This is a genomic window from Pseudomonas sp. S3_B11 (genome assembly GCF_054667715.1).
This window is the reverse complement of record NZ_CP162749.1, coordinates 1314987-1428209: the sequence shown is the minus strand read 5'-3', so window position 1 is coordinate 1428209 and position 113223 is coordinate 1314987. Positions and strand designations below refer to the sequence as shown.

Annotated in this window: 112 protein-coding genes, 1 tRNA gene and 1 pseudogene (1 of these 114 cut by a window edge); 48 read left to right on the top strand and 66 right to left on the bottom strand. The window is 60.5% G+C overall.

All coding sequences use genetic code 11. The annotated features are described in order from the left end of the window. Together AB4O22_RS06730 and AB4O22_RS06725 are read left to right on the top strand one after the other, a co-directional pair. Positions 1-2315, top strand: partial view of an ATP-binding protein gene (locus AB4O22_RS06730; protein WP_028236800.1) — the 3' portion only. The gene continues 1081 nt to the left of window position 1, outside the view; 2315 of the gene's 3396 nt are visible here — the last part of the coding sequence; the start codon falls outside the window, past its left edge; its stop codon occupies positions 2313-2315. Next, on the top strand, positions 2290-2982 hold the full coding sequence (locus tag AB4O22_RS06725) for a response regulator (protein WP_053162973.1): 693 nt from the start codon (positions 2290-2292) through the stop codon (positions 2980-2982). The genes AB4O22_RS06730 and AB4O22_RS06725 overlap by 26 nt, the downstream gene beginning before the upstream one ends. Positions 2983-3288: 306 nt before the next feature. On the opposite strand, the gene AB4O22_RS06720 is transcribed toward AB4O22_RS06725, so the two are convergent. From AB4O22_RS06720 to thrS, 9 genes are all read right to left on the bottom strand, one after another. Beyond that, positions 3289-3365 (bottom strand) — tRNA-Pro (locus AB4O22_RS06720). Positions 3366-3455: 90 nt separating this feature from the next. After that, complete coding sequence (locus AB4O22_RS06715) at positions 3456-3812, bottom strand: MerR family transcriptional regulator (protein WP_003179985.1); 357 nt, start codon at positions 3810-3812, stop codon at positions 3456-3458. Beyond that, positions 3793-4095, bottom strand: a complete 303-nt coding sequence (gene ihfA / locus AB4O22_RS06710) for an integration host factor subunit alpha (protein WP_002553164.1) — start codon at positions 4093-4095, stop codon at positions 3793-3795. Before ihfA ends, AB4O22_RS06715 begins: the two co-directional genes overlap by 20 nt. A gap of 3 nt (positions 4096-4098) precedes the next feature. Further along, the gene (pheT, locus tag AB4O22_RS06705; RefSeq protein ID WP_460096012.1) at positions 4099-6477 is read right to left on the bottom strand and encodes a phenylalanine--tRNA ligase subunit beta; all 2379 of its coding nucleotides are present in this window, start codon (positions 6475-6477) and stop codon (positions 4099-4101) included. Positions 6478-6656: 179 nt separating this feature from the next. Next, positions 6657-7673, bottom strand: a complete 1017-nt coding sequence (gene pheS / locus AB4O22_RS06700) for a phenylalanine--tRNA ligase subunit alpha (RefSeq protein ID WP_003203624.1) — start codon at positions 7671-7673, stop codon at positions 6657-6659. A 109-nt stretch (positions 7674-7782) separates the two neighbouring features. Then, complete coding sequence (rplT, locus tag AB4O22_RS06695; protein WP_002553161.1) at positions 7783-8139, bottom strand: 50S ribosomal protein L20; 357 nt, start codon at positions 8137-8139, stop codon at positions 7783-7785. 30 nt (positions 8140-8169) lie between these two features. Then, positions 8170-8364: a 50S ribosomal protein L35 gene (rpmI, locus tag AB4O22_RS06690; protein WP_002553160.1), complete on the bottom strand. Its 195-nt coding sequence runs from the start codon at positions 8362-8364 to the stop codon at positions 8170-8172. A 60-nt stretch (positions 8365-8424) separates the two neighbouring features. Further along, a complete protein-coding gene (gene infC / locus AB4O22_RS06685) occupies positions 8425-8976 on the bottom strand; it encodes a translation initiation factor IF-3 (RefSeq protein ID WP_169432615.1) in 552 nt (183 codons plus the stop codon). Next, positions 8976-10898 carry a threonine--tRNA ligase gene (gene thrS, locus AB4O22_RS06680; protein WP_003203626.1) on the bottom strand — a complete coding sequence of 641 codons (1923 nt, stop codon included), beginning with the start codon at positions 10896-10898 and terminating at the stop codon, positions 8976-8978. Before thrS ends, infC begins: the two co-directional genes overlap by 1 nt. A gap of 369 nt (positions 10899-11267) precedes the next feature. Between thrS and AB4O22_RS06675 the strand changes: the two genes are divergently transcribed. Continuing rightward, positions 11268-11570, top strand: coding sequence for a hypothetical protein (locus tag AB4O22_RS06675; RefSeq protein WP_003203628.1), 303 nt, complete (start codon positions 11268-11270; stop codon positions 11568-11570). Between the two features lie 289 nt (positions 11571-11859). Further along, on the top strand, positions 11860-12072 hold the full coding sequence (locus tag AB4O22_RS06670; protein ID WP_003179963.1) for a cold-shock protein: 213 nt from the start codon (positions 11860-11862) through the stop codon (positions 12070-12072). A 68-nt stretch (positions 12073-12140) separates the two neighbouring features. Here AB4O22_RS06670 and AB4O22_RS06665 read toward each other — a convergent pair whose 3' ends face one another. Both AB4O22_RS06665 and AB4O22_RS06660 read right to left on the bottom strand, forming a co-directional pair. After that, entirely contained in the window at positions 12141-12455 is a 315-nt protein-coding gene (locus AB4O22_RS06665) for an I78 family peptidase inhibitor (RefSeq protein ID WP_003203630.1), read from the bottom strand. A gap of 161 nt (positions 12456-12616) precedes the next feature. Further along, on the bottom strand, positions 12617-12922 hold the full coding sequence (locus tag AB4O22_RS06660; protein WP_003203632.1) for a hypothetical protein: 306 nt from the start codon (positions 12920-12922) through the stop codon (positions 12617-12619). Between the two features lie 127 nt (positions 12923-13049). On the opposite strand from AB4O22_RS06660, the gene AB4O22_RS06655 reads away from it, so the two are divergent. Then, positions 13050-13247, top strand: a complete 198-nt coding sequence (locus AB4O22_RS06655; protein ID WP_003203634.1) for a hypothetical protein — start codon at positions 13050-13052, stop codon at positions 13245-13247. A gap of 47 nt (positions 13248-13294) precedes the next feature. On the opposite strand, the gene AB4O22_RS06650 is transcribed toward AB4O22_RS06655, so the two are convergent. From AB4O22_RS06650 to AB4O22_RS06615, 8 genes are all read right to left on the bottom strand, one after another. Beyond that, on the bottom strand, positions 13295-14323 hold the full coding sequence (locus AB4O22_RS06650; protein ID WP_003203636.1) for a nucleoside hydrolase: 1029 nt from the start codon (positions 14321-14323) through the stop codon (positions 13295-13297). A gap of 30 nt (positions 14324-14353) precedes the next feature. Next, positions 14354-14758 (bottom strand): D-ribose pyranase, encoded by a 405-nt coding sequence (gene rbsD, locus AB4O22_RS06645; protein ID WP_460096011.1) that lies wholly within the window; start codon positions 14756-14758, stop codon positions 14354-14356. Next, the gene (gene rbsK / locus AB4O22_RS06640; RefSeq protein WP_460096010.1) at positions 14755-15669 is read right to left on the bottom strand and encodes a ribokinase; all 915 of its coding nucleotides are present in this window, start codon (positions 15667-15669) and stop codon (positions 14755-14757) included. The genes rbsD and rbsK overlap by 4 nt, the downstream gene beginning before the upstream one ends. Before the next feature lie 23 nt (positions 15670-15692). After that, positions 15693-16712, bottom strand: coding sequence for a LacI family DNA-binding transcriptional regulator (locus tag AB4O22_RS06635; RefSeq protein WP_013693779.1), 1020 nt, complete (start codon positions 16710-16712; stop codon positions 15693-15695). Between the two features lie 3 nt (positions 16713-16715). Further along, on the bottom strand, positions 16716-17693 hold the full coding sequence (locus AB4O22_RS06630; protein ID WP_013693780.1) for an ABC transporter permease: 978 nt from the start codon (positions 17691-17693) through the stop codon (positions 16716-16718). Further along, positions 17690-19243, bottom strand: a complete 1554-nt coding sequence (locus AB4O22_RS06625) for a sugar ABC transporter ATP-binding protein (RefSeq protein ID WP_460096009.1) — start codon at positions 19241-19243, stop codon at positions 17690-17692. The genes AB4O22_RS06630 and AB4O22_RS06625 overlap by 4 nt, the downstream gene beginning before the upstream one ends. Positions 19244-19301: 58 nt before the next feature. Continuing rightward, the gene (locus AB4O22_RS06620; RefSeq protein WP_013693782.1) at positions 19302-20258 is read right to left on the bottom strand and encodes a sugar ABC transporter substrate-binding protein; all 957 of its coding nucleotides are present in this window, start codon (positions 20256-20258) and stop codon (positions 19302-19304) included. Between the two features lie 133 nt (positions 20259-20391). Beyond that, positions 20392-20838 carry a hypothetical protein gene (locus tag AB4O22_RS06615; protein ID WP_013693783.1) on the bottom strand — a complete coding sequence of 149 codons (447 nt, stop codon included), beginning with the start codon at positions 20836-20838 and terminating at the stop codon, positions 20392-20394. Between the two features lie 197 nt (positions 20839-21035). On the opposite strand from AB4O22_RS06615, the gene AB4O22_RS06610 reads away from it, so the two are divergent. After that, positions 21036-21335, top strand: a complete 300-nt coding sequence (locus tag AB4O22_RS06610; protein ID WP_027913013.1) for a DUF1654 domain-containing protein — start codon at positions 21036-21038, stop codon at positions 21333-21335. Between the two features lie 5 nt (positions 21336-21340). After that, on the top strand, positions 21341-22030 hold the full coding sequence (locus AB4O22_RS06605; protein WP_013693784.1) for an endonuclease: 690 nt from the start codon (positions 21341-21343) through the stop codon (positions 22028-22030). 144 nt (positions 22031-22174) lie between these two features. Here the strand turns inward: AB4O22_RS06605 and AB4O22_RS06600 are convergent, their stop codons facing one another. Further along, positions 22175-22540 carry a hypothetical protein gene (locus tag AB4O22_RS06600; RefSeq protein ID WP_003203657.1) on the bottom strand — a complete coding sequence of 122 codons (366 nt, stop codon included), beginning with the start codon at positions 22538-22540 and terminating at the stop codon, positions 22175-22177. 247 nt (positions 22541-22787) lie between these two features. On the opposite strand from AB4O22_RS06600, the gene csrA reads away from it, so the two are divergent. After that, positions 22788-22982, top strand: coding sequence for a carbon storage regulator CsrA (csrA, locus tag AB4O22_RS06595; RefSeq protein ID WP_003179932.1), 195 nt, complete (start codon positions 22788-22790; stop codon positions 22980-22982). A gap of 193 nt (positions 22983-23175) precedes the next feature. On the opposite strand, the gene AB4O22_RS06590 is transcribed toward csrA, so the two are convergent. From AB4O22_RS06590 to AB4O22_RS06580, 3 genes are all read right to left on the bottom strand, one after another. After that, positions 23176-23631, bottom strand: a complete 456-nt coding sequence (locus AB4O22_RS06590; RefSeq protein ID WP_460096008.1) for a DUF2214 family protein — start codon at positions 23629-23631, stop codon at positions 23176-23178. Positions 23632-23830: 199 nt separating this feature from the next. Next, complete coding sequence (gene cysS, locus AB4O22_RS06585; RefSeq protein ID WP_003203662.1) at positions 23831-25213, bottom strand: cysteine--tRNA ligase; 1383 nt, start codon at positions 25211-25213, stop codon at positions 23831-23833. A gap of 21 nt (positions 25214-25234) precedes the next feature. Further along, entirely contained in the window at positions 25235-26932 is a 1698-nt protein-coding gene (locus AB4O22_RS06580) for a glutamine--tRNA ligase/YqeY domain fusion protein (RefSeq protein ID WP_363808094.1), read from the bottom strand. A 249-nt stretch (positions 26933-27181) separates the two neighbouring features. On the opposite strand from AB4O22_RS06580, the gene AB4O22_RS06575 reads away from it, so the two are divergent. Together AB4O22_RS06575 and lpxH are read left to right on the top strand one after the other, a co-directional pair. Next, the gene (locus AB4O22_RS06575) at positions 27182-27685 is read left to right on the top strand and encodes a peptidylprolyl isomerase (RefSeq protein WP_003203665.1); all 504 of its coding nucleotides are present in this window, start codon (positions 27182-27184) and stop codon (positions 27683-27685) included. Next, the gene (gene lpxH / locus AB4O22_RS06570) at positions 27682-28431 is read left to right on the top strand and encodes a UDP-2,3-diacylglucosamine diphosphatase (protein ID WP_003203667.1); all 750 of its coding nucleotides are present in this window, start codon (positions 27682-27684) and stop codon (positions 28429-28431) included. The genes AB4O22_RS06575 and lpxH overlap by 4 nt, the downstream gene beginning before the upstream one ends. A 151-nt stretch (positions 28432-28582) precedes the next feature. Here lpxH and AB4O22_RS06565 read toward each other — a convergent pair whose 3' ends face one another. From AB4O22_RS06565 to AB4O22_RS06535, 7 genes are all read right to left on the bottom strand, one after another. After that, complete coding sequence (locus AB4O22_RS06565) at positions 28583-30112, bottom strand: DHA2 family efflux MFS transporter permease subunit (RefSeq protein WP_003203669.1); 1530 nt, start codon at positions 30110-30112, stop codon at positions 28583-28585. Positions 30113-30251: 139 nt separating this feature from the next. Further along, entirely contained in the window at positions 30252-31448 is a 1197-nt protein-coding gene (locus AB4O22_RS06560; RefSeq protein WP_003203671.1) for an HlyD family secretion protein, read from the bottom strand. A 15-nt stretch (positions 31449-31463) separates the two neighbouring features. After that, complete coding sequence (locus tag AB4O22_RS06555; protein ID WP_013693786.1) at positions 31464-32933, bottom strand: efflux transporter outer membrane subunit; 1470 nt, start codon at positions 32931-32933, stop codon at positions 31464-31466. Further along, entirely contained in the window at positions 32930-33403 is a 474-nt protein-coding gene (locus tag AB4O22_RS06550) for a MarR family winged helix-turn-helix transcriptional regulator (RefSeq protein WP_013693787.1), read from the bottom strand. Before AB4O22_RS06550 ends, AB4O22_RS06555 begins: the two co-directional genes overlap by 4 nt. Before the next feature lie 224 nt (positions 33404-33627). Further along, the gene (locus tag AB4O22_RS06545) at positions 33628-37314 is read right to left on the bottom strand and encodes a translocation/assembly module TamB domain-containing protein (protein WP_460096006.1); all 3687 of its coding nucleotides are present in this window, start codon (positions 37312-37314) and stop codon (positions 33628-33630) included. Further along, on the bottom strand, positions 37311-39038 hold the full coding sequence (locus tag AB4O22_RS06540; protein WP_003203680.1) for an autotransporter assembly complex protein TamA: 1728 nt from the start codon (positions 39036-39038) through the stop codon (positions 37311-37313). The genes AB4O22_RS06545 and AB4O22_RS06540 overlap by 4 nt, the downstream gene beginning before the upstream one ends. Positions 39039-39103: 65 nt before the next feature. Then, positions 39104-39754: a GNAT family N-acetyltransferase gene (locus AB4O22_RS06535; RefSeq protein WP_003203682.1), complete on the bottom strand. Its 651-nt coding sequence runs from the start codon at positions 39752-39754 to the stop codon at positions 39104-39106. A gap of 177 nt (positions 39755-39931) precedes the next feature. On the opposite strand from AB4O22_RS06535, the gene xthA reads away from it, so the two are divergent. Then, positions 39932-40744 (top strand): exodeoxyribonuclease III, encoded by an 813-nt coding sequence (xthA, locus tag AB4O22_RS06530; RefSeq protein WP_003203684.1) that lies wholly within the window; start codon positions 39932-39934, stop codon positions 40742-40744. A 35-nt stretch (positions 40745-40779) separates the two neighbouring features. On the opposite strand, the gene AB4O22_RS06525 is transcribed toward xthA, so the two are convergent. Both AB4O22_RS06525 and AB4O22_RS06520 read right to left on the bottom strand, forming a co-directional pair. After that, the gene (locus AB4O22_RS06525) at positions 40780-41331 is read right to left on the bottom strand and encodes an ester cyclase (RefSeq protein ID WP_013693791.1); all 552 of its coding nucleotides are present in this window, start codon (positions 41329-41331) and stop codon (positions 40780-40782) included. Positions 41332-41384: 53 nt separating this feature from the next. After that, positions 41385-42398 (bottom strand): polysaccharide deacetylase family protein, encoded by a 1014-nt coding sequence (locus AB4O22_RS06520; RefSeq protein WP_039012630.1) that lies wholly within the window; start codon positions 42396-42398, stop codon positions 41385-41387. A gap of 115 nt (positions 42399-42513) precedes the next feature. Here AB4O22_RS06520 and AB4O22_RS06515 point away from each other — a divergent pair, with 115 nt between their 5' ends. Further along, entirely contained in the window at positions 42514-43413 is a 900-nt protein-coding gene (locus tag AB4O22_RS06515) for a LysR substrate-binding domain-containing protein (RefSeq protein ID WP_460105689.1), read from the top strand. A gap of 104 nt (positions 43414-43517) precedes the next feature. Then, the gene (locus AB4O22_RS06510; RefSeq protein WP_085983275.1) at positions 43518-44843 is read left to right on the top strand and encodes a substrate-binding domain-containing protein; all 1326 of its coding nucleotides are present in this window, start codon (positions 43518-43520) and stop codon (positions 44841-44843) included. A 99-nt stretch (positions 44844-44942) separates the two neighbouring features. Here the strand turns inward: AB4O22_RS06510 and AB4O22_RS06505 are convergent, their stop codons facing one another. Both AB4O22_RS06505 and AB4O22_RS06500 read right to left on the bottom strand, forming a co-directional pair. After that, a complete protein-coding gene (locus tag AB4O22_RS06505) occupies positions 44943-46181 on the bottom strand; it encodes a M20/M25/M40 family metallo-hydrolase (protein WP_258635935.1) in 1239 nt (412 codons plus the stop codon). 85 nt (positions 46182-46266) lie between these two features. Further along, complete coding sequence (locus tag AB4O22_RS06500) at positions 46267-47352, bottom strand: diguanylate cyclase (RefSeq protein ID WP_013693795.1); 1086 nt, start codon at positions 47350-47352, stop codon at positions 46267-46269. A 297-nt stretch (positions 47353-47649) separates the two neighbouring features. On the opposite strand from AB4O22_RS06500, the gene AB4O22_RS06495 reads away from it, so the two are divergent. From AB4O22_RS06495 to AB4O22_RS06470, 6 genes are all read left to right on the top strand, one after another. Next, a complete protein-coding gene (locus AB4O22_RS06495) occupies positions 47650-48579 on the top strand; it encodes an alpha/beta fold hydrolase (RefSeq protein WP_003203699.1) in 930 nt (309 codons plus the stop codon). Positions 48580-48732: 153 nt separating this feature from the next. Further along, positions 48733-50232, top strand: a complete 1500-nt coding sequence (gene glcD, locus AB4O22_RS06490; RefSeq protein WP_053163003.1) for a glycolate oxidase subunit GlcD — start codon at positions 48733-48735, stop codon at positions 50230-50232. Beyond that, positions 50232-51290, top strand: coding sequence for a glycolate oxidase subunit GlcE (glcE, locus tag AB4O22_RS06485; protein WP_053163005.1), 1059 nt, complete (start codon positions 50232-50234; stop codon positions 51288-51290). Before glcD ends, glcE begins: the two co-directional genes overlap by 1 nt. A gap of 161 nt (positions 51291-51451) precedes the next feature. Beyond that, on the top strand, positions 51452-52672 hold the full coding sequence (glcF, locus tag AB4O22_RS06480; protein ID WP_053163007.1) for a glycolate oxidase subunit GlcF: 1221 nt from the start codon (positions 51452-51454) through the stop codon (positions 52670-52672). Positions 52673-52760: 88 nt separating this feature from the next. Continuing rightward, entirely contained in the window at positions 52761-54137 is a 1377-nt protein-coding gene (gene hglS / locus AB4O22_RS06475) for a 2-oxoadipate dioxygenase/decarboxylase HglS (protein WP_053163009.1), read from the top strand. Positions 54138-54435: 298 nt separating this feature from the next. Further along, a complete protein-coding gene (locus AB4O22_RS06470) occupies positions 54436-54954 on the top strand; it encodes an Hcp family type VI secretion system effector (protein WP_053163011.1) in 519 nt (172 codons plus the stop codon). A 533-nt stretch (positions 54955-55487) separates the two neighbouring features. Here AB4O22_RS06470 and AB4O22_RS06465 read toward each other — a convergent pair. The 6 genes from AB4O22_RS06465 to AB4O22_RS06440 form a co-directional block, all read right to left on the bottom strand. Further along, a complete protein-coding gene (locus AB4O22_RS06465) occupies positions 55488-55661 on the bottom strand; it encodes a hypothetical protein (protein ID WP_003203710.1) in 174 nt (57 codons plus the stop codon). Positions 55662-55692: 31 nt separating this feature from the next. After that, entirely contained in the window at positions 55693-55935 is a 243-nt protein-coding gene (locus tag AB4O22_RS06460; RefSeq protein WP_027912999.1) for a hypothetical protein, read from the bottom strand. Positions 55936-56000: 65 nt separating this feature from the next. Then, positions 56001-57074 (bottom strand): lipocalin-like domain-containing protein, encoded by a 1074-nt coding sequence (locus AB4O22_RS06455; RefSeq protein WP_460096005.1) that lies wholly within the window; start codon positions 57072-57074, stop codon positions 56001-56003. Beyond that, positions 57064-59532: an ABC transporter permease gene (locus AB4O22_RS06450; protein WP_223471997.1), complete on the bottom strand. Its 2469-nt coding sequence runs from the start codon at positions 59530-59532 to the stop codon at positions 57064-57066. The genes AB4O22_RS06455 and AB4O22_RS06450 overlap by 11 nt, the downstream gene beginning before the upstream one ends. Continuing rightward, positions 59532-60200: an ABC transporter ATP-binding protein gene (locus tag AB4O22_RS06445; RefSeq protein ID WP_003203718.1), complete on the bottom strand. Its 669-nt coding sequence runs from the start codon at positions 60198-60200 to the stop codon at positions 59532-59534. Before AB4O22_RS06445 ends, AB4O22_RS06450 begins: the two co-directional genes overlap by 1 nt. Positions 60201-61492: 1292 nt before the next feature. Then, positions 61493-63190 (bottom strand): sulfatase-like hydrolase/transferase, encoded by a 1698-nt coding sequence (locus AB4O22_RS06440; protein WP_460096004.1) that lies wholly within the window; start codon positions 63188-63190, stop codon positions 61493-61495. Positions 63191-63565: 375 nt separating this feature from the next. Here AB4O22_RS06440 and AB4O22_RS06435 point away from each other — a divergent pair, with 375 nt between their 5' ends. The 17 genes from AB4O22_RS06435 (at position 63566) to AB4O22_RS06355 (ending at position 82669) form a co-directional block, all read left to right on the top strand. Beyond that, entirely contained in the window at positions 63566-64930 is a 1365-nt protein-coding gene (locus AB4O22_RS06435) for a UDP-glucose dehydrogenase family protein (protein ID WP_223471384.1), read from the top strand. Beyond that, positions 64927-66006, top strand: a complete 1080-nt coding sequence (locus AB4O22_RS06430) for an NAD-dependent epimerase (RefSeq protein WP_460096003.1) — start codon at positions 64927-64929, stop codon at positions 66004-66006. The genes AB4O22_RS06435 and AB4O22_RS06430 overlap by 4 nt, the downstream gene beginning before the upstream one ends. Next, the gene (locus AB4O22_RS06425; protein WP_003203726.1) at positions 65993-66739 is read left to right on the top strand and encodes a sugar transferase; all 747 of its coding nucleotides are present in this window, start codon (positions 65993-65995) and stop codon (positions 66737-66739) included. Before AB4O22_RS06430 ends, AB4O22_RS06425 begins: the two co-directional genes overlap by 14 nt. After that, entirely contained in the window at positions 66740-67384 is a 645-nt protein-coding gene (locus tag AB4O22_RS06420; protein ID WP_003203727.1) for a CpsD/CapB family tyrosine-protein kinase, read from the top strand. 20 nt (positions 67385-67404) lie between these two features. Next, the gene (locus tag AB4O22_RS06415) at positions 67405-68430 is read left to right on the top strand and encodes a polysaccharide biosynthesis/export family protein (RefSeq protein WP_003203731.1); all 1026 of its coding nucleotides are present in this window, start codon (positions 67405-67407) and stop codon (positions 68428-68430) included. Between the two features lie 16 nt (positions 68431-68446). Continuing rightward, complete coding sequence (locus tag AB4O22_RS06410) at positions 68447-70039, top strand: GumC family protein (protein ID WP_223471382.1); 1593 nt, start codon at positions 68447-68449, stop codon at positions 70037-70039. Next, entirely contained in the window at positions 70036-71139 is a 1104-nt protein-coding gene (locus AB4O22_RS06405) for a glycosyltransferase family 4 protein (RefSeq protein WP_027912995.1), read from the top strand. Before AB4O22_RS06410 ends, AB4O22_RS06405 begins: the two co-directional genes overlap by 4 nt. After that, on the top strand, positions 71136-72506 hold the full coding sequence (locus tag AB4O22_RS06400; protein ID WP_003203736.1) for an O-antigen ligase family protein: 1371 nt from the start codon (positions 71136-71138) through the stop codon (positions 72504-72506). Before AB4O22_RS06405 ends, AB4O22_RS06400 begins: the two co-directional genes overlap by 4 nt. Then, a complete protein-coding gene (locus AB4O22_RS06395; RefSeq protein WP_003203738.1) occupies positions 72503-73462 on the top strand; it encodes a glycosyltransferase in 960 nt (319 codons plus the stop codon). The genes AB4O22_RS06400 and AB4O22_RS06395 overlap by 4 nt, the downstream gene beginning before the upstream one ends. Beyond that, positions 73455-74591: a glycosyltransferase family 2 protein gene (locus AB4O22_RS06390; protein WP_003203741.1), complete on the top strand. Its 1137-nt coding sequence runs from the start codon at positions 73455-73457 to the stop codon at positions 74589-74591. The genes AB4O22_RS06395 and AB4O22_RS06390 overlap by 8 nt, the downstream gene beginning before the upstream one ends. A gap of 12 nt (positions 74592-74603) precedes the next feature. After that, entirely contained in the window at positions 74604-75608 is a 1005-nt protein-coding gene (locus tag AB4O22_RS06385) for a polysaccharide deacetylase family protein (RefSeq protein WP_003203742.1), read from the top strand. Next, positions 75605-76909, top strand: coding sequence for a lipopolysaccharide biosynthesis protein (locus AB4O22_RS06380; protein ID WP_013693803.1), 1305 nt, complete (start codon positions 75605-75607; stop codon positions 76907-76909). The genes AB4O22_RS06385 and AB4O22_RS06380 overlap by 4 nt, the downstream gene beginning before the upstream one ends. 113 nt (positions 76910-77022) lie before the next feature. Continuing rightward, positions 77023-78972 (top strand): hypothetical protein, encoded by a 1950-nt coding sequence (locus AB4O22_RS06375; RefSeq protein ID WP_460097794.1) that lies wholly within the window; start codon positions 77023-77025, stop codon positions 78970-78972. Further along, positions 78969-79658, top strand: a complete 690-nt coding sequence (locus tag AB4O22_RS06370; RefSeq protein WP_003203748.1) for a GNAT family N-acetyltransferase — start codon at positions 78969-78971, stop codon at positions 79656-79658. Before AB4O22_RS06375 ends, AB4O22_RS06370 begins: the two co-directional genes overlap by 4 nt. 5 nt (positions 79659-79663) lie before the next feature. Continuing rightward, entirely contained in the window at positions 79664-80839 is a 1176-nt protein-coding gene (locus AB4O22_RS06365; RefSeq protein ID WP_003203750.1) for a GNAT family N-acetyltransferase, read from the top strand. Continuing rightward, positions 80811-81605 carry a ChbG/HpnK family deacetylase gene (locus AB4O22_RS06360; RefSeq protein WP_003203752.1) on the top strand — a complete coding sequence of 265 codons (795 nt, stop codon included), beginning with the start codon at positions 80811-80813 and terminating at the stop codon, positions 81603-81605. The genes AB4O22_RS06365 and AB4O22_RS06360 overlap by 29 nt, the downstream gene beginning before the upstream one ends. Before the next feature lie 125 nt (positions 81606-81730). After that, positions 81731-82669: an alpha/beta hydrolase gene (locus AB4O22_RS06355; protein WP_003203753.1), complete on the top strand. Its 939-nt coding sequence runs from the start codon at positions 81731-81733 to the stop codon at positions 82667-82669. A 318-nt stretch (positions 82670-82987) separates the two neighbouring features. Here the strand turns inward: AB4O22_RS06355 and AB4O22_RS06350 are convergent, their stop codons facing one another. From AB4O22_RS06350 to AB4O22_RS06325, 6 genes are read right to left on the bottom strand one after another with little or no spacing between them, the layout of a single operon-like run. Continuing rightward, entirely contained in the window at positions 82988-84730 is a 1743-nt protein-coding gene (locus tag AB4O22_RS06350) for an ABC transporter substrate-binding protein (RefSeq protein ID WP_003203755.1), read from the bottom strand. Positions 84731-84778: 48 nt separating this feature from the next. Beyond that, on the bottom strand, positions 84779-85051 hold the full coding sequence (locus AB4O22_RS06345) for a DUF2160 domain-containing protein (protein WP_003203757.1): 273 nt from the start codon (positions 85049-85051) through the stop codon (positions 84779-84781). 10 nt (positions 85052-85061) lie between these two features. Beyond that, positions 85062-85862 (bottom strand): carbohydrate ABC transporter permease, encoded by an 801-nt coding sequence (locus AB4O22_RS06340; RefSeq protein ID WP_003203759.1) that lies wholly within the window; start codon positions 85860-85862, stop codon positions 85062-85064. 10 nt (positions 85863-85872) lie between these two features. After that, positions 85873-86739, bottom strand: a complete 867-nt coding sequence (locus AB4O22_RS06335) for a carbohydrate ABC transporter permease (RefSeq protein ID WP_003179834.1) — start codon at positions 86737-86739, stop codon at positions 85873-85875. Then, positions 86736-87845, bottom strand: coding sequence for an ABC transporter ATP-binding protein (locus tag AB4O22_RS06330; RefSeq protein WP_223471376.1), 1110 nt, complete (start codon positions 87843-87845; stop codon positions 86736-86738). Before AB4O22_RS06330 ends, AB4O22_RS06335 begins: the two co-directional genes overlap by 4 nt. Then, entirely contained in the window at positions 87845-88939 is a 1095-nt protein-coding gene (locus AB4O22_RS06325) for an ABC transporter ATP-binding protein (protein WP_003203764.1), read from the bottom strand. Before AB4O22_RS06325 ends, AB4O22_RS06330 begins: the two co-directional genes overlap by 1 nt. 420 nt (positions 88940-89359) lie before the next feature. Here AB4O22_RS06325 and AB4O22_RS06320 point away from each other — a divergent pair, with 420 nt between their 5' ends. Beyond that, the gene (locus AB4O22_RS06320) at positions 89360-91210 is read left to right on the top strand and encodes a sigma-54-dependent Fis family transcriptional regulator (protein ID WP_223471375.1); all 1851 of its coding nucleotides are present in this window, start codon (positions 89360-89362) and stop codon (positions 91208-91210) included. 497 nt (positions 91211-91707) lie between these two features. On the opposite strand, the gene AB4O22_RS06315 is transcribed toward AB4O22_RS06320, so the two are convergent. Then, positions 91708-92220 carry an anti-virulence regulator CigR family protein gene (locus AB4O22_RS06315; protein ID WP_223471373.1) on the bottom strand — a complete coding sequence of 171 codons (513 nt, stop codon included), beginning with the start codon at positions 92218-92220 and terminating at the stop codon, positions 91708-91710. Between the two features lie 129 nt (positions 92221-92349). Between AB4O22_RS06315 and AB4O22_RS06310 the strand changes: the two genes are divergently transcribed. Further along, positions 92350-93561 (top strand): MFS transporter, encoded by a 1212-nt coding sequence (locus tag AB4O22_RS06310; RefSeq protein WP_460096002.1) that lies wholly within the window; start codon positions 92350-92352, stop codon positions 93559-93561. Positions 93562-93793: 232 nt separating this feature from the next. Continuing rightward, entirely contained in the window at positions 93794-94000 is a 207-nt protein-coding gene (locus AB4O22_RS06305; protein WP_027912993.1) for a hypothetical protein, read from the top strand. Between the two features lie 53 nt (positions 94001-94053). Here AB4O22_RS06305 and AB4O22_RS06300 read toward each other — a convergent pair whose 3' ends face one another. From AB4O22_RS06300 to AB4O22_RS06290, 3 genes are all read right to left on the bottom strand, one after another. Next, positions 94054-94362 (bottom strand): AzlD family protein, encoded by a 309-nt coding sequence (locus AB4O22_RS06300; RefSeq protein WP_003203770.1) that lies wholly within the window; start codon positions 94360-94362, stop codon positions 94054-94056. Continuing rightward, positions 94359-95069: an AzlC family ABC transporter permease gene (locus AB4O22_RS06295; protein ID WP_223471368.1), complete on the bottom strand. Its 711-nt coding sequence runs from the start codon at positions 95067-95069 to the stop codon at positions 94359-94361. Before AB4O22_RS06295 ends, AB4O22_RS06300 begins: the two co-directional genes overlap by 4 nt. Positions 95070-95162: 93 nt before the next feature. Next, entirely contained in the window at positions 95163-95927 is a 765-nt protein-coding gene (locus AB4O22_RS06290) for a sulfite exporter TauE/SafE family protein (protein WP_028236718.1), read from the bottom strand. 233 nt (positions 95928-96160) lie between these two features. Here AB4O22_RS06290 and AB4O22_RS06285 point away from each other — a divergent pair, with 233 nt between their 5' ends. Both AB4O22_RS06285 and AB4O22_RS06280 read left to right on the top strand, forming a co-directional pair. Next, entirely contained in the window at positions 96161-97075 is a 915-nt protein-coding gene (locus tag AB4O22_RS06285; RefSeq protein WP_460096001.1) for a LysR family transcriptional regulator, read from the top strand. A gap of 238 nt (positions 97076-97313) precedes the next feature. Then, positions 97314-97742, top strand: coding sequence for a DUF2628 domain-containing protein (locus tag AB4O22_RS06280; protein WP_003203778.1), 429 nt, complete (start codon positions 97314-97316; stop codon positions 97740-97742). A 121-nt stretch (positions 97743-97863) separates the two neighbouring features. Here AB4O22_RS06280 and AB4O22_RS06275 read toward each other — a convergent pair whose 3' ends face one another. The 3 genes from AB4O22_RS06275 to AB4O22_RS06265 form a co-directional block, all read right to left on the bottom strand. Then, positions 97864-98133, bottom strand: a complete 270-nt coding sequence (locus AB4O22_RS06275; protein WP_100264111.1) for a YceK/YidQ family lipoprotein — start codon at positions 98131-98133, stop codon at positions 97864-97866. Positions 98134-98362: 229 nt separating this feature from the next. Then, the gene (locus AB4O22_RS06270) at positions 98363-98671 is read right to left on the bottom strand and encodes an antibiotic biosynthesis monooxygenase family protein (protein ID WP_100264112.1); all 309 of its coding nucleotides are present in this window, start codon (positions 98669-98671) and stop codon (positions 98363-98365) included. 44 nt (positions 98672-98715) lie between these two features. Then, positions 98716-99429, bottom strand: a complete 714-nt coding sequence (locus AB4O22_RS06265; protein WP_460096000.1) for a helix-turn-helix transcriptional regulator — start codon at positions 99427-99429, stop codon at positions 98716-98718. A gap of 587 nt (positions 99430-100016) precedes the next feature. Between AB4O22_RS06265 and AB4O22_RS06260 the strand changes: the two are divergent. Then, a pseudogene (locus tag AB4O22_RS06260) lies at positions 100017-100117 on the top strand (transposase domain-containing protein); the annotation flags it as partial. A gap of 15 nt (positions 100118-100132) precedes the next feature. Here the strand turns inward: AB4O22_RS06260 and AB4O22_RS06255 are convergent. The 5 genes from AB4O22_RS06255 to AB4O22_RS06235 form a co-directional block, all read right to left on the bottom strand. Further along, positions 100133-100531 (bottom strand): hypothetical protein, encoded by a 399-nt coding sequence (locus AB4O22_RS06255; protein WP_100264135.1) that lies wholly within the window; start codon positions 100529-100531, stop codon positions 100133-100135. A gap of 84 nt (positions 100532-100615) precedes the next feature. Continuing rightward, a complete protein-coding gene (locus AB4O22_RS06250) occupies positions 100616-100897 on the bottom strand; it encodes a hypothetical protein (protein WP_003203782.1) in 282 nt (93 codons plus the stop codon). A gap of 183 nt (positions 100898-101080) precedes the next feature. Then, complete coding sequence (locus AB4O22_RS06245) at positions 101081-101449, bottom strand: hypothetical protein (protein WP_003203784.1); 369 nt, start codon at positions 101447-101449, stop codon at positions 101081-101083. Between the two features lie 148 nt (positions 101450-101597). Continuing rightward, positions 101598-102005, bottom strand: coding sequence for a hypothetical protein (locus AB4O22_RS06240; RefSeq protein WP_100264114.1), 408 nt, complete (start codon positions 102003-102005; stop codon positions 101598-101600). Positions 102006-102124: 119 nt separating this feature from the next. Then, entirely contained in the window at positions 102125-102574 is a 450-nt protein-coding gene (locus AB4O22_RS06235) for a PACE efflux transporter (RefSeq protein ID WP_013693812.1), read from the bottom strand. Between the two features lie 106 nt (positions 102575-102680). On the opposite strand from AB4O22_RS06235, the gene AB4O22_RS06230 reads away from it, so the two are divergent. Together AB4O22_RS06230 and AB4O22_RS06225 are read left to right on the top strand one after the other, a co-directional pair. After that, positions 102681-103565, top strand: coding sequence for a LysR substrate-binding domain-containing protein (locus tag AB4O22_RS06230; RefSeq protein ID WP_100264115.1), 885 nt, complete (start codon positions 102681-102683; stop codon positions 103563-103565). A 625-nt stretch (positions 103566-104190) separates the two neighbouring features. Continuing rightward, positions 104191-104400 carry a hypothetical protein gene (locus AB4O22_RS06225; RefSeq protein ID WP_003203789.1) on the top strand — a complete coding sequence of 70 codons (210 nt, stop codon included), beginning with the start codon at positions 104191-104193 and terminating at the stop codon, positions 104398-104400. A 137-nt stretch (positions 104401-104537) separates the two neighbouring features. Here AB4O22_RS06225 and AB4O22_RS06220 read toward each other — a convergent pair whose 3' ends face one another. The 7 genes from AB4O22_RS06220 to AB4O22_RS06190 all read right to left on the bottom strand — a co-directional run bounded on the left by AB4O22_RS06220 (position 104538) and on the right by AB4O22_RS06190 (position 108585). Beyond that, positions 104538-105269, bottom strand: a complete 732-nt coding sequence (locus tag AB4O22_RS06220) for a purine nucleoside phosphorylase YfiH/LACC1 family protein (RefSeq protein ID WP_003203790.1) — start codon at positions 105267-105269, stop codon at positions 104538-104540. 190 nt (positions 105270-105459) lie between these two features. Continuing rightward, complete coding sequence (locus AB4O22_RS06215; RefSeq protein WP_033028208.1) at positions 105460-105897, bottom strand: GNAT family N-acetyltransferase; 438 nt, start codon at positions 105895-105897, stop codon at positions 105460-105462. Between the two features lie 63 nt (positions 105898-105960). After that, the gene (locus AB4O22_RS06210) at positions 105961-106467 is read right to left on the bottom strand and encodes a P-loop nucleotide/nucleoside kinase family protein (RefSeq protein ID WP_038858727.1); all 507 of its coding nucleotides are present in this window, start codon (positions 106465-106467) and stop codon (positions 105961-105963) included. Between the two features lie 307 nt (positions 106468-106774). Next, entirely contained in the window at positions 106775-106975 is a 201-nt protein-coding gene (locus AB4O22_RS06205; protein ID WP_013693816.1) for a hypothetical protein, read from the bottom strand. Between the two features lie 105 nt (positions 106976-107080). Continuing rightward, the gene (locus AB4O22_RS06200) at positions 107081-107506 is read right to left on the bottom strand and encodes a hypothetical protein (protein ID WP_223471362.1); all 426 of its coding nucleotides are present in this window, start codon (positions 107504-107506) and stop codon (positions 107081-107083) included. Between the two features lie 253 nt (positions 107507-107759). Continuing rightward, positions 107760-107978, bottom strand: coding sequence for a hypothetical protein (locus AB4O22_RS06195; RefSeq protein ID WP_043042785.1), 219 nt, complete (start codon positions 107976-107978; stop codon positions 107760-107762). 61 nt (positions 107979-108039) lie between these two features. Continuing rightward, on the bottom strand, positions 108040-108585 hold the full coding sequence (locus tag AB4O22_RS06190; protein WP_043042784.1) for a DUF4410 domain-containing protein: 546 nt from the start codon (positions 108583-108585) through the stop codon (positions 108040-108042). A 688-nt stretch (positions 108586-109273) separates the two neighbouring features. Here AB4O22_RS06190 and AB4O22_RS06185 point away from each other — a divergent pair. The 3 genes from AB4O22_RS06185 to AB4O22_RS06175 all read left to right on the top strand — a co-directional run bounded on the left by AB4O22_RS06185 (position 109274) and on the right by AB4O22_RS06175 (position 110587). Then, on the top strand, positions 109274-109714 hold the full coding sequence (locus tag AB4O22_RS06185) for a hypothetical protein (protein WP_460095998.1): 441 nt from the start codon (positions 109274-109276) through the stop codon (positions 109712-109714). Between the two features lie 268 nt (positions 109715-109982). Continuing rightward, positions 109983-110276: a type II toxin-antitoxin system RelE/ParE family toxin gene (locus tag AB4O22_RS06180; protein WP_038858735.1), complete on the top strand. Its 294-nt coding sequence runs from the start codon at positions 109983-109985 to the stop codon at positions 110274-110276. A gap of 2 nt (positions 110277-110278) precedes the next feature. Beyond that, positions 110279-110587 carry an addiction module antidote protein gene (locus AB4O22_RS06175; RefSeq protein WP_038858737.1) on the top strand — a complete coding sequence of 103 codons (309 nt, stop codon included), beginning with the start codon at positions 110279-110281 and terminating at the stop codon, positions 110585-110587. 685 nt (positions 110588-111272) lie between these two features. Here the strand turns inward: AB4O22_RS06175 and AB4O22_RS06170 are convergent. Continuing rightward, complete coding sequence (locus AB4O22_RS06170) at positions 111273-111788, bottom strand: hypothetical protein (RefSeq protein ID WP_223471358.1); 516 nt, start codon at positions 111786-111788, stop codon at positions 111273-111275. 489 nt (positions 111789-112277) lie between these two features. Between AB4O22_RS06170 and AB4O22_RS06165 the strand changes: the two genes are divergently transcribed. Then, positions 112278-113138, top strand: a complete 861-nt coding sequence (locus tag AB4O22_RS06165) for an AraC family transcriptional regulator (protein ID WP_263292939.1) — start codon at positions 112278-112280, stop codon at positions 113136-113138. Positions 113139-113223: the final 85 nt, after the last annotated feature.

Sequence of the window (113223 nt, the reverse complement as noted above, 5' to 3'; positions counted from 1 at the left end):
TAGTTTGGCTGGTGTTCAATGTGGCGATTGCCCTGATGCTGATGGAACTGGGGGTATTCGACGTCATCGACCAGGTGCTCGGTCTCTACGCCAACATCGCCATCGCCTGGATCGGCTCGGTGGTCGCCGACCTGGTGATCAACAAACCCTTGGGGTTGTCACCGAAACACATCGAGTTCAAGCGCGCTCACCTCTACGACATCAACCCGGTGGGCGTCGGCTCCATGCTGATTGCCTCGCTGCTGTCGGTCCTCGCCCACTTCGGTCTATTTGGTGCGCTGGCCCAGGCCGCCCCGCCCTTCGTCGCCCTCGGCACCTCGCTGGTCATGACCCCGCTGCTGGCCTGGGCCACCCGCAGCCGCTATTACATCGCCCGCACCAGCGATCCGCTACTGCTGCAACCGGTGGCACCGAGCACGCAGATCACCTGCGGCCTGTGCAGCAACCCGTTCGAAACCGCCGACATGGCTTTCTGTCCGGCCTACAGCACGCCCATCTGCTCACTTTGCTGTTCGCTGGACGCGCGTTGCGGCGATCGCTGCAAACCCCACGGGCGTCTGTCGGCGCAGTTCGAAGCGCTGTTGCATTGGTTGCTGCCCAATGCAACGGTGCCACGCCTGCACACCCGGCTAGTGCATTACTTGGGCCTGCTGCTCGCGCTGATCCTGATGCTCAGCGGCGCTCTGGCGCTGATCTATGGCCAGGCCTCCCAGGGACTGCCCCACTCGCCGCAAGCCCAGGCGACGCTGTACCAGGCATTTTTCAAGGCCTTCCTGACGCTCTCGGTACTGGCGGCCATCCTCGCCTGGTGGGTGGTTCTGACGCGGGAAAGCCGCCACGTGGCCCAGGAAGAATCGGACCGCCAGACCCAGCTGCTGATGCAGGAAATCGAAGCCCACCGCTTGACCGACCAGGCCCTGCAAGATGCCAAGGAGGCTTCCGAGGCGGCCAACGCGGCCAAGAGTCGCTACGTCACCGGACTGTCCCACGAACTGCGTACGCCGCTGAACAGCATCCTCGGTTTTACCCAGATCCTGCAGCGCGACGCGGCCATGCCGGAGCAGCATCAGGATGCCCTGGCGACCATCCTGCGCAGCGGCTCGCACTTGCTGTCACTGATCGACGGCCTGCTCGATGTGGCCAAGATCGAGGCCGGCAAACTGCGCCTGGAAGCGACGGAAATCCCCTTCCCGGAACTGATCCACGATCTGGAGCTGATGTTTACCCCACAAGCCCGGGACAAAGGGTTGCGCTTTCGCCTGGAGCTGATCGGCAAGATGCCGGCGGTGGTGCGAGGCGACGAAAAGCGCGTCCGGCAGATCCTCATCAACCTGTTGGGCAATGCGGTCAACTTCACCGACAGCGGCGAGGTCTGCCTGCGGGTCAGTTACATGCGCGAGACGGCAACCTTCGACATCATCGACACGGGTATCGGCATCGACCCCGAGCACATCGAGCGAATCTTCCAGCCTTTCGAACGCGGTGATCTGATGCGCCAGGACAAGGGCGTTGGCCTGGGCCTGACCATTACTCGCATGCTCACCTCGTTGATGGGCGGCGAGTTGCAGGTCAAGAGTCAGCAGGACAAGGGCACCTGTTTCCAGGTGCGCCTGTTTCTCTCGCAAGTACGGGTGCCGCAGGCGGTGATCCATGTCGAACACGACATCATCGGCTACCAGGGGCCGCGGCGTCTGGTGCTGGTAGTGGACGACCATGTGGACCATCGCAAGGTCCTCAGCGGCATGCTCACGCCCCTGGGCTTTGAAGTGGTCCAGGCCAGCAACGGCCAGGAAGCGATTCGCCAGGTCGCCCTGCTGGGGCCGGACCTGATCCTCATGGACCTGTCGATGCCGACGATGGATGGTTGGGAAACCAGCCGGCTGATCCGCCGCAATGCGTTGTCCACGGCACCGATCATCGTGATATCGGCCAATGCCTTTAACGACGAGCGCGAGCGCAGCCTGGCCAGTGCCTGCAACGACTACCTTGCCAAGCCGGTACACACCCCGGAGCTGCTCGAACGGATCCAGAAGCAGCTGGACCTGCACTGGCTGCGCCGCGAAAAACCAGCCCCTGCGACATTCCCCGAACCGGGGATATTGCCCTCACAGCCTGACCTCATCGCCCTCGGCGAACTCAGCGCCATCGGCTACGTACGCGGTCTGCACGAAAAACTCGACGCCATCCAGGCCGAGACGCCAGCCACCGCCCCTTTCATCAGTTCGCTACGCAAGCTGCTGAAAAACTTTCGCCTGGACGAAATCAACCGCGCCCTCAAGGAGGCAGAAGATGAATGCACTGACCACAGTCGCTGAACCCGGTGTCGTGCTGATTGTGGACGACACCCCGGACAACCTCGCCATGCTCTCCGACGCCCTCAACGATGCCGGCTACATGGTGCTGGTGGCCCTCGACGGGCTCAGCGCCCTGAACCGCATCGAACGTCGGCGTCCGGACCTGATCCTGCTGGATGCGATGATGCCGGGCCTGGACGGCTTCGAGACCTGCCGGCGGATCAAGGAGCAACCGGCCAACGCCGATATTCCGGTGCTGTTCATGACCGCACTGACGGAAAGCAGGCATGTGGTCCAGGGCTTTGAAGTGGGTGGCAGCGACTACGTGACCAAGCCGATCCAGACCGACGAAGTGCTGGCCAGGGTCGCCGCGCACCTGCGCACCTCGCGCATCCTGCTGTCGGCCCGAGCGGCGTCACAGCCAGCCGCGCCGAGCCTGGACGACGAGCCGGCGCACAGGGTGCTGTCGGCACGCTTTCAGCTCACCGGTCGGGAAGTCGAGGTTCTGCGCTGGGTGGCCTGCGGCAAGACCAACCGCGACATTGGCACCATTCTCGATCTGAGCCCACGCACCGTGAACAAACATCTGGAACATGTGTATGTGAAGTTAGGTGTAGAGACGCGCACAGCAGCGACCTCCGTGGCGTTGTCGGCCATGACCGATTCTCGCAACAGTGCTTCAAGGTAAGCCGCGATAACCAGACGTATTGCTGGATGAGCACTAGGGCTGTTTCGTCCATGACAGAACCTGGTGGATGAAGCAGGAACGTTGGAAACGGCTTTGGATTTTCAGCCCAGCCACCCAGGCATTGGCGACGTGGCTGACATCACCCGGATTGCGCGGGCACCGGCAAACACCACACCGCACAAGCTAACGAGACCATCGCGGCATAACATTTCGCGATCCAGAATATCCGCGGGAGTAAATGTGGGAGTATTTTTAAGACATGAAAAAGCCCAACCTTTTCAGATTGGGCTAAGTCATTGAAGAATATGGTCGGGACGGAGTGATTCGAACACTCGACCCCTAGCACCCCATGCTAGTGCGCTACCGGACTGCGCTACGCCCCGACTAGGCGTGAATCTTGTTCCGCTTCTCAGCGGAACGCTCAGGAATATATCGCAAGCTTTTGAAAACTGGAAGTATTTAAAAGCAGAAATTTATTTCTTGAGCACCACCAGAACATCTTCAAGCTCGGCGATCATCTGGCGGATCATCTGTTTGTACTGGGTTGTATCGTCTTTGGCCTCATCACCGGAGAGGCGCAGACGCGCTCCGCCGATGGTGAACCCCTGGTCATAGAGCAGCGCGCGGATCTGCCGGATCATCAGCACGTCTTGGCGCTGATAATACCGACGGTTTCCGCGGCGCTTGACCGGGTTGAGTTGAGGAAACTCCTGCTCCCAATAGCGCAGCACGTGCGGTTTTACCGCACACAGCTCGCTGACTTCACCAATGGTGAAGTAGCGTTTGCCCGGGATGACGGGTAGTTCGTCGTTATGACTTGGTTCCAGCATAAGCCTCAACTCGGGCCTTCAACTTCTGCCCTGGACGAAAGGTGACCACACGGCGAGCCGTGATCGGGATTTCTTCTCCCGTTTTCGGATTGCGGCCAGGCCGCTGGCGTTTGTCCCGCAGGTCGAAATTGCCGAAACCGGACAACTTGACCTGTTCGTTGTCTTCCAGAGCGTGCCTGATTTCTTCGAAAAACAGTTCGACCAATTCTTTGGCCTCCCGTTTATTCAGGCCCAGCTCCTCATACAGACGTTCCGCCATCTCAGCTTTCGTCAGAGCCCCCATACGTCACTTCCTTAACGTGGCGTTCAACCTGGTTTCGAGCGAGGTGAGGATATTCTGCGTTGCGGTATTCACCTCATCGTCATTAAGAGTGCGCGATGGATGCTGCCAGGTCAAGCCAACTGCAAGGCTTTTTCTATGCGGATCAATGCCTTTACCCTGATACACGTCAAATAGCCTGAGGTCCGTCAGCCATTCGCCTGCATTTTCACGGATTACGTCCAGTACAGCACTGGAAGCAACGTCACGGTCGGCCAGCAATGCAAGATCACGACGCACTTCAGGAAAGCGCGATAACTCCTGGAATTTCGGCATTTTCCCCAGGGCCACTTCGGCCAGAACCAGCTCGAAAACGAAGACCGGACGATCAAGACCCAGGGTTTTCGACAGTTCCGGGTGAATGGCACCGACATAGCCGACTTCACGCCCGTCTCGTTCGATGCGCGCGGTCTGCCCCGGGTGCAGCGCCGGGTGCTTGCCCGGGACGAAAGTGAACGCGTCGAGCGCACCGGCGAAGCCCAGCACCGCTTCCACGTCAGCCTTGACGTCGAAGAAATCGACGACGTCGCGACCTTGCGCCCAGCCTTCCGGCAGACGGCTGCCACAGACGACACCGGCCAGCATCGGCTCTTGCTTCAAACCATCCAGCTGACCGACAAAACGCAGGCCACTTTCGAACAGCCGCACGCGATCCTGCTGACGGTTCAGGTTGTGCTGGAGCGACTTGACCAGGCCCGGCCACAGGGACGAACGCATGGCTGCCATGTCGTTGGATATCGGATTGGCCAACAACAATGGCTCGACACCCGGATTGAACAGCTCGAACTGACGAGGATCGATGAAGCTGTAGGTGATCGCTTCCTGATACCCACGGGCCACCAGCAGGCGACGCAATTCCGGCAGGTCGCTGCGGGCTTCAGCCTTGGCCTGTGGGGCCAGGCGGGCTTGCGGGTAGCGAACCGGCAGGCGGTTGTAGCCGTACAGGCGGGCCAGTTCTTCAATCAGGTCGACTTCCAGGCTGATATCGAAGCGATGGCTTGGCACTTCGACGCGCCACTGCCCTGCCCCATCGGCGCTGATGTTCAGGCCCAAGGCGCTGAGCAGGCGTTCGACTTCGGCCGGGTCCATTTCCATGCCCAGCATCTGGGTGATGCGCTGGGCACGCAGGGTGACCGGGGCAATCTTGGGCAAGTGCTGTTCGCTGACAGTCTCGATGATCGGGCCGGCTTCACCACCCGTGATGTCCAGCAGCAGGCCTGTGGCGCGCTCCATGGCTTCACGGGCCAGTTGCCAGTCCACGCCACGCTCGTAACGGTGCGAGGCATCGGTGTGTAGGCCATAGGAGCGGGCCTTGCCAGCGACGGCGATCTGGTCGAAGAACGCACTTTCCAGGAATACATCGCGGGTCGTCGTGGAGACACCACTGTGCTCGCCGCCCATTACGCCAGCGATTGCCAGGGCACGGGAGTGGTCGGCAATCACCAGGGTGTCGCTGCGCAGGGTCACTTCCTGGCCGTCGAGCAGTACCAGCTTCTCACCCTCTTCGGCCATGCGTACGCGAATGCCACCGTTGATTTCGGCGAGATCGAACGCATGCAGCGGCTGACCCAGCTCCAGCATCACATAGTTGGTGATGTCGACAGCGGCGTCGATGCTGCGCACGTCGGCACGACGCAGGCGCTCGACCATCCACAGCGGCGTCGGCTTGGACAGGTCGACGTTACGGATCACACGACCCAGGTAACGCGGGCACGCGGCCGGCGCCAGGACTTCAATCGAACGCACTTCGTCGTGCACGGCCGGCACGCTCGCAACCACGGGACGCGTCACTGGAGCGGCATACAACGCGCCGACTTCACGGGCCAGGCCGGCCAGGGACAGGCAATCGCCACGGTTCGGTGTCAGGTCGACCTCGATGCTTGCATCGTCCAGGCCCAGGTATTCACGGATGTCCTGGCCAACCGGCGCATCCGCCGGGAGTTCCATCAGGCCATCGTTGCCTTCGCCAATCTGCAGCTCGGCCTGGGAGCACAACATGCCGTTGGACTCAACGCCGCGCAGCTTGGCTTTCTTGATCTTGAAGTCGCCCGGCAGTTCGGCACCGATCATGGCGAACGGGATCTTCAGGCCCGGGCGCACGTTGGGCGCGCCGCAGACGACCTGGAAGGTTTCCGCGCCATTGTTGACCTGGCAAACCCGCAGTTTGTCAGCGTCTGGGTGCTGCTCGGTGCCCAGCACCTCGCCCACGACCACACCGCTGAAATCACCGGCGGCCGGCGTGACGCTATCGACCTCAAGGCCGGCCATCGACAGGCGAGCAACCAGCTCGTCCCGACTTACCTGCGGGCTTACCCAGCCGCGCAGCCATTGTTCACTGAATTTCATCCTGCTCCCCTAATAGATTCGTTACGGACTGCGACCTAGGCCTTGTACGTAAAGTGCCTGCGCGACGATCATGCTGCGTTGAAAACAGGCTCGGAATGCTCATTTACAACCAGTAGACTCCGCTTCCTCGCCTGTTTTCGCCTTGCCTGATCGCCGCTCGGCGACTTTTCGTACAAGCCCTAGCGAAATTGCGCAAGGAATCGCAAGTCGTTGTCGAAGAACAGGCGCAAGTCATTCACACCGTAACGCAGCATGGCCAGGCGCTCGACGCCCATGCCGAAGGCAAAGCCCGAGAACTCTTCCGGGTCGATCCCGGACATACGCAGCACGTTCGGGTGAACCATGCCGCAGCCCATGACTTCCAGCCAGCCAGTCTGTTTGCAGACGCGGCAGCCTTTACCGCTGCACATCACGCATTCCATGTCGACTTCAGCCGATGGCTCGGTGAACGGGAAGTACGAAGGGCGGAAACGCACGGCCAGTTCTTTTTCGAAGAACACCCGCAGGAACTCTTCGATCGTTCCTTTCAGGTCGGCGAAATTGATGTCGCGATCAACCAGCAGGCCTTCGACCTGGTGGAACATCGGCGAGTGGGTGATATCGGAGTCGCTGCGGTACACACGGCCTGGGCAGACGATGCGGATCGGCGGCTGTTGCGATTCCATGGTGCGGACCTGTACCGGCGAGGTATGGGTGCGCAATAGCATGTTCGCGTTGAAATAGAAGGTGTCATGCATCGACCGGGCCGGGTGATGGCCTGGGATGTTGAGCGCTTCGAAGTTGTGGTAGTCGTCTTCGACCTCAGGGCCTTCGGCAATGCCGTAGCCGATGTGGGTGAAGAATTGCTCGATGCGTTCCAGCGTCCGGGTCACCGGATGCAGGCCACCGGAAGTCTGGCCACGGCCAGGCAGGGTCACATCGATGGACTCGGCGGCGAGCTTGGCAGCCAGATCCGCCTCCTCGAACAACGCCTTGCGCGCATTGAGGACCTCTGTGACACGCTCCTTGGCAACGTTGATCAGCGCACCGACCTGCGGACGCTCTTCGGCTGGCAGGTTCCCCAGGGTCTTCATCACCTGAGTCAACTCGCCCTTCTTGCCAAGGTAGTGAACCCGGATTTGCTCCAGGGCATTGATATCTTCAGCGCTTTGCACAGCCTCTAGTGCTTGAGCGACCAGCGCGTCCAGGTTTTCCATGTACAGACTCCAGATACGAAATAGGGGAAGAGCTTTAAGGCTCTTCCCCTATTTATGACGTTCGACACCTGGGCCCACAGATGTAGGCCCCGGTGACTGCCGGGGGTACTTAAGCCAAGGTGGCTTTAGCTTTCTCGACAATCGCAGCAAACGCCGCTTTTTCGTTCACTGCCAGATCAGCCAGAACCTTACGGTCGATCTCGATGGACGCTTTTTTCAGGCCAGCGATGAAACGGCTGTAGGACAGACCGTTAACACGAGCACCAGCATTGATACGAGCGATCCACAGAGCGCGGAACTGACGTTTTTTCTGACGACGGTCACGGTAGGCGTATTGGCCTGCCTTGATTACCGCTTGCTTGGCAACACGGAATACGCGGGAACGCGCGCCGTAGTAGCCTTTAGCAAGTTTCAGAATTTTTTTGTGACGCTTACGGGCAATGACGCCACGCTTTACACGAGCCATGAGTTACTTCCTCTATTCTTGATCCAAAAATTAACGAAGGCGCAGCATGCGCTCGACTTTTGCCACGTCAGACGGATGCAGCAAGCTGCTACCGCGCAGTTGACGCTTACGCTTGGTCGACATTTTGGTCAGGATGTGGCTCTTGAAAGCGTGCTTGTGCTTGATACCGTTAGCAGTTTTCAGAAACCGCTTAGCAGCACCACTTTTGGTCTTCATCTTTGGCATGTTCGGATACTCCGCATTCAGTTGATAAACATAATCGCAAGGCCTGCCGTGCCCTGGTGATTACTTCTTCTTTTTCGGGGCGATGACCATGATCAGCTGGCGTCCTTCCATCTTAGGATGCTGTTCGACCGAACCGTACTCGAGCAGGTCTTGTTCAACCCGCTTGAGGAGTTCCATCCCCAGCTCCTGGTGGGCCATCTCACGGCCGCGGAATCGCAAGGATACCTTGGCCCTGTCCCCGTCACTCAGGAAACGTACCAGGTTGCGCAGTTTTACCTGGTAATCCCCTTCCTCCGTCCCTGGACGAAACTTGATTTCTTTTACCTGAATCTGCTTCTGGTTTTTCTTCGCCGCGGCAATCTGCTTCTTCTTCTCGAAGATCGACTTGCCGTAGTCCATCACCCGGCAAACCGGTGGGACTGCGTCTGCGGAAATTTCTACCAGATCAAGCTTGGCTTCTTCAGCAATACGAAGCGCTTCATCAATCGAGACGATGCCAATCTGCTCGCCGTCAGCGCCAATTAACCGAACCTCGCGTGCCGAGATATTCTCGTTGATCGGGGCTTTCGGTGCAGCTCGTTTATCTTGTCTCATTTCACGCTTAATAATAATTACTCCAAATCTGGGCGACCACGCCGGGAAACCGCTTGCGCGAGAAACTCAGCGAATTCGGCGACGGGCATCGAGCCCAGGTCAGCACCTTCACGAGTACGCACAGCGACAGTCTGCATCTCGACCTCCCGATCTCCAATAACCAAGAGAAAGGGAACCTTGAGCAAAGTATGCTCGCGGATTTTAAAGCCGATCTTTTCATTTCTCAAGTCGGACTTGGCACGAAATCCGCTTTGATTGAGAGTTTTTTCGACTTCGGCGGCAAAATCTGCCTGTTTATCAGTGATATTCATGATCACTGCCTGGGTCGGCGCCAGCCACGCAGGGAACGCGCCCTCGTAGTGTTCGATCAGAATCCCGACGAAACGCTCGAACGAACCGAGGATCGCGCGGTGAAGCATGACCGGGTGCTTGCGGCTGTTGTCTTCGGACACATATTCAGCGCCCAGACGGATCGGCAGGTTGAAATCGAGCTGCAAGGTACCACACTGCCACACACGACCGAGGCAATCTTTCAGCGAGAATTCGATTTTCGGACCGTAGAAGGCCCCCTCGCCCGGCTGCAGGTCGTACGCAAGGCCCGCGCTATCAAGGGCGGCGGCCAGGGCCGCTTCGGCGCGATCCCACAGCTCGTCGGAGCCAACGCGTTTTTCCGGACGAGTGGACAGCTTCATCTCGACTTCGGTGAAGCCGAAGTCGCGATAGACGTCCATGGTCAGCTTGATGAAGGCGGCGGATTCGGCCTGCATCTGCTCTTCGGTGCAGAAGATGTGTGCATCGTCCTGGGTGAATGCACGCACGCGCATGATGCCGTGCAGCGCACCCGACGGCTCGTTGCGGTGGCAGGCACCGAACTCGGCCAGGCGCATCGGCAGCTCGCGGTAGCTCTTCAAGCCCTGGTTGAACACCTGCACGTGGCATGGGCAGTTCATCGGCTTGATGGCGTAGTCGCGGTTTTCCGACTGGGTGGTGAACATGTTGTCGGCGTAGTTGGCCCAGTGCCCGGATTTCTCCCACAGGCTGCGGTCCACCACTTGCGGCGTCTTGATTTCCAGATAGCCGTTCTCACGCTGGACCTGGCGCATGTACTGCTCGAGCACCTGGTACAGGGTCCAGCCGTTCGGGTGCCAGAACACCATGCCCGGGGACTCTTCCTGGGTATGGAACAGGCCCAGGCGCTTGCCGATCTTGCGGTGATCGCGCTTCTCGGCTTCTTCGATGCGCTGGATGTAGGCCGCCAGTTGTTTCTTGTCCGCCCAGGCAGTGCCATAGACGCGCTGCAACTGCTCGTTCTTCGCATCGCCACGCCAGTAGGCGCCGGACAGCTTGGTCAGCTTGAAGGACTTCAGGAAACGCGTGTTCGGCACGTGCGGGCCACGGCACATGTCGACGTATTCTTCGTGGTAGTACAGGCCCATGGCCTGCTCGTCCGGCATGTCTTCCACCAGACGCAGCTTGTAGTCCTCGCCACGGGCCTTGAAGACTTCGATGACTTCGGCGCGCGGGGTGACTTTCTTGATGACGTCGTAATCTTTCTCGATCAGCTGCTGCATGCGCTGTTCGATGGCCGCCATGTCTTCCGGCGTGAAAGGACGCTCGAAGGCGATGTCGTAATAGAAGCCTTCGTCGATGACTGGCCCGATGACCATCTTCGCGCTCGGGTACAGCTGCTTGACCGCATGGCCGACCAGGTGCGCGCAAGAGTGGCGAATGATCTCCAGCCCCTCTTCATCCTTTGGCGTGATGATTTGCAGCGTGGCGTCGCTGTCGATGACGTCACTGGCGTCGACCAGCTTGCCGTTGACCTTGCCGGCCAGGGTGGCCTTGGCCAGGCCCGCACCGATGGATGCGGCGACCTCGGCTACGGAAACCGGGTGATCGAATGAACGTTGACTGCCGTCGGGAAGAGTAATAGTTGGCATGGCGCCTCCTCTCCTAGTGGTGACCCCTACCAAAGGTCACGTGGGTTGGGATGAGCCAGTACAAGATCCAGTCCAGGCCATTCAATGACGAACGCCTGCCTTACAGCGGCAGGAGCCTTGCGGCCAACCGGAAAACCGAACCAGAGTGACTGGGATTCAAATCAGGGTTATTCGAACATTTGCCGCCGGGACGAGTTGTCATCCGCAGCCTGGAAATACCCGAGCCCGGCATGCTAGCACAGATGAACGGTCATCGCCGCGCTGGAATTGAAGCAGGCGTAAATCCAGGGTTTTTATGCCAGAGTGCTGAACTGAACCGAGCGCAACGCCTCAGATATCAAGACATCGACCCGAAAGGAGCATCTTCGCATGCGTCTCAATACATTGTTTGCAGTAGTCGCCCCCCTCGCCCTGCTGCTTCCACTGACCGCCCATGCCGACTGGCCCAAAGGCGAGCGCGAAAAATACATGGCCCAATGCACCGAGGCGGCAACGCCCCAGATCGGCCCGGCCGCTGCCAAGGCTCATTGCGCCTGTGGCGCCGATGCGATCAAGTCCTATCCAGCCGCGGACATCCAGGCCTTGATGGACAACAAGGCCACCCCACAGCTGCAGCAAAAGGCACTGGGGGAGATCGCAAAATGCAAGGCCGACAACAAGGCGAAAAAGTGAGAAAGCAGGGTTCCTGAACAGGCCCGGCAGGGTTGAAAAGCTCTGATTTCAGGCTTTTTTGAACGATTTATTCAGGTTTTACAGCTTTTTTTATCGTCTTTACTTTCGGCTGAAAGCCTTTAAAACCGGGCCTTTCAGCGGGTAAAGGCAGTAAAGTAAACACGACTGATTGGCAAACAGCGCGTCTGGGGGGGTCCCAAATCGAACATTTCGACTATGATACCCGGGTGTGCCCAGTTGGCCTGAGCAGCACAGTACACTGAAAATATATGTTTCTTGGAGATACACCATGTCTAATCGCCAAACCGGCACCGTTAAATGGTTCAACGATGAAAAAGGCTTCGGCTTCATCACTCCTCAAGGTGGCGGTGACGACCTGTTCGTACACTTCAAAGCTATCGAAAGCGACGGTTTCAAAAGCCTGAAAGAAGGCCAGACCGTTTCCTTCGTGGCTGAGAAAGGCCAAAAGGGTATGCAAGCTGCACAGGTTCGCCCAGAGTAATTTCTCGGCGCACTAAAAAAACCCCGTCCATGTGACGGGGTTTTTTGTGGGCGATTGAAAACCGCCTGTCAGCCGCAGTTCACCCGGTTGACTACCAGGTTGGCATCGGTATTGAGGTTCAGGCGATCGGAGCGGTACTCAAGCGTCACCATGTCGTTGGGCTTGAGGATCCGGGCAATCTGCGCGCCGGCACGGGTACGAGCCTGCTCCAGCAATTGTGGCGAGGCCTGCTTGCCAATGGCGAACTCGGCGCCCTTTGCTTCGCAGCGGCTGTGACCGGTCTCGGTCGCCACGGGTTCGGGGGTCGATTCCGAGGTGCTGCTGCAACCGCTCAAGACCACCGCAGCCAACAGAGTACTCAATGACGCGAGCTTCCAAGGCATGAAGCCTCCTTTTTCGATAAATAAACAGAGAGCGTGCGACAACCCAAACGGCGCTTGGTTTCAACACCACAGCCCTCGGTCTGGCTCATCCGGAAAACCAGCAGTTTGCCTGAGCCGCTACCGCTGTTCAGACATGAATCGTGACTGGATATGAACGCCGCTCAATAAACGTCGATGTAATCGAACGGAGGATTGGGCCAGTTATCCTTCAGCGCATTGTATATCTGCATGACCCAGACCTCGTCGCTGGCAGCGACCCGCCCGACGTATCCCGAGCCCTTCGCCCAGGTCTCGAGCCGAAACAGCAAACCATCGATGTCAGCGCCACCGACCACACCCGAGGACAAATAGGCGATACCGCCCTTGGTCACGCGCAGCTGGGTATGCTCGTCATCACTGGCCGAAGCCAGTAATTGGCGAACCGCCTCGAGGGTCAGGCCATCCGGAGCGTTCAAATCGATCTGCACGGCGGGGCTCCTTTAAAAACAAAAAAAGAGTGTCGCACAGCCCTCCTCCAATGCCTAAGTCGCAGTGCCAAACCGGGGGCAAAAATGCTTAACTCCACTTACAGCCCTCCAACTCGCGAGCCCTACCATGAGCACCGTCAGCATCGAAGCCACCATCAATGCCAAATGGTCGGAGGGCCATAGCTCCTATAGCCCGAGCAGCCCCGAGGAACTGGCAATCATCGGCATAGAATTGCTGGTGAGGGAACTGGGGACGGAGGTCGCCCGCAACTTCATCCAGCAGGCATTCGAACGCTACCCGAGCGTGGTCGACGCCGTGGACTGATACTCACGCACCCGCAGGCCCAACCTGCGGGCGCATAGCCAGGCAGGTTACTTGAGGCGCGCCAGGCGCTCGGTCAGCAGGTCGAAGAAGCCCTGGGCATCACCGTTTTCCACCCAGAACGCGTTCTTCGGTGCTTTCAGGCCATCGTACCAGTCGACGATGGTCTGCCCGAACGTCGGGCCCTCGCGACTGTCCACGACGACATTGACCGAACGACCAGTGAACAACTGCGGCTTGAGCAGATAGGCAATCACCGTCGCGTCATGCACCGGCCCGCCCGTCATCCCGTAGTGCTCCATGTCGCCCTTGACGTATTCGTTGAGGATATCGCCCACCAGCTTGCTGGCATTGTTGTTCAGCGCCGCGATCTGCTTCAGGCGCGCTTCGCTGGTGAGGATCTTGTGGGTCACGTCCAGCGGCAGGTACGTCAGCTTCACGCCGCTCTTGGCCACGACCTCGGCCGCCTGCGGGTCGGCGAACAGATTGAACTCAGCCACCGGCGTGATATTGCCGCCGTTGAAATGCGCACCGCCCATGATCACCACTTCCTTGATGCCCTGGACGATATCGGGCTCCTGCACCAGCGCCAGGGCCAGGTTGGTCTGCGGGCCAAGCATGGCAATGGTGATGCTGTGTGGCTTGGCCGCCTTGAGCGTGTCGATCAGGTAGTTGACGGCATTGCCTTCGGCCAACCCTTTCTTCGGCTCGTGCACGGTGACACCCGACAGGCCTTCCTTGCCATGGATGTTTTCCGCGTAGATCGGCGTGCGCATCAATGGTTTCGGCGCACCGGCATACACGGGCACGTCTTCGCGCCCCGCCCATTCCCGGGCCAGGCGAGCGTTGCGAGAGGTCTTGTCCAGGCGCACATTGCCGGCGACGGTGGTCAGCGCACGGATATGCAGCTCCTCGGGCGACGCCAGGGCGAACAACAGCGCCACCACGTCGTCAGCCCCTGGATCGGTGTCGATGATCAGGTCGATTTTTTCCGCCGCCTGGGCGCTCGTAGCAGTGATCAATGACAAAAGCAGCAGACTCCGGATCAGTTGATGCATTTTCTGAGCATAGCGGTGCATGGCGCACTCCTTGTGCAGGGTTGAAGAGGGTTAGAACGTCACTCCAGCGACCAGCACGATATTGCAGTACGGAGAGCACTCGCCTGTGCGAATGATCGCCCGCGCCTGTCGGCTGATGATCTTGAATTGTTCATGGTTGACCAGCTCCCGCTCGCCCAGCGCACCCTCCGCATGCAGCGCCTCCAGGGTCGTCAGGGCCGACGGTTGTTTATCGAGGATCTCCTCGGCCAGGACATGGCTTTGCACCTGCATTTCGCTAAGCACCACCTTCAAGGTACTGACAAAGTCAGGAATGCCATGGGTCAGGGCCAGGTCGATCAATTCGACCTGGGGCGGCACGGGCAGGCCGGCATCACCGATGACCACCTTGTCGCCATGGCCCAGGGAAGCGATCAGTCGTGACAGTGCCACATTCAACAACGGCGTCTTTTTCATGATTTGAAAGCCTGTACTTCCAGCAACGTGGGGATTGAAGGCTGCGCGCCCGCGCGGGTGACCGACAGCGCGGCGGCGGCCTGGCCGAAACGAATCGCGTCGACCTCGCTTTTGCCGCTGGCCAGGGCTGCCGCGAAGCCGCCGACAAAGGTGTCTCCGGCCGCCGTGGTGTCCACTGCCTTGACCCGTGGGGCCGGGAAGTGTTCGAAGCTGGCGCCGTTGGCAAACATCAACCCCTGGGCACCCAGGGTCACGATCACCTTGCCGGCGCCAGCGGCGATCAGATGCGCCGCGGCGGCTTCGGCGGTTTCCAGGGAGTCCACCGCCAGTTCGCTCAAGACCGCTGCTTCGCTTTCATTGGGAATCAGGTAGTCGATGCAGGCGTACCAGTCGGCCGGCAACGTCCGCGAGGCTGGCGCCGGGTTGAGGATGACGATTTTGCCCAACTCACGAGCGCGCTTGAGGGCGTGGCCGACGGTGGCATCCGGCACTTCGAGCTGGCAGATGACAACATCGGCGCTTTGCAGCACTTCATCGACACTGTCCAGGACCTCGGCGGTGAGCGCACCGTTGGCACCGGCGACGATAACGATCGCATTCTGGCTGTTGTCGTCGACAACGATCAGCGCCACGCCGCTGGCCCCCTCCACCACGCTGACCGCCTGGCAGTCGATGTCCTCGGCCAACAACCCGTTACGCAATTGTTCGCCGTAGGCATCATTGCCCACGCAACCGACCATCGATACCTGCGCCCCCAGGCGCGCGGCGGCCACCGCCTGGTTGGCCCCCTTGCCGCCCGGGATGGTGGAGAACGACTCGCCGATCAGTGTTTCACCACCACGCGGCAGACGCGGCGCCCGGGTTACCAGGTCCATGTTCAGGCTGCCTATTACCACTACTTTTGCTGGCATACATCACTACTCATCAATTCGGTTCAGCGGTATTGGGCGAATGTACCGGACAGCGGTGCAGTCGACTCTCGCAGGACAATACTCGGCGTCACGATCCGCTGCTCGGTGGCAAGGCCCGGCGTCGCAATACGTCGCAGCAGCACTTCGGCCGCCATCTCGCCAAGTTGCAGGATCGACTGCCCTACCGTGGTCAACGCCGGGTAGACATAACGGCTCATCTGGATGTCATCGAAACCGATGACCGACAGTTCGCTGGGCACGCGCACGTTACGTTCAGCGGCGGCGCGCAGCACACCGATGCCGATCATGTCGTTGGCCGCAAAAATCGCGCTCGGCGGCTGCTGTTCAAGCAGTTGCGCAGCGGCGCGGTAGCCGCCGGTACTGGTGAAATCGCTCTCGAGCATGCGCTCGACGGGCAGCTCGATCCCGGCCTCTTTCAACGCACGGCAGTAACCGGCCAAGCGCATTTGCGCCACGCTGGTGTTGGCCGGGCCACCGATGAAGGCGATATCGCGGTGACCCAGCTCCAGCAGGTGCCGGGTCGCCAGGTAAGCGCCGTATTCATGATCGATACGCACCAGGTCTGCGTCGACGCCCTCGAGCCCGCGGTCGACGATCACCATGGGCGTGCGCACGTTGGACAGCCCCTCGGCCAAGCCGACATCACCGCCGGCGGACGCAAAGATCAGGCCATCGATGCGCTTTTCCAGCAGCACCCGCAGGTAGCTGCGCTGCTTGTCCGGGTTGTCGTCGGAGTTGCACAGGATCACGCAATAGCCGTTGCGCTCACAGTAATCCTCGATCCCCCGGGCCAACTCGGCAAAGTAAGGGTTGAGGCTGTTAGGCACCAGCAGGCCGATGGTCGCCGTGGTCTTGGCCTTGAGCGACCGGGCCACGGCGCTGGGCACGTAGTCCAGGCGCTCGATGGCCGCCTCGACCTTGAGCCGCACTTCCTCGCTGACCGGTCGCGTCTTGTTCACCACGTGGGACACGGTGGTGTAGGAAATCCCGGCGAGCGCTGCTACATCCTTGATCGTCGCCATGGTTCAGCCCCGCCGACTGGCGCGCTGGCTGCGATAGGTATCGAGCACGACTGCCACCACGATCACCGCACCGGTAATGATGCGCTTGGTCGGCTCAGTAGCGCCGATTTGCGCCAGGCCCGCCGCCAGCACGGAGATGATCAGCACGCCAAAGAAGGTGCTGATGACCGAACCGCGCCCACCCATCAAGCTGGTGCCACCGATGACCACGGCAGCGATGACTTGCAGCTCAAGCCCTGAACCGGCGTTCGGATCCGCCGCTTCCAGGCGCGAAATCTGGAACAGCGCAGCCACACCGGCCAGCAAGCCCATCAGGCTGAACACCAGGATCTTGTAGGGCTTTGGATTGATACCGGCCAGGCGCACGGCTTCTTCATTGGTGCCGATGCCGATCAGGTAGCGGCCGAACACCGTACGGGTCAGCACTGCCTGGGCAATGAAGATCACCAGCAAGGCGATAATGAACGAAGGTGAGATGCCAAAGGCGATGGGATTGGACAGCCAGGCGAACGAGTCGCCGATGTAGGCGGTCCTGGAACCGGTCATCTGGTACGCCAGGCCTCGGGCCATTTCCAGCACGCCGAGGGAGACGATGAACGATGGGATCCGCCACGCCACGGTGATCGAACCGGTGACCGTACCCGCCAGCGCCGCCACGGCCATGCCGAGCAAGGCCGATGGCCAGACGCTCCAGCCCCAGCCGAGCACGGCCACGCTGACCGTCGATGCCGCGAGCGCCAGCACCGACCCCACCGACAGGTCGATGCCACCGATGATCAGGATGAACGTCATGCCGACCGCCAGCACCATGAGGTCCGGAATCTGGTTGGCCAAGGTACTGAAGGTGTCATAGGACAGGAAATGGCTGCTCAGGGCCGAGAACAGCGCGACCATGGCCAGCAGCGCGCCGGCCAGGCCCAGGTAGGTCCCGAGACCATAGAAGTTGCCACTCGATTTGCCGACGGCAGATGCGGTTTTCATGAAAAATCCCTAGGCGCTGCTTCATTGAGCAACGCATCACGTTTCTGGTAGCCGGCGAATGCGGCGGCAAGCAAGTCATCCTGGGTCCAGCTGTCGCGCTCGAAGGTGTCGATCAGGCGTCCGGCGGACAGCACGCCGATCCGGTCACAGATCAACATCAGCTCCCGCAGGTCGCTGGACACCACGACCAGCGCCTTGCCCTGGCGCGTCAGCTCGCCGAGCAGCGCATAAATGTCGAATTTGGCGCCAACGTCGATGCCACGGGTCGGCTCGTCGAACAACATGACCGCGCAATCGCGTTCGAGCCAACGCCCGATCACGACTTTCTGCTGGTTGCCACCCGACAGCTCGGACACCAACTGGGTCGGGCTGGAACTGCGGATGCGCATGGCATTGACCTGCCGCTGTGCCAAGGCCAGTTCAGCATCGCCATTGACCAGGCCGGCGCTGGAAATCTCCGGCATGTTGCCCAGGGCAATGTTGGCGGCGATGGATTGGGTCAGCAGCAGGCCTTCGCCCTTGCGGTCTTCGGTGATCAACGCGATGCCATGGGCCACCGCATCGGACGGGGAGCGAATGCTCACGACCTGGGCCGGCGAACCCAGCGCCACCGTGCCGCTGTCGGCGGTATCGGCACCGAAGATCAGCCGCAACAGTTCGGTGCGCCCTGCCCCGATCAGGCCGGAGATACCGAAGATCTCGCCACTGCGCACTTCAAAGGACACGTCGCGGACCTTGTCGGAGCGTGTCAGGCCTTTAACCGTCAGCGCCGGCGCGCCGATCTGGCGTGGGCCCAGGTCGATATGCTCGCCCAGCTCCCGGCCGACCATCAGGGTCACCAGTTGCTCGCTGTTGTAGTTGGCCATCGGCTCGACGCAAACCAGGTTGCCATCGCGCAGTACGGCAATGCGCTGGGCGACCCGCGCCAGTTCTTCGAGGCGATGGGAAATGTAGATGATCGACACGCCGCGAGCCTGCAGACGAGTGATCTGTTCAAAGAGCATCTCGACTTCACGGGCCGTCAGCATCGCCGTCGGCTCATCGAGAATCAGCACATGGCAGTCGCCGATCAGGTTGCGGGCGATCTCGACCATCTGCTGGTGACCGATCCCCAGTTCGCCGACCAGCGTGTCGGGATCGATTGCATCCAGCCCCACCTGGGCCATGGCCTCGATGGCCGCCTTGCGCAATTGCTTGCGACTGATCCAGCCGCCGTGGTTGGGCAGGTTGTCGAGAAACAGGTTTTCGGCCACGGAAAGCGTCGGCAGCAGGTTGAGTTCCTGCATCACCATGCGCACGCCCAGCTCTTCAGCCTGGGTCCGACTGCCAGGACGATAATCCTGACCTTGAAACTGCATCTGCCCGTTCGTCGGCGTCACCAGCCCGCCGATGATCTTGGACAAGGTACTTTTGCCGGCGCCATTTTCGCCGGTCAGCGCCAGCACTTCACCGCGCATCAACGTCAGGTTGATATCGGTCAGTACAGGCTGGGCATAGGTCTTGCCGATACCGCTGACGCACAGGACAGCGTTCGGGTCGAGAACGGACATAACAAACTCTCCAATGCGCTCGCCCGGATGGGCGAGCACCGTTGTGTCGCCAGGATAACTACTTGGTCACCAGCTCGACCGGAGTTTCGATAACGCCGTTGATACCGCTGTCAACTTTTTCGCCCTTGAGGATCTTCAGCGCCGTCTCGATGCCGAACACGGCCTGCTTGGCGGCGAACTGGTCGGCCGTCGCCAGGACACGACCATCCTTGAGCATCGGCTTGATGGCATTGATGTTGTCGTAGCCGACTACCTGCACCTTGCCCGCCTTGCCCGCCGCGCGCACGGCCGATACAGCGCCGACCGCCATGCTGTCGTTACCGGCCAGCAGGGCCTTGATGTTCGGGTATTCGCTGAGCATCGACGCGGCAACCTGGTTGCCCTTGTTGATTTCCCAGTCACCCGATTGCAGGGAAACGACCTTGACCTGCGCCGCCTCCATCGCGTCCTTGAAGCCCGCGGTGCGTGCCTGGGCATTGGTGGTGGTGGACACGCCTTCGATGATGCCGACTTCGTCACCGGCCTTGAGCTGCTTGGCCAGGTACTCGCCCACCAGGCGCGCCCCTTTGCGGTTGTCCGGGCCTACGAACGGCACATTGATGTTCTTGCTTTTGACGACGGCCGGATCGAGCTGGTTATCGATGTTGATCACGGTGATGCCAGCGTCGACGGCTTTCTTGATCACCGGCACCATGGCCTTGGAATCCGCTGGCGCGATGATCAGCGCATCGACCTTGGACACGATCATCTGCTCGACGATGCGAATCTGGTTGGCAGTGTCGGTTTCATCCTTGATCCCGTTGGAGATCAGGTCGAAATCGGCGGAGTGTTCCTTCTGATAAGCCTTGGCGCCGTCTTCCATGGTCAGGAAGAACTCGTTGGCCAGGGATTTCATGACCAGGGCGACCTTGGGTTTTTCTGCGGTCTGGGCGAATGCCGAGGAGATAGGCAGCGCAGCGGATGCGGCCGCGAGCATGGCAACAGCGAGAAGGCGTCCAGCGAATGGCAACTTCATGGGTTCACTCCGATCTTATGATTATTGTGAGCAAATCAATGCACGGAACGCCGCGCAAACGTTTGCGTGAAGTGAACTATGGTAAGGCTTCGGAGATTTGTCAACGTTGCGGTTTCATCCGCAACGTCGCAGTTCAGGCCGTCGTATTGACCACCGTACCCGAACTGGCGCCCTTTGCCAGCTCCGTGACCAAACGGCCGGTGACCTCCAGCAACGCGCCACTGGTGTCGGCGATCTGTCCCTGGGCCGCCATGACCGCCGAGGTCTTGGCTTCCGCCGTTGGGTAGTCGCGCGCCTGTGCGGCGGCCAGTTGTTGCTGCTGCTCCCTGAGCTGTTGCTGAAGCTCTTGCATCCGCTTGAGCAAAATCTGGACGGCAATGCTCTGGGTGCTGCCGCTCTCTTGTGCCTGATCGGTCGCTTCCGCGCCCGCCCCCGTACGGACTTTGCCGGGCGTTTGCGTCTCGCCAAGGGCCTCATCGGCGGCCTCGGTACTCGCCTCGTTCAAGGCCTTCAGGGTGGCTGCGGACTGACCGCCGATGGTCACGGCCGCCGCGTTGGGAAAGCCGACTGTAAACGACATGACAAAACTCCATGGGTGGGATTCCTACGCAGGACATCGCCCGCCAAAGCAATTTCTTTAGCGCTCGCGCAAATCCGCCACAGGCCGGAGCGGTTGATCCACCCATTTATGCCAGCCAATAAAAAATTCCTTTCGCCTACACCAAAACGAAAAAAGTGCTGTCAGACGATTTTCTTGAATTTTAAGCAGTTGCGTAATTGCCTACGGTTAAATACTGTATGCACGTACAGCTTAATAAGGATAATCCTGTGGCCCCGCCCTCCGCTGCAACTACCCCTTTAGATTCCTATACACGACTCGGCCTGCGGGTCTCGAAAATCATCAACGCCCCCACCGCGCAAAAAGCCAAGGCAGCCCTGATCTTCCGTCTTCCCGACGAGCCGGTGGATGAGTGGGAGCGCCTGCTGGAAGAAATCGACGAGAACGACAACGTGACCCTCGCCTATCGCGACGATGGTGGTGTGCAGGTTTTCTGGGTTGTGCCGAAGGAAGATTGAGTCTGATGAGTGTTCGCTGTTTAGCTTTTTTGCTTGTGTTTATCGCCATGGGCGCACAGGCCGGTGCTCCGCGCACCTTCAACGAAGCCAAGAAAGTCGCCTGGAAACTCTACGCGCCACAATCCACCGAGTTTTACTGTGGCTGCAAATACACCGGCAATCGCGTGAACCTGGCCGCCTGCGGTTATGTACCGCGCAAGAATGCCAGCCGTGCCGCCCGTATTGAATGGGAACATATTGTCCCGGCGTGGCAGATCGGCCATCAGCGTCAATGCTGGCAACAAGGGGGTCGCAAGAACTGCACCCGCTATGACCCGGTCTATCAACGGGCCGAGGCCGACCTGCACAACCTGGTGCCGAGCATCGGGGAAGTGAACGGTGATCGCAGCAATTTCAGTTTCGGCTGGCTGCCGGTGCAGAAGGGTCAGTACGGCTCATGCCTGACCCAGGTGGACTTCAAGGCCAAGAAGGTCATGCCCCGCCCTTCTATCCGGGGCATGATCGCCCGGACCTATTTCTACATGAGCAAGCAATATGGCCTGCGCCTCTCGAATCAGGACCGGCGCTTGTATGAGGCCTGGGACAAGACCTACCCGGTCGAAAGCTGGGAGCGTCAGCGCAACCAGAGCGTGGCGTGCGTCATGGGCCGCGGGAACGAGTTCGTGGGGCCGGTGGACATGAAGGCCTGCGGCTGAGCTGGCATTTATGAAACTGTGGGAGCGAGCTTGCTCGCGATAGGGGCATGTCAGTCAACATCAACATTGGCTGATCCACCGCTATCGCGAGCAAGCTCGCTCCCACAGGTTTTGTGGCTTGACTGGCTTATTTGTGCTGCCCGATTACTGGGCCGTCGGGTAATCCACCACCAACGTCTCGATGTTGCGTTTTTTCGCCCGGACCAGGGCAGCCGTCACCTGTTCCTGCTTGGCTTCGGCCTCAGCCTTGGAGCTGAAAGGACCGACCAGGACGCGCTCCTTGCCGTTTTCCCGCACCACGTTCGACATGAAGCTGTGTTCGATGAGCCAACCGGTCAGGTCGCTGACCGCCTGCGGCGTTTCGCCGCGAACCTCGACGGCCCACTGCGGCGCGGCAGCGGCGGCCGGTGCGGAGGTCGCTACGGGTTTGGGTTTCGGTGCTTCGACGTCACGCCCCTCACCGCATCCTGCCAGCACCAATACCGCAATAACCCAAGCCAATTTGCGCACAACGTTTCCCTCGGAAGACATGAGGGACGGATTTTAGCACCCGTGCCCCTCAAGATCGCCGCAAACAGTGCTCAAAACACGAGAATCCTGCCCGGCGTCTCTGTATAGTCGCACCCTGGGAATTAATGCTGCATCTGTACGTCAGAAAGAGGCACCCACATTGTGACACTTAGCACTAATCTATAAGCAGTACCGACATCTGCACTGTCTGAATCAGGTGCCCTATAAAGCAATCAAGGAGAACACCATGCTGATACTCACCCGCAAAGTCGGTGAAAGCATAAACATTGGTGACGACATCACGATCACCATTCTGGGCGTTAGCGGCCAACAGGTCCGGATCGGCATCAACGCCCCGAAAAACGTTGCGGTGCATCGCGAAGAGATTTACCAGCGTATTCAGGCGGGCCTCACTGCCCCCGACAAGCCGCAAACTCCCTGAGCCTTGCTGCAGTCCGTAGCCAGCCCGTTTGCATCGCCGCAATGGCTGGCTAAAGATTCTGGTCGACCGTGTCTTACCCTGCCCATCCCACTTCTTTTCGTCCAGCCCGTTGAACCGATACTAATGACATGGCGCTTAGCATGGCTGTCAGACGTTTCGTTTTAATGATGACGAAGCGGGCGTTCGCGGCCGGTCAACCCAGGCTCACGCCCCGCGCCATGCCCGTGGCGGCGATCATCATCAAGATCAGCAACAAGGCTTCGATGTGGCTGATCCGTGCAAACCGGCCGGCTTTCGAAGGATCGATCGCAGCCCCTTTGCCCAGCGCCATCCGCCATTTGATCAGGGCGATCATTTGCGCGATCTCAAGCAACAGGATCAGCAGGAGCAAGGTCATCTTCAGGTGAAACAGCGGTTGGTGCAGGTAATAATCCGTACCTTTTTCGTACCCGCCAAACGCCCGCATCCCACCAGTCACCAACAACACCAGCGCCGATAGGCCCCACAGGTTGTCAGCGACCAAGACACTCCGAACCGCATCCACACCGCTCGCCAGGCGTCGCAGTGCCGTGCCGCGCGTCAGCACCGCCCAGAACCCGAGGGCGAAGGCCAGCAGATGAATTGCCGCGAGAGACCAATGAGCCAACATGGAAGAACCCTGTCAGAGAGAACGTCGAATCGACCTGACAGTACTAGCTCATAAAACAATGATTGCCAGGCCGGCCACAAAAAATGTGGGAGCGAGCTTGCTCGCGATGGCGGTGTATCAGTCGACAACAATGTTGTCTGACATTCCGCTATCGCGAGCAAGCTCGCTCCCACAGGGGTATTGCGAGCTTTAGAAGATCTTAGTCCGCCAGACGCCAGGTCGTGCCGCCCTTCCCATCTTCCAGCACCACGCCCATGGCGGTTAGCTGGTCGCGGATCCGGTCGGACTCGGCCCAATCCTTGTTGGCGCGCGCAGTCAGGCGCGCCTGGATCAACGCCTCGACTTCGGCGGCGTCCACGCGGCCTTCGGCACCAGCCTGCAGGAAGTCATCGGCTTCGAGCTGCAACACACCCAGTACGCTGGCCAGTTCTTTCAGGCGGGCCGCCAGACCGGCCGCCGCATTGAGATCGCTCTCACGCAGGCGGTTGATCTCACGCACCATCTCGAACAGCACCGCGCACGCTTCCGGCGTGCCGAAGTCGTCGTTCATCACTTCAGTGAAACGCGCCACGAACGCTTCGCCACCGGCAGCCGGCACGCTCGGCAGGCCCTTCAACGCGTGATAGAAACGCTCCAGGGCACCCTTGGCGTCCTTGAGGTTGTCTTCCGAGTAGTTGATGGCGCTGCGGTAATGGCTCGACACCAGCAGGTAACGCACGACTTCCGGGTGGTACTTGTCGAGCACGTCGCGGATGGTGAAGAAGTTGTTCAAGGACTTGGACATCTTCTCGCCGTTGATCCGGATCATGCCGCAATGCATCCAGGCGTTGGCGTAGGTCTTGCCGGTGGCCGCTTCGCTCTGGGCGATTTCGTTTTCGTGGTGCGGGAACTCCAGGTCGCTGCCGCCGCCATGAATGTCGAAGGTCTCGCCCAGGCAGCAGGTGGACATCACCGAGCATTCGATGTGCCAGCCCGGACGCCCGGCGCCCCATGGCGATTCCCAGCTCGGCTCACCCGGCTTGGCGCCCTTCCACAGCACGAAGTCCAGCGGGTCTTCTTTCGACTCGTCGACTTCGATACGCGCGCCGATGCGCAGGTCTTCGATCTTCTTGCGCGACAGCTTGCCGTAGCCCATGAACTTGGCAACGCGGTAGTACACGTCGCCATTGCCCGGTGCGTAGGCGTAGCCCTTGTCGATCAAGGTCTGGATCATGCTCAGCATGCCAGGGATGTGGTCCGTGGCACGGGGCTCCAGGTCCGGCTTGAGGATATTGAGGCGCGCCTCATCCTCGTGCATGGCCTTGATCATGCGCTCGGTCAGCGCATCGTAAGGCTCGCCGTTTTCGCGGGCACGGTTGATGATCTTGTCTTCGATGTCGGTGATGTTGCGCACATAGGTCAGGTCATAACCGCTGAATCGCAGCCAGCGGGTTACCAGGTCGAAGGCGACCATGCTGCGACCATGACCAATGTGGCAGTAGTCGTACACGGTCATGCCGCAGACGTACATGCGGACCTTGTTGCCATCCAGCGGCTTGAAGACTTCTTTGCTCTTGGTGAGCGTGTTGTAGATCGTAAGCACAGGGTTTCCCTTAAGACTTGATCACTGACCCCAGGAGTCGCGCAAGGTCACGGTACGGTTGAATACCGGAGCACCGGGTTTCGAGTCCTTGATATCCGCGCAGAAGTAACCTTCGCGCTCGAACTGGAAACGGTCTTCCGGCTGTGCGTTGCCCAGCGAAGGCTCGGCACGACAACCAGTGAGTACTTGCAGGGAGTCAGGGTTGATGTTGTCCAGGAAGCTGGCGCTGTCTTCGGCCTTTTCCGGGTTCGGCGAACGGAACAGGCGATCGTAGAGGCGCACTTCGCACTCGACGCTGGCGGCGGCCGGCACCCAGTGGATCACGCCCTTGACCTTGCGACCTTCCGGGTTCTTGCCCAGTGTGTCGGGATCGTACGAGCAACGCAGTTCGACGATGTTGCCGTCGGCGTCCTTGATGGCCTCGTCGGCGCGGATCACGTAGCTGCCACGCAGGCGCACTTCGCCAGCAGGCTCCAGGCGCTTGTAGCCTTTTGGCGGCTCTTCCATGAAGTCTTCACGGTCGATATAGATTTCCCGGGCAAACGGCAGGACGCGCACGCCCATGTCTTCTTTCGGGTGGCGCGGCAGTTCGAGGTTCTCGACCTGGCCTTCCGGGTAATTGGTGATGACTACTTTCAGCGGACGCAGCACGCACATGGCGCGCGGGGCGCTGTGGTCGAGGTCGTCACGGATGCTGAATTCCAGCATGCCGAAGTCCACCACGCCGTCGGAACGGTTGGTGCCGACCATTTCGCAGAAATTGCGGATCGACTTGGGGGTGTAGCCGCGACGACGGAAGCCCGACAGCGTCGACATGCGCGGGTCATCCCAGCCGTTGACGTGCTTCTCGTCCACCAGTTGCTTGAGCTTGCGCTTGCTGGTGATGGTGTAGTTCAGGTTCAGGCGGCTGAATTCGTACTGGCGCGGGGTGGCCGGCACCGGCAGGTGCTCGAGGAACCACTCGTACAACGGACGATGGCTTTCGAACTCCAGGGTGCAGATCGAATGCGTGATGCCTTCGATGGCGTCCGACTGACCGTGGGTGAAGTCATAGTTGGGGTAAATGCACCATTTGTCGCCGGTCTGGTGGTGATGGGCGTGACGGATGCGGTACATGATCGGGTCGCGCAGGTTCATGTTCGGCGAAGCCATGTCGATCTTGGCACGCAGCACCCGAGCGCCGTCCGGGAACTCACCGGCGCGCATACGGGCGAACAGGTCCAGGTTCTCTTCCACGCTGCGGTCACGGAACGGGCTGTTCTTGCCCGGCTCGGTCAGGCTGCCACGGTATTCCTTGGCCTGCTCGGGGGTCAGGTCGCACACGTAGGCGTTGCCGGCCTTGATCAGTTCCACTGCCCAGTCATGCAACTGGTCGAAATATTGCGAGGCGTAGCGCACCTCACCGGACCATTGGAAGCCCAGCCATTTGACGTCGCTTTCGATCGCGTCGATGTATTCCTGGTCTTCCTTGGCCGGGTTGGTGTCGTCGAAACGCAGGTGCGTGACGCCGCCGAACTCCTGGGCCAGGCCGAAATTCACGCAGATCGACTTGGCATGGCCGATGTGCAGGTAGCCGTTGGGTTCTGGCGGGAAGCGAGTGACGATCTGTGTGTGCTTACCCGAGTCCAGGTCCGCCTGGATGATCGGGCGCAGGAAGTTGACCGGCACGGCCGGGCCGGTCTTGGAATTCGAGGTAGGGTCGACAGTGGGCTTGCTCATAGGATCCTTGAACAGACAAGTGCGCGGCCGGGTGCGGCCTGATAAATCAAAGCCCGTATCATAGCCGATGCTGTCAAGCAGCTGACAGGCCAGGCCGGCAAACGATTGAATTTAATCGACGGCCAGATGAAAAACAGCCTCGAAATTCGTGCCCGGCACGCTAAACTGCCCAGCCTGGCCGATTACAGCCAGACCGGTTGCGGGCAGTGAAGCCCCGAAACCCACGAATTCCTTGAAAGAGTACCGATCATGAGCAAAGTCAAACTGACCACCAACCACGGCGACATCGTCCTGCAACTGAACGCCGAGAAGGCACCGCTGACCGTTGCCAACTTCGTCGAGTACGTCAAGGCCGGCCATTACGAAAACACCGTGTTCCACCGCGTCATCGGCAACTTCATGATCCAGGGCGGCGGTTTCGAGCCCGGCATGAAGGAAAAGAAAGACAAGCGCCCAAGCATCCAGAACGAAGCCGACAACGGCCTGCCGAACAAAAAGTACAGCGTTGCCATGGCCCGTACCATGGAGCCGCATTCGGCCTCCGCGCAGTTCTTCATCAACGTGGCGGACAACAGCTTCCTGAACCACAGCGGCAAGACCACCCAGGGCTGGGGCTATGCAGTGTTCGGTGAAGTGATCGAAGGCACCGACGTGGTCGACAAGATCAAAGGCGTTTCCACCACGTCCAAGGCCGGCCACCAGGATGTCCCGGCAGAAGACGTGATCATCGAGAAAGCCGAGATCATTGAGTGATATTGCTGATTTCAGACTTGCATCTGGAAGAGGAGCGCCCGGACATCACCCGGGCGTTTCTGGATTTACTCGCCACACGCGCCCGCTCGGCGCAAGCGTTGTACATTCTGGGCGACTTTTTCGAAGCCTGGATCGGCGACGATGCCATGACGCCGTTCCAGCGTTCCATCTGCCAGGCCCTGCGCGAATTGAGCGACAGCGGCACGGCCATCTTCCTGATGCACGGCAATCGCGACTTCATGCTGGGTCAGGCCTTTTGCAAAGCGGCCGGCTGCACCCTGCTCAAGGACCCGAGTGTCGTGCAGTTCAATGGCGAGCCGGTGCTGCTGATGCACGGCGACAGCCTCTGCACCCGCGACGAAGGCTACATGAAGCTGCGGCGCTGGCTGCGCAACCCGGTCACGCTGTTCGTCCTGCGGCACCTGCCGCTGGGCAGCCGCCAGAAGCTGGCGCGCAAACTGCGCAGCGAAAGCCGCACGCAGACACGCATGAAAGCCAATGACATCGTCGACGTCACGCCCGAAGAGATCCCACGGATCATGCAGCAATACGGCGTGAAGACCTTGATCCACGGCCACACCCATCGGCCCGCCATCCACAAGTTGCAACTGGGCGAACACGCCGCCCGGCGCATTGTGCTGGGGGATTGGGACAAGCAAGGCTGGGCGTTGCAGGTGGACGAACAGGGGTTTGCGTTGGCGCCGTTTGGGTTTGGTAATGCGCAGTTGGCGTTGCCAAGCACCTAAAGACCGCAGATCTCCTTTGTGGGCGCGAGCCTGTGGGAGCAAAGCTTGCTCGCGATGAACGATGACACGGTCTTGCAGTTGAACCATGTCGCCTGCATCGCGGGCAAGCCTTGCTCCCACAGGTACGCTCCCACAGGGTGTTGTGTGTGGATCAATGCCCCGCCGATGCAGGCCCAGCCTTCGCCGCGAACGGCGGCTTCGCCAGCCACACCAGCACGATCAACCCCATGAACGCCCAACCCAGCAGCGTGAAGTAATCCACGGTGGAGAGCATGTACGCCTGGCTGTTGAGGACCTGCTCGAGCCGGGCATAGGCCGGGGCACTCGCACCACCGAGTTGGTTGAGTGCTTCGCGGGTGGCCGGCTCGAAAGTGCTGATGCTTTCGCTCAGGTAGGCGTGATGCTGGTCGGCCCGGCGGATCCAGATCCAGGTGGTCAGGGACGCGGCAAAGCTGCCACCCAGGGTCCGCAGGAACGTCGCCAGCCCCGCGCCGTCGGCAATCTGGTGCGGCGGCAGGTCCGACATCAGGATGCTCAGGGTCGGCATGAAGAACAGCGCCACGCCGATGCCCATGAACAACTGCACCATCGCAATGTGCTGGAAATCCACCTCGTTGGTGAACCCGGCCCGCATGAAGCAGCTCAGGCCGATGGCCAGGAACGCCAGCCCGGCCAACACGCGCAGGTCGAACCGGTGGGCGTACTTGCCGACGAAAGGCGACATCAGCACCGGCAGGATACCGATGGGCGCCACCGCCAGCCCGGCCCAGGTCGCGGTGTAGCCCATCTGGGTCTGCAACCACTGCGGCAGGATCAGGTTGATGCCGAAGAACCCGGCGTAGCCCCCCACCAGCACAATGGTGCCGATGCGAAAGTTGCGATAGGCGAACAGGCGGAGATTGACCACCGGGTGACGGTCGGTCATTTCCCAGATCACGAACACCGCCAGGGCAATGATCGAAATCAGCGCACCGATGATGATGAAGTTCGACTCGAACCAGTCCAGGTCGTTGCCTTTGTCGAGAATCACCTGGAGCGCGCCAACGCCAATGATCAGCGTGATCAACCCCACGTAATCCATCGGTTGATGGCTGGTGACCACCGGCCGCGCCTTGAGCTGCTGTTGCACCACGAGCGCGGCGAAGACGCCGATGGGCACGTTGATGAAGAAGATCCACGGCCAGCTGTAGCTGTCGGTGATCCAGCCGCCGAGGATCGGCCCGGCAATCGGCGCCACCACCGTGACCATCGCCAGCAACGCCAGGGCCATGCCGCGCCTGGCCGGCGGGTACACGGCAATCAGCAAGGTCTGGGTCATCGGGTACAACGGCCCGGCCACCAGCCCTTGAAGTACACGAAAGCCGATCAGCTCCGGCATCGAGGTGGAAATACCACACAAGAACGACGCGAGCACGAACAGCATCGTCGCCCACAAAAACAGTTTCACCTCGCCAAACCGCCGGCTCAGCCAGCCGGTAAGCGGCAAGGCGATGGCGTTGCTCACCGCGAACGAGGTGATCACCCAAGTGCCCTGCTCCGAGCTGACACCCAGGTTGCCGGAAATAGTCGGCAAGGCAACGTTGGCGATGGTGGTGTCGAGCACTTGCATGAACGTCGCAAGCGACAGCCCGATGGTGCTGAGCAACAGGCTGGGCGGCGTGAAAGACGCGTTATTGCTCATTGCGAAATCCTATGAAGCGAAGGTGGCGAAATCCCTTAGGGCAAGACACAAACCCTGTGGGAGCCAGGCTGTTGGCTGTGTGGGAGCAAAGCCAACAGCCTTGCTCCCACAGGTTTCAGAGGTTGGCCTGCAATTGCGATCAGCGCTGCACGGTCTTGCTCGCCACCGCACTGTTGTCGTGGATCAGGCGGGCGATCATCGCGTCGGCATCGGTCAGCTGCTGGTCGTAGACCTGGGTGCTGAACGAGGCTTTCTGCGGTGGCTGCTGGGCCAGTACCGGGCCGCTCTGGTCGTGCAGGTCGACACTGACCAGGGTCGACAGGCCGACCCGCAGCGGATGCTTGGCCAGCTCCTGGGCATTGATGTGAATGCGCACCGGCACCCGCTGGACGATCTTGATCCAGTTACCGGTGGCGTTCTGCGCCGGCAGCAAGGCAAATGCGCTGCCGGTCCCGGCGCCGAGGCTGTCGATGGTGCCGCTGTACTTCACATCGCTGCCGTACAGGTCGGCTTCGATGTCCACTGGCTGGCCGATGCGCATGTCGCGCAGTTGGGTTTCCTTGAAGTTGGCGTCGATCCACAGCTGATCCAGCGGGATCACCGCCATCAACGCCGTACCCGGCTGCACCCGTTGGCCCAGTTGCACGGTGCGCTTGGCGACATAACCGGTGACGGGTGCGATCAAGGTACTGCGGGCGTTGGCCAGGAAGGCCTGGCGCAGTTGCGCGGCGGCGGACTGCACATCGGGATGGGACGACACCACGGTATCGTCCACCAAGGCGCTGGTGGTCTTGAGCTGTTGCCGGGCATTGGCCAAGGCGTTCTGCGCCGAGGTCAGGTCATCCCGGGCGTGAGACAGTTCCTCCTTGGAAATCGCCCCGCCGGCCGCCAGGTTCTTGCGTCGGCTGTAGTTTTCCTGGGCCTTCTGCACTTCGGCCTCTTGCGCATTGACCTGCGCCCGCATGCCATCGACGTTGCTGTACAAGCCACGCACCTGGCGCACGGTCCGGGCCAGGTTGGCCTGGGCACTTTGCAGCCCGACTTCGGCATCGTTCGGGTCGAACTGCACCAGCACCTGGCCTTCACGCACCAGGTCGCCGTCGTCGGCCCCGATGCTCACCACGGTGCCAGTGACCAGCGGTGTGATCTCCACCACGTTGCCGTTCACATAGGCATCGTCGGTGCTTTCGCTCCAGCGGCCATACAGTTCGTGCCAGGCCCAGACGCCCAGGCCCGAGAGAATGACCAGCAGCGCCAGTGTCAGCAGCATGACCTTGCGCTTGCGTGGGTTGCCGTCCTGCGCATGTTCGGATTGAGTCGTTTCGGCAGTCGCCATGACAAGTACCTCGAATCAGTTATTTGGCGTGGTAGCGGCCGGGGTGGCCGCCGCCAGGGTCTGGGCCTCGAAACCGCCGCCCAGGGCCTGCATCAGTTGGATCGACAAATCGATCTGGTCGGCATTCAGGTTCGCCAGTTGGCGCTGGGCCTGGAGCAATTGCTGCTCGATGCTCAGCACGTCCAGGTAATTACCGATGCCCGAGCCGTAGCGCTGGACCACCGTGTCGTAGGAGCTCTGTGCAATATCAGTGGCATGTTGCTGGGCGCCGATCTGGCGAGCGATGTCACGCAATTGGTTGATGGTGTCGCTGACATCGCCAAGGGCCGTGACCAGGCTCTTGTTGTATTGCGCCACCGCCAGGTCGTAATCGGCGTCCCGGGCATCCAGGTCCGCCCGCAAGCGGCCGCCATCGAAGATCGGCAGCGACACCGTCGGCGCCACATTGAAGAAGCGGCTGGCCGAACCGAACATCGCATCGCCCAGCAACGACCGGGTTCCGGCGGCTGCGCTCAAGTTGAGATTGGGGTAGAAGTTGGTCTTGCCAGCCTCGATGTTCTTGCTCGCCGCCTCGACCCGCCAGCGTGCCGCGACCAGGTCCGGACGCCGCCCCAGCAACTCGGCCGGCAGGTTCGATGGCAAGGCGACCGCGCTGGCTTGCAGCACGTTGGGCCGGGGGATTTCATTGCCGCGGTCCGGCCCCTTGCCCAGCAACACCGCCAGGGCGATCTTGGCGCTTTGCAGGCGTTTCTCTGCGTCGATCAGGGTTGCATCGGCGCTGGCTTCCAAGCTTTCGGTCTGCTGGAACTGATATTCGCTGTCGATCCCGGCAGTGAGGCGGCGCTTGCCCAGGTCGAGCATCTGCCGGGTGCGCTTGAGGTCCTCTGAGGCCAGGTCATAAATGATGTGGGCCTGGCCCAGGTCGCTGTAGGCCCGGGCCACGTCGGCGGCCAGGGTCAGTTGCGCAGCCTGGCGATCGATCTCGGCGGCGCGGGCCTGGCCGAGGGCGGCTTCCCAGGTGGCACGCTGGCCGCCCCAGAGGTCGAAGTTGTAATTGAAGTCCACACCTAACGTGCGCAGGGTGCTGTACGCCCCGCCCTGCCCTTGCGGGTCCTGGTCACGGGACAGGCGCGAACGGCTGGCACCACCGCTGGCATCGAGGGTCGGCAGGCGCGCCGCGTTGGCGGCATAGGCGGCGGCACTGGCCTGATGGACCCGGGCGCTGGCGATCTGCATATCCGGGCTATCGCGCAGGGCTTCACGAATCAGGCCATCGAGTTGCGGGTCGCCGAGGCTCTTCCACCAATCGCTTTTCGGCCACGCGGCCTGCGACAGTGTGACACCGTTCAGCGATTGCCCAGCCTTGAGGCTTTGGGCCTCCAGGCTGACGCCTTCGGTCTTCAGGCCGCTGTAGCTGGCACAGCCAGCCAGGCTCATGGCCAGGACAACCAGGCTTAATCGGGTACGCAAGGTTCTACGCTTCATTTTTCCCCCATTCGCGACACGGTGATGGGGTCACCGGCGGCGAGCAGAATTTTCTTGAGGATCTGTTCGAGGGTTTGCAGCTCCTCGGGGCTGATGGCGCCGGCCAACTGGTTCATGGCTTCGGCACCGATAAACGGCAGGCGATCGGCGAGGGCCTGGCCGGCTTCAGTCAGCACCAGGCGCACTTGCCGGCGGTCCTGGGCGGAGCGTTCACGGGCCAGGAAACCTTTCTGCTCCAGGCGATCGAGCATCCGCGTCATCGAGCCGCTGTCCAGGGACAGGTAACGACACAGCTCGGCCGGCGTCTCGATGCCGTACTGGGCCATGATGATCAACACCTTGAACTGCGCGGCGGTGATGCCGACAGGTTCCATGTGAGTGTCAATGATCCGATCCTTGAGCAGCGCGGTGCGGCCGAGCAGCATGCCGAGATGGCAATTGTGAAAGTTGTCTGGAGTGAAATGCTTCATCTGACCACCGTTTGCTGCCTAGGCAGTGAATGTATGTCGAGATATTACTGCTTAGGCAGCAAATGTCAATCGAATAGTTAGCTTGCTATTCACATGAAGTGTGTGGGAGCTGGTCCTGTGGGAGCAAGGCTTGCCCGCGATAGCATCACCTCGGTTCGACTGATAGACCGAGTTGCCTATATCGCGGGCAAGCCTTGCTCCCACAAAGGGGGGTTCGGGGAAGGTTAGAAATCGCGCTTGTAGAAGATGTCCAGCGAGCTGGCGACGCCGCTCGCGGCTTCGAGGTAGACCTTCTTGCTGAGCTTGTAGCGCAGGGCGATAGTGTTGGCCGGTTCGAACACCCCGACGCCGTAGCGCAGGCTGAGTTTTTCCGACAGGTTGCCGCTGGCGACCACGCTGGTGGCATTGCCGCTGCCCTGGGTGTCGAGCTGGAAATCCTCGATCCCCAGGTTATTGGCCAGGCTGGTGGTCACCCCCGAGCTGCCCATCAACCCCAGGCCCAGCGCTGCCTGGGCGAGCATGTTGTTGTCCTCGCCGGTGGTGCTCAGTGGCCGGCCCAGCACCAGGTAGGACAACGCCTGTTCCTGGCTCATGGCCGGTTCCGAGAAGATTTGCGTGGTCGGTTGCTCGGCGCTGCCGCTCAAGCGGATGCCGGCGATCACGTCATCGGTCTGGCGGATCGCTTCGATGTCCAGGTAGGGCTGGTCGATGGGCCCGGCGAACAGCAGCCGCGCCCGCCGCACCGTCAGCCGTTGCCCGTAGGCCCGATAACGACCGTCGTTGAGCCAGAGCTCGCCGCGGGTGTCCATGTTGTCGCCGATGTGAACCTGGCCCTGCACGTTGGCGGTCAGGCCGAAACCCGAGAACGCGAGCTTGTCCTGGCCGACGATCACGTCGATGTCCATCGCCATGGCCAGCGGCGCCTTGCCCTCTTCGGTCTGGTGGCCGACGATCACCGTGTCATCCGAAACCTTGACGGTGGACGGCGGCAGTTCGCGGATGGTGATCTCGCCTTTGGGCACCAGGACCTTGCCGGCAATGGAAAGCCGCTCACCGTGCATGGTGATGTTCAGGTCGGGCGCCACGTCGAGCACCGCATAAGGCTCGACGGTGACTGGCAGTTGCGAACCCTTGAGGGCCAGGTTCATGGTCAGGGCGTCGCCCCAGCCGATGTTGCCGTTCAGGCTGCCCTGCCCGCTCTTGCCACTTTTCCAATTGCCATTGAGCTGCACCGCTTCGCCGGTAATCGCTGCCCGCATCTGCAAGGCTTCAAGGCTGACCGGCAGTTCCGGGCCAGACACTTCACCGTCGCTGAGCACCAGGTTGCCGTTGACCTGGGGCGCAAGCAGACCACCAGACAAGGTTCCGCTGCCGTTCAGGTGACCGGTGAGGGTTTCCACCATCGGCACGAATGGCCGCGCCACGGACAGGTCCAGGCCGGTCAGGCGGAACGAGCCGCTGATGGGTTTGCTGGCCGGTATGGGGTTGATTTGTGCCTGGAGCATCAGTTCGCCGAGCCTGGCGCCGACGAAATTCAGGTCGGTGTCGATGCGCTTGGGGGTCAGGCGGCTGTTGAGCGTCAGGGTCTGGTAGGGGAAGTCCAGCCATTGCGCCTTATCGCCCTCCTTGTCCCGAATCCGTAAAGTACCGCCGCTGGCGTCCACCAGGATCCGGCCATTCGGACCGCTGGCCGGCAGGTCCAGTTGCAGGTCCGCGTTGAGCCGGCCCTGCCAGGCAAAATCCTTGGGCATCCACTGGGCCAGGCTTTCGATGGGGAACTGCTTGAGGTGATAGCGCAACTTCGGTTCCGGCATCAGCCGCTGGTCCTCACCGCACAGGCTGGCCTCGCCTGAACGCCAGCAATGCGCGCCGACGTTGAGCGTGCCATCGGCCAGGCGCTCCAGTTTAGCCGGGGCTTGCAGGCGCCAGGCTTGACCGCCGGCCTGCACGTCGCCGCTGGCCAGGCGCCCGCGCCAATTGCCTTGGTCGAGCGCGCCATCGAGTGCCAGGGTCGTGTCGAGCTGCGGCCCTTGCAAGTCGAGGTTGAGTGCTTGCCGTTTGATGTCGCCCTGTCCGCTGACCGTCAGCACGCCCAGTGACGTTTCGCCGGCGCGGATACCGCTGGCCTTGAGGTCGAGCTTGCCGCGCTGGGCGCTGTCGAGGATCGCATCCAGGTTCAGGCTTTGCAGGCGGTTGTCCTGGAAGGCCAGTTGCGTGCCTTGCAGGCCGAGCTTGCCTTGGGGGGCTTTGAGCGTGCCGGCCACGTCGACACGGCCGACGACTTGGCCGCGCAATTGCGGCCAGAGCTGAGCCAGGCGTGCGAGCTTGATGTCGATCTGGCCGGTCAGCTTCTCTTGCAGGCTGCCGCTGCCGTTGATGCGGTTATCCCCCAGGCGAATATCCAGCGCGCTGAGCTTCCACTGCTCGCCAGCGCCGCTGGCCTTGGCCTGGAACACCGCGGGCTGGCCACGCAGTTTGCCCTTGAGGTCCAGGTCCGCGTCGAGATCGAGGCGATCGTTCTTCATCATCCCTTTGCTGCGCAACGGCCCGGCCAGGGTCCCGGGCAGTTCGCCAAGCCAATACGCCGGGTTGATGGCCGACAGTTGCAGCGCCGTGTCCCAGGCAATGCCCTCGGCAAATTGCAGGCTCAGGTGCCCTTCGGCCTTGCCCTGCCCCGCCGCGAGCTTGAGCTGCGGCAAATGGATTTGCGTCAGGTCGCCACTGAACGGGCTGCCCAGGCTGAAGGCCCCGGCGGGTCCGTCCAGCGCGGCCTGGAAGTTGCCCAGGTATTGGCCATCGGTGTAGGAGACTTCGCCGTCGAAGCTGCGCAGCGTCACCTGTGGCTCGTCGATCAGCGGATAGAGGCGATGCCAGGGGAAATCCAGCCAGGCGACTTTCGCCTCGGCGCGCAGGCCTTCGCGCCAGTCCAATTGGCCGCTGAGTTTCAGGCTTTGCTGATCGCCGGCATCCAGATCCAGGCCAGCGATCTGCGCGCCGTTGGCGTCCACCGTGCCTTGCAGCAACAACGCCACCGGCCCTTTTTCGGCGGGCAGCGTCGCCTTGCCGAGCAGTTGATAGCCGTTTTTCAGATCGCCTTCGCCGGTCAATTCCAGTTGATTGAGCAACAACGTGTCGGGCAAATCGGCACTGGCCTTGAAGCCGTTGGCGGTGATGCGCACCTTGGCGGGCAGGTTGTCCGCCAACGGTTGCAGCTCACCGCTCAACTGGCCTTGCAGGTAACCGCTGCTGTCGGCCTTGAGGTTGAGGGTCTTGAGCAGGTTGCCGTCGACTTTCAGGTCCAGGGCCCAGGGCGTTGCGCCCGGCGCCGGCAAGGTCAACCGGCCCTCGGCGTTCAACGGCCAGTCGCCGCCCGGCTTCAGCAGACCGGAGAGTTTCAGGCTCAGCTCATCGCGCTGCAACTGCACCGAATCGATCTGCATGCCCGCGGCGGTCCAGTGGGCAACCAATTGCAGGCCCTTGAGCTGCTCGCTGCCGTTGAACGACAGGCTGCCGACCTGCACGTCGCCCAGTTCGATGGCGAGTGGCAAATCCAGGTCCGGCAAGCTGATCGGGCCGCTGCTCGGCTCATCGGCAGAGGCTGGCAATTGCAAGGCGACCTGGTCGGCCTTGAGCTGTTCGATGCACAAGGTCATGCGTGCCAGGCACAGCGGCGACCAGGCGAATATCAGCCGATCCACTTCCACCCGACTGGCGTCCTGCTGCCACAGCAGGTGATCGGCGCTCCACTGCCCGCCCAGCCGCCCCTGGAAATTCTCCACGGTCAGCCCCGGCACCAGGCCGAGGGCCCAACGGCTGCCGAATGCCGTGCCCAGCACCACGCTCAAGGCCAGCACGAGCGCCACCAGCACCCCGGCGAGCGCCAGCAGCGTTATCTTCAAACCACGCGTCACAGCTCAGGCCCCATGGAAAAGTGCAAGCGGATACCACCGTCGTCGTCCATCGCATGGGCCAGGTCGAGGCGAATCGGACCCACCGGCGAAACCCAGCGCACGCCGACGCCTACGCCGGTCTTGAGGCTCGGCAGTTCAAGGCTGTTGAACGAGTTGCCCTGGTCGATGAACGTCGCCACCCGCCATTTTTCCGCGATTGAATATTGATACTCGAGGCTGCCGGCGACCATGTAGCGACCACCGATACGGTCGCCCTCGGCGTTTTCCGGCGACAGGCTCTGGTAGTCGTAACCCCGCACGCTCTGGTCGCCACCAGCAAAAAAGCGCAGGGACGGCGGGATGGATTTGTAGCCATTGGTGGCGCTGCCGCCGATCTGCGCACGCGCCAGCAAACGATGCTTGTCGAACACCGTGGTCAGGCCCTTGACCATGGCGGTGCCGTATAAAAGGTTGTTGTCCGAGCCGAGCCCTTCCTTGGCGACCTTGGTGTCGAACTGCAAGCGGTAACCGTTGTGCGGATCGATGCGGTTGTCGCTGCGCAGGTAGGAATAGCTGAGGCCCGGCATCAGCAGTGTGCTCAGGCCCGCATCGTCGCCGAGGCGATATTCCTCGCGCTGCCACTTGAGCGACACCACCCGCTGCCAGCCGCTGGGCAACTTGCTGTGCCATTCCGGGCCCACGGTGAGCAGTTTGCTGAGGCTGTCGGTGCCGGCCAGTTCTTCATATTGATAACCGCCGGCGTAACGTATCTTGTCGGTCAGCGGCGGATCCAGCGGCACGTCGTACCACAGGCCGACGTTCTGCCGGGGCGCCGACACTTCCGCTTCCCAGCCATAACTGTGGCCCTGGGGGTTGACCCAGTGACGCGTCCAATTGGCTTTGACCCGTGGGCCGACATCGGTGGAAAAACCCAGGCCCAGGCCCATGGTGCGCGGCTTGCGCGTGTCGAGCTTGACCGCCACCGGGATCACGTTGTCAGTGGCCGCCGTCGGTGCGGCATCCACCCGGACGCCTTCGAAATAACCGCTCGATTGCAGGGCCTGGTTGAGCTCTGCAATGAGTTCGGAGTCGTACGCCGTGCCGGCCTTGAACGGCACCATGCGCTGCAGCAGATCTTCGTCGAACGGCGTATCACCCTCAAAACTCACCGGGCCCAAGGCATAGCGCGGGCCGCTGTCGTAAATCAGTTCGATGTCGGCAATGCCCGCCTGGGGGTCAACCAACAGCTTCTGCTGGGTGAAACGCCCGCTGAAAAAACCATAGCGCGAGGCCTGGTTCTGGATGATTCGCTTGGCGTCTTCGTAGCGCCCATGGTTGAGCACCGCGCCGGGCTTGAGGGCGGCGTTGCTGGGTACGCGAAAGGCTTTGAGCGATGCCGCCGGGCCATCAATGCGCACGGTGACGTTGCGCAAATGCACAGGCTCGCCGGGGTCGATGGTCAGCACCAGGCGTGGGTCCTTGCCGCCCTTGACCTCACTGTCGATCTGCGGCTGGTAGTAGCCCAACGCCTGGGCGGCCTTGCGCGCCTGCTCCTCGGCACCACGGCTGAAGCGCAGCAAGGCCTCCTCGTCACGATCACCCACGCCGCCGATGTAACCTTCTACGTTGGCCTTGAGTTCATCGTTGGACGGCTTGACCCGTACTTCCAATTCGCTGTTTGCCAGCGCTGCGCAACTGAGAGACAGCAGGAGCGCGCCACTGGTCATTCTTCCTGGGAGGTTCATGGCGCGGATGCTATCACGAGCGTAGGTGCTTGATAGAGCCGGACATTTCGCAAAAGTTCGCCAGACTATGCCGTTGCGCTTTGCAGGACCTGCGGGTTGGCGTGGAAGAACACATGCTCGCGGATCGGTCCTACCGCCACTTCACCGATTTCCTCGTAACCCTGGCGTTTATAAAACTCAAGGTAACGTGGGTTGCCGGTGTCCAGCACCACGCCCTGGGAATGCTCGTCCACCGCACACCAGTTATGAACCGCTTCGAGCAACTGTTCGCCGAAATGCTTGCCCTGGAACTGTGGATGCACCCCCAGCAGCGGCAATACATGGACCGCATCCGACGGCAGGCAGGCCAGCACCGCCGCGTGGTATTCCAGGTAGCGCCGGGTGCAACGAAAACCAGTGCTCAAGACCATGCGCAGGCGCCAGGCCCAGCTTTCGGTGATGCCCAGGCGCCGCTGCGGCGGGGCGATCAGGGCGATGCCAATCAGGCGGTCGTTGACCAGCAAGCCGATGGCCGGCAGGTCCTGGAGAAAATGCTGCTTGACCAGCTCACGCACCGTGGCCCGTACCCGCTGTTCATAACCGGGACGCTCGGATTCGAACAGGTAGCTGAAAGTCGGCTCGTGGCGATAGGCCTGGTACAGCAACGAACGGGCTTCACGGGAATAACCACTGTCGAGCATATGGATGTCGGCGATGGCGGTGGCGGTTTCAGGCATGACGGTAGTTCTCCTGGGGCGAGGCTCGATGAGGCCCTGCTCTTATTGAGTACGAACCCGATTGGGTTGCGATCGTTCCTACACCCACAGGACATTAGCAGCGCATTTGTCCTACTGCCACGCTGGCCGTGTTCCGACATGTCAGCTAGCATCGCAGTTTTGCCAGGACAGCCGACCATGAAGATCGTCTCCTTCAACATCAACGGGCTGCGCGCCCGCCCCCATCAGTTGGCGGCGCTGATCGAGAAGCACCAGCCGGACGTGATCGGGCTGCAGGAAACCAAGGTCCACGACGAACAATTTCCCCTGGCCGAGGTGCAGGCCCTGGGCTACCACGTGCATTACCACGGGCAAAAGGGCCATTACGGTGTCGCCCTGCTCTCCCGCCAGGCGCCACTGAGCCTGTACAAGGGCTTCGAGGGCGACGACGAGGATGCCCAGCGGCGCTTCATCTGGGGCACCTTCGCCGATGCCAACGGCGTGCCGGTGACCATCATGAACGGTTATTTCCCACAAGGTGAAAGCCGCGACCACCCGACCAAATTCCCGGCCAAGGAACGTTTCTACAGCGATTTGCAGCAACTGCTGGAAAGCCGCTTCAGCAACGACCAGCCGGTGGTGGTGATGGGCGACGTGAACATTTCCCCGGAAGACTGCGACATCGGCATCGGCCCGGACAACATGAAACGCTGGCTGAAAACCGGCAAATGCAGCTTCCTGCCGGAAGAACGCGAATGGATGGCCCGCCTGAAGAACTGGGGCCTGGTGGACAGCTTCCGCCACCTGAACCCGGACGTCACCGACCGCTTCAGCTGGTTCGACTACCGCAGCCGCGGTTTCGAGGACGAGCCCAAGCGCGGCCTGCGCATCGACCTGATCCTCACCTCCCACGGCCTGCTGCCACGGGTCAAGGACGCCGGCGTGGACTACGAACTGCGAGGCATGGAAAAACCGTCGGACCATGCGCCGATCTGGTTGCAGTTGAGCTGATCAGCAAAACGGCTCGCCAAAGGCGAGCCTGTCTGTCAGAGAGCACCCAGCTGTTTGAACAGGCTCAAGTTGTCCTCGATGTGCCAGTTGGCGACAATTTTTCCTTGGTCCACCTGATAGATATCCGTCGCGATGAACTCCACGGGTTGGCCCTGGCCCCGGAGCTGGTCAAAGGTGCCGGTGAAATGGCCGCGAAAGCGCAGGTGCACCACGACCCGATCCCCCACCACCAACATCTGTTCCACGACACAACTGAGATCCGGCACTGCGCCACGGAAGGCTCGAGACGCCAGTAACGGTCCTTCCGGGCCTTGCTTGCGCCCGGCAGGTGGCGTCTTGTCGATGAAGCCAGGCGCCAGGGCTTCGCGGGCCAGCGCTTCGTCTCCGGTGTGCCAGAACGTGTCATAACGCCGGGCCGCGAGGATCATGGCGGACGCCTGCCGCGCCGACAGGCTCTGGTCGACAATCAGACTCTGGGGCGCCACGAGCGCATCGGTGGCGGCCGAGGCCCCCAGCGACAGGCCCAGGGCCAGGGAAAAACCGGCCAGGCGCAAGCCGCCAGGCAGGGCAAGGAATGAGAACGGCATGGTAGGTTCCTTCGGGTCGATCAAGGGCCGGGGCCCGGTTTTGTAAAAAGGCTTCAGAGCGTTTCGGCTTCACGCACCGACAGCGCACTGGCGAGGGTGTAGCGGGCAATATCGTCCTTGCGCATGAACGTCACGCCCGGGTGGCTTTTGGCGTAACGCAGGAACTCATCCCAGACCCGCACCATTTGCGGCGTGCCGCTGATACGGTCATGGGCGCTGATCGACATCATTCGCCGCCGTGTGCCGGCTTCTTCGTAGAGTTGGTCGAAATCGAGCTTTACCTGCTCCAGGAAGGCCTGGGGCGAATAATGCCGGCCTTCGATCAGCACGATGTCGTTATTGCGCAATGTGTAGGGGACCACTGCGAAGTCCTTGCCATTGACCGATTCGATGAAGGGCTCGTCGCGACTGACGTCATCGATGTGGTAGAGGTAGCCCAGCTCCTGCAGCAACGCCAGGGTATTGGGCCCCCGGCGCAACCAGTTGCAGTTGTAACCGGTGACCGGCTGCCCGGTGACCTCCTGCACCATCTGGGCGGCCTGGCGCAGGAACGTCCGTTCCTCCTCGCGACTCATCGCAAACTGCGAACTCCAACGCGGGCCATGGCCGGCCGCTTCGTGACCGCGCGCAACAATCTCCCGTGCCAGGGACGGCTGGCGCCGCGCCGCTTCGCCGATCATATGGGACGTGACCTTGACGTCATGGCGGTCCCACAAATCCAGCATGCGTGGGATACCTTCCCGATAGCCGTAGGCAAACCAGGTATTGGTCGCCGGATCGGAGGGGACACCGTCAGGGAAATCCACTGGGGGAAACGGGCTGTCGGTCCCCTTGGGCGGTTGCCCTCCGGCTTCGAATTGCATGGAAATCGAAATCACCAAGCGGGTGTCGCCCGGCCAGAAGCCACTCCTGGAAACGCCGACGGCTTTTGTCGAGATACCGGCCTGCGCCGAGCCCGTCGTCAAAAGGTCCCCCGCCGCCAGCAACGCAGCACCAGCGCTCGCCTGGGCCAGGAAGGTCCTGCGTTCGGGGTTGTGAGTAGCATCGGGTACCTCGGAAATGGCCATGGCGGACTCCTGGAAAAAACACTGAAGTGCAATCGTCTGAGGCACTAAGGTATGCCTTGCGTGTTTTCCTGATAATTGATCCACTGGCGAAAATACATTTCGGAATTACCGAATAATGTTCCTGAAGAACCTCGAGCTTTTTCTACTCATCGTTGAGAAAGGTGGACTCTCTGCTGCCGGCCGGGAGGTGGGGCTGTCCCCCGCTTCGGTCTCGGAACGGCTCGCCACCCTGGAAACCTACTACGGCGCCACCCTGCTCAATCGCACCACGCGTGCGATCAGCCTGACCGACGAAGGCAAGTTGCTGGTCGAAGGGGCCCGCCGGTTACTGGCCGAAGCCGGCGAGTTGCACAGCAGCATTCGCGCCGGCACCCAAACCCTCAGCGGGCCGATTCGCATGAGTGCCCCGCAAGATTTGGGACGCCAATACATCGACCCCATCCTGTCGCGATTTCTCGATGAGCATCCAGATGTCAGCCTGGATTTGGACCTGGGCGACGGCTACGTGGACCTGGTCAGCCAGGGGCTCGATTTTGCCATTCGCTATGGCGCCTTGGCCGACAGCTCACTGCGCGCCAGGCCCTTGGGGGAAAACCGTCGCGTGGTCTGTGCCGCGCCCACTTATCTGGCGCGTCATGGCACGCCAACGCACCCCACCGAACTGACCCGACACGAATGCCTGGTGATGCGCCTGGGCATCAATACGGCGCGGGAATGGACCTTCAGCCGACGCGGCGAGGTGCATCGCGTGTTGATCCAGGGTCGGCGAATCGCCAATGACGGCGGCCTCGTACGCCAGTGGTGCCTGGAGGGACACGGCATCAGTCTCAAGTCGATCTGGGATGTGCGCGACGATCTCAAGAGCGGGCGGTTGGTGGAGTTACTCCCGGAGTTCACGGCCGGCAGCACGCTACTGCAGATCGTCTACCCGACTGCCCGCGTCCAACCCAAGCGCGTGAGGGCGTTGATCGAACATCTGGTGACCGAGCTGGCAGCAATGGAGTCCGGCGCTTAAGAACGCAATCGCCCTGTCATCGTTTAGTCATCTGCCTGACTTATTCTCCCGGCACTTCCCTGGGTTCTGAAGGTGTCGGCATGCGTCTGTGCGTGGTCTGGATAATGGCGTTGTGGCTGCCGTTGGCGATCTGCGCTGAACGCGAGCCTGTTCCCGGCTTGCCTCTTCCAGAATCCGGCCCGGCCCTGCGCCTTCAAGGCTCCAATACCATAGGGGCAACGCTCGGCCCGGCGCTGGTCAAAGGGCTGATGGAAAGCCAGGGGCTGCTCAAAGTGAGCGCCGAAATCACCGGCACGGACAATGAGCAGCGGATCGTCGGCCAGACCACTGACGGTCGGCGAGTGGAAATCGACATTGCCGCCCACGGCTCCAGCACCGGTTTCGCCGCCCTCAAGCAGGGCAACGCCGACCTGGCCGCCTCTTCACGACCGATCAAGGACAGTGAGCTGAAGGAACTGTCGTCCCTGGGCGACCTGAAAAGTCCCACCGCCGAGCAGGTCATCGCCATTGATGGCCTGGCGATTATTCTTCATCCGCAGAACCCATTGCGTCAGCTCGATACCGTGCAACTGGCGCGGATATTCAGTGGCGAGGCGAAAACCTGGGAAGCCGTGGGCGGTGCTGGCGGGCCGATTCATCTTTATGCCCGAGATGAACAGTCCGGCACCTACGACACCTTCAAGGAACTGGTCCTCAGCCGACAGGGAAAACGGCTGGATCCTACAGCACGGCGCTTCGAATCCAGCGAACAGTTGTCCGACGCTGTCAGCCAGGACCCGCAAGGCATCGGCTTCATCGGTTTGCCCTATGTGCGCCAGGCCAAGGCACTGGCGATTGTCGACGGTGATTCCCAACCCATGTTGCCGTTGAACAACCTGATCGCCACCGAGGACTACCCCTTGTCCCGGCGCCTGTTCTTTTATTTGCCACCCCAGGCGACCAACCCGTGGGCCGAGGCGCTGGTGGCGTTCACCCAAAGCGAGCAGGGCCAGACCATCGTCGCGGCCAATGGATTCATCGCCCAAACCGTCCAGGCCATGGCCGTCACGCCGAATGCATTGATGCCCGAGGGTTACCAGGCCCTGAGCCGCCACGCCCAACGCTTGACCGTGAACTTCCGCTTCGAAGAAGGCAGCGCCAGCCTGGACAACAAGGCCCACCAGGACCTGGGCCGCGTGCTCGACTATATAAAGCAGCATGGCAAAACCGACCGGCGTGTGACCCTGGTGGGGTTTGGCGACGCCAAGGACGACCCGGCGCGGGCCGACCTTCTGTCCAAACTGCGGGCCATGGCGGTGCGGCGCGAACTGGTCAAATACGGCGTGGCGCTGCGAGAGGTACGGGGGTTCGGCGCATTGATGCCGGTGGCGGCCAACAGCGAGGATGCAGGACGGGTCAGGAATCGACGGGTTGAGGTTTGGGTCTACTGAACCAGGTCAAACGGCGCAACACAAATCCCTGTGGGAGCAAAGCTTGCTCCCACAGCGGGACGGTGCGATGTTTCGATCCTTTAAAAAATGGGCAGCGCTTTACCGCCCAGCCAACTCCATGATCATCCGCGACAACAGATAGATCCTTGGCACCACACTCTCGACTTCGGCGTATTCCTCCGGCGTATGGATGTTGCCGCCAACAATGCCAAAGCCATCCAGCGTCGGCGTACCAACCCCGGCCGACAGGCTGGCATCCGCCGCCCCACCGCTACCTTCTTCAGTGAGTTTGCGCCCCAGTTCGCCATAGATGCCTTGGGCCATGGCCATCAACCGGTCCGACTCCGCCGTCTGCGGCATCGGTGGCAAGCCACGCTTGAGGCTGGTGGTGACTTCGGTGTCGGCGATCAACTTGTCCTGCGACACCCGGGCCAGGTCTTTTTCGATGCGGTCGAACTCTTCCGGCACCGCTGCCCGCACATCCGCCTTGGCGCTCGCCTGGTCGGGAATCACGTTGGTCCGGTCGCCGGCCTTGATCACCGTGAAGTTGATGGTGGTTTTCTTTTCCGCGTCGCCGAGCTTGCCCAGTTGCAAGATCTGATGCGCGGCTTCCATCGCCGCATTGCGCCCCAACTCCGGCGCGACACCGGCGTGAGACGCCTTGCCCTTGACCTCCACCAGCGCCGTGGCACTGCCCTTGCGCCACACCACCAGACCATCGGCCGGGCGCCCCGGCTCGAGGTTGAGCGTCACGTCATGGGCCTTGGCGGTTTTCTTGATCAGGTCGGTGGCGGCGTCCGAACCGGTTTCTTCGCTGGCGTCGAGCAGGAAAGTAATCTGCGCGTAGTTCTTGAAGTCCAGGTTCTTGAGCACCTTCAAGGCGTAGATCCCGGCGACGATGCCGCCCTTGTCATCCATCACCCCCGGCCCGTAGGCCCGGCCATCCTTGATGTGGAAGGGACGCTCGGCGGCCGAACCTTCCTTGAACACCGTGTCCATGTGCGCCATCAGCAGGATTTTTGCCTTGCCGGTGCCCTTGAGGGTCGCCAGGATGTGCTGGGTGCCGTCCGAGTTAGGCACCTTTTCGATGGTGGCGCCCAACTTCTGCAATTCATCGATGGCAATGTCACCGACCTGGGTCAGCCCCGGCACATAGCCTGAGCCGGAGTCGATGTTCACCAAACGTTCGAGCAGTTTCAGGGCCTCGCCCTTGTACTGTTCGGCGTCGCTCAGGACTTGTTGATGGGGCTGCGCGAAAGCAACGGGAGCAAAGGCGCCGAGGGCCAGGCTCAGGCCAAGACTGACGGCCAGACGGGAGCGAAGAGCGGTCATCATCATGATTTCATCCTTGTTCCGTATCGAAAGAGTGCCAGAGGCACCCTACCCGACAATGGGTCAAGGCTCTAGACCGCAGGTGGCCACCTCAGGGAGAAATGGCCGATACCTCCAACACCTGCCGATGCCGGTAACACGTGACCCGGTTGCGCCCGCCGGTCTTGGCCTCGTAAAGCGCCTGGTCGGCATCATTGAGCCAATGGGTCGCATCGCCATAAGCCGGGTTGAAGGCCGCCAGGCCAATACTCAGGCTCACCTTCAGCGCCGGGTTCTGTTCATAGCTGAGCGTCGCAAAGCGCTCGCGCAAGCCGTCCATGGCCTGCACGGCGTTGTGAAGCGTCAGGTCCGGCAGAATCACACAGAACTCGTCCCCGCCATAACGCCCGACCACATCGGCGGCGCGCAGGTTTTGCTTGAGCATCTTGCCAAGCTGGCGCAGCACGATGTCGCCGGCGACATGGCCATAGGTGTCATTGATGGCTTTGAAATGATCGATGTCGATCAGCGCAATCGCGCCGCGCCCTGCCCCGTCATTCGGGTGACGCTGGCAGCGCTGGAACTCCTCGTTGAGGCGATCTTTCCAGGCGCCATGGTTAAGCAAACCAGTCAGGCTGTCGGTGCGACTCAGGGCCAGCAACTCGCGTTTCTGCCGGCCCAGAATGTAGGCCTGGCGATAGCAGAACCAACCCAGCGCCATCGGATACAGGCACAGCAACGGCAAACAAGCATAGATCTGCGCCGGGCTGGTCATGGGCACGCTGGTCAGCGGGAAGATCAGCACGCCCACGACAACGCCGGCCACTTGGGCCAAGGCCCCAATGAGCAGGAAACGCAGGCCACCAATGGCGACATTGTTCATCGCCATCATCGCCAGCGTGACGGCTGCGGGCAGTGGGTTGAACTGCATTGCCGCGACCCAGAAGCCGCCAAGCGCCGCATCGATCAATAAGTTGATGTGTTCGGCTTGGTACGGCACCGAGCAACGCCGGGCCCACCCGTAGGACAAGTGTGGCCAGAGCAGGCCGTTGAACAGCATGAAACCCCAGACCCACGGCGCCGGCTCGAGGGGAAAGACGGCAGCACTCACCAACAGCAACCCCAGCGTCAGGCCCAGAATGCGCGATATATAAAGCCTCCTGGCCAGCGTCCGTCCCTTTTTTCCCGTTTTTTGCATAGGAACCTCTGCACCGCGGGTTTCCCAAGTCGTTGGGACGGGGGGTAGCTTGGAGTCTATCAGGGCAGCATCAAATAGCCACCACTGAATGAGGGGGTATTTATTCTCCTTCAAATGTCGGGCCCTGCCGCGGATCTTGGCTATACATGAGTCATCCGGCGGCTGTCATAGCAAGTAGCAAAGCAAATGCGCCATGTCATCGCGATGTGCTCGGGTTTCAGCTTCACTTAAGAATATCTGGCCCGTCGGCTCAGACTGGCCGATCACATTCTGTCCTGACCCATGGGGGGGCAAAACATGCTGGTGTTGTGGGTAGTCCTTGCCGTGTTTATCGCCTGGAGCTGGTTGACATATCCAGGCATCGGCCATGTGCTGTACGACATGGGCATGGCGCTGGAGGCACGTCTCTACCGGTTGCACAAGATCACCGTCCCCATCAGCGAGATGACCGTATCGACCTGGCAAGGCGGGCCCTATGAAGCGTCCGGCAGCATCCTGATGCTGCATGGCTACAGCGCCGACAAGAATCTCTGGCTGCGCTTCGCCCGACATTTTGTCGGCGACTACCGGGTGGTGGTGCCCGACCTGGCCGGCCATGGCGAAACCGGCTTCAAGGCCGGCGGCGGCTATGACATCCCGACCCAGGCCCGGCGGGTCATCGAGTTGCTCGACGCCTGTGGCCTGGACAAGGTCCATGTGATTGGCAATTCCATGGGCGGTTACCTCGCCGCATGGCTGGCGGCCACCTCGCCCGAGCGCGTGCTGACCCTGGCGCTGATCGATCCGGCCGGCGTCACCGCGCCCCAGGCCAGCGACATGGAACGCCACCTGGCCGCCGGGCATAACCCGTTCCTCGTCGACTCGCGGGACGATTTCGCGCCGTTCTACGCAATGACCATGGCCTCCCCGCCCTGGGTGCCCAGCGTGGTGCTGGCGGCAATGGCCGAACGTTACGAACAGCGCCGCGAGGAACTGGCGGAGATCTTCGTCGATTTTCGCGCCAGCCCGCCGATGGAACCGCGCCTGGCCGACATCCGCGCCCCGTCGCTGCTACTCTGGGGGCGCAAGGACCGGCTGATCGACGTCAGCAGCGTGCCGGTGTGGAGCAAGGGTATCGCCGATTTGCGGGTGGAAATCTGGGACGGTATTGGCCACATGCCCATGGTCGAACGACCGGGGAAAACCGCGGCGCTGTACCGGGAATTTCTCAAGGGGCTGGGGCAGTGACGGCGATGCGAAAATAACAAAATGAATCCCATGTGGGAGCGAGCTTGCTCGCGATAGCGGTGACACATTCAACCTGGATGCAAGCTGACCCACCGCCATCGCGAGCAAGCTCGCTCCCACAGGGATTCGAGCCGACTCAGAGGTATCGACTTCATGAACATCCTCTACGACGAACACCTCGACGGCCCCTTGCCCAAGGTGGACAAACAGGCGCTGCTTCAAGCCTTGCAGGCACAGGTTCCAGACCTGGACATCCTGCATCAGGAGGAAGATCTCAAGCCCTACGAATGCGATGGCCTGTCGGCCTACCGCACCACGCCCCTGCTGGTGGTACTGCCCAAGCGAGTCGAGCAGGTGCAAGCGCTGCTCAAGCTCTGCCATGGGCTGAATGTGCCGGTGGTCGCCAGGGGTGCCGGGACCGGCCTGTCCGGCGGCGCCCTGCCCCTGGCAAGCGGCGTGTTGCTGGTGATGGCGCGGTTCAACCAGATCCTGCACATCGACCCCGACGCCCGCACCGCACGCCTTCAGCCCGGTGTGCGCAACCTGGCGATCTCCCAGGCGGCGGCGCCGTTCGGGCTGTATTACGCGCCGGATCCCTCGTCGCAGATCGCCTGTTCCATCGGCGGCAACGTCGCGGAAAATGCCGGCGGCGTGCACTGCCTCAAGTACGGTCTGACGGTGCACAACCTGTTGAAGCTGGAAATCCTCACCATCGAAGGCGAGCGCCTGACCCTCGGCAGCGAAGCCCTGGACTCGCCGGGCCTGGACCTGCTGGCGCTGTTCACCGGTTCCGAAGGTTTGCTGGGGGTGATCACCGAAGTGACGGTCAAACTGTTGCCCCGGCCCCAGGTCGCCAAGGTGCTGCTGGCCAGTTTCGATTCGGTGGACAAGGCCGGGCGAGCGGTAGCCGACATCATCGCCGCCGGGATCATCCCCGGCGGCCTGGAAATGATGGACAACCTGGCGATCCGCGCCGCCGAGGACTTCATCCACGCTGGTTATCCGGTGGAGGCCGAAGCGATCCTGCTGTGCGAACTGGACGGGGTAGAGGCCGATGTCCATGACGATTGCGAACGGGTCCGCCAGGTGTTGGAGCAGGCCGGGGCCACCGAGGTGCGCCAGGCGCGGGACGAGGCCGAGCGGCTGCGCTTCTGGGCCGGGCGCAAGAACGCCTTCCCGGCGGTGGGTCGCCTGGCGCCGGATTATTACTGCATGGACGGCACCATCCCGCGACGTGCCCTGCCCGAGGTACTGCAGCGCATCGCCAGCCTCGGTGCCGAGCATGGCCTGCGCGTCGCCAACGTTTTTCACGCCGGTGACGGCAACATGCACCCGCTGATCCTGTTCGATGCCAACCAGCCCGGCGAACTGGAGCGCGCCGAAACCCTGGGCGGGAAAATCCTCGAACTGTGTGTCCAGGTAGGTGGCAGCATCACTGGCGAACACGGTGTCGGCCGGGAAAAAATCAATCAGATGTGCACGCAATTCAACAGCGACGAACTGAACCTGTTCCACGCGGTGAAAGCAGCATTCGATCCCCAAGGCCTGCTCAACCCCGGCAAGAACATCCCCACCCTGCACCGCTGCGCCGAATTCGGTGCCATGCACATCCATGGCGGACAACTGCCGTTTCCTGAACTGGAGCGTTTCTGATGAGCCGCGAAGCCGACCAGGACGCCAGCGACCTGCTGCTCGAACAGGTCAATCGCGCCCGGGCCGACGCCACGCCGCTGCGCATCCAGGGGTCCAACAGCAAGGCTTTCCTGGGACGCGAAGTGGCCGGCGAGGTGCTGGACACCCGCGTCCATCGCGGCATCGTCCACTACGACCCCACCGAACTGGTGATCACGGCCCGTGCCGGCACCCCGCTGCAGGAACTGCTTGCCGCCCTGGACGCCGCCGGGCAACGGCTGCCCTGCGAACCGCCAGCATTTGGCGACGACGCCACGGTCGGCGGCATGGTCGCCGCCGGGCTGTCGGGGCCGCGTCGCCCATGGGCCGGTTCGGTGCGCGACTTCGTCCTGGGCACGCGGCTGATCAGTGGCCACGGCACGTTGCTGCGTTTCGGCGGCGAGGTGATGAAAAACGTCGCCGGCTACGACCTGTCGCGCCTGTTGGCCGGCAGTTTCGGTTGCCTGGGGGTGATCACCGAAGTTTCCTTGAAGGTCCTGCCCAAGCCCCGTCACAGCCTGAGTATCCGCCTGGAACTGGACAGCACCGAGGCCCTGGAAAAACTCGCCGAATGGGGCCGTCAGCCCCTGCCCATCAGCGCCGCCAGCCATGACGGCGACTGCCTGCACCTGCGCCTGGAGGGTGGCGAAGGCTCGGTCAGCGCTGCTCATCAGCGTTTCGGTGGCGAGCTGATCGACGATCAATACTGGACGGCACTCAATGAACATCAGTTGGCCTTCTTCGATGAAGGCTTGCCGCTGTGGCGCCTGTCTCTGCCCAACCATACCGGGCCGCTCATCCTGCCCGGCGCGCAGTTGATCGACTGGGCCGGCGCCCAACGCTGGTTGAAAACCGAGGCCGACACGGTGCAAACCCTGGCCCATGAAGTCGGTGGCCATGCCACCTGCTATCGTCAGGGTGCCAGCGACACACCGTTCCAGCCACTGGCCCCGGCGCTGCTGCGCTATCACCGGCAGCTCAAGGCCCAGCTCGATCCCCTGGGGCTTTTCAACCCTGGTCGGATGTATCTGGAGTTCTAGTGTCCTGTGTCGCAAATGCGTTCCTTTTTGACGAGTGGCTGTTGTCGTCAGGCAAGGCGCCGCGACGAGTCATAGCCCGCTATGGCGAGGAGCGGCAACGCAGCATGACGACAACAGACGCCGTCAAAAAGAAACAGCATTTGTGATACAGGACACTACCTATGCAGACTCGGTTCAGTGAGGAAAGCAAAAATCTACCCCGCGCCGAAGAAGCCGAACGGATCCTGCGCAGCTGCGTGCATTGCGGCTTCTGCAATGCCACCTGCCCCACTTACCAATTGCTCGGCGATGAACTGGACGGCCCGCGCGGACGCATCTACCTGATCAAGCAAGTGCTCGAAGGCCAGCCGGCGACGGCCAGCACCCAGCTGCATCTGGATCGCTGCCTATCCTGTCGCAACTGCGAGACCACCTGCCCGTCCGGCGTGGATTACCACAACCTGCTGGACATCGGCCGGGCGGTGGTCGACCAAGCCGTGCCGCGTCCCGCCGGCCAACGCGCGCTGCGCCTGGGGCTGCGAAGCCTGGCCACCAGCCCCGATCGGTTCAAGGCCCTGCTGCGTATTGGAGCGATCTTCCGTCCGTTGCTGCCAGCGAACCTGAGCGCCAAGTTGCCCCGCCCTTCCCCGCCTCACGGCGAGCGCCCGCCTCTGCGGCATCGACGTACGGTGTTGATGCTCGAAGGTTGCGTGCAACCGGGCCTGTCGCCCAACACCAATACCTCGGCAGCACGAGTGCTGGATCGACTCGGCATCAGCGTGATCAACTGTGCGCAGGCCGGCTGCTGTGGCGCCCTGGATTATCACCTCGACGCCCAGGCCACTGGGCTGGATCGCGCCCGACAGAATATCGACGCCTGGTGGCCACACCTGGAAAACGGCGCTGAAGCCATCGTCCAGACGGCCAGCGGCTGCGGCGCATTCATCAAGGACTATGGACACCTGCTGGAACATGACCCGGCCTACGCCGCCAAGGCCAGACAGGTGAGTGAACGGGCGCTGGACCTGGTGCAAGTGCTCGGCAAGGAACCACTGGAACAGATCTGCGCGGCCAGGAACCAGCGCATTGCCGTGCATTGTCCCTGCACCTTGCAACATGCGCAGAAACTCGGCGGCAGCATCGAGGCGCTGCTGACGCGGCTGGGTTTCAACCTCACCGAGGTGCCCGACGGCCATTTGTGTTGCGGCTCGGCCGGCACCTATTCACTGACCCAGCCGGCCCTGGCGCGGCAACTGCGGGACAACCGCCTCAATGCGCTGGAAAGCGGCCAGCCGGAGTTGATCGTCACTGCCAACGTCGGCTGCCAGAACCACCTCGACGGCGCCGGTCGCACGCCCGTGCGGCACTGGATCGAGCTGGTGGATCAGTCCCTGGCAGAATGAAGTCCTGAAGATTCTTCGTTTGCCGGGGCCGGCGAAGGCTGCGATCTTTCGTCTATCTTTCCCACAGCCCTCGCCAGGAATTCTTACGATGAGCTTCGTCAGCCCCGACCTGATCCGCCAACGCTTCTCCAGGGCGATGTCCGACATGTACCGCGACGAGGTGCCGCTGTATGGCGCCCTGATGAAGCTGGTGGAGCACACCAACGCCCAGGTGCTGGCCGAAGACCCGGTCCTGGCCGCACACCTGCGCAGCACCGGCGAACTCGAGCGCCTGGACCTGGAACGCCACGGCGCGATCCGCGTCGGCACCGCCGCCGAGCTGGCGACCCTGGGGCGTCTGTTCGCGGTCATGGGCATGCAGCCGGTGGGCTACTACGACCTCACGCCTGCCGGGGTGCCGGTGCATTCCACCGCCTTTCGCGCCGTGCACGAAAGCGCGTTGCAGATCAGCCCGTTCCGGGTGTTTACCTCGCTGCTGCGCCTGGAACTGATCGAGAACGCCGAGCTTCGGGCCTTTGCCGAGTCGGTGTTGGACAAACGACAGATCTTCACCCCCAGCGCCCTTGAGCTCATTGAGCTGGCCGAACACCAGGGAGGGCTGAGCGAGTCCCAGGCTGAGGACTTCGTCCTACAGGCCCTGGAAACCTTTCGCTGGCACCACAGCGCCACCGTCACCGCCGAACAGTACCGACAATTGAGCGCCCAGCATCGCCTGATCGCCGACGTGGTGGCGTTCAAGGGCCCGCACATCAATCATCTGACGCCGCGCACCCTGGACATCGACATCGTCCAGGCCCGGATGCCCATGCACGGCATTACCCCCAAGGCCGTGATCGAAGGCCCACCCCGCCGCCAATGCCCGATCCTGCTGCGCCAGACCAGTTTCAAGGCACTCGACGAACCCGTCGCCTTCACCGACCAGCCACAGTCCCAAGGCAGCCACAGCGCCCGCTTCGGCGAAATCGAACAACGCGGCGCCGCCCTCACGCCCAAGGGCCGCGCGCTCTACGATCAATTGCTGAACGCCGCGCGTGATGCGCTGGGGGAGTTTCCCAACGAAGCCAACGCCGAACGCTACAACCGGCTGATGGCCGAACACTTTGTCGAATTCCCTGACAACCACGACGAACTGCGCCGACAGGCATTGGCGTACTTCCGCTATTTCGTCACCCCCAAGGGCCTCGCCGCCAAGGGCACACTTGAGCAAGCCGTCTCCCTGGAGCACTTGCTTGAACAGCAATACCTGCGCGCCGAACCCTTGGTGTACGAGGACTTCCTGCCCGTCAGCGCCGCCGGCATTTTCCAGTCGAACCTCGGCGATGCCGCCCAGAGTCATTATGCCGGCCAGTCCAATCGCCAGGCCTTCGAAGAGGCGCTGGGACGAGCGACCATCGATGAGCTGTGGCTGTACGCCCAGACGCAACAGCGCTCCATCGATGAGTGCCGGTCTGCATTGCGCGTGTAGGAATAAGCTGAAGGACAAAACGGCAAAAAACTGCCTGAGAGGTGTGCGCGCAGCGCGCCTTTCTCAGTCACCCGGCCCGGGTATCGCGGTGTCTGATCGGGCCGCGAGGAACTGCAATGGGCCGAGCAAACCTCTGAGCGATTTCTCGCTTGCCTGCAGGGAGGCGCTTCCCGATAGAAGACCAACCTATTGATATATATAGATTTTTAAAAAATGGCATAGCTCTTGATATCCGTGAGGCCACCTCGGGGCGACTCCCGTCCCAGGCCCTATCGTTATCCAGGAAGGAGAGCATCCATTGGCTACCCCCGCGTACATGTCCGTTAAAGGCACTAAACAAGGCCTGATCACTACCGGTGCGTTTACCGCCGATTCAGTGGGCAACACCTATCAAGAGGGTCATGAAGATCAGGTCATGGTGCAGGCTTTCGAGCACCAAGTGACCATCCCTCGCGACCCTCAATCCGGTCAGCCAACCGGTCAGCGCATACACAAACCCCTGACCATCACCAAGGTATTCGACAAAGCCTCGCCACTGCTTCAGGTCGCCCTGACGAGCGGCGAACGCCTGGAGGAAGTCAAGATCCAGTGGTACCGCACTTCGGCTGCAGGCACCCAGGAGCACTACTACACCACCACATTGGAGGACGCGATCATCGTCGATATCAAGGACTACATGCTCAACTGCCAGAACCCGGAAAACTCACACTTCACCCATCTGGAGGACGTGCACTTCACGTATCGCAAAATCACCTGGACCCACGAAGTCAGCGGTACCTCGGGCTCCGATGACTGGCGCTCGCCGGCCGCTGGTTGAATCGGAGGCAGCCACTCACGCATCGGCCAATTCTGCAGGTCGATGTGCAGTTGAAAATAATCGATAGTTGTTGATTCAGGGTGGTGTTCGCCCAGTGCGATGGCCTCGGCAATCCATGCACTGGTAAAGAGCCTGACACTGGGCGAACGCGAATAATAATAATGGAACTTTCCGAATATGTCCGCGCGCCCGTTTAAATAATTATTCATTGTTACAACTATCTCCGCGATTTCTGAAAGCTGGCGAAGCCTGCGATCTTTTGATCTTTCGCTTGAGATTCAAGTGTTTGGGGAAAGATCGCAGCCTCGTTGCACTCGACAGCTCCTACGCCGCTCCTCCGCGGCTCCTACACAGCAAAGCGTGAGCCAGCTCCCTCGCCATGATCTTGTGTTTGGACGGCACCGCTACATAGCGCTGTACAGCAGCTATACAAAAACAAGAACAAGTACAAAAGTTATCTGCCGCGAACACATCCAAACAAAGTTAAACAGTCATTAAAAAACTTTTTTTAATGCCGGTCGACGTGACAAACCTCAGCCACGCCGACCGGTTTTCTGCGCATCGGTATCCCCTGCCTCAGGGTCGCCGTGCTGTTGTTTACGCTTGGCCGGATCATTGGGCCGCAAGGCATCGTTATCGCGTTCCACTTCACCGGGCAATGCCGGGGCGTCGGGGTTTTGCCGGGTTTGATCGGGGCGGTGCTGCATGGCGAACTCCTTGAATCTTTCAGGCCTGGGATCAGGCGTCGGGGTCGGCGACTTCTTCAGCGACGTTGGCATCCGGAGAGCGCTGGTGCAGTTGTTCGGCCTTGGTCTTCAAGACCTGCCACTGCGCCAGGTCGATGGCGCCCTGACCGAACAGGTCATTGGCCACCCGCATCAGTTCGGTGAAGTGAGCATCGGGGGACTGCTGCCAGTAGGCCTTGTCGTCGAACAATCGCTGCCAATCGGCCAGCGACGGAAGTTTGAGGTCATCGCTCATGACGGGCTCCTGCGAGACATTCATAAACTATGAGGGTCGGCGTTCGCGGGGAGTTCCGGCGATTCTCAGTAGCCGGTCATTTCCAGGTAACCGGTGCCGCCCTGGCTGCCACGCAGTCGCACCGGTCCTTCCCAATAGGGAATGCGCAGGTTCATCCAGGCATTGGGATTGAGCGCGTGGAGGGTGATGTCGAGTTGCTTGCTGGGGATCTTGATCGCCCAGCCGACCGGCATAGAGCGTCCGGCGACCTTGGCGGTTTCCTGAGGCACGAGACTGATTTCCCCGGCGTGCAGGGTTTGCGCTTGGCCCTGGGCGTCGATCCAGGTGCCCGTGAGATACGGCGCGCCGTCCTTGTGGCGCATGCGGTAGAGCATCAGGTGCTCGCCGTTGTCCAGGTGCAGGGAAAACCAGTCCCAGCCAGTCTGGTTTGCGGTCAGGGGCTGGCTGCTCCATTCGCGGTCGAGCCAGGCCGGGCCGCTGACCGCGTAACGCTGGCCATCGATTTCCAATGCACCGCTGGCCTGGAAGAACGGCTGGCTGTAGTAGTACGACGCCTGCCCCTGTTCGGATTTCTGGCTGAAACCTTGATCGCCCTGCAACACCAGCGGCCGGCTCGACGTCAGCCGCAATGCATAGCTGAAACGTGGGTCGCGCGCCTTCAATTGCATGTCCGCCAACGGCTCGTCCTCTGAAGCCTGGGTACCGAACTGCCAGTCGTCGATCCAGGCATTGAAGGGCACCGCCTGCACCCCGGCCTGCCCCACCCCGCCTCGTGCATAACGCTCGGCGGCATGGTGCACGGTGGCGGATGTGACCGCCGCGTGGCCGAGCCAGATCGTCTGGTTGCGCCAGCCGCCGGCCTGGGGTGCGGCACTCAAGGCACTGCGAAACAGCGTCCATTGCACGCCGAACTCATGCCCCTGGGCATCCTTGAGATTGGCGGTGACGTACCACCACTCGATGCGAAAACCTTCATGAAGGCCATGGTCGGCGGGGAAACTGAACACCCGCCCAGGCACAACCGGCGTGAACGCGACAGCTTGGTCGCCGAGGCCGGCAAAGCCCTTTTGCGCTGGCGCGGAGTCATCACAACCGCTGAGCAACGCCAGCAGCAGCAACACGCCGACTCTAATCTTCATGGGCAAAAGTCCTCAGCAAATCCGCCGGCTGCGTGCGGTACAGCGCATACAGCGGCCAGGCCGATGCCAGTAGCGTGGCGAGCATCGCCAGGGCCAGCAACTGCACCAGTTGCAACGGGAACACCCGCAACGGCAGGCGCCAACCGAAGGCCTGCACGTTGATCACCGTGTCCAGGCACCAGGCCAGGGCGATGCCCAGCGGCAACGCCAGGACCAAGGTCAGCAGCGCCAACAGCCAGGTCTGGCCGAGGTTGAGCAGCATCAACTGCCGGCGCGTCACCCCCAGCGCCCACAGCGGCGCCAACTGGCCGAGACGACTCTGGCTCTGAGTCAGCAAGCTGATGAACAACGCCACCCCGGCCACCGCCAGGGTCAGGCTGTTGAGGGCGGCGGTAGCGGCGAAGGTGCGTTCGAACACCTGGGTCGACCAGCCCTTGAGCCGGGCCTGGTCGACGATGCGGCTGTCATCCAGGCTGAACCGGCCTTGCAACGCTGTCAGTAGCGCCGGGATCTCGGACGGTTCGATGCGCAGGTTGAAACGGTTCGGCGTCAGGTTCGGCCAGTGCGCCAGCAAGTGGTCGACGTTGACCAGCACATGGCCCTTGGGATTGCCGTAGTCGGCGTAAATGCCGACGATTCGCAGTGCCCATGGCCCCTGCGGCGTCGGCAGGGTCAACTGATCGCCGATACTCACCTTGAGGCGCCGGGCCAGTTGTTCGCTGAGCATGAGGGTGTCGGCGGCAGCCAGTTGCTCCCACGGCTTGTCGCCGGCCGATTCCAGCAGCGGCCAATGCTGTCGATAGTGGGGATGATCGATGATGCCGTGGATATCCGTCGGCCAGCCCTGCAACGGGACCGAGACTTGCCAGAGGGGAACGATGGCAGTGATCGCCGGTTGCTGCTTGAGCCAGGCGTGCAGTTCCTCCGCCTGGGCCGGGGTCTGCGGGTTGATGTACAGCTCGGCGGTCAACCGTTGTTCGAGCCAGTTGCTGAAAGTCTGGCGGAAACCGGCGGTCATGCTGCCAGCGCCGATGTTTGCCGCCAGCGCCAGCAACAAGGCCATCAACGCCAGGCTCAGCGTCGGCAATTGCTGGCGGCAATCGGCAAGAAACCACTGCCCGAGCACCGAGCGGCTGCGGCGCAACAGCCGCTTCAGCGCACTGTTGAGCAACACCGGCAAGGCCAGCGCCGCCCCCAGCAACAAGGCGGTCATCAGGACAAAACCGCTGGCCAGGCTATCGCCCCAGATCAACGCCGATGCGGCAATCAACGCCGCCACCGTAGCCACCCACCCCTGGCGTCGCAGCCATCGCGCATGGGCCTGGTGCCAGGCTTGGGGGTTGGCCAGCGCCAGCAAGGGCAGGCGCGCCGCCCGCAAAAGACTGTCAGCGCCGGCCAGCAACGCACCGAGCAGACTCAGGCCGACACCGCTGAACCACCACCATGGGCTGAGGTTCAAGTGTCCGGCCACTTCGGCGCCGTACAACCCCCGCAGGCTCGCCGCGACATCGGGCAACAACAGGCTCGCCAGCCAATAGCCGCTGAGCACCCCGGCGATCCCGCCCAGCAAGGCCAACGCGCCCAATTCGATGGTCAGGCTGGTGACCAGTACCCGCGCACTGACGCCACAGGCGCGCAGTGTTCGCAACAGGCTGCGGCGTTGCTCCAGGGCCAGGCCAATGGCCGCGTGAACGATGAACAGCCCCACCACGAAGGATAAAAAACCCAAGGCGTCGAGGTTCAGGTGAAAACTTTCGGTCAGGCGCGACAGGTTGTTTTCTTCATCGGCGTGCTTGAGTTGCAGGCGACCGTTGAACGCTTCCGGTAACGCGGCGCTGAACGTGGCAGGCAACAGCAGCCGTGACAGTTGCTCCGGCAATCCGAGTACCTGTTGGGCAAAACCGATGTCCATCAACAGCACGCCCGGCGCCATGTCCTCCTGGGCATGCAGCGGTGGCAGGGATTGCCCATCGACGCTCCGGGGGCGGTCCCCCTCGGTCAGCCCCAGGGCTTGCAAGGTTTGCGGGGCGATCCAGGTGCGGCCGGGGTCGGTAAAGAAGGCCACCACCTCGCTCATCTCTCGTGCCTGCCCCGCCAGCGCGGCACCGGGCGGCAGCGACACCGGGTCGATGCCCATCAGTTGCAGACGCTGATCCTCTTGGTCCTTGAGCAGCACCCGAGCCTGCAACACTGGCGACACCGGCCAGCCCTGGCGCCGCAACTCGACAAACCATTGCTGGGGGAAGGTGCCGCCACCGGGTGCACTGAGGCTGGCCTGGGGTTCGCCGCCGATCAATTGGCTGGCCCGGGCGTAGCTGTCCCGGGCCTGACTGTTCAGCGCCTGCACGCCAGTGAGCAGGCTGGTGGCCAGCCACAGGCCAGTCAGTACGCTGAAGAATTGCACCGGGTGTTGGCGCCAATGGCTGAGCAGGGCCTTGAGGGTCTGGCGAAAAATCATCACCCCTGGGCCACCTGCGCCAACTGCCCGCCGTGCAACACCACGCGCTGGGCCAGGCGAGCCGCCACCCGTGGACTGTGGGTCACCATCAGCAGACTGGTGGGGCTCCCCTCCAGCAGTTCAAGCAGCAGTTGCAGCACTTCGTCGCTGGTGGCTTCGTCGAGGCTGCCGGTGGGTTCATCGGCCAGCAACAAGGGCGGTCGCGAGGCCAACGCCCGCCCCAGCGCCACCCGCTGTTGCTGACCGCCGGACAGTTGCTCGGGATAACGCCGCAACAGCGCCGAAAGCCCGAGCCGCTGCACCAGATGGGCTTGCCAAGCTGCGTCATAACGACCGCACAGACGCGCCTGGAACGCCAGGTTGTCCTCCACCGACAAGCTGCTGATGAGGTTGAACTGCTGGAACACCAAGCCGATTTCCGTGCGTCGCCAATTCGCCAACTGGCTTTCACTCATGCCATCTAGCCGATACTCGCCACTGCGAATGCTGCCGCGATCGACCTTGTCCAGCCCAGCGACCAGATGCAGCAAGGTGCTCTTGCCACTGCCCGACTCCCCCATCAGCGCCAGACTGCTGCCGGGCATCAGGGTCAGGTTGATACCTTGCAGCACCGGCAATGGGCCTTGGGGCGTGGGGTAGCTTTTGAAGACATCGCGGACTTCAAGCATGAAAAGGCTCGATGAATGAACGTGAGGCTCAGGATAGCGGAGTTGAGTGATGGGCCCCACCCGGGATGAACCTGCCTGATACTCAGCAACCAGAACAGCTACGACGAGGTAGATGCCACAGAGGCTGGGTATTTGCTCGTCGGGTTGGGGTGTATATCCGTTGCTGCGGTAACGGCGACTTAGGGTTCCGCCCTGACGGCGGCTCACTTTTGAGAAGCCCGGAAGCCGGCCCAGTTAAAAGTAAGCAAAACGCTTTTGCCCCACCACTTGGTGCCTCGCTTAGGCTCGGCATGCCCTCACTCCGGCATTGCTCCGTGGGCCCGCCGCGAGGCGGCCTAACAGCCGACCTGGTTCTTGGTGGGACCGCGTTTCCCCTGTGGGAGCGGGCTTGCTCGCGAAGGCGGTGTCACAGTCGATGAAGATGTTGGATGTACCGGCCTCATCGCGAGCAAGCTCGCTCCCACAGGGGGGCCAGGTGCACATGGAGTTTGTGTCTGCTGAAGATCCAATGTGGGAGCGAGCCTGCTCGCGAAGGCGGTGTCACAGTCGATGAAGATGTTGGATGTGCCGGCCTCTTCGCGGGCAAGCCCGCTCCCACAAGGGGGCTGCGGTGTACATAAAGTTTGTGGCTTCTGAAGACCCAATGTGGGAGCGAGCCTGCTCGCGAAGGCGGTGTCACAGTCGATGAAGATGTTGGATGTACCGGCCTCATCGCGAGCAAGCTCGCTCCCACAGGGGGGCCAGGTGCACATGGAGTTTGTGTCTGCTGAAGATCCAATGTGGGAGCGAGCCTGCTCGCGAAGGCGGTGTCACAGTCGATGAAGATGTTGGATATGCCGGCCTCATCGCGGGCAAGCCCGCTCCCACAAGGGGCTGCGGTGTACATAAAGTTTGTGGCTTCTGAAGACCCAATGTGGGAGCGAGCTTGCTCGCGATAGCGGTGGTTCAGCCACATAGATGCCGGCATGTGCCCGCTCTTGCTCTTGCTTTGGATCTTGATCTGGACGCCCCGTTAACCACGCTGGCCGAACGCAGGCATTGCGCAGTGGGCAACCCGGCATGGATGCCGGGTTAGCCGCGCTGGGCCATGGATGGCCCTTCGCGGCGGCCCACGGAGCAATGCCGGAGTGAGGGCACACCGAGCCTAAGCGAGGTGCCGAGTGGTGGGGCAAGCCTTTTTTGCTTACTTTTTTTGGCGTCTGAAAAAAAGTGAGTTGCCGTAAGGGCGAAACCCTAAGTGGCCGTTACCGCGGCAATAGATATGTACTCAATCAACAAGAGCTCAGCGCCAGTCAATGCCCCACCGCCATCTCAACCTGGCCGGACTGCGGTGTCACGATGTCGCCCAAGTCGATGTGTTTCCAAGCCGGTTTCGCCCCCAACCGCGCATTGAAGCGATAGTTGAAAGTGAAATCATCATCGGTCGGTTGGCTCAGGGATTTCCCGTAGGCCGATTCAACCCCGGCCGGGTCGTACCCCATCAACTGCAACAGCGTCGGGAAGATGTTGTAGTGGCTGGAGCGGTCTTTGTTCTGTGCCCAGGCTCGGCGCCAATCCAAGGCATGCAACTGCGAGCCCTGGATCACCACCAACGGCACTAACCCCTCCTCCGCCACCGGGTCACCGCCGCAATGGGTGTTGAGCCCGGGGTTGCCGCGCTCGTGCAGGTCCTGGCCGTGGTCGGAGGTGTAGATCAACACGGCATGGCTCAAATCGCCCTGCTGGAAGATTCGCTTGAAGAACTCGCCGACGTTCCACAGCAGGGTGTTCTGGTAAGCGTTGCGGTACAGCAACCAGTCATCTTTCTGGCCGTTGAAGCCATCGCGGCTGCCCGTGTCCGCCACTTCCTGGAACTGCCCTCGCGGCAAGGCCGGACGGTAGGTCATGAAGTCGTCGGGGTATTTGTCGTGTACCGGGAAATGCGCCCCCACCTTGTTGATCACCACCAGTTCAGCCTGGTCGTCGCCCAGCAGTTCGATCAACTTCGCCGCAGCCGCCATGTCGCGGTCGCGCACGCTGGTATGGTCGAATTGGACGAATTCGTCGATGTCCTGTTTTTCCAGCTCGGTCATCAGGTTCTGCAGGTAGCCGCCAGTGCGCTGGGCGTCGATGTAGACGGTACGCAAACCAGCCTTTTTGGCATATTGCCAGATCGACGGCCGGGTGCTGTTGATGCGCATGTAGTCGGCGCGCGTGCCGCCATAGCGCAGGGTGACATTGGTGTCGGCGCTGCAATTGGCGATGGAGGCCGCATAGCCGAAATTGAAGATATCCACGCCCTCGGGCGGCGTCTTCAGGCCGGTGTGCACGCCGAATGGCGCGTTGATATCCAGGTAATTGCCGCCAACGCTTTCATCGATGATCAGCACGATATCCTGCTCGATCGAAGACGACCGTCGCACCAGGGTGACCGGCTCCCGAGGGCCAATGGTGTTGTGCAAGGACTCGTAGGCAAACAGATTCAAATAGGCCAACGGCGTGTACATCACCGGCAGGCCGCGCGCACCCTCGCCCGCCCGCAGGAACAACACGCCACTGAGCAACAACACGCCCAGCACCGGCGCCGCTATCGGCAGATAACCGGGCAATCGCACCGACCGCCGAGGCTTGAGCGCGATACCGAACAACAGCAGCAAGCCGCTGATCACCGCGCTGACAATCACCTCGCGGTACTGATAAGCCGCCTCCTGGATAAATCCCCCCGAGTACACCAGCGAAACGAACTGGCTATAGGTCAGGTAACTGTCCGTGACCCGGGTGTACACCTCGAAAAACACTGCTGAAACAAACATCGCCAAGGCAAACACATGCCTCACCAGGGTCTGGCGTATGTAGGCAGTCATCCACAGCGCCAGCACCAGCACCGCGAACATGGCGCCGAACAGCAGCGTTGCTAACCCCAGGCCCAACGCGTTGAGACGGTCGAGGTAATAGTCGTATCCCTTGAGCAGGTACAGAACCAGCAGCAATTCCTTGAGGTAGCGGACCATGTTTTCCTCGACCAGATCACCGTGTCAAAAGCACTTCGTTCCTGCACGTTAGCAGCCGTTTTTCAAAGCGCAAGAAATGCTTCACCGCACCACGCGTCAAAAAAAAGTTACCCCAAAAATGACACGAAAACCCGTCACAAAATGTAAAAAACTATGGATTACTACCGTTTATCGCTTTGTCAAATTCCCGTTAAGCCCAATAAAACAGCCACTTTACTAAGACAGTCAAGGACTTGATATCAAAAGGCCCGATTTCACTTGAATTGCCAACACTGACAACTGTCATTTTGCTGACACGCTTTTCTGAAGCTGCGCTATACCCCTCTAAACAGTTTCATCCGAGTTACATCAACCGGTTTACGAGGCGCGCCAAAAATGGACGTGAGCGTATTTGGTACGGGGTATGTAGGGTTGATCCAGGCGGCCGCAATGGCCGACGTCGGACACCGCGTTCTGTGCATCGACATCGACCCGAAAAAAATCCAGCAACTGCAACAAGCCGTACCCACCATCAGCGAGCCGGGGTTGTCCAGCTTGCTCGAAGACAACATCAAGTCCGGACGCTTGTCGTTCAGTTCCCAGGCCAGCGACGCGGTCAACCATGGCGAACTGATTTTCATCGCCGTCGGCACCCCCGCCGATGAAGACGGCTCGGCAGACCTGAGCCATGTGCTGGCCGTCACCAAGCAAATCGCCGATTTCATGGACAGCGACCGCACCCTGGTCATCAAGTCCACAGTGCCGGTGGGCACGGCCGACAAGGTGGCCGAATGCGCCCGCCAGGCGTTGGCGCGGCGGGGCCTGAAGCAGTTGAACGTGCGGGTGGTGTCCAACCCCGAGTTTCTCAAGGAAGGCAGTGCGCTTGCCGATTGCATGCGCCCCGACCGGATCATCGTCGGCACCGCCGACCCGCTGGCCCGCGACCAGATGACGGAGCTCTACGCGCCCTTTTGCCGCAACCACGAAAAACTGATGTTCATGGACAACCGCAGCGCCGAACTGACCAAGTACGCCGCCAATGCCATGCTCGCCACCCGCATCAGCTTCATGAACGAACTGGCCAACCTCACCGAACGGCTGGGCGCCGACATCGAAGCAGTGCGCAAAGGCATCGGTTCGGACCCACGCATCGGTTACCACTTCATCTACCCCGGCTGCGGTTTTGGCGGCTCGTGCTTTCCCAAGGACCTGCGGGCCTTGCTCCACACCGCCGAACAAAGCGGCATGCCACTGCGCTTGTTGCGCAGCGTCACCGATGTCAACGACAGCCAGCGGCACATCCTCTTCGAGAAACTGGCGACGCAATTCCAGGATGGCCTGGCCGGCAAATCGATTGCCATCTGGGGCCTGGCATTCAAGCCCAACACCGATGACATGCGCGAAGCCCCCAGCCGCTACCTGATGGAAGCACTGTGGCGCGAAGGCGCCCGGGTCCACGCCTATGACCCGGAAGCCATGTCCGAATGCCGGCGCCTCTACGGCTATCGCAAGGACCTGAACCTGTGCGCCACCCGCGACGACACCCTGGAAGACGCCGACGCCCTGGTGATCTGCACCGAGTGGAAAAATTTTCGCGTGGTGGACTTCGACCTGCTGGCCAGCAAGCTGCGCGCCCGGGTGATCATCGATGGCCGCAACCTGTACAACCCCGAACACCTGGCCGCCGCCGGGCTGCTGTATCGCGGTATCGGGCTGCGGCACACCGTGCCGGGCACCCCGCTGCCCGGGTCACAAGCATGAACATCCTGGTCACCGGCGCGGCCGGTTTCATCGGCGCCCACGTCGTGCTGCGACTGCTGCGCGACGGCCATCGGGTGTGCGGGCTGGACAATTTCAACGACTACTACGACCCGCAGCTCAAGCACGACCGTGTGACCTGGGTAAACGACCAGGCTGGCGAGTTCCCCCTGGCGCGGATCGACCTGGTCGACGCGCCGGCCATCGACGAACTGTTCCAGACCCGGCGGCCGGACGTAGTGATTCACCTCGCCGCCCAGGCCGGCGTGCGCTACTCCCTGGAAAACCCGCAGGCCTATGTAGACAGCAACATCACCGGGTTCCTGAACATCCTGGAGAACTGCCGTCGCTATCCGGTCAAGCACCTGATCTACGCCTCCTCAAGCTCGGTATACGGCGCCAACCCGCGCACGCCTTATTCGGTGCAGGACAACGTCGACCATCCGCTGTCGCTGTACGCAGCCAGCAAAAAAGCCAACGAACTGATGGCCCACAGCTACAGCCACCTGTTCGGCATTCCCTGCACCGGCCTGCGGTTTTTCACGGTGTACGGCCCTTGGGGCCGCCCGGACATGTCGCCGATCCAGTTTGCCCGCGCCATCGTCGAAGACCGTGTGCTGCAGCTGTTCAATCATGGCGAGCACCAACGCGATTTCACCTACATCGACGACATCGTCGAAAGCATCGCCCGCCTGATCGACCGTGCGCCCCAGGTCACCCCCCTGTTGGATCACGAACAACCGGACCCGGCCACCAGCCGTGCGCCCTGGCGGATCTACAACATCGGCGGGCAGCACCCGGTGGCGCTGCGCAGCTATGTCGCACTGCTGGAAAAGCACCTGGGACAAACCGCCCGCATCGAACTACTGCCCCTGCAAGCGGGGGATGTGCTCAACACCTGCGCCGATGCCAGCGACCTGGCACGGGCCACCGGTTTCAAGCCGCGTATCGAACTGGACGAAGGCCTGGGCCGCTTCATCCAGTGGTTCCTCGATTACTACGCACGGCCTGCCCACGCACCGCTCGCGACTGACCGCTTGCGGCCCAACCTCAGCGGAGGAATCCATGACCCGACATGAGCAAGTCATCGAGATCAACGCCCCCGGACGCGACAAGCGTGTCGATCCCGACCACCGCAGGCGCCTGGACGCGGCCATCCACCGTCAGGGCCGAGGTTGGTTGACCGGTCGCGACGGTGGTCGGCCCTGGACCGTCTCGCGCACCAACCGCGTAGTGGCCTGCCTCGGCGCCCTGGCGATCCTGCTGATGCTCTGCCCACTGCTGCTGGGCCTGGCGCTGCTGATCAAGTTTTCCAGCCCCGGTCCCGTGCTGTTCGTGCAGAAGCGCACCGGTTATCGCGGCCGAGTCTTCGGCATGTACAAGTTCCGCACCATGGTTGCCGACGCCGAGGCTCTCAAGGAGTCGCTGCGCCACCTCAACAAACACGGCGCCGATGCCATCGACTTCAAGATCGACAACGATCCGCGCATCACGCCCATCGGCCGGTTCCTGCGACGCAGCAGCCTCGACGAACTGCCGAACCTGATCAATGTAGTGACCGGCGACATGCGCCTGGTGGGCCCGCGGCCGACCTCGTTCAACGCCTATCGCTACAAGGACAACCATCTTGTGCGCCTGAGCATCTATCCCGGTATGACCGGCCTTTGGCAGATCTCCGGGCGCAGCAATATCGACTTCGACCAGCGTGTGGAATTGGACCTCAGCTATATCGCTGAACAAAGCCTGTGGCTGGATTTGAAGATCCTGATGATTACCCCCTTCAAAGTTTTCAGCGGCCACGGAGCGAGTTAAATGGACGGTTCAACCAATATCCTGACCATAGCAAGCCCGAGCGAGACCAACCTGACCTCGACCGTGCTCGACCCTTCCCTGCGGATCCTGCTTTTGACGGCCGCCAACACCGGCACCGGAACCAGCACCAGCGCGATGGCGCTGGCTGCTCAACTGGCGCAGATGAGCAACGGTCGCGTACTGCTGGTGGATGCCAGCCAGTCACCGCGCAACCTCAGCCAGCAACTGTCGTTGCACAAGGAGCGCGGTTTTACCGACCTGCTGTTCAACAGCCTCGCCCCGCCCCTGTTGCAGGACTGCGTGGTGCAGGCGTCCAGCCTGCCCTTCGACGTGTTGCCCCATGGGCGCCTGGGTCGCAATGCCGAACGCTTGAGCCCCGAGCGACTGCGCCCACTGTTCAGGCAACTGGCGGCGCAATACCGCTTTGTGGTGATCGACGCCGACGCAGTGTATTCGGCCAGCGACACGCTGGTGCTCAGCACCCAGGTCGACGGCGTGGTGCTGGTGGTGCGCGGTGAAGACACTCGCTGGGAAGTGGCCCAGGCCGCCCGCCAGCGCCTGTCCCAGGCCGGCGCGAAAGTGGTGGGCAGCGTGTTCAATCGCCGCAAGTACTACATGCCCAAGTGGCTCTACAACAACCTGTAAGCCTGCAAAAGGATGACGAGATGAACGCCAGAATGCTTGTCCTGCTGTTGCTGCCGCTTGCCGGTTGCTCCAGCAATACCGATACCCGCTCGATGCCGGTGCAGATCCTCACGGCCCCGCCGGCCAACGCCCAGGCCACCGACATGCCCAAGGTCGAACAGACCCTGCGGCCCCAGGACGTGCTGGATGTGATTTTCCACATCAGCACCACCGGCTCCCAAGCCTATCGCGTGCAGGCCGGTGACCAGGTTGCCCTGAACTTCACGGCCGCCAGCCAGCTCAACGGTACGCAACAGGTGATGCCCGACGGCACTATCGAACTGCCTGGGGCCAACACCTCGGTGAAAGTCGCCGGCCTGACCACCGACGAAGCCCGCCTGGCGGTGCAGCGTGCCTATGACCAGAAAATGCTGTTCCAGCCCAATCGCAACCAATTGACGGTGCTGGTGACCAGTCCGCTGTCCGGCGAGACCAACTTGCGCAACACCTTGACCCACCCGGGCACCGGCATGAGCCGGGAAATCACCGTGGGCAGGGATGGTTACGCCAGCTTCCCGGAAATCGGTTCCGTGCCGCTGCAAGGCATGACGGTCAACCAGTTGGAGACCTTCCTCAACGAGCGCTACGCCCAGTTGCCAGGCCACATGACCGTCGATGTGCTGCTCAAGTCCACCGCCGGCAACGAGATCTACGTCCTCGGGGAAGTGGCCCAGCCCGGTTCCTATCCGATCCGCCGGCCGATCTCGGTGCTCGAAGCCCTGACGCTGGCCCGCGGCACGAACGTCAAGGCCCGGCTCGACTCGGTGGTGATCATGCGACGCAACGGCAACCTGGTCGAAGCCCGCCACTATGACGTGGAAAAAGCCCTGAGCGGTGACGCCTCGCAGATCGCCTACCTGCAACCGGAAGACATGCTTTTCGTGCCCAAGACCAAGCTAGCCAGCGCCGGCGAACTGGCCAGACAACTGGCCGACGTAGTGCTGTTCCAGGGCGTGGGGTTCAGCTTCGGCTACCGCGTCGACAACAAAGGCAGCAACAGCAACTGACCCCAGGTGACCTGACATGAACCCCAAGGAAAACTATCTGCATGAGTTCTTCAGGATCTTCTTCGCCAACAAGCAGTGGGTGAAGCGTATCTTCCTGATTTTCGCCGTGATCGCCCTGGTGCTGCCGTTGATGCTCAAGCAGAGCTTCGATATCACCGCCCAGGTGATTGTCCAGTCGAAAAAACTCTCCCAGGGCGACGCCACCACATCGCTGAACCAGGAAAACGCCACCTTCATCCCGCCGTCCCTGGCGGACATGGAAACCGAGAGCAATATCCTGCGCTCGCCGGCGTTGATCCGGCAGACCATCAGCACCCTGCGCGACCAGGGCGAATACACGCCCAGCCCGGGCATCTTCAACAAGTGGGTGAGCGATCCCTTCAAGCGTTACATCACCCAGCCCCTGCGCGAGTACGTCATCAACCCGTTGCGCGATGGCCTGGGGCTGGAGGTCGATCCGGTGCGCGACACCGTGCTCGATACGCTGACCGACGAGGCCATCGAAAACCTGAAGATCGAGACCCTGCCCGGCTCCAACGTCATCTCCATCGTCTACAGTTTCGGCGACCCGGCCCAGGGCACCCGGTTCGTGGCGCAACTGCTGCAGAACTACCTCACCGGCCGCCAGGACCTGCAATCGATCGAACTGCCACAGACGTTCTATGAGCAGAAGAAAGCCCAATACCAGACCCGTCTCGACGGCCTGGAAGGCAACCGGCTGGGGCTGCTTGAAAACATCGGCTCGTCCGATCCCAAGGAAGAAGTCACCTTCCGCCTGAACGCCATCAATACCGAAGAGCAGGCCCTGAACCTGTACCAGGATCGCCTGCTGCAAAGCCAACGCTGGCTCGATTACCTCAAGACCAGTCTCGCGGCGGCGAACAGCTCGCGGTTCAACGACTACACCTTCCCGTTCACCTTCACCACCACCGTGGACAACATTGCCTTCGAAGACCGGGAAATCAGGCAGCTGGGCGAGCAACTGACCAGCCAGGTCAGCCGCTACATGAATGACCTGGCGATCTTCCAGCCCGGCAGCGAACCGATGCTGCTGGCCCGGGAACAGATCGTCCGCACGCGCCAGCAGTTCCTGAAGGTGGTGAACAACCGGATCCAGGAACGCACCACCGACCTGGCCGTCGTCAGCTCGGTGATCAACCAGAAGATCGAACGCATCGCCGCCTTCAAGCAGCGTATCCATCAATTGCAGGAAACCCAGAGCAAGCTGCGGCAGATGGACACCGAGATCAACGCCCTGCATGCGGCGTTCTCCACCTATGCCCAGCGGTTCGCCGAAGCCAGCACCGCGCGTTCGCTGGACAACGACCTGTCCAACGCCCGGGTCCTGAGCCCGCCGTTCGAACCAACCGCCCCGGCCTTTCCCAAGCCGATGCTGATCATTGCCTTCGGCATGTTCAGCGGCCTGCTGCTGGCGATTGCCCTGGTCTATGTGCGTGAGTTCTTCGACCATCGCTTCAAGCATCCAGCGCAAATCACCCAGCAACTGGATGTGCCGGTGCTGTTGGTGATCAACGAGCAGTCCCCCGACAAGGTCAACCCGCACCGCAACTGGAGCCTGCCCAGCCTTGTCCATTGGGTGCGAAATTGAACGCGCCGTTCGGCCCGACCCGCCACAGCAGCCCCCTGTCGATCATTCATCTGCTCGACAGCGGCGGCTTCTATGGGGCCGAGCGGATGCTGCTCGATCATTGCCTGGCGACGCCCGGGCAGCACCAGGTGCTGTTCCTGGCGGCGCCACCGACCTTGATCACGCGTTTTCGCCAGGCCGGGGTCGATTGCCGTCATTGCGCCAGTTGGGCCGAGTTGTTGCAGCACCTGCGCCAGCGCCGGGACGACCGGCCGCTGATCAACACCCACAACTTCAAGGGGCTGTTGTTCGGCTGGTCCGCCGCCACGTTGCTGGGCCTGCCGCTGGTGATTACCCAGCATGGCTTCACCCCAAGGAGCCCCAAGCAGCGTTTCTATACCTGGCTGAGCCTGCAACTGTGCCGCACCGCCTCGGTCAAGCGGGTCGTCTGCGTGGCCGAGAGCATTGCCACGCTGCATCGCCGGGCCAGCGTGCGGGCGGAAAAACTCGACGTCATCCCCAATGGCCTGCCAGCGGCCAGCACGCCACTGGCCCACCGCTCTGACAAGCAACGCTGGCGGGTCGGCTACGTCGGCCGCTTGAGCAGCGAGAAAGGTCCGGACCTGTTCCTCGACGCCATGATCCCGCTGTGCCAGAAGCATGCATCGCTGCACGCGGTGATGCTCGGCGACGGCCCGGAACGCCAGGCACTGCTCAAGCGCATCACCGACGCCGGACTGCCCACGCGCATCGAATTGCCGGGCTACCAGACCGACATGAACGCCTGGTGGAGTCGCCTCGACGCCTTGGTGATCAGCTCGCGCACCGAAGGCACTCCGATGATTCTGCTCGAAGCCATGCAAGCCGGCGTGCCGGTGGTGGCGTTCGGCGTCGGCGGCATTCCCGACGTGTTGCAGGACCGTCATAACGGCCTGCTCGCGGCACCGGCCAACAGCGCGGAACTGGCGGCGCAGATCGAAACGCTGTTCAGCGAACCGCCCCTGGCGCGGATCCTGGCCGATAACGCACGCCGCACCCAACGGGACCGCTACGACCTGCGCACGCTGGCCGAACGCTGGTCGCAGCTTTACATCCGCACGGCACGGGAGGCTCGCTCATGATTGTCCCACTCTCGATCGTCAGCCTGCTGGGCCTTGTATGCCTGGCGCTGCTGGCCAGCCCTTATCCGTTCCTGGCACCGGGCGCTGTGCTCGGCCTGGTCGGCGTCGCCGTGCTGTACCGCAAGCCCGGTTGGGGTTTGCTGGGCATTGCCGCACTGGTGCCGTTCGAAGGCCTGTTCAAGGACAACGCCTTTTCCGGCAGCAAATTCCTTGGCCTGGCGTTGATCATGATCCTGATGTTGCAACTGGCGGTGCACCAGATTCCCGGGACACGCCTGCGCAGCAATATCTGGCGGCCGCTGATCGGTTTCATGGTGCTCTATGGCCTGAGCCTGATGTTGTCGGAAAACATGGGCCTGTCCATGACCCATTTTCGCGAACTGGGGGTGGGGTTGATTCTGTTTGTAATCACCCTGCTGATCGGTCGTGAATTGAACCTGGACCTGTTCTGTCGCCTGGTGACCTTGAGCGTCACCACCACCTGCGTATTGGCGATGTTCTCGGCCAAGTACCAGGACCAGGGCCGCGCGTCCGGCCTGCTGGAAGACCCGAACACTTTCGCCCTGCTGATTGCCTTTACCGTGCCGCTGGCGTTGCTGCTGGTGGTGCGCGGCCCGAGCTTGCTGCACCGGTTGTTCTGGGGCGGCTGTTTCATCCTGCTGCTGGGCGGCATGACCAAGACCGAATCGCGCTCGGGGCTGGTGGTGTTGATGCTCAGCCTGATGATCGGGCTGTATCACTACCGCGCGCAGCTGCCGCGCATCCGCCCACGGCACCTGGGCTTCGCCATGCTCGGGCTGGCGCTCATCATCCCCCTGGCGATCGCCGTGATGCCGGCCGGCTATGTCGCGCGCATCCAGTCGTTGAGCATCCTCAGCGCCGGCGCCAGCGCCCACCAGGATGAATCCCTCGGCCGCCGCGCCTCGTACATCGTCGTCGGCAGCCAGATGATCCGCGAAAACCCGATACTCGGCTCAGGCCCCGGGACCTTTCCGCTGCACTACGCACCCACCGGCTATGCCAAGGCGTTCTCGGCCAACCGCAAGCTGGGGGACCTGTATCGCCGGGCCCATAACACCTACCTGGAAATCTTCAGCGAAATCGGCGTCCCGGGCGGGCTGATGTTCGTCGGCATGATCGGCCTTGGCCTGTACAACCTGCTGCACGCCCGTCGGCTCTGGCTGCAACGCCGGGACTGGGCGCAAGCGGACCTGCTGACGCACCTGGGCATGAGTTTCCTCTCGCTGGCGTTGTTCCTGATGTTCCTCAGTGCGCCGAACCACAAGTTGCTGTGGATCATGCTCGCCCTCACCAGTGTGTTGCGCTACGACGCCGAGCAGGCCGCGCCGCAGGAGGCTCGTCCATGAGCTGCGTCAGTATTGTGATCCCGATGTACAACGAGGCCCGACACATCGGCCGTACGCTGCACGCAGCGCAGGAAGCCGCCCGCCAGGCAGGCCTGGCATGTGAGTTGATCGTGGTGGACAACGGCTCCGACGACCATGGCCCGCGCATTGCCAACGAGTTGGGGGCACGGGTGTTGATCGTGCCAGGCGTGCACATCGGCGCCCTGCGCAACCGCGGTGCTGCCGTCGCCCAGGGTGACTGGCTGGCGTTCATCGATGCCGACATCGAGATGCCGGCCGACTGGCTCAAGCTGTTGCTGGAACTCGAAGGCCACCAGGGCGACGTACTCGGCCTGGACCTCGACACGCCCCGGCAGGCGCCGTGGTTCGCCGAAGCCTGGCAGCGCCGCAGCCAACGTCCGGGGTCACGCCTCCTGCATCGGGTGCAGTGGCTGCCCAGTGCCAACCTGTTGATGCGTCGCAGCTGGTTCGAACGGGTCGCAGGCTTCGACGAAACCCTGCGCACCGGCGAAGACAAGGACTTCTCCTTGCGCCTGCGCCAGGCCGACGCGCAATTGCTGCTGGTCAACGAAAGCGTCGCCCTGCACTGGGGCTACGAAGGCAGTTGGCGCGAGTGGATGAGCAAGGAACTGTGGCGCCAGGGCAGCCATCTGCAATTGCTCCGCAGCCATGGCCCGAGCCTGCGCCTGCTGCGCTTCCCGGCGCTGTCCATTGGCGCCTGGGGCTTGGACCTGCTGGCGGTGCTCGCGTTGCTCCAGGGGCAATTGCACCTGGCGCTGACGTTGTTGCTGGTCACCACCCTGCCACCCTTGTTCCTGAGCCTGCGCCAGAGCCGGCGTGATCCGCGCCTGACCTTGCAATTGTGGGCCTTGCACGGGGTGCGCCTGCACCTGACCGGCGCCGCACTGCTGCTCAATCTGTGTCATTGGAATGCCAGGAGACCTGCCCGTGGCTGAATTCATTTACTGGTCGTGCCTGTTGCTGCCGGTGTACGCCTACCTCGGTTATCCCTTGATGTTGAGCCTGCTGGCGCCGCTGTTTCCGATGCGGCGCTACGGCAAGGCGTTTCCGATGGACGTGAGCATCGTCATTGCCGCCCACAACGAGGCGCGGCACATCGAGGAAAAATTGCGCACCTTGCTGGCCCAGGATTATCGGGCCCATTCATTGCGAATCATCCTCGCCAGCGACGGCTCCACCGACGACACGGTGGCCTGCGCACGCAAGGTGATCGACCCGCGCATCACCGTGCTCGACCTGCCGCGCCAGGGCAAGGCCGCCGCCCTCAATACCGGTGTCGCCCACAGCAGCGGCGAAATCCTGGTGTTCACCGACGCCGATAACCAATGGGCCAGCGACACTCTCAGCCATCTGTTGGCACCCTTGGGCGATCCGGAAGTCGGTGCCTGTGCCGGGCACATGGAAATCCCGGTGCCGGGCAAGGGCCTGAGCCTGGGCGACAGCCTGTATCGCCATTACGAAGGCTGGTTGCGTCGGGTGGAGAGTCGCACCGGTTGCATGGTCTCGGCCGACGGTGCGCTGTTGGCCCTGCGCCGGGTGCTGTTCCAACCGATACCGGCCCAGGTCAACGATGACTTTTTCCTCAGCACCTGCGCGCCAGCCGCCGGCAAGTCCATCGTCTATGCCCCCATGGCCCGGGTGACCGACCAGGGTGTGGACGAAGCCGACAAGCAGTTTCGCCGTCGCCAGCGGGTCACCGTCGGCGGACTGCAGAGCCTGGCTCAGCGCCGGGAACTGCTCAACCCGCTGCGCCATGGGCTCTACGCCATTGGGTTGATCAGCCACAAGTTGATCCGCCGCCTGGCGCCGGTGTTGCTGCTGCCGCTCTTGCTGAGCAATGCCTGGCTGTGGAACGACCATCCGTTCTATCGCCTGAGCCTGGTGGCGCAATTGCTCGGCTACGCCATGGCACTGATCGGCTTGATGGACGCGCGCCACCGCCTGCCCCGGCCCTTTCGCCTGGCCGCATTCGTGCTGGTGACGCTGGCGGGCATGAGCATCGGGCTCTGGCAGTTCCTGCGGGGCCAGCGCTATAGCCAGTGGAACCCCGAGCAGAATCGCTAAGGAGTACGGCCGATGTCGATCAAACAAGTCTTCAAGCGCACCGGCGGCTGGCTGTACCTGAACACGTCCCTGGGGCGCCATCCCCTGCGTGGCGCCGGCGTGATCCTGATGCTCCATCGCGTGCTGAACAACGACCGTGCCGCCGAACTGCCCCATCGCAACGAGCTGTGCGTGGGGCCCGAAGCGTTTGAACATCTGCTGATCTGGCTGCTACGGCATTTCGAGTGTGTGCCGCTGATGAGCTTGTTGCTGGCCGACCCTGAGAGCGTTCCGAACCGCCCGCGGGTCGCCCTGACTTTCGACGACGGTTGGCGCGACAACGCCATGAATGCCTTTCCGTTGCTGCGCCAATACCAGGTGCCAGCGAGTATTTTCCTCTCCACCGATTTCATCGGCAGTCGCCAGCACTTCTGGTGGGAAAGCATCGGTGAAACCCTCTGGGGCAGCCATGGCCAGGTGGCACGGCGCTCATTGATCGAGCATTTGCAGCACGTCGGCCGACCGTTGCCGGTGCTGCTCGATGACATCGACGACGAGCGCCGCAGCCTGGCGCTGCTGCATTACCTGCAGAGTCTCAAGAGTCTCGATGCACACACATTGAGCGACCTCACCGACGCCTGCCCGCAGGGTTCCCAGCCCCAGGCCCTGGACTGGCCCCAGGTACGCATGCTCGAAGATTCCGGGCTGGTCCGCTTCGGCCCCCATGGCGCCAGCCACGCGATCCTGACCGGGCTGGATGACCAGCGCCTGCACGAAGAACTGACGCGCAGCTGGATCGCCCTGGAAAACGGCTGCGCCCATCCTTTGCCGGTGTATTGCTACCCCAACGGCGATCACGATGCCCGGGTACGCCAACAGGTGGCGGCCCACGGTTTTGCCTTCGCCCTCGGCACCGAGGCGGGGCTGTATCGCAACGACGGTGACCCGCTGAACCTGCCGCGTTTCGGCGTCAGCCAGAGCAACGCCCACCACCCTGAATTACTGGCCTGGCGCATTCGCCGAGGAACACGCCCATGAGCCGCGCTCATTACCTCAAGCACCTGGCACTGAGCATGGGCACGCGCCTGGCGATGATCGGCCTGCGCCTGCTGCGCAATGTGCTGCTGGCGCGGATTCTCGGACCCAGTGAACGCGGGCTGTTCGCCTTGCTCAGCACCCTGCCGGACCTGATCAGCGCCGCCACCAGCGGTGGCCTGAATTCCGCCGTGGGTTATCAGGCGGCGCAGCAGCGCTCGATGGGTCTGCTGCTCAGCCAGGTGCTGGTCTTCGGCTGCCTGTTGGCTGGCTTGTTAACCTTGCTGGTGGTGGCGCTGGTGCGCGAGTTCGGCGGCGAACTGGACATCGCCACGCAATTGGGATTGCTCGCCTGGTTGCTGTTGCTGGCCGTGCCGTTGACCGTGCTCAAGAGCGGTCTGCTGACGATGCACAATGCTTGCGGCGGAGTGGGCGCCTTCAATGCCTTGCGCCTGATGGAATCCCTGGCGCCCCTGCTGCTGTTCGTTGCACTGTTCTGGATGTGGAAAGACGCCGCCCTGGAAGCGGCGCTGATCAGTTGGCTGGCCGGCTTGAGCCTGGTGGTGCTGGCCGGTTGGGTGTGGTTGCGCCGCGATCATGTGGTCACCCTGCGCTGGGATCGCACCGGTCAGAACGAATTGTTGCGCTACGGTGCCCGCAGCCACCCGGACCTGCTGTTCCAGCAAGTGCTGCTGCGCTCGGACTTCCTGTTCATCGGTGCCCTGCTGGGCAGCACGGCCCTGGGTCACTACGCCATGGCCAGCGCCGCCGCCGAACTGCTGCTGATCGTGCCCGAAGCTGTCACCACGCCGCTGATGAAACGCCTGTTGCAACAGGACAGCGACATGCAGCGCCTGACGCCCCTGGCCCTGCGCCTGACCGCCACGGTGATGCTCGGCGCCTGCCTGAGTATGGCGCTGATCGGTCAATGGTTGATCGTTACCTTGTTTGGCGCCGCCTACCAGCCGGCGTATCCCGCCTTGCTGGCGCTACTGCCGGGGCTGTTCGGGCTGTGCTACGCGAGCATCCTGCGCCTGGATCTGCTGGGCAAGAACCGCCCCGGCACGGTTTCGCTGTTGATGGGCGTGGGCGCAGTTCTGAACCTGGCGCTGAACCTGATCCTGATTCCCCGCTACGGCATCGTCGGGGCCGCCGCCGCGTCTTCAATCGCCTACCTGGGCGTGACCGTGGCGCTGCTGGCCATGTACTGCCGCCTCAGCGGCGTGGCGCTGTGGCAGACACTGATCATCCTGCCCAGCGACTTGCTGCCGATGCGCCGGATGCTGTTGGGGAAATCGGCATGAGTGTGGTTGCCTGCCAAACCGCCATCGCGAGCAAGCTCGCTCCCACAGGGGTTGCTGATTGCCCTGTGGGAGCGGGCTTGCTCGCGATGGCGGTTTGGCAGCGTTGGTGGAAAATGGCTGCTGGCCTGTGCCTCTGGAGCCTGGCCTTCTTGGCCCAGGGCGCGGCGATGCAATGGACCGGCATCCGCGACGGCAGCCTGTACCTGCAGACCGACCGCCCGGATTACGTGACCGTGCGCTGGGTCCCGGCCTGGCAGGCCAACGCCAATTCAGAACACCTGTACCTGCTCAACGGCCAGGGGCGCCTGGTGGGTGAGCGCTTGATCAAGGCGACCCAGGAACGTGGCGAGCAGCAGTGGCCCTTGCTGCCGGGAGCCGCCAGTTATCGACTGGAAATTCCCGGCTACAGTTTCCGCCGCTACACCGTCGAGCACGACGCCCGTACCCAAGCGATGTTCGCCCCGGCCAAGGTGCATTTCAGCGCTGAAACCCATGACGGCGATGAGTTGTACTTCAAGGTCGCCCCCGGTGAACAAGCCGTGCTGGCAGGCAAGTTCCACGGCGGTGTGCGCAGCCTGCAAGCCCGGCGCGTGACCGATGGCAAACAGGTGCAGCTGAACCTCAAGCCATACCCGGCCTATTGGCAGTTCGATCAGGTCGCCCTGCCCGTTGCCAACGTCGAGCAAACCTGGCGTTTGCAGTTGCAGGGCAACGGCAAGGCAGCGTTCTGGCTGGACGGCACGGCGAACCTGTTCGCCCAGACCGCTGAGCACCTGCAGCCGCTGCGCCAGGACCCGGGGCAGGCTCACCTGAAACTCTATGGCGACGTCCTGGGAACAACCCCGAAACTGGGCATTTCCCTGCCCTACGCCATGCCCCCGCCCTCTGCCTACCCGGTAATCGATACCCTCAAGCCCCAGGCCGCCACTTATTACAGTTTTGTCGACGTCACCGCTGCCAAGCCGGACCACGAAGATAGGTTCCGGCGCCTGTACCAGGACCGCTTCGGCATTACCCGGGACATCACCCTGCTGGCCGGTAGCGCACGCAAGGCCGACCTGCAGGCCGATCGCGTCAGCACCAGCGGCTTGCAGGCCTGGCTCAAGTCGACTCGCGCCATGGACGGCAAAGGCCTCCACTACCTCAGTTTCGCCGATGAGCCGAACCTCAACTACCCGGACTTCGCCAGCTTCCAGCAGGTGTTCAAGAGCATGGCCAGCCAGGTTCGCGCCGACCCCGCCAACACCCGCGCCGGGGTGCGCATTGCCATACCGGCCAGCTCCCGGTTCACCAATGGTCCCCTGGCGGAAAACGCCGCTGATCGACGCGGGATCGACTGGGCGCGACGCTTGCTGGCCGAGTCCAGTGACCAGATCGACGCCCTGGCCTGGCACGAATGGATGATCCGCGACCTGCTGGCGACCCGGGTCTATCGCAACAGCGTGCGCCGCGCCGCCGACCTGGTGGGCCTGGACAGTAACGGCCGGCCGCGCAAGGCCTTGTTGCTGGATCAGACCAACATGTCCAGCGGCTCGAGCCTGAGCCCCTACGACCAGGAAACCCATTACGCCGCCCTGTGGTGGACGTCCGTGGTGATCAATGCCTCGGCGGACGGTTGGCTGGACATGCTCAACTGGTTCCAGTCCGCCGACGAACCGGAGTACCCAAAAGGCATGGTGCGAGTGCTGGACAACCAGCGCTTGGAACTCAAGCCGGTGGGGCTGGCCCAGCAATTCATCCAACAGCATTGGCTCGAACAGGTGTTGCGCCTGGACAACGACGCCTTTGAAGTCGACGTGCTGGCCATGGCCACCGACGCAAGACGCGGCCTGCTGGGCGTGAACAAAAGCACCCGCCCGCAACAGGTCAGCCTGGACGGCGTGCCCTGCCCCCAGGCGAAAGCCGAGCTGGTGTATTTCGGCCCCGACAACCATAGCCTCAGCGCCCCGTTCAACTGCGACGCCGGGCAGATCCGCTTTCTCCTGCCAGGAGAAACCCTGTTTGCCCTGAGCTGGACCGCTCCCGTTTCCCCCCAACCCGCCACCCGTCAGGAGGCACCATGAACGTTCTGCAGAAATTGCGTGACCGCATTCAGAAAAAAGGCCTGCGCGCCGTCTTCAAACAGCTGCTCAGACGCTACGTGTTTCTCCACTCGAAACTGGTGTGGCTGGAACACGATGTGCGCACTCCACTGCCCCCGCATAACCTCAAGGCCTACCCGCCGATGCGCCTGGAGTTCATCACGGTCAGCAATGCCGACGCTTTTGCCCGGTATTTCGGCGACCGCGTCAAAACCATGCGCGAACTGGCCGCCGAAGGCTACACAGGCTTGATGTACCTGGATGATCAAGGCGACACAGTGGGGTTCGCCTGGGGCAGTACGCGAGACTATTTCGACCGCCATTTCTACCAATGCAACTTCCCGATCAAGCCTGGCGAGTACTTTCAGTTCGGTGGCGAGGCGATTCGTAAATACTGGGGCTCCAGTATATCGGCGGACATGCAGCTGGAGATGTGGAAAGTCATGGCGGACAAAGGTTGCAGCACGATGGTCGATGTCTGCGACTTGCAAAACATCCCGGCGATCAAGATGCACCTGCGCATGGGCTTCCAGGAGCGCGGCAAGATCACCCACATGTATCGACTGTTCGGTCGCTGGCGTTTTTTCCACGACACGCTTTACAACGGCTCGGCATTGGACGCCTTTCGTAAACCGGCCCAGCCGGTTGCTTCGACTGCGGCGGCCTGACCCCCATGGCGATCCGGTTCCAATGGTGTCGCTCCCTGGGCGCCGAGGACTTTCCCATGACAGCTTATGAACAGCTGCGAACCCAGGTGCCCGACGCTACGCCCTTCAACACCCTGGCTTGGCTGCAAGCGGCGGAATTCGCCCTGCTGCCGGACCAGCAGCTGCACGTGTTGCTGGGCTGGCAAGACCAGACACTGTGCCTGTGCCTGCCCTTGGTATCGGGGCGTGAGCGTATCGGCGGGCTGCGGTTCCGGGTGTTGCGTCACTTGGGTTATCCATTGGCCGACCGCATCGCCTTGATGGTGCGCCTGGACGCCGAAGGCATGGGGCAGGCGCTGACGCAGATCCGTCAGCACTTGCCCCACGCACTGCTGCAATTGAATGAAGTGATCGAGCCGGTCGGTGAGCAAAGCGTCCTCAGCGCCTGGATGGCGCTGAGTTCCACCGGAGAGCGCCGCCTGAGTTGCCGGGTGCCAGTGCATTTGATCAGCGACAATGACCATCAGGAAATCTCTGGCGACCCACGCTACAAGTTGCGCCGGGCCCGCAAGCGGATCGCTGCCTGCGGTGCCGAGATCCTCCGGGTGAAACCGGACGCCATCAGCATGGGCCAGCTGTTGCGGACCCTCGCCGATGTCGAGGCGGCCAGTTGGAAAGGCGAGGAAGGCGTCGGCATCTTCGCCGACCCCGGGCGCCGGCAATGGATGAACCTCGCCTTCACCGCCCTCGCCGCCCAAGGCCTGGTGCGGGTGGTGATGCTGGAGCTGAACGGCGAATGCATCAGCTATCGCCTCGGCCTGCTGGACCAGGGGCGGCTGTACGACTACAACCTGGCGTTCCTGCCGCAGCATGCCGACCTGGGCAGCGGCCGGGTGTTGCTCGAGGAGTGGATTCGCTGGGGGCTGGACGAAAACTGGCGCTGGATCGACGCATCACGGGTCAGCCTGGAGAACTCCAGCCATCAGTTACACGAACGCATGACCGGCCAACTGGAACACTGGCGCTGGAGTTTCTATTCATGGCAGCCCGGTGGTTTGCTTCTGGGATTTGCCTTGCGACTCTGGAAAAGCTTGAAGCCATGGTTTGGCAAACGCCGAAGCAAACCGACCGCGACGACGGCATCGTCCCCCCCTAAAAACCAGGAGAAGACAGATGCCGCGTCAAGTGATCGTCAACGCTGACGACTTCGGGCTCAGCCTCAGTGAGAACGCGCTGATCCTGCGGGCCTTCGAGACCGGCGTGATCAGTTCGGCCACGGCCATGGCCAACATGCCGGGTTTCGAGCAGGCGTGTGAAATGGCCCGGCAACCGCTGCTCAACGGCCACGTTGGCCTGCATTTCAACCTCAGCTACGGCCCGCCGCTGGGCCAGGCGATCACCTCGCGCCCGGTTTTTTGCGACGCCAATGGCCAGTTCGACCTGAACCTGTCGCGTTATTGCCTGCGCCTGGGTTCAAAGGATCTGGCGGCAGTGGAAGATGAACTGCAGGCGCAATGGCAACACTGCCTGGACCGCGGCCTGCGTCCCAGCCATCTCGACTCCCATCAACATGTGCACAACATCTGGCCCATCGGCGAACTGGTGGCCCGCTTCGCCGCCAGGCAAGGCGTGCCCATGCGCCTGGCGCGCAACCTGGGGGCGAACTTGACCCCGCCCAAGCGTATCTTCAAAACCCTGTTCAACCGGCGCATTCGCAGCCTGTGCGGTGCGACAGCGGACTACGTTTGCACCCCGGCCGACCTGGACTACGCCGCGCCACCGGCATATGGCTCGCTTGAGGTCATCGTGCATCCGATGCAACTGGACGAGGATTTTGGCGATGCCAGCCTGAGGCCAGGCGAGTCGTTGACCCAAGTACTGAACAAGCGCCTGGCGGGCGTGCCCAAGGTCGCGTACGGCCGGACCGCGCAGGTATTGACGCTGGTTGAGTATGGGGATGTGCACTGACAGGGACGCGGTGTATACCTGTGGCGAGGGCGTTTGCTACCTCGCCACGACCGTCCGAAATCCCTGCGCCGCTTTCGGAGAATCTGCTACAAGGCATCTTCAGTTTCGAGTAGCGAATTGCGTCGATGCCTTTACCTTTATTCTCTCGCCTTCGGCGGCGCTGGCTGGCCTTCCTTGTCATGAGCGCAATGGTGGTCGGGCTGCCGGTGGGCTGTGCAGTGCTGCAGCATAAGGAACGCGAGCTGGTCTTTCGCATCGAGCCGGGGACCGCGAGCTGGTTCAGTGGGCTTCCCAGCGGCGTGCAGGAATTCGATCTCAAGCCCAAGAGCTTCAAGGCCGGGGAAAATATCCACGGTTGGTGGTGGCCGGCCGAACGCAAGAATGCGCCGGCCATCCTGTACTTGCACGGTGTGCGTTGGAATTTGACCGGCCAGTTGTTTCGTATCCAGCAACTGAGGGCGCTGGGCTATTCGGTGCTGGCTATCGATTACCGTGGCTTTGGCAAAAGCCATGGGGATCTGCCGTCGGAAGCCAGCGTCTATGAAGATGCGCGCATCGCCTGGGAGCGTCTCAAGGTACTGCAACCGGACCCGGCCCTGCGACTGATCTACGGTCATTCTCTGGGCGGTGCCGTCGCGGTGGATCTCGCTGCGCAGTTGGGCCAGGAGGCCGCGAAGAATGGCGCTGCCCAGGTCCGAGGCCTGGTCATCGAATCCACGTTCACCTCCCTGGGCGATGTCGCCACCGCGATGGCGAATACGTCCCTGCCGGTGCGCTGGTTGTTGTCGCAGAAATTCGACTCCATCGACAAAATCGGCGAGATCAACATGCCGCTGCTGGTGGTGCATGGCTCTGCCGATCGCTACGTACCACCGCGCTTCAGCGAGCAACTGTTCAACGCCGCCCGGGAGCCCAAGCGCCTGCTGCTGGTGCCGGGGGCGACGCATAACAACAGCATGAGCCTGGCGGGCAAAAACTACCGGCAAGCGCTGGACACGTTGATGAAAAACAAGCCATCGCCCATGGCCGAACGCCCCCAGGTAAGCTCGGCCAAGGCCGGCTAACGCACAGGTCCCCGGCTGACACCCAATACCTTCATTGACTGTCACACCGCTATCGCGAGCAAGCTTTGCTCCCACAGATCGCCCTCCACACAGTTCTTTGGTTGTTTACAGGATCAGTGCTCACTGCCGATACCTGTGGGAGCCGAGCTTGCTCGCGATAGCGGTGGGTCTGCTTGCATCAATGCTGAATGTGCCACCGCCTTCGCGAGCAAGGGATTTGTGGTGTACGCGAGGTCTGTGAGCGACGCGGAAAAACTGTGCAAGCGCACGCAAAAAAAACGGCACCTTTCGGTGCCGTTCGCTTTCACGCTTGGGGCTTTACTTGCGTGCTGCCTCCCACGATTTCAACAGCTCGGTGTAGCTCACGGTTTCACCTTTAGGCTTCTCGTTCGCCAGTTTCGGCTTCGGTGCACCCGGTTGGTCGAACCAGTATTGCGCGTCGCGCTCGGGGTTCATTTTCGGGGCGCAGGTGGCTTGGGCCTTGGAGCGTTCCAGGCGCGTCATGATCGCATCCTGGTCCTTGGCCAAGCCATCGAGGGCCTGCTGCGGGGTCTTCTCGCCGCTGGCGGCTTCGGCGATGTGGCTCCACCACAGTTGCGCCAGGCGCGGATAGTCCGGCACGTTGGTCCCGGTCGGGGTCCATTGCACGCGGGCCGGGCTGCGGTAGAACTCCACCAGGCCACCGAGTTTCGGCGCCAGGTCGGTCATCGCCTGGGAGTTGATGTCCGACTCACGAATCGGCGTCAGGCCAACGATGGTCTTCTTCAGCGACACGGTCTTGGACGTCACGAACTGCGCATAGAGCCAGGCCGCGAGTTTCTGTTTCTCAGGCGTGGACTTCATGAATGTCCAGGAACCCACGTCCTGATACCCCAGCTTCATGCCCTGCTCCCAATACGGACCACGTGGCGAAGGTGCCATGCGCCATTTCGGCGTGCCATCGGCGTTCACCACCGGCAGGCCCGGCTTGGTCATGTCGGCGGTAAACGCGGTGTACCAGAAAATCTGCTGGGCGATGTTGCCTTGGGACGGTACCGGGCCGGATTCGGAGAAGGTCATGCCCGCCGCTTCCGGCGGCGCGTACTTCTTCAACCAGTCCACGTACTTGGTGGTGGCGAACACCGCTGCAGGGCCGTTGGTATCGCCGCCACGGGTGACGCTGGAGCCGACCGGATGGCAGTCTTCGACGCGAATACCCCACTCGTCCACCGGCAGACCGTTGGGCAGGCCCTTGTCGCCGCCGCCAGCCATGGAGAACCAGGCATCGGTGAAGCGCCAGCCCAGGGAGGGGTCTTTCTTGCCGTAGTCCATGTGACCGTAGATACGCTTGCCGTCGATTTCCTTGACGTCTTCGGAGAAGAACTTGGCGATGTCTTCATAGGCCGACCAGTTCACTGGTACGCCCAGCTCGTAGCCGTATTTCTCCTTGAACTTGGCCTTCAGCTCCGGACGCTCGAACCAGTCGGCACGGAACCAGTACAAGTTGGCGAATTGCTGGTCGGGCAACTGATAGATCTTGCCGTCCGGCGCAGTGGTGAAGGAAATACCGATGAAGTCCTTGATGTCCAGGGTTGGCGAAGTGTAGGCCTTGCCTTCGTTGGCCATCAGGTCGGTGATCGATTCGGTCTTGCCGTAGCGAAAGTGCGTACCAATCAGGTCCGAATCGTTGACCCAGCCGTCATAGATATTCTTGTCCGACTGCATCACCGTCTGCATCTTCTCCACCACGTCGCCTTCTTGCAGCAGGTCGTGGGTCAACTGGATCCCGGTGATTTCGGTAAAGGCCTTGGCCAGTACCTTGGACTCGTATTCGTGAGTGGTGAGGGTTTCCGACACCACGTTGATCTTCATGCCGCGAAACGGCTCGGATGCCTTGATGAACCATTTGAGTTCTTCAAGCTGCTGGTCTTGCGTCAAGGTCGACGGTTTGAATTCACTGCCGATCCATTTTTTAGCGGCGTCTTCATAGGCGTCGGCCCAGGCCGCAGCACTCAGCCCGCTGAGTGCCAGCATGGCTGCCAATGAAACGCTATGTCGCAGCTTATTGTTTTTATTGAACATAGAGACCTCCTGTTTGGGTTTAAGAGCCTGATCGGCGAACCTTCGCGACTAGCCCCACCGCATCACTGCCAACAGCCACACCCAAGACAACGCGAACGCTATCCAGATGCTCCAGTCGGTGGCGCCGATTACCAGCAGGTGCAGGTAGGCGCTACCGAGAAGACCGATAAACAACCGATCGCCACGGGTCGTGGTAATCGGCAGGAAACCACGCCGAGGGATGCTCGGCGAACGCAACTCCCAGGTGGTCATGCCTGCCAGAAACAAGGCGATAACCCCGAAAAATACCGCCGTGGGGACGGTCCAATTCATCCATTCCATCATCGACTCCTCAGACTCGGCCCAGGGCGAAGCCCTTGGCCACGTGGTTGCGAACGAACCAGATCACCAGCATGCCCGGCAGGATGGTCAACACCCCCGCCGCCGCCAGCACGCCCCAGTCGATACCGGACGCCGACACCGTACGGGTCATGACCGCCGCGATCGGCTTGGCATTCACCGAGGTCAACGTCCGGGCCAGCAACAGCTCGACCCAGGAAAACATGAAGCAGAAGAATGCCGTGACACCGATGCCGGAGCCGATCAACGGAATGAATATCTTGGTGAAGAACTTGGGGAAACTGTAGCCGTCAATGTAGGCGGTCTCGTCAATTTCTTTCGGCACCCCGGACATGAACCCTTCGAGGATCCACACCGCCAGCGGCACGTTGAACAGGCAGTGGGCCAGGGCCACGGCGATATGGGTGTCGAACAACCCGATGGACGAATACAGCTGGAAGAACGGCAGCAGGAACACCGCCGGTGGGGCCATGCGGTTGGTCAGCAGCCAGAAGAACAGGTGCTTGTCCCCCAGGAACCGGTAACGGGAAAACGCATAGGCCGCCGGCAACGCGACGCATAGGGAAATCACCGTGTTCAGGCTCACGTAGTACAGCGAGTTGAGGTAACCGGTGTACCAGCTCGGGTCGGTGAAGATCACCTTGTAGTTGTGGAACGTGAAATCCTGCGGCCACAAAGTCAGGCTGCCAAGGATCTCGGTGTTGCTCTTGAACGACATGTTCAGCAGCCAGTAGATGGGCACCAGCAGGAACAGGATGTAGATCAGCAGGGGTATCAGCTTTCTCTTGCTCATCGTGCGGGCCTCAACGGTTGGCGTCGGAATGCGTCATGGCGGTGTAGAACAGCCAGGACACCAACAGAATGATCAGGAAGTACACCAGGGAAAACGCCGCCGCCGGGCCCAGGTCGAATTGGCCGATAGCCATCTGCGTCAGGGTCTGGCTGAGGAACGTGGTGGCGTTGCCCGGCCCGCCGCCAGTGAGTACGAACGGCTCGGTGTAGATCATGAAACTGTCCATGAAGCGCAGCATCACGGCGATCAGCAGCACACTCTTCATCTTCGGCAACTGGATGTGCCGGAACACCGCCCAGCTGGAAGCCCGGTCGATCCGCGCGGCCTGGTAGTACACGTCCGGAATCGCCCGCAGCCCCGAGTAGCACAACAGCGCTACCAACGAAGTCCAGTGCCAGACGTCCATCACCAACACGGTGACCCAGGCGTCCATGGTGTTGGCCGCATAGTTGTAGTTGATGCCCAGGCCATTGAGGGTGGAGCCCAGCAAGCCGATGTCGGCGCGGCCGAAAATCTGCCAGATGGTGCCTACCACGTTCCAGGGAATCAGCAGCGGGATCGCCAGGATGATCAACACCAGGGACGACCATTTGCCCTTGGTCGGCATGGTCAGGGCGATGGCGATGCCCAGGGGGATTTCGATCAGCAGCACGCACGCCGAGTAAATGAACTGGCGCAGCAGCGAATCGTGCAGCCGTGGATCGAGCAGCACCTGCTTGTACCAGTCGGCGCCGACGAAGTAGCGGCTGGACTGGTCGAAGATGTCCTGCACCGAATAGTTGACCACGGTCATCATCGGGATCACGGCACTGAAGGCCACCAGCAGGAACACCGGCAATACCAGCCACCAGGCCTTGTTGTTCTGCACCTTGTTCATGGCTGCACCTCACTCAACGGTTCCAGCAGGTATTCATCGGCATAGACCATCAGCCATTGGCCCGGAAAACTGATGTACGCGGTGCCTTCGGGCACAGGCTTGTCTTCGGCCAGGCGCACTTTCAGCGGTACGCCATCGAGGTTGAGGGTCAGGATCTTGTAGGTGCCCAGGTCTTCGACGTGGACCACGTCAGCGCGCATCGCATCGTCGTAAGGGCCGTCCCAGACATGCACGAACTCGGGACGGATACCGACCTTCAGGCTTTTGCCCTCGGCTTCGGCGACCCGACGTTGCAAGGTTTCGGACAAAGGCAAGTGCGTCGAGGCGAAACCGACGCCACCGGGCTGTGCCGTGACCTCGATCAGGTTCATCCCCGGGCTGCCGATGAAGTAGCCGACAAAGGTGTGGCTGGGGCGCTCGAACAAGTCCCGGGGCGTGCCGAATTGCACGATCTGGCCGCCGTACATCACGGCGATCTTGTCGGCGAACGTCGAGGCCTCCAACTGGTCGTGGGTGACGTAGACCATGGTGATGTTGAACTGCTCGTGGATCTGCTTGAGCTTGCGCCGCAGTTTCCATTTCAGGTGCGGGTCGATCACCGTCAGCGGCTCGTCGAACAGGATCGCCGACACATCGTCGCGCACCAGCCCGCGGCCCATGGAGACTTTCTGTTTTTCGTCGGCGGTGAGGTTGCGGGCCTTTTTATCCAACAGGTTCTGCAGGTCCAGGACCTCGGCGATTTCCTGCACCTTGGTGTGGATCCTCGCCTCGGCCATGCCCTGGTTGCGCAGCGGGAATGCCAGGTTGTCGAATACGGTCATGGTGTCGTACACCACCGGGAACTGGAACACCTGGGCAATGTTGCGCCGTTCCGGGGTCAGCTCGTTGACGATCTTGCTGTCGAACATCACCTGCCCTTCGGAAGGGCTGAGCAGTCCGGAAATGATGTTGAGCAACGTGGACTTGCCGCAGCCCGAAGGCCCGAGCAGTGCATAGGCGCCACCCTGCTCCCAGATGTGGTTCATCTCGCGGATCGCATAATCCTCGGGGCCCGCCGGCGTGCTGGTGTAGCTGTGGGCGAGGTTCTGCAAACGAATTTCGGCCATCAGGCAACCCTCGCGATACGCTGCCCTGGGGCTTGGACCAGCTTGCCCTGGGCGTCGAAGACAAACAGTTTATGGGTCGGAATGTAGATGCGAATCGGCGCATCCACGTCGTACTCATGCACCCCTGGCAAGTGCAACACCAGCAGGAAATGCTCGTTGCGCACGTGCAGGAAGGTCTCCGAGCCACTGATCTCGGCCACCTCGACGGTCACGGCCAGTTCGAGGTCGTCGTCGTTGCTCGGCACCAGGGAAATGTGGCTGGGGCGCACGCCAAAACGGAACTCACCCTCGCCCACCGGGCGCAGGTCGACGTTCAGCGGGAAGTGCACGAAATTGGCGAAGCTCACCTCGTTGCCGGCGATGCGTCCCGGCATGAGGTTGATCGGGGGTTCGGAGAACAATTCGGCGGCCAGCACGGTTTGCGGCTGGTGATACACAGAGGACGATTTGCCGCTCTGGATCACCCGGCCCTCATGCAGGATCGTGGTGGTGCCACCCAGGGCCAACGCCTCGTTGGGCTCGGTGGTGGCGTAGACGGCGATGGTGTGGCGGGCCTGGAACAATTCGCGCATTTCCTGGCGAAGCTCTTCACGCAGCTTGTAGTCCAGGTTCACCAGCGGCTCGTCGAACAGAATCAGCTCCGCGTCCTTGACCAAGGCCCGGGCCATGGCGGTGCGCTGCTGCTGGCCACCGGACAACTCCAGCGGATGACGCTGCAGGAATTTCTCGATGCGCAGCATCCTGGCGGTTTCCAGCACCTTGCTCTGGATCACCTCGTTGGACACACCGGCCTGGCGCAGCGGCGAGGCGATGTTTTCGAAAACGGTCATGGTCGGGTAGTTGATGAACTGCTGATAGACCATCGACACGTTGCGCAGCCGCACCGGGCGCTTGGTGACGTCGACGCCGTTCATCAGGATGCGGCCGCTGTCGGGCTTGTCCAGCCCGGCCATCAGGCGCATGAGGCTGGTCTTGCCGGACAATGTACGGCCCAGCAAAACGTTGAAGGATCCGGGTTCGAAACTCAGATTGGCATCGTCGATCCAGGTCTGGCCTTCGACGGTGCGACAGATGTGCTCAAGCTTTAATGACATGGCTCGGCCTTTTTATTATTGGAGTCAAGCGACCCGAGTTAGAAAGCGAAAGCCGTGCCAGAAATCACAACCCCTTGATCTGTTTAAAATTTCTATTTATCCGTAGGAAAAAGACGTTCGTTGATGAACACAAGTGAACAGCCATGAATGAACAACTGAACAACGCCTGGGTTGACAATGAACAATTTTGAACAACACTGAAAGAACGTTTTCGGCTAGCCTGGCCATGCCCTCTGTGGGAGCGAGCTTGCTCGCGATAGCGGTGTGTCAGCCACATCAATACTGCTGATCCACCGCTATCGCGAGCAAGCTCGCTCCCACAAGGGTTTGTGTATGAAGTGGTATTCAGGCCTGCCCCAGCACAAGGAGTCTGTGCGAGACTTGCCACAACAATAAAAACAGCTCCTGCGAGAGTGCCCCATGGCCGCACCTGCTCCAGCCTTGTCTCACGAGGCAATCATCCAGGCCTCCTGGTCCCGTTGCCGCGCCTTCGGCCTGAACCATCAAAGCGTGCCGGCCTTCGACCAGTTGCCCGCCCAAGGCATCGCCCAGTTGCTGGAGAGCCAGCATTCACTGGTGCAGACCACTCACCAGGAAGTCCTGCCGTACTACGAAAACATCCTGAGCAACTCCAACTGCCTGATCATGCTGGCCGACAACCAGGGCCAAGTGCTGACCTCCTGGGGCACCCAGCGCTTCATCGAACCGAAACTGGCCCATGGCTTCAGCGCCGGGGCGAGCTGGATGGAGCGCTGCACAGGCACCAACGCCATCGGCACCGCGCTGGCCTGCGAACAGGCGGTGCACATCGAGCACGATGAACACTTCCTCAAGGCCAATCGCTTCATGACCGGCTCCGCCGCGCCGATCTTCGATGCCGAGCGCAAGGTCATCGCCGTGCTGGACGTCTCCAGTGACAGCTACCTGCCGCCCTCCCATACCCTGGGCATGGTCAAGATGATGAGCCAGACCGTGGAGAACCGGCTGATCCTCAACCTGTTTCGCGGTGAACACTTCCAACTGACCTTCAACACCGGCCTGAACAATCTCGACAGCCAATGGGCCGGGCTGCTGATCTTCGATGAGAGCGGCCAGGTCCTGTCCGCCAACCGTCGGGCCGACAACCTGCTGGGCCTGAGCCTGTCGCGGGTCAGCATCGAAAGCCTGTTCAAGGTCTCGCTGCTGGAACTGCTGAACCAGCCCGACGGCCTGCCGTTCGCCCTGCAAGCGTCCGGCAGCAATCGTTTCCAGTGCTTGCTCAGGCGCCCGAGCCAGGTGTCGATCAAGGCTCGCGTGTTCACCGAGCCCGCGCCCACGCCGGCCTCGGCTCCTGCCTCCCATGTCATCAGCCTCAACACCCTGCACTTCGGTGACAGCCGCGTGGAGAAAGCCGTGCGCCAGGCCGAGCGCTTGCTGGAGAAGGACATTCCGCTGCTGATCCACGGCGAGACCGGCGTTGGCAAGGAAGTCTTCGTCAAAGCCCTGCACCAGGCCAGTTCGCGCTGCAAACAGCCGTTCATTGCCGTCAACTGCGCAGCGATCCCCGCCGAGTTGGTGGAATCGGAATTGTTCGGTTATGAAAAAGGCGCCTTCACCGGCGCCAATCAGAAAGGCAGCATCGGCCTGATCCGCAAGGCCGACCGGGGCACGCTGTTCCTCGACGAGATCGGCGATATGCCCCTGCCGACCCAGGCCCGGCTGCTGCGAGTCTTGCAGGAACGTTGCGTACAGCCGGTGGGCAGCGCGGAGCTGTTCCCGGTGGACATCCGCATCATCTCTGCCACCAACCGCTCGCTGCGTGAACAGGTGCAACTGGGGCGGTTTCGCGAAGACTTGTACTACCGCATCGGCGGCCTGACCCTGGAGCTGCCACCGCTGCGCGAACGCAGCGACAAACAGGCCCTGTTCAAACGCCTTTGGGAACACCACCGCGAACCGACCCAATGGGCCGGCCTGAGCCGCGAGGTACTGGACCTGTTCGAGCGCCATCCATGGCCGGGCAACCTGCGGCAGGTCAGCAGCGTGTTGCAAGTGGCCCTGGCGATGGCCGAGGAACAGCCGATCCGTCCGGAACATCTGCCCGACGACTTCTTTGTCGACCTTGAAATGGAGCCGGTGGAAACGCCTGAGCCGATGACGGTGGACCTGAACGATGCCGAGGACCTGAACCGTCAGTTGCAGGCCGTGGGCGGGAATATTTCACACCTGGCGCGACGGCTGGGAGTCAGCCGCAATACCCTGTACAAACGCTTGCGGCAACTGGAAAGCTGATACGAAACCTGTGGGAGTGGGCTGGCTCTTGTTGATTGAGTACATATCCGTTGCTGCGGTAACGGCAACTTAGGGTTCCGCCCTGACGGCGGGTCACTTTTGGAAAAGCCGGGAGCCGGACCAGCCAAAAGAAACCAAAAACGCTTTGCCCCACCACTTGGTGCCTCGCTTAGGCTCGGCATGCCCGAGATCAACGTCCACTGCGAGGCGGCCTAACAGCCGGCCTGACTCTCCCAGTTGTACACCCGTCAGATCTGTGGGAGCAAAGCTTGCTCGCGAGGCGGCCTTGCGGCCGGCCTGGCTCTCCCGGTCATACTCGCTCCCACAGGGGATTTGTGCTGAGTGTGATACCCGAGAACAACTCGGAAAAAATTGTGGGAGCGAGCTTGCTCGCGAAGGCGTCGAGTCGGCCAACATCAATGTTGAATGACCCACCGTTTTCGCGGGCAGGCTCGCTCCCACAGGCGTTTTGCTTAACTGATTGGCATTACTCCGACTTAGTCGAACGCGCCATTGAGCACTTCATAGATGATGCCAGTGGCGATCGCCACCAGGATCAGGTCCGTGCCGACCTGTTGCCACTCATAACCGTCATAGTGCGGCAACCGCCCCAGCAGTCGCCCATCGAGCTTTTTGGCGATACCGGGTGGCAACGGCTTGCCTCGTGCAAGATTTTTCTGGATGCCTGGCGGCAGCGCCGGGCCGGGGCTCCAGTAATCGCGATATCCGCCAATCACACCGAGGATGCCGCCGCGGTCGAGGCTCGGGCCGTTATGCCAATCACCGCCGCCACCACCTTGGTTGCCTTTGCCGCCCTGGTTACCCTTGTTACCGGGATTTCCTTGACCGCCCTTGTTGCCTTGCCCGCCTTTGCCTCCCTGTCCGTGGCCAGGACCTTGATCGAATTGAGCATTTCCCTTGCCGTTGCCCGGGTCCGCGACAACAATGCCAGGGCCAGCCGCCAGGGCGAAACAGGTCACTGCAGCAATCAACGAGCGCGATTTGAACATGGCAGTTCTCTCAAAAAAGGGATGACCCCTGTAAAGATATAGAGACTAACGATGATATTAGTTCCATATCACGCTGAGCGCCGTTTGCCTGGACCGGATAACACCTGAACACAGCAATCAAGGAGTTTCATGCGCAAGGATTACCTGGCTTTTTTCGTCTCGATGTTCCTCTCCCGGTTGGCCGACCAGATTTTGCTGTTCATCGTCCCGCTGATTGTTTTCCAGACCACCAACAGCGTCGCCTGGGCAGGCCTGGCCTTTTTCGTCGAGTCCTTGCCACGCTACCTGGCGTTCCCGATCTGCGGCGCGCTGTGCGACAAGTTTTCGCCGATTCGCATCCTGCACATCAGCCAGGTCTATCGCGCCGTCGCCTGCGGGGTGACGGTCGTGCTCCATGGTGTCTTCGGCGGTATCTATTGGATCGTCGCGCTCTCGGCCCTGTGCGGCGTGCTGACCACGCAGGGCATCATGGCCCGCGAAGTGGTGATGCCGTACATCTTCAAGCACTACACCTACACCAAGACCCTGTCCTACTCGCAAATCGCCGACCAGACCGGTTTGGTACTGGGCCCGCTGATCGCTGCGCTGCTGCTTGAGGTGTGGGCGTGGCACTGGGTGGTGCTGGCGATTGCCGGGCTGTTCCTGCTGGCGGACCTGGCGATGCTGTACTGGCAACGCATCAGTTCGGTCACCCTGGAAACCTTCGAGCAGCATCACGACCTCTGGCTGAACCCGCTGCGCATTGCCTTAGGCCACATTCGCAACCTGGCGGAACTGAAAAAGATCATCAGCCTGGCAGTGGGCGTCAACCTGATCATCGGCGTCACCCTCGCCACCTCGGCGGCCATGGTCATCGGCCATTACGGCGCCGGCAAGGATGACTACGCAGGCTTACAGGCAGCCGGTGCCGTCACCACCATCCTCATCCTGTTTCTCCTGGCTCGGGTCACCTTGCCCTTGAAACTACTGGGTGCCCTCTCCTACACGCTGATTGCCGTCGGCGCCTTCATCACCGCCCTCAGCCCGAACACAGGGGGCTACGTCGTCGGTTTCTTGCTGATTGTCGGTTTCGACAAAATGTTCAACGTCTACTTCCGTACCCTCCGCCAGCAAGTCATTCCGCCCCAGGACTTCGGCAAGACCGTCGGCGTCATCACACTGCTCAACAACCTGTCGCAACCGCTCGCGGGCCTGCTGGTCGCGGTACTGGCCGCGCCGGTCGGAACGCAGCGGGTGATTCTGCTGCTGGCGGTTGCCACCAGTCTGATCGGAGCCGCAGTGGTTGTGCTGCACAGGCATTCGACATACCGATCAAGCGTCTACAACGCCGAGACCGACTGACCCTATCGGGGGGGCGGATTGTATTATCAGTGACTTATTGTTGAGGCATGGTTGCAACGTTGCCGACGTCAATGCACGCCTGCCCGCCATTCGTCACCTGTCGAGTGTCGGGGCCAACAGGCGGCCACGTCTGGCTCAGGGTTTGCACTGGCCTGTCTCAGCAGCCAAGAACGACGTAATTCTGACGCGGCGGCAAATTAATCAATGCTTGGTCAGCAAACGGAGATGTACCGTGTCAACTCTCAACGAAATCGCAGCGAATCACGCGAGAATGGCAAAGTTAAAGGAAGAAGAGTCGATGCGGCTGAGTGCGCTTCAGGGTCAGGTGGTGGGGAGTTTTGAAATTCCACCCATCGAGGCGCCACAGGAGATGTCGCTGCACTTCATGACGGGCGTACAGGATCACTCGTTTGGGGAAGCGGCGGCGCTGAGTTTTTGACCTGGGTATTGATGGGGTTTCGTCGCTCGCTTGTTCGCGGGCGACTCGACCTTTCAGAACTGCCTGGCTAAAGCAGCTGCAAGTATGCCGGCCGCAATTGCCGGCAGCGGTTTTTTCAGTGTCAGCATGACGATTGCCGTGGTCAGCAAAGCCAGGCGCGCGCCGTTGTCACCTTTAACCGCCAGCGGAGCCAACACCGCCACCAACACCGAACCGGACATGGCCGTGATGAACTGCTGCACCCGATAGTTGATCGGCACGAACGACATCACGAAAACACCGCCCCACCGAGTCGCCAATGTCACTGCGGCCATTATCAATATGACAACCAGGGTGCCGTAACCCGCCGTTTCAATGCTCATTGTTTTTTCTCCATCCACAGCGCGCCCAGAATGCCCCCCGCCAAAGCGCCGACCACGACATGACTGTTCGCCGGCAAGTACCAGTAAGCCAACAGCGATGAGCAGGCCGCCACGGTCCAGATGATGAACATGCGCAGGTTTTTCTTCCCGCCGACGACCATCGCCAACAAGAAACAGCCCATCACCATATCGAGCCCGAAACTGACCGGGTTCTCAATGGCGCTGCCAAAATGAAGCCCCAGCCAACTGCCCAGGATCCACGCGACCCAGAGTGCAATGCCGCCGCCGAATAAAAGCCCGAGCCCCGGCTTGCCACGACTGAACGCCTGCATCGCCATGGCCCAGTTGGCGTCCGAAACAACCAGCATGACACCGTAGCGCTTGGCAACGGGCAGCTCCCGCAGCCACGGGTAAAGCGTCGCGCCCATCAATAAGTGCCGGGCGTTGATGGCGAAGACGGTGATCATCAGCGGAACGACCGGCACTTGCTGGCCCCATAGGTCCAGCGCGGCAAATTGAGAAGCGCCGGCAAAAACCAGCGCGCTCATGAGCACCGCTGACGTATCACTCAAGCCCGTTTGCGCAGCCGCCAGGCCGAAAGCAACGCCGAACACGACGACGAAAAGAGAGATGGGGATCAGCTGTTTGAAACCGTCGTAGATGTGATTCAACGTCAGCGCGTGCAGGTGGGGTTCAACATTCGACAAAACAGGGCCTCTTCTGAATATCTGCGGGGCAAAAACCGAGAGTATGGGGCTGAATCTGCTTGCCGAACACTTTTTGGCGGGGCAATGGGCAACTCAACCCGCCGAGATCAGGTCATAGGACAGCTTGCTGATCAGGATCACCAGCAGCACCAGGAACAGCGCGCGAACAAAGGGCACTCCCTTGCGCACCGCCAGCCAGGTGCCGGTCAGCGCGCCAAAGATATTGAACAGCGCCATCGGCAGCGCTACCAAGTAGAGCACGTTGCCGCTCGGGATAAAGAACAGCAGCGCCGCGACATTGGTGGCGATATTCACCAGCTTGGCCGACGCCGAGGCGTGCAGGAAGTCGAAGGCGAAGCAGCGAATGAACAGGAAGATCAGGAAGCTGCCGGTGCCCGGTCCGAACAAACCGTCGTAGAAACCGATGGCGCCACCGATCAGTACCGCCAGCAGCTTCTCCTTGGTGCCGATGCGCATGGGCTTGTGCAGGCTGCCGAAGTCCTTTTTCCAGAAGGTGTAGATCGCCATCAATATGATTAGCACCAACACCGCCGGGCGCATCAGTGCCTGCGGCACGATCGATACCGTCGCCGCGCCAGCGAAGGCCATGACAAAGGCCGCGCCAGCGGCAGGAACCACCAGGCTCCAGTCGATCACCACCTTGCGCACGAACGAGCGCGCAGCAAAGGCCGTGCCGCAGGCCGCCGCGACCTTGTTGGTGCCGAGCAGCGCTGCGGGCTGGGCGCTGGGCAACACATTGAACAGTGCCGGGATCTGGATCAGGCCGCCGCCGCCGACGGCCGCATCGATCAGGCCGGCGGCGAAGGCGAAGACACATAGCAGGACGATATCGAACATTGAATCAGGCTCTGGCAATAAAGGGGTGGGTGGTCGAGAGGGGGGCTTTTGGCACCCGCCATTCGTGGGTCGCTTCACCCGCAAGAGCGGTTGCTTTTCTGAGTGTTTCATCCAGCGTCGACATATCCATCGCTCCTGTTTAGCTACGTCCTTGTGCTGAGAGCGGGAAGGCTAACGGAAAGGGCTTTTTTGTGTTGCAATGTCATATTGTGAAAAGTGCAATGAGGTAGCCGGTGGCGCTGGATATGTTGGCTGATCTTGAAGCCTTTGCGACGGTGGCCCGCAAGCGCAGCTTTGTCGTCGCAGCCCGCGGCCTGGGGCGCTCCCCCAGCTCGCTGACCCGCGCCATTCAAGGGCTGGAAGAACGCAGCGGGGTCAAGCTGTTCAATCGCTCGGCCAATGCCGTGACGCTGACCGAGGCCGGCGAGCGGCTACTGCCCCACGCCTACAGAATGCTCGATCTGCAACGTGAGGCGGACGAGGACCTGGCCGGGCTCAGCGGCCTGGCCACCGGCTGGATCCGCTTTTCCGCACCGCAATCCTTCGCCCACACGGTGATCCCCGGGTTGATCGCCCAGTACAGCCAGCGTTATCCCGATGTCAGCGTGGATGTGATCTTCACCGATGCGGCGGTCGATCCGGTCAAGGGCAAGCTGGACTTTTCGATTCGTGGCGCCTTTCCACAATCCAGCGACCTGATCGGCTACCCGCTGTGGAGCTATTCGCGCTACCTCTACGCCAGCCCTGGCTACCTGGAACGATGCGGGCTGCCGGCTTCCATCGAGGCGCTGGAACAGCACGCATTGATCCTGCACACGGCACCGCGGATTCTCAAGGAATGGAATTTTCGTGGGCTGGGCCAGGCCGGCAGCTTTCGCGTGCACCCCAAGTTTCGCTTCAGTTCCGGCGCGGCGGTGTTCCAGGCTGCGCTGGCCGGTGCCGGGATTGCCCGCCTGGCCGACTGGCTGGCGGAGCCGGAAGTGGCGGCGGGACGCCTGGCGCGGGTGTTCCCCGAGTACAAGCTGACCTCCAGCACAGGTGAAGACCCGCGCATGCATGCGGTCTATCCAGCCGGCAACCTGCCGTTGCGGGTCAAGAACCTGCTGGACATGATCCGTGTCTACGGAGACAGCGTCAGCCGCTCCTGAAAGTCGGCCGGCGCCCCCGCTGAAAAAAATAGAGTGAAGCACGTCACAGACCAGGCGACCGCTCAAGTGGCCAGTGCGGAATGTTCCACACCAACGGCCATAAAACGGCAAAATAAACACCTCAGGCGATTCACTCGCGCCCTTTGTCAAAGATCAAAGCAATCAATGCGCTAGAAACAGAGCACAGGATTTCTTGGAAGAAAGAAAAATTACTAATGGAAAGCAGGAGCCTTGCAAAATGAGCACAACTGAACAAGTACAAAGCACGGGTAAATACAGCGCCAAGTGGCAGGAACGCTTTGACTTCTTTGAAACCTATGGTGCACCAAACGACCCACGCTACAAGGAAGCCGTCAAGACGCTGCCAGGCGTCAAGAAGAAAATCCTCATCAACGCCAACGTGATTGCATTTTTCTTCGGCCCTATCTACCTGTTCGTCCTCGGCCTCTGGAAGAAAAACCTCGCCCTGCTGGGTATTTTCCTGGCGATCAATATCGCATTGAGCGTGATTTTCGCAATCCTCGGCATGGAGTTTCCTCGGCCGTTGAGTACAGGCCTGAGCATCGCCCTGTCGATGATGTACGCACTCATGGCCAACTACGCCTACTACCTCAAGGAAGTGAAAGGTGAGCAAGGCTGGAACCCGTTCAAAGGCATGCGTCTCTGATTGCAGGCTTGGGTCATCAAGAGCCCGCACCTCATCATGAGTGTGCGGGCTTGTTGTTTCTGAGTCGTGGGAGTCTGGATAACCCAGCCTACGGACCTGCGAAGTCTTCGGGCGGGTCCGATTAGTTCCGAGTCGGTTCTTCAGCAAACACGGTATACGGCAGCAATAGCGTATCGGTGACCAAGCTGAATGGCAGGTCAATCAACGCCAACGGCACCAAGGCACGAAACACTCCGGCGTTTTCATCCGTTGCGGCCTTGATCACTTCAATATCGGTGGAGGTCCCGCAATACGGATGGGGACCACAACGTGGACGATCATCGAAGGTTTCAGAGAGCGTCGAACAACCTGCCAGCAGCACAACGGCCAATATGCCTAGGAACAATTTCATGCGATCACTCACGAATACGGACCGGAAGAAGAGCGATCCGCACTCTACTCCAAGCCCTGTGAAACGGGCGACATAAGTTACATGTCTTGCATCAGTGCGCCGTACTCCCGTCAGAAACAACGACCCGAACGTCAGTCTCTCTGAGGATACTTACGCTGGAAGTAACGACACCGATGCCTGACAGCAAGGGCATCGGTGTCTCTTGTCCGCTCTGGCAGTCCGTCGAGGGTCAACTCATCTCTGGAACGAGGTGACTCAGGAACGTCAGGTTTTCAATGGCGTGCATATACCCAGAGAATCTCGGATCGCCATCGTTGAACGCCTTTGCCGCTTTTTGCGCGTTCTCAAGACTGTCCCACATGGCCAAGTCCACGAAGACTCGATCGTCGCTCATAGGGCAGTAGGCACGGTACTCGATCAAACCAGGAAAGCTCTTTAATGTTTCACGAAGCCCTGCGCGGAGCCCAGGCATTTGCGCAACGCATTCCTGCTTGACCTTGAAAATGGCAAGTTCGAGTACATGAGACGAGTGCTGCATGGGAATGACCTTCTGCGTGTTAAGGAGTCCCCATTATCAGTGGCTCATACTGACAGCGTAGTGTCAGTAGCGGTGATCGCTTTCCACTGGCTTGCCTGGTGCTTCATATACGCTTGGAGGTCAAGGGCAGGATTGTTGGGTGATGGTTGTTGGGCAACAGCGATGGAGGTGATGCGATCGACCCGAAAATCGCGGTAAGCCGTTCTGGTGCAACACCAGCTTCCAACTGTCCACTTTCCTCCCCAGTAGAAAAGACCAAGGGGGCAAATGAGGCGTTGCGAAACCGCACCGTCCAAACGGGTATACGTTATTTTCAGCGCCTGAGTGTTTTCGATGGCATCGCGAAGCGTTGCCAGATGACCACGCGTGGAGGAAGGTGTTGTTCCAAGTGCCCTGATTTTTGCCGTGCTGGGGTCAACCTTGTGATGGACCAGAGACGCTGAGATTTTGCTCAACAACATCCTTGCAGCAGCACTCAGATCGTTATCGGCGGAGGCTGAAAGCATTTCCATCCCGAGCATCAATGCATCCAGTTCGAGCCTGTTCAACGTTAAAGGCGGCATCTCGAAGTCGGCGTCCAAGGCATATCCCACACCGGTGGTCCCATAGATTGGGATTCCACTGAAGGAAAGGTCATCGATGTATCGATAGATCGAGCGAACGGAAACGCCAATTCGGCTCGCCAGTCGTTCAGCAGAGATTGGCTGATGGATACGAATCAGATTCACCAATTGAAATAAGCGATCAGCTTTACGCACCTTGTGCGCTCAACTGAGGGTTCAAGGCATTCTGTTCCATCAGTGGAAATGGCATCCGTAAACTCCTGTTATCGGCCAATGAAGCAACAGGAGTTTGCCCCACGGGAGAGTGCATCTCAATAGATGGACTCCCTCACCCTGAGCGTGGCCACCCTGACGGCAGGTTCGGCAGACGTCTACGAAGAAACATCAGCCGAAACTCAACTGCCTTAACGACCTGAATGTTGTTTTTTTACACCAGTTCTAGTCTTTCGCTCAAAATAGGCATGAACGAACCACAGTGCCAGGGCAAACCCGGCAAAGCCAAAAATGAAGAGCAATACCTCTATTGCAGCACCCTCATGAGAAAACATTGTGTTCACCTCATCCGTAAGTGGGTTGACCGAAAATCGCCACGCTTAAAATCTCTCGTAACAATCCAAACATTTTCAGGGTAGTCGCCAACAACCTGCGTGGCAACCCTCAGCCCGGTATAAACCCCCGGTCTAGACGAGTCGCCGACCAATGACACCCTACCCCGGCGCGCCCAATATCATCGTCGATAATGAGTTCTTCTAGCATCGGCACCCGGTTGATCCAGACTGCATGCATGGCTGAATGGTCATGACCCGATTCTTATCTGAAGGAGGTTCGCGCGCGCCTGCCGACGCAGCGGGCGAGTGAAATCAATCAGCTACTGCCGCATCAGCGGACTGAATTACGTTCAAGCTGGACTGGTAATTACAGCGTCTGGAGTCAAGCCGCGCCAAGCGATGGGGGACAGCAGGAATACAAAGATAAGGAACGCCAACTGGGACAGATAGAACGGCTCCAGCCACTGCTGCTTCAATGCGACGTATAAGGTGTTGTGAGCTACGTCGACCAAGATGATCGCAGCCGTAAGCACAATTCCGGCTCTTGGCTTGAGGAACAGGAGCAGAGCTGCGAGCGGGTCAAAAAATGTAAGCGCTCCCCAAAAGATACGGCTCGCCAAATAAGCGCCAGGTCCGTATCCGTAGTCCCAGAGCAAACCATGTAAAGCATCCGTACGGATGTGATTAGCCGTGGCGACAAGAAGGCAACATGCAAACAACATTCTGACGAAGAATGACAACCTTTGCATGGTTTTATCTACAGTCGCCATCTAAGCCCTGCATCATAGCGGGATCGGAGTGGTTAACGACCATCAGGACCGCCAGTGCTGACATTACCGCCGAGGGCAGCCTATCTTGAATGTCCGAATAGATAGCGCTTCATTACGCGCATCTTTTTCGTTCTGAGCCTTCATGGTGAAGCTACCGTCCTGGTAGCTGCGAGCCATAGCCTGGTTATTCTTGTCGATCTCGGCGTAGATGCGAGCGCACTCGCTGGCTGTTGCTTCAGGAGTCGTTGGCAGGGGCGCATTCTCGATATCGAGAACGTACTGAGATTTCTGATAGGCGCAGCCGGTCAGGGCCAAGAGAGCAAGTATTGCGAGGTTTTTTTTCATGAGATTTCCATATCGTAAATTGAGGACTCACATCCGGTAGCGGATCAATAGAGAACCCTGCGGCTTTCCTCGTACTGGGAAACCGGGCACCGACCACGATTATGAGTTTCCCCATAATCAAGGTCTGTTCACGTTTGCCCTACCCACACCAATTTTCAACTGCAAACGCGTTGAGCTATTGACCTATTCAACGACCGAACGGCTGTTGCGCCAGAACAGGTACGCCAACCCCACCGGCGCTACGAAAATCGCGAACGACCAGCACATGGCCATGGTGAAAGCCTTCACCATCAGCATGAACAGTGCATTCACGAAAAAAACATTGTTGCCCATGATGTAGCCGACAACGCTTTCGTAGACGAACCGAGAGTACGGATAAAGCAAAGTATTGATGATCGCCAACACGATCAGCCCAGGCTTCGCACCGATTCCTGCGGGGCTGTTGGCCGCCAAGGAGATGATCATCACTGTAAACACCAGCCCAAAAAGAAACTGGCGGATGTAGTAACTGGTCGTAAGACCGCCAAACGTCTTGGCGAAAAATGAGCGCATAAGAGATCCCTCTGGAATGCTGATTTAAACGAGGCGCCACCATACCAGCATCATTTATTCACGCAAGATCAAACAGGCTCAGGCCAACGAGTAGATGTCTGATTGCGGAAAACACGTCGCCAACAAGGCAAACTCATGTCAAATCGGCTTAACCGCGAATGCGTCGCTCAATGAAGTCATAATCTTCCTGGCAATCGCCGGAAGGGTCTGACGCCACACTTACGTAGTGCACCGTGTCGACATCGATCAACTTGTACGTGTAGACATCTGGCATACGCACGCCATCGGTTCTCAATTCATTCTTGCCATTGGCAGCGGACCAGGTGCCATGTTCGGTTTGAATTGGCTGAGTCTGTTGGGCATCCCGGAAAAAGGTGATGGTGAAACGACCGTCGGGCTTGAAGTCATTTTTCCAGGAGAGGAACTGGCATTTGCCGTTTTCTGCCCGCAGGCCTTTCCATGAACCGATCAAGGATGGGTCGTTGGCCGACTTGTTGGCGGCGCAGCCAAGGAGAGTTGCAGCCAGGACGAGGACCAGGGAGAAATTCCGTTTCACGTAGTACTTCCTTGTTCAATGAAATGCGGCGCGTTGCGAATGCCCCGAGTCGTGCCAAATTGTAACGACTTTCGGCCAGGAATAACTCACTGCCTCCCATACAAATTCCTGCAACTGACTCAACGGGCGTTGGATACAGAACCCTGATCGGCCTGCGCCGAAAGCGGAACATCAAACACCCGATCAAACAGCCATTGAAAAACCAGCGAGTAAAAAAAGAAGAACACAAACAGTCCCAGATTGGTCATCAGCGCCAGCCATAGACTGATACCTAGCCACGCAGCAATCACCGGGGTAAGAATCAACGTCAAGCCGCCTTCAAATCCCAGGGAGTGAAGCAGCCGTCGCTGCCAGTTGCGATGGCGACTGGGTTGGCGACGTTCCCACCACTCGAACAGGCCGTTGAAAAGCATGTTCCAAGCCAGCGCGACGGCAGAAATCACCAGCGACAGCAGAGTTGAATAGCCCATCCCTTGTTCGTAGGTCAGCGCGAGCGCCGGGGCCACGAACAGCACGCCGCCGGCTTCGTAGAGGATGGCCTGAAGGATTTTACGGGGCGTGCCTTGCATCGCTGGGCTCCTGGAGCGAGGTGGGAGACCACAGCCTGGCAAGTTGAGCACCCGCGCACAATTGAGCTAAATTGAGCCACGCTCAACCTGAGTAACCTACCCACCCATGTTCGCCAAACTGCCCCTCACCGCCTTGCGCGGCTTCGAGTCCGCTGCACGACTGGGCAGCTTCAAGGCAGCGGCCCAGGAACTGAACGTCAGCCCGGCGGCGATCTCCCATCAGGTCAAAAGCCTTGAAGCCTTCCTTGGCGTGCGGCTGTTCGAACGCTCCAGCCAAAGCGTACGCCTGAGCGCCGATGGCGAGCGCCTTCAGCCGTTCATGCACCGCGCCCTGCTTGATATCCAACATGGCCTGCAGGTGCTGTCGCCGCCTTGTGCTGCCCAGTCCTTGGTGGTGAGCACGACGCCGGCATTCGCCAGCCTGTGGCTGATACCGCGGCTCGGGGATTTTCATCGGTTGTACCCCGAGATCGACGTCAGGCTGCATACCAGCAACGACGTGGTCGACCTGCAGCGTGACGCCAGCATCGACCTGGCGATCCGCGCCCTCTTCATGCCTGACCCACAGCTGTTCGAACAGCCTTTGCTGGACGAGTACTTTGGCGTGTATTGCCGTCCCGGCTGGCAACCGCCCGCAGCGGGCTCGTCCATCGAACTGATCGACGTGCCGTGGCTGAGCAGTGCAAAGGTGGCGGTCGACTGGCCTGCATGGTGCGCCAAAGCCAAGACCCTGGGCTGGCTGGAGAACGCGCGTTTTCGACGTTATGACGAGGAGCAGCATGCCCTGCAGGCGGCGATCGCCGGGCACGGGCTGGTGCTCGCCAGCAATGTGCTGGTTGCTGAGGCTGTTGCGCGTGGGGAGCTGGTTGATTATCGCCCTGAGGTTCGCTTGGCGGGTGCGCGGTATACGGTGGTGTGTGTGCCGGGACGGGAGCGGCAGACGGCGGTGCGGGGGTTTAGTGAGTGGTTGTTGGGGGTGATTAATGAGTAAAGCCTATTCGCAACTACAAACTTTCATTCTGCCTTCAGCGCCATGAAAGCATCGTTCCCGCAGAAGCTGGAAGTCCAAAAGCTGCGAGATGGAACTGCTTAAAAGTCCATCCATTATCGGTCCACCGAATAATCGTGATCTGCTCTCGCCCTGTAAAACTGAGCTATTCAATGTCCATATTGCTCCGGTACTCATCAAGCGGAATACCCGACCTGGAGCCGACAATGACCCCGGTCAAACCGCAGTCGGGACAGCACGCATGCCTGTCCTGATACCACTTAAGGATCTCGGAAGGCTTCAACCATAGACCGCATCCCGTACAAAGACAGCGTTCACTTGCCGCTATTTCTTCACGGTTGTTCCAACTATGGTTATCTGCCCACTCTGCTAGTATCTGAAGGCGCTTTTTTCTGTTTTCATCCATACCTGAGGCCTGTTCGGTACCATAATCCACCCAGCAGATCCTGAAAGCAGCACGTCGACCATCGTGGTCTGTCTCTGTCCCCCCGGACTCGTCTACCGACGAAACGAGCGACTGAAATTGCTGTTTCATAAGTGGGCATCCATTTAACTACGCAAGGCGTGCTTGCGGTACGCTTACCGAGGATCGCGAGGTGGAGCTACGATGCTGGACATATTAGTGGACTTCGTTCTCGAACCTGTGGCGCGGGCAATTTTTTATCCAATCGGTTGGCCGATAGTCAAGCTCATCAGTTGGGGCCGCTACCCGAGTAAAGGTATGTGGTTCAAGGATACGCCCGAGTCGAACTGGACGATGGGATTAGGAATTGCTGCTGTGGTGATTGCGATAATGGTGGCGCTGCACCAGTTCTAGACCCCGTATCCGTACAATGTTGGGTTTGAATGGAGACGAGGCTATTCGAAAGCCGTTTCCGCCGTTCTCTGCACAAAGTAAGTTCCCTGTCCGCGTTATCTACCTCAAGCATTCTGCCTCATGCTGATATTCCACCCTCAGCGAATCTGCTCCCCTTGACGTCTTATCCAAGAATACTGGAAGGTTTTAGGTTCGGCTCGATGGCTCCTCCGCCGGTAGCTGCCCAGATCAGCGCCGCAGCAATAAGTACAATGTCCAAGCACCTGGACCTGTTCACGACTTACACCACTCCCCGCCAGGTGATACAACGCATATTTTCGTAGATCGAACCAGGCTTCATTATGTGTGGCCTCGGGCTCGACCCATGGCGTATTCGCGGGTGGCACTCTGTGGGCCGTCCACGGAGGAGAATCGTTTTGCCAAAGATGGCTATCGGCATGTTCAATACGCTCGACAAACGTCCTGTTCACCTCATAACAACAGGGGCCGATGGAGGGGCCTATTGCTATTCGCAATCCAGCGAGAGGAGCACCTTCCTTCTCTAACCGGCTTAACGAATGGCCGAGGATGCCAGCTTTCAACCCCTGCCACCCGGCGTGGATTGCCGCTACAAGTGGTTGATCTACCGACGCCACCAACACCGGTAAGCAATCGGCAGTGATGACCGCTACTGCATCCCGAACTCCTCTTGAGAACAGTGCATCGGCGACAGGGCGTTCACCCCGCCCTACCACGTCAGCATCGATGATGACCGTACCATGAGCCTGAGTGCAGTAACGTGTTCCTTCCGGCAGCGTTAAATTTCCAGAAGTTTCGAAACCATGATCTATGCCGGGGATATCGAGCAGCAACGAGGCGTGGTAGGTCATAAAGCAGATCCTATTGATGGGAATCCGTGATACCGACGCAACTTCGGCATGGAGGGCGGATCAAGCCCGTAGATACCCGCGCCGCGCAGATGCCACGGAGTTATGGGCTTAAGTCCAGCGCCAGGGAGCGCAAGGTGACTTCGCAGGACGTTCTTTGGTCAGGGTGACGTGCTAGCCGAATTTAAACCTACTATGCCCCGGAAGAATCATACCGTTTGACAAACCGGCGCTCGTCGACCGCGTAACCGTGCTGTTGATAAAAAGTGTGAGCCTGTATTCGATGATCACTGCTAGTCACCTCAGCTCGGACGCAAAGCTGCTCTGTAAAAAACGCGTCAGCAGCGGAAACAAGCATTGCCCCTACTCCTTGTCCTCGGAAATTTTCATCAATGACAAGGGAAGTTATGCGTCCGAGCCTACCCGGCTGATGAAACAGCTCAAGTACGTGCAAGCTTATGACACCGACAATATTTTTACCGTCTTGTGCCAGCAGCACGGTATCGCGAGCGCTAAGCTCTAAAGCCTCAAGCTTATCTCGGATTAGCTTTTGCGAGACTTGGTAGCCTAACTGGCCTAGGAGTTTGGATACCGATTCTGCATCGGCTAGTAAGGCTTTTCGCACTTTCATGTTGTTCTCAACTGGGTATTGCATAGGCTCGCCCATCATTTGTATCCGAGCGGCGCAGGGATGCTACTCACTGGACAAAAATCGGTCGATGATCATCGAGACCGCTTGCACCGGAGAGGTCAAGGCTGTGTCTATGCAAAACGGAGCTTCCTCCCACTGCTCATATTCATGATCCAGTACAGACTGCCAAGTGGGTGGAGTCAGCCCGGGAACATCAACCATCCTTGTTTCGACCCGGCGCTGATGCTCATGTTTATCGGAGCAAATCACTTGGATATTTGCCAATCGAATACCAGCCTGTGAGGCGATTTCGCTCCACGCGACTCGGCTTTCGAGGACGGGATTGACACAATCAACAATGACTGTGCGCCCCAAACGAAGGTTGCTCAGGGCGAGCTCATTAGCAACCATGTAACCACTGCGTCCCACATCTCGCGCAAGAGCACCCGAGTTTCGAATCGCCTGTTCAATCGTATCGATCCGCAGGTACACGGCGCCTGTTGCAGCGGCAAGATCATTGGCGATAGTCGTTTTTCCGGTGCCGGGAAGGCCGCTGAAGACGATGAGCATTCCATGTCCTTCGATGAGTGAGCTAACCCAGTGTAGCCAGCAACCAGTTATGCGGCAGCGAGACCAAGGGACAGACTACGATTTTAAACTCGTACTGGACGCAATCTTTCACATCCCTTTCACAGCCGAGCGCCTATGGTCATCTCAGCTCCTAGTGAAACCCTTTTAGCCCGGCCTCCCCAGTCGGGCTTTTCTTTGCGCGCCAAAGGTACGCCGACGCCGTGAAACCAGGGACAAGACCACGATTTTGGCCCCCTTGTAATCGGCCCGTTTCATATCGTGGGTGTGACCCATTTCCCTTCATGCTTCAATGAAGAACCCTGCGACTCTCCCCAATCCTGATCCTGTCGAGCGCCCTGTTTAAAGCATCCAAGGCATCGAGCAGGGCTTTCGCCTCAGCCTCCCGACCATCGCCCCAGAGGCGTTCCGCCATTTTGTTCAGTGCCTGGATGGAGCGCTCAATGTCAGCAGCCGTCGCTGCTTTGCTTTCCTGAAGTTTCTTTGGCATTGATCAACCCTCCCTGGGGGCGTTGCTTCATCAGCTTCGACGCAGATACATCACGGCAGAACGCTATGCAGGTGCTCCCTACCCATCCCCCGCCGATGCCCCCAATCAGCGCTTCGCGGACTCACACTGGACGCGCTGGTCATGATTGTCGATATTCCCGCAACTACTGCTGCCGGTGGTGGCATTGCAGTAGGCGCGCTGGTCATGGTCATCAATGTTGCCGCAGGAACTGCTACCCGTCTCCGCGTTGCATCGCGCACGCAAGTCATGATTATCGATGTTGCCGCAACTGCTGCCGCCCTGCTTGGCATTGCAATAGGCACGCTGGTCATGATCATCAATGTTGCCGCAGGAACTGCCTCCCAGCTCTGCGTTACACGCCGCACGCAAATCGTGATTATCAATGTTCCCGCAACTGCTGCCGCTTTCCCTGGCATTGCAATAAGCGCGCTGGTCATGATCATCGATGTTGCCACAACCGGCAAAGGCGTAACCGCTGAACATCAATACCATCGCAAGAATCACTTTCATTTCATACGTTCCTGGGCCTGCCAGGAAACAGCCTGGCACTGGTTGATCCTGTTTTATTGAGCGTCGCGACACGCTATCAAATTGACATCATTTTAAGGAAAAGTTCCGGAGCCGGATTGAGTGAAGCTGGAGGGATGCAGCCGGGCGTGAGGTGGGAAACAGGGGGACAGACCACGATTTTGAGTTCATCTGTAATCAGCCCGTCTCATAATCGTGGCCTGCCCCGCGTCCCCTCAATCCTTTAACTCTCACCTCATCTACTCGCACCATAGAAGTGATTCAGCACTATTAGCTCAAACACAGCCACCAATGCGCAGAACGCGATGAAGCCGGGGCTGAAGACCCGCTTGGGCTTGGATGGGCCGTCGCCCAGCCAGGTCGCGTCGGAGTAAAAGGAAAACACTACGAGAAATACCAACAACGCATAGGTCCACGCCTTGCTCCAGACTCCCTGTGTTTTCCATTGAGTCATCCGCGCTCTTCCGCAACCCACTTTATTCGTCGACTCATGACGCCGGTTATCCAGGATCGCATTACTTGGTTTTTGCGCTCTTGATGTCACTGATGATTTTCTGAGAAATAGCCTGGACCTGCTCTTTGGTCATAGCCGACATGACACCTTCCCAAGCCGACGAGGACGTGTCATAGGTGCGAGTTCCAATCAGGTGACCCGATTTCAAGTCCGAGTAGTCGGCACTGGAATTGACCCACGCATTTCCCACCATGACCCCGGCTCCGTAGCGCGCGCCTGGAGTCAGGTAACGGAAATTGGTTACGTTGATCTTGATACCGACACCGTCCTTGCCCTCGAGGCTTGATGCCTGAGCCTCTTTAAGGCTGTAGCCGGCGCGAGTTGCTTCGACTTGCAGGGCGTCATTCCACTCTTGCTTCAAGCGAGGCCAGTCCTCGTTTTGTTGAACCTTGCTGTTGCCTTGAAAGTTTACGATCAGGTTCTGCTTGGCTGACTCCTGAATGACGAGCGTTTCAGTCCCGCCGCTTTTTACAGAGGCAGCGCATCCGCTCAACATCAAAACAGCTACCGCGCAGGACAGCGCAATCGAAAGCTTGGATGTGTTCATTGAATTTCCATATCCACAAAATCGGTTGAGAGAGGAGTTAAATATCCCGCCGAGCCAGATGGGCCCACATGCTGGACGCGCAGAATTTAGCACCATTACTTCGCTGCTACGAGCCAAGGGCGGGCCAGGTGCGTGCATTAATCTAGCGGCCTCAGAATCGTGGTTTGTCACTTCTTAGCGGCGCGAAACCAGCCCTTACGCAGGCGCCTATGGGCAGGTAACAGCCTTTCGAGCCTGCTTCTTGGTCCACAGCAGACGACCATTGATTCGTCCCTCAGACCATGACTCGGTAACCAGAGCGCAATTGCCGCTCAGGTTCTCAACAAACGACCTTGGATAACCTTCAGGCTCATCTCCACCCAGACGCATCCAATTTGGATCTGGCGAGGTCACTGATTGATAAGGCATGCAGGCTGCCAGTGTGACCAGCGAGAGAGTCAAAACTACCTTTTTCATATAAGTCCCAATCAATGGCAACACACCAGGCCACTATGTTGCCACCCAGCCATCTTAAAAACACACCTGAGCTGGCGTCTGTACCCACCCGAGAGCCGAGGAGAGCCGAGGACAGACCACGATTTTTATAGTCGTGGTCTGTCCTCGATCCTCTTCAACCAAACAATCATCGGCATTTTTCCGGCTTGAGATGAGGGGGACGGCATGGTCAAATAACCGATAGCCTTTTGCCATGGATATCTCAGTTGAAGCAGTACCGCGGACCTATCCTATTTTTTTCAGTAATGATCTCACTCTTTGTCCTGCTTCAACTCTGGCATGCACGGTCTGCTTCGGAAGACAAAAAAAGGAGGAGCGAGAACGCCAGCTTAAAGGGACCGCGCTCATCATGAATGCCCAGTCCCAGAAGACGGTCGATGACACTCGCCTTGATTCGGTGACCTATCAAGACGGGATCATGCGTATCTCCTACACGCTTACAAAAACCTCGAAAGATGAAATCAATTCCGACGCATTTACGAAAGACAAAAAAGCTCTTGCGGCCTCTGTATCCTGCGATGAAAAAGGTCTAGGACAGTTCGTGAAGTCGGGGCTCTTGATCAAATACACAATCAATGATTCAAGCAGTGCTCCGATCACTGACTTTCAGATAAGCAAGTCCGATTGCCTTTGAAGGTCAGCCCTGAATAAGCCCGCCTCTCTCGCGGGCTTTTTTATGCGTGCCGTACCCGCCCTCTCGACGTTTCCGCGCAGTCCGTCCCCTCGAACACATCCCACTGACTCCTCTTCGCCGCGTACGCAAAGACTGGGGACAGACTACGGTTTCGCTCATCCTCAGATCCTGGTCTGTCTCTGTTTCCCCCCACCACCGGATTGAGAATATAGGGGGGCGACCAAAATCAGCACTTTGACTTCCTGTATCCAACTGGATACGGTCATTCATGATTTACCGCATACAGCAAACGCAGACGTTCACTGCTTGGCATTCATCGGTCCGTGATCTGCGAGCAAAAAACGCTATTGCCCGCCGCATTGATCGCGCCGCAGCAGGTAACCTGGGTGATGTGAAACCTGTCGGTGATGGTATTTCAGAGTTGCGTGTGGATGTAGGCGCTGGCTACCGGGACTATTTCACCATGCGCGGTGGATTGGTCATCGTGCTACTGGCGGGTGGTGACAAGTCTTCACAGAGTGCTGATATCCGGCGAGCGAAGAAATTGGCAAAGGAGATTTGAACATGAGCCAACACCTGACGACATTTGACATGGCGGCACTACTCGATAGCGACGAAGCCATCAGTGAATACCTTTCCCAAGTGCTGGCTGATGGTGATAGCGAGGAGTTTCTCCGAGCGATCGGCTATGTCGCCAAGGCCCGAGGCATGGCGCAGATCGCTAAGGACTCTGGCATGGGGCGAGAAAGCTTGTACAAGGCGTTCGCACCCGGATCAAAGCCGAGATTTGATACCGTACTCAAGGTCATTCATGCGCTAGGCATTGATCTTCATGCGCAGCCTGGGCATGCAGCTAATCATTCACCTGCCTGACGAACGGATTAGACAGATACAAGAAGCCTGGCACTGGGACCGGGTGATGTTGGGAACAAACCACGATTTTGTATCCGCCGACAATCACCCCGTCCACAATCGTGGTCTGTCCCCGTTTTCCCTCGCAAGAACGGTAATCAGCGCTCCAGACCGGGCAAAGCATGGGCCAGGCTCGTCGGGCAAAGGGTTAGGCAGCCCTGCGTACGCAGTTGAAGCAATGCTGATCGCAGTAAGAACCAACAGCCATGCGAGGGAAACCGGGGGCAGGCCATGATTTGAAATAACTTTACTTGGCTCTCACAATCGTGGCCTGTCCCGGTTTTCTCTATTTAGAAGGTTTGTGCACCGGCAGGGTTGGATGTTTCGGCTTATTTTCCGGGTTTACGTGGCGCCTTCTATCATCCTTACCATCGTCGCGCGCTGGCTTAGGTCCCGGTTTGATGTTGGTTAGCATGCATTTCCCCTTGTGTCCGCAAATTGATTTCGATGTGAAATAGAAAGACGGTGGCGGTGCATCTACCGCGCAACCTTTCTGAGCTTCGCAAAAAATACGTAGCGTCAATTTGCTATGAGTCAAGGCAACGAGCGATCAGGACACAGTCGCTTGAGGAACCGAGCTTGGTGGATCCTGCATAATCGCGGTCGGTCCTTAGATTTGATTATCTTCTGGTGTGATGCTTCGTGTTTAGCAATTGAAAAGTAAATTGCACCGGGCACACCACCCTTCAGCTGCGCTCCGGTTCATTGGAAAACGGAGGAGAGGATGACTTGTATCGGCAACCGTCAAAACCAGTGAGAATCCTATGAATCTACGCCGAATCTCGTCGGCTGGAACGCTCATGCCTGCCCCATCGACTATTTGAATAACGCCGCCCGACACCATGCTGTCAATCTGTTGCCACTCACACTGCCAGCCTGTTACCCACGTGAAGTCTCGAATTTGATAGTCGCCGGTGGCGCTTTGGCATTGAGCGAGCTTCTTGTTGGAGAGGTCAAAGACAAAAAATATGGGGCTTGGATAGCCGAGCAGTTGAGTATCGTCAAGGCTCAGACCTTCTTTTAGGTTGATGGATGCTACAAGTGCTTTTGCTCGTCTCTTGCGCTGTATCAAGTGCCATATGGCGAGGCAAAAAATAGAAACAGAAGCCAGGAAGAGCTGACGTCCATCGACTGAAAGCTTATCGGGCCAAAACTCTATCATGCCCCACAAGAGTCCTATCGTCGTAAGCCCCGATAACCAAGCGGCGGGGATCACTATACTGTTAGCGAGGCTAGCTCCGAGCGTCCTCAAACAGCTTGTCATACTGCATCCAATATCATTTATAGAAGAACTCGTAGGTTATCACTCACAGGGCGCTGACTTATGGGAAAAGGGAAGGGATTTATTTTCTAGTCGGCAGTTGATCCAAGCGAATCCACTCGATGAAAGCTCTCAGCGCAGCGAAGCAAAAAATCAATCTACCCCCTTTTTTTCCTCATTCGACTTGACCAGCACGCGAGGTAGTGAACACCAGCAGAGAACGGCCAGAAGTGGTCATCTGAAATGCCCCCGCCCCTCACATCGCCTTGGAAGAGATCGCATGTGCCAACCCAAAACGTACCTTGAGCAAACGCGGCTAGGCGCGTTCACGTCGCTATAGTCGACTCTATTGCCGACCGTACTTCCAGGAGCCTTTTCCCAGTGTCTGACATGTCGCCCAACTTCGCTTACACAAAACGCTTCAACGCCGTCCTCGCCTACATTAATGAGAATCTCGAAGGTGATCTGTCGGTGAATACGTTGAGCCATGTGGCGAACTTTTCGGCATTTCACTTCCATCGACAATTCACCGCGTTCGTAGGCGTGCCTGTTTCACGTTATGTGCAACTGATGCGATTACGACGCGCGGCGCACCGCCTAGCCGCCGCCGCTGATCACTCGGTACTGGAGGCCGCACTCGGTGCCGGCTTCGAAAGCCCGGAGGCATTTTGCAGGGCGTTCAGGCGGGCGTTCGGTATGACGCCGAGTGCGTTCAGGAAGGAGCCGAACTGGCAGGTCTGGAATGCGGTGTTCGCAATCCCTCATTTTTCCAGGACTATCATCATGCAAATACGAATCGTGCAATTCCCTGAAGTCAGGGTCGCAGCATTTGAACACTGCGGGCCCGCCGGGCTCGTCAATGAGAGCGTGCGCAAGTTCATCGAGTGGCGTAAGCAGAGCGGACAGTCGCCGGTGGCGTCGAGTCGCAGCTTTGGCATTCCCTATGGCAACCCCGATACGACACCTGCGCAAGCATTCCGATTCGCCATCTGCGGCGAGATTCACGAGGCCGTGGCGCCGAATGAGTTCGGCGTGCGCGAAATCGTCATTCCCGGCGGTCGCTGCGTCGTGGTACGACATATGGGGTCACCGGATCACATCGGCGAAACGATCTATCCGATTTACCGCGATTGGCTTCCTGCCAGTGGAGAGGAACTTCGTGACCAGCCGCTGTTCTTCCATTACCTGAGCATCTACCCCGAGACACCGCAGGATCACTGGCAAACTGATGTGTATGTTCCGCTGCAATAGCGGGGCAAGCAGCCTTCCCCCCAAAGCTCGTAAAGGCTCCAAGGCAACCGTCAACAAGAGCGTCTTGCCCACGCCATCGGCCTAA

Excerpts from the sequence above, each read along its gene's own strand:
- AB4O22_RS06725 (WP_053162973.1), top strand. The coding sequence starts at position 2,290 with ATGAATGCACTGACCACAGTCGCTGAACCCGGTGTCGTGCTGATTGTG.
- AB4O22_RS06715 (WP_003179985.1), bottom strand. The coding sequence starts at position 3,812 with ATGCTGGAACCAAGTCATAACGACGAACTACCCGTCATCCCGGGCAAA.
- ihfA (WP_002553164.1), bottom strand. The coding sequence starts at position 4,095 with ATGGGGGCTCTGACGAAAGCTGAGATGGCGGAACGTCTGTATGAGGAG.
- pheT (WP_460096012.1), bottom strand. The coding sequence starts at position 6,477 with ATGAAATTCAGTGAACAATGGCTGCGCGGCTGGGTAAGCCCGCAGGTA.
- pheS (WP_003203624.1), bottom strand. The coding sequence starts at position 7,673 with ATGGAAAACCTGGACGCGCTGGTCGCTCAAGCACTAGAGGCTGTGCAA.
- rplT (WP_002553161.1), bottom strand. The coding sequence starts at position 8,139 with ATGGCTCGTGTAAAGCGTGGCGTCATTGCCCGTAAGCGTCACAAAAAA.
- rpmI (WP_002553160.1), bottom strand. The coding sequence starts at position 8,364 with ATGCCAAAGATGAAGACCAAAAGTGGTGCTGCTAAGCGGTTTCTGAAA.
- thrS (WP_003203626.1), bottom strand. The coding sequence starts at position 10,898 with ATGCCAACTATTACTCTTCCCGACGGCAGTCAACGTTCATTCGATCAC.
- AB4O22_RS06675 (WP_003203628.1), top strand. The coding sequence starts at position 11,268 with ATGCGTCTCAATACATTGTTTGCAGTAGTCGCCCCCCTCGCCCTGCTG.
- AB4O22_RS06670 (WP_003179963.1), top strand. The coding sequence starts at position 11,860 with ATGTCTAATCGCCAAACCGGCACCGTTAAATGGTTCAACGATGAAAAA.
- AB4O22_RS06665 (WP_003203630.1), bottom strand. The coding sequence starts at position 12,455 with ATGCCTTGGAAGCTCGCGTCATTGAGTACTCTGTTGGCTGCGGTGGTC.
- AB4O22_RS06655 (WP_003203634.1), top strand. The coding sequence starts at position 13,050 with ATGAGCACCGTCAGCATCGAAGCCACCATCAATGCCAAATGGTCGGAG.
- AB4O22_RS06650 (WP_003203636.1), bottom strand. The coding sequence starts at position 14,323 with ATGCACCGCTATGCTCAGAAAATGCATCAACTGATCCGGAGTCTGCTG.
- rbsD (WP_460096011.1), bottom strand. The coding sequence starts at position 14,758 with ATGAAAAAGACGCCGTTGTTGAATGTGGCACTGTCACGACTGATCGCT.
- rbsK (WP_460096010.1), bottom strand. The coding sequence starts at position 15,669 with ATGCCAGCAAAAGTAGTGGTAATAGGCAGCCTGAACATGGACCTGGTA.
- AB4O22_RS06635 (WP_013693779.1), bottom strand. The coding sequence starts at position 16,712 with ATGGCGACGATCAAGGATGTAGCAGCGCTCGCCGGGATTTCCTACACC.
- AB4O22_RS06630 (WP_013693780.1), bottom strand. The coding sequence starts at position 17,693 with ATGAAAACCGCATCTGCCGTCGGCAAATCGAGTGGCAACTTCTATGGT.
- AB4O22_RS06625 (WP_460096009.1), bottom strand. The coding sequence starts at position 19,243 with ATGTCCGTTCTCGACCCGAACGCTGTCCTGTGCGTCAGCGGTATCGGC.
- AB4O22_RS06620 (WP_013693782.1), bottom strand. The coding sequence starts at position 20,258 with ATGAAGTTGCCATTCGCTGGACGCCTTCTCGCTGTTGCCATGCTCGCG.
- AB4O22_RS06615 (WP_013693783.1), bottom strand. The coding sequence starts at position 20,838 with ATGTCGTTTACAGTCGGCTTTCCCAACGCGGCGGCCGTGACCATCGGC.
- AB4O22_RS06605 (WP_013693784.1), top strand. The coding sequence starts at position 21,341 with ATGAGTGTTCGCTGTTTAGCTTTTTTGCTTGTGTTTATCGCCATGGGC.
- csrA (WP_003179932.1), top strand. The coding sequence starts at position 22,788 with ATGCTGATACTCACCCGCAAAGTCGGTGAAAGCATAAACATTGGTGAC.
- AB4O22_RS06590 (WP_460096008.1), bottom strand. The coding sequence starts at position 23,631 with ATGTTGGCTCATTGGTCTCTCGCGGCAATTCATCTGCTGGCCTTCGCC.
- AB4O22_RS06580 (WP_363808094.1), bottom strand. The coding sequence starts at position 26,932 with ATGAGCAAGCCCACTGTCGACCCTACCTCGAATTCCAAGACCGGCCCG.
- AB4O22_RS06575 (WP_003203665.1), top strand. The coding sequence starts at position 27,182 with ATGAGCAAAGTCAAACTGACCACCAACCACGGCGACATCGTCCTGCAA.
- AB4O22_RS06565 (WP_003203669.1), bottom strand. The coding sequence starts at position 30,112 with ATGAGCAATAACGCGTCTTTCACGCCGCCCAGCCTGTTGCTCAGCACC.
- AB4O22_RS06560 (WP_003203671.1), bottom strand. The coding sequence starts at position 31,448 with ATGGCGACTGCCGAAACGACTCAATCCGAACATGCGCAGGACGGCAAC.
- AB4O22_RS06555 (WP_013693786.1), bottom strand. The coding sequence starts at position 32,933 with ATGAAGCGTAGAACCTTGCGTACCCGATTAAGCCTGGTTGTCCTGGCC.
- AB4O22_RS06550 (WP_013693787.1), bottom strand. The coding sequence starts at position 33,403 with ATGAAGCATTTCACTCCAGACAACTTTCACAATTGCCATCTCGGCATG.
- AB4O22_RS06540 (WP_003203680.1), bottom strand. The coding sequence starts at position 39,038 with ATGAACCTCCCAGGAAGAATGACCAGTGGCGCGCTCCTGCTGTCTCTC.
- AB4O22_RS06535 (WP_003203682.1), bottom strand. The coding sequence starts at position 39,754 with ATGCCTGAAACCGCCACCGCCATCGCCGACATCCATATGCTCGACAGT.
- xthA (WP_003203684.1), top strand. The coding sequence starts at position 39,932 with ATGAAGATCGTCTCCTTCAACATCAACGGGCTGCGCGCCCGCCCCCAT.
- AB4O22_RS06525 (WP_013693791.1), bottom strand. The coding sequence starts at position 41,331 with ATGCCGTTCTCATTCCTTGCCCTGCCTGGCGGCTTGCGCCTGGCCGGT.
- AB4O22_RS06520 (WP_039012630.1), bottom strand. The coding sequence starts at position 42,398 with ATGGCCATTTCCGAGGTACCCGATGCTACTCACAACCCCGAACGCAGG.
- AB4O22_RS06515 (WP_460105689.1), top strand. The coding sequence starts at position 42,514 with ATGTTCCTGAAGAACCTCGAGCTTTTTCTACTCATCGTTGAGAAAGGT.
- AB4O22_RS06510 (WP_085983275.1), top strand. The coding sequence starts at position 43,518 with ATGGCGTTGTGGCTGCCGTTGGCGATCTGCGCTGAACGCGAGCCTGTT.
- AB4O22_RS06505 (WP_258635935.1), bottom strand. The coding sequence starts at position 46,181 with ATGATGATGACCGCTCTTCGCTCCCGTCTGGCCGTCAGTCTTGGCCTG.
- AB4O22_RS06500 (WP_013693795.1), bottom strand. The coding sequence starts at position 47,352 with ATGCAAAAAACGGGAAAAAAGGGACGGACGCTGGCCAGGAGGCTTTAT.
- AB4O22_RS06495 (WP_003203699.1), top strand. The coding sequence starts at position 47,650 with ATGCTGGTGTTGTGGGTAGTCCTTGCCGTGTTTATCGCCTGGAGCTGG.
- glcD (WP_053163003.1), top strand. The coding sequence starts at position 48,733 with ATGAACATCCTCTACGACGAACACCTCGACGGCCCCTTGCCCAAGGTG.
- glcE (WP_053163005.1), top strand. The coding sequence starts at position 50,232 with ATGAGCCGCGAAGCCGACCAGGACGCCAGCGACCTGCTGCTCGAACAG.
- glcF (WP_053163007.1), top strand. The coding sequence starts at position 51,452 with ATGCAGACTCGGTTCAGTGAGGAAAGCAAAAATCTACCCCGCGCCGAA.
- hglS (WP_053163009.1), top strand. The coding sequence starts at position 52,761 with ATGAGCTTCGTCAGCCCCGACCTGATCCGCCAACGCTTCTCCAGGGCG.
- AB4O22_RS06465 (WP_003203710.1), bottom strand. The coding sequence starts at position 55,661 with ATGCAGCACCGCCCCGATCAAACCCGGCAAAACCCCGACGCCCCGGCA.
- AB4O22_RS06460 (WP_027912999.1), bottom strand. The coding sequence starts at position 55,935 with ATGAGCGATGACCTCAAACTTCCGTCGCTGGCCGATTGGCAGCGATTG.
- AB4O22_RS06455 (WP_460096005.1), bottom strand. The coding sequence starts at position 57,074 with ATGAAGATTAGAGTCGGCGTGTTGCTGCTGCTGGCGTTGCTCAGCGGT.
- AB4O22_RS06450 (WP_223471997.1), bottom strand. The coding sequence starts at position 59,532 with ATGATTTTTCGCCAGACCCTCAAGGCCCTGCTCAGCCATTGGCGCCAA.
- AB4O22_RS06445 (WP_003203718.1), bottom strand. The coding sequence starts at position 60,200 with ATGCTTGAAGTCCGCGATGTCTTCAAAAGCTACCCCACGCCCCAAGGC.
- AB4O22_RS06440 (WP_460096004.1), bottom strand. The coding sequence starts at position 63,190 with ATGGTCCGCTACCTCAAGGAATTGCTGCTGGTTCTGTACCTGCTCAAG.
- AB4O22_RS06435 (WP_223471384.1), top strand. The coding sequence starts at position 63,566 with ATGGACGTGAGCGTATTTGGTACGGGGTATGTAGGGTTGATCCAGGCG.
- AB4O22_RS06430 (WP_460096003.1), top strand. The coding sequence starts at position 64,927 with ATGAACATCCTGGTCACCGGCGCGGCCGGTTTCATCGGCGCCCACGTC.
- AB4O22_RS06425 (WP_003203726.1), top strand. The coding sequence starts at position 65,993 with ATGACCCGACATGAGCAAGTCATCGAGATCAACGCCCCCGGACGCGAC.
- AB4O22_RS06420 (WP_003203727.1), top strand. The coding sequence starts at position 66,740 with ATGGACGGTTCAACCAATATCCTGACCATAGCAAGCCCGAGCGAGACC.
- AB4O22_RS06415 (WP_003203731.1), top strand. The coding sequence starts at position 67,405 with ATGAACGCCAGAATGCTTGTCCTGCTGTTGCTGCCGCTTGCCGGTTGC.
- AB4O22_RS06410 (WP_223471382.1), top strand. The coding sequence starts at position 68,447 with ATGAACCCCAAGGAAAACTATCTGCATGAGTTCTTCAGGATCTTCTTC.
- AB4O22_RS06400 (WP_003203736.1), top strand. The coding sequence starts at position 71,136 with ATGATTGTCCCACTCTCGATCGTCAGCCTGCTGGGCCTTGTATGCCTG.
- AB4O22_RS06395 (WP_003203738.1), top strand. The coding sequence starts at position 72,503 with ATGAGCTGCGTCAGTATTGTGATCCCGATGTACAACGAGGCCCGACAC.
- AB4O22_RS06385 (WP_003203742.1), top strand. The coding sequence starts at position 74,604 with ATGTCGATCAAACAAGTCTTCAAGCGCACCGGCGGCTGGCTGTACCTG.
- AB4O22_RS06380 (WP_013693803.1), top strand. The coding sequence starts at position 75,605 with ATGAGCCGCGCTCATTACCTCAAGCACCTGGCACTGAGCATGGGCACG.
- AB4O22_RS06375 (WP_460097794.1), top strand. The coding sequence starts at position 77,023 with ATGGCTGCTGGCCTGTGCCTCTGGAGCCTGGCCTTCTTGGCCCAGGGC.
- AB4O22_RS06370 (WP_003203748.1), top strand. The coding sequence starts at position 78,969 with ATGAACGTTCTGCAGAAATTGCGTGACCGCATTCAGAAAAAAGGCCTG.
- AB4O22_RS06365 (WP_003203750.1), top strand. The coding sequence starts at position 79,664 with ATGGCGATCCGGTTCCAATGGTGTCGCTCCCTGGGCGCCGAGGACTTT.
- AB4O22_RS06360 (WP_003203752.1), top strand. The coding sequence starts at position 80,811 with ATGCCGCGTCAAGTGATCGTCAACGCTGACGACTTCGGGCTCAGCCTC.
- AB4O22_RS06355 (WP_003203753.1), top strand. The coding sequence starts at position 81,731 with ATGCCTTTACCTTTATTCTCTCGCCTTCGGCGGCGCTGGCTGGCCTTC.
- AB4O22_RS06350 (WP_003203755.1), bottom strand. The coding sequence starts at position 84,730 with ATGTTCAATAAAAACAATAAGCTGCGACATAGCGTTTCATTGGCAGCC.
- AB4O22_RS06345 (WP_003203757.1), bottom strand. The coding sequence starts at position 85,051 with ATGGAATGGATGAATTGGACCGTCCCCACGGCGGTATTTTTCGGGGTT.
- AB4O22_RS06340 (WP_003203759.1), bottom strand. The coding sequence starts at position 85,862 with ATGAGCAAGAGAAAGCTGATACCCCTGCTGATCTACATCCTGTTCCTG.
- AB4O22_RS06335 (WP_003179834.1), bottom strand. The coding sequence starts at position 86,739 with ATGAACAAGGTGCAGAACAACAAGGCCTGGTGGCTGGTATTGCCGGTG.
- AB4O22_RS06330 (WP_223471376.1), bottom strand. The coding sequence starts at position 87,845 with ATGGCCGAAATTCGTTTGCAGAACCTCGCCCACAGCTACACCAGCACG.
- AB4O22_RS06325 (WP_003203764.1), bottom strand. The coding sequence starts at position 88,939 with ATGTCATTAAAGCTTGAGCACATCTGTCGCACCGTCGAAGGCCAGACC.
- AB4O22_RS06320 (WP_223471375.1), top strand. The coding sequence starts at position 89,360 with ATGGCCGCACCTGCTCCAGCCTTGTCTCACGAGGCAATCATCCAGGCC.
- AB4O22_RS06315 (WP_223471373.1), bottom strand. The coding sequence starts at position 92,220 with ATGTTCAAATCGCGCTCGTTGATTGCTGCAGTGACCTGTTTCGCCCTG.
- AB4O22_RS06310 (WP_460096002.1), top strand. The coding sequence starts at position 92,350 with ATGCGCAAGGATTACCTGGCTTTTTTCGTCTCGATGTTCCTCTCCCGG.
- AB4O22_RS06300 (WP_003203770.1), bottom strand. The coding sequence starts at position 94,362 with ATGAGCATTGAAACGGCGGGTTACGGCACCCTGGTTGTCATATTGATA.
- AB4O22_RS06290 (WP_028236718.1), bottom strand. The coding sequence starts at position 95,927 with ATGTTCGATATCGTCCTGCTATGTGTCTTCGCCTTCGCCGCCGGCCTG.
- AB4O22_RS06280 (WP_003203778.1), top strand. The coding sequence starts at position 97,314 with ATGAGCACAACTGAACAAGTACAAAGCACGGGTAAATACAGCGCCAAG.
- AB4O22_RS06275 (WP_100264111.1), bottom strand. The coding sequence starts at position 98,133 with ATGAAATTGTTCCTAGGCATATTGGCCGTTGTGCTGCTGGCAGGTTGT.
- AB4O22_RS06270 (WP_100264112.1), bottom strand. The coding sequence starts at position 98,671 with ATGCAGCACTCGTCTCATGTACTCGAACTTGCCATTTTCAAGGTCAAG.
- AB4O22_RS06255 (WP_100264135.1), bottom strand. The coding sequence starts at position 100,531 with ATGCAAAGGTTGTCATTCTTCGTCAGAATGTTGTTTGCATGTTGCCTT.
- AB4O22_RS06250 (WP_003203782.1), bottom strand. The coding sequence starts at position 100,897 with ATGAAAAAAAACCTCGCAATACTTGCTCTCTTGGCCCTGACCGGCTGC.
- AB4O22_RS06245 (WP_003203784.1), bottom strand. The coding sequence starts at position 101,449 with ATGCGCTCATTTTTCGCCAAGACGTTTGGCGGTCTTACGACCAGTTAC.
- AB4O22_RS06235 (WP_013693812.1), bottom strand. The coding sequence starts at position 102,574 with ATGCAAGGCACGCCCCGTAAAATCCTTCAGGCCATCCTCTACGAAGCC.
- AB4O22_RS06230 (WP_100264115.1), top strand. The coding sequence starts at position 102,681 with ATGTTCGCCAAACTGCCCCTCACCGCCTTGCGCGGCTTCGAGTCCGCT.
- AB4O22_RS06225 (WP_003203789.1), top strand. The coding sequence starts at position 104,191 with ATGCTGGACATATTAGTGGACTTCGTTCTCGAACCTGTGGCGCGGGCA.
- AB4O22_RS06220 (WP_003203790.1), bottom strand. The coding sequence starts at position 105,269 with ATGACCTACCACGCCTCGTTGCTGCTCGATATCCCCGGCATAGATCAT.
- AB4O22_RS06215 (WP_033028208.1), bottom strand. The coding sequence starts at position 105,897 with ATGAAAGTGCGAAAAGCCTTACTAGCCGATGCAGAATCGGTATCCAAA.
- AB4O22_RS06210 (WP_038858727.1), bottom strand. The coding sequence starts at position 106,467 with ATGCTCATCGTCTTCAGCGGCCTTCCCGGCACCGGAAAAACGACTATC.
- AB4O22_RS06205 (WP_013693816.1), bottom strand. The coding sequence starts at position 106,975 with ATGCCAAAGAAACTTCAGGAAAGCAAAGCAGCGACGGCTGCTGACATT.
- AB4O22_RS06200 (WP_223471362.1), bottom strand. The coding sequence starts at position 107,506 with ATGAAAGTGATTCTTGCGATGGTATTGATGTTCAGCGGTTACGCCTTT.
- AB4O22_RS06195 (WP_043042785.1), bottom strand. The coding sequence starts at position 107,978 with ATGACTCAATGGAAAACACAGGGAGTCTGGAGCAAGGCGTGGACCTAT.
- AB4O22_RS06190 (WP_043042784.1), bottom strand. The coding sequence starts at position 108,585 with ATGAACACATCCAAGCTTTCGATTGCGCTGTCCTGCGCGGTAGCTGTT.
- AB4O22_RS06185 (WP_460095998.1), top strand. The coding sequence starts at position 109,274 with ATGGATATCTCAGTTGAAGCAGTACCGCGGACCTATCCTATTTTTTTC.
- AB4O22_RS06180 (WP_038858735.1), top strand. The coding sequence starts at position 109,983 with ATGATTTACCGCATACAGCAAACGCAGACGTTCACTGCTTGGCATTCA.
- AB4O22_RS06175 (WP_038858737.1), top strand. The coding sequence starts at position 110,279 with ATGAGCCAACACCTGACGACATTTGACATGGCGGCACTACTCGATAGC.
- AB4O22_RS06170 (WP_223471358.1), bottom strand. The coding sequence starts at position 111,788 with ATGATAGAGTTTTGGCCCGATAAGCTTTCAGTCGATGGACGTCAGCTC.
- AB4O22_RS06165 (WP_263292939.1), top strand. The coding sequence starts at position 112,278 with ATGTCGCCCAACTTCGCTTACACAAAACGCTTCAACGCCGTCCTCGCC.